The following is a 115343-nucleotide window of genomic DNA, read 5'->3' as shown; positions in this document are numbered from 1 at the left end:
CCCTGGTGCGGTACGGGCGCCGGTTGTGGTCGAGAATGCGCGCGTAGCCGCTCGGGCCAATGGGCGGGTCGAAGGTCAGGCCGCCCATGTGGTCGCCCAGCACAAACTGCGCCATGGTCTCGAACATCGGCACGTCGATGGCCTGGCCTTCGCCGGTACGCTGGCGGTGGAACAGCCCGGCCGTCACGGCATTCGCTGCGGCGAGCGCAACGATGCGGTCGGCAATGGCGCTGGGGGCGTAGCGCGGCACGTCTGCGCCGGCCGTCTTGGCGAGCGAGGGAATGGCCACGGCGCCCTGGATCAGGTCGTCATAGGCCGACTTGGCGGCGTAGGGACCGCCCTGGCCGTAGCCGTACACGCCCACGTACAGAATGCACGGATTGATCTTCGCGATCTCCTCGTAGCCGAGGTTCAGCCGCGCCATCGCCTGCGGGCGGACGTTGTAGATGAGTACGTCGGCATCGGCGGCCAGGCGCAGAAGCGCCTCGCGCCCGGCGGGCTTCTTCAGATCCAGCACGACGCTGCGCTTGCTGCGGTTCACATGCAGGAAGATGCCGGCCATGCCGTCGTGGCGGCGAGGGCCCACGTCGCGCACGGTGTCGCCGGCGGGCGGCTCGACCTTGATGACGTCGGCACCAAGGTCGCCGAGGATCTGGGTGGCGTACGGTCCCATGAGGACCGTGGTCATGTCGATGATGCGGACGCCTTGCAGGGGGCCTGTCATGCTGCGGGCCCCTGTTGCCGCGATGCTGCGGTGTTCATGCTGTCTCCTCGAAACGGGTGAATCCATCGTACGTTTCGGGGAGACGTCGGAAAAATACTTTCGGTATTGCGAGCGATACACCGGCTGTATCGGCGGAACTTATCCGGTGTCAGGTCCCGCCAATACGTCGTCGAATCGCGCGGGAATGCCCATTACTGAGCACCCCCGCACAGATCCCGGCGTGCCCCATCTGGGCTATCGGGGCTCCTTGGCCGAGCCCCCGACGTTCCTCCATCGACGTTTCGCCGACCACCTCGCGGTGGCCTGCGCACGGCTCGGGGCCGATGGGGTTCGTCATTGCTTCATCGCAGTGGACTTGCGTCACCTGCTGCTTGCCGGTCTCCCGGCGCACTCAGAAGATGTGGCGGATGCCCGTGGTCACGCCAACCATGCCCTTCTGCCCGGCCGTCATCGGATAGCCGTAGAGGAACAGCGTCTGCGACGAGTCGAAGTTCAGGCCTGCATTGCGCGAATAGGCAGCCGTCACATAGATGTCAGTGCGCTTGGACAGGCTGTAGTCGGCAAGGAAGGACACTTGCCACGGGTTGGCCGGATTGCTGGCCGGGGCCGCAGGCGCCAGGCTCAATCGCTTGAAGTCCGCGTAGTAGTAGGCCAGCGACAGTCCCAGTGCGGCGGTAGCCTGGTAGTTGACGCCGGCCCAATAGTAATCATCGCGTGCAAGCGTATTGCCGTTGGCGAAGTCCACCTTGGCCCAGCGGTAGCCGGCCATGGCCTTGAACGGACCGGTTGAATAGCTAAGCGCCGCACCTGCCTTCCGGCTGTTGCCCTGCTGGCCGGAAGTCACGGTCGGGTGCCACTGGTCGTAGGCGATCGAGGCACCGAAGCCATTGCTGAAGTAGGACAGCGACGCGCCGTAGCCGTTATTGTCGCGGAATGCTCCCGGCGTTTCGCCGTTGCCGCCGTTAGCCAGCGCCTGGGCGCCGATCGCCGGCACGCCCACGCCGAACGAATAGTGAGCCACAGCCTGCAGCGGTCCGAACACGCCGACATACTTGACGACGTTGTCTTCGCGGTAGTTGGTGCCAAGCTGCCATGCCACCGGTTCATAAGTCGTGGCAAAGCGCAGCGGCGCAAAATTGGCCATGCCCTCGAAGAAGGACGTGTACTGGCGGCCCAGCATCAGCTTGCCGTAGGTGCTGTTCTGCAGGCCGACAAAGGCCTGGCGGCCGAAGAGGCGGCCGGACTGCAAGGTGCCGGTATCCGGGGCAAAGCCGTTCTCCAGGACGAAGATGGCGCTATTGCCCGCGCCAAGGTCCTCGGTCCCCCGCAGGCCCCAGCGCGATGGCGACAGGCCGCCCAGCGTGGGCATCGACAGACGGCTGCCGCCCGTAGTCGCAAAAACGGGCTGGCCGTTCACGACGGTAGGCTGGGCGTTCGCGACGCGATTCACATACTCGATCGAACCATCGATCACGCCGTACAGCGTCACGCTGGTCTGGGCCTGGGCTTCGCCTGCCACGGCCAGCAGTGCAGCAAGCGCAAGTTGCGATTTCCTCATTTTCCAGTCTTCTCCATTTGATTATTGACTCCACCCCCAATGCGGCCGGCAGGTGAAGGGATTCCCAAGCGCACGCTCCTCCGGGCATACGCAAACGGAAGCAGACCACGGGGCAGGCAGATGCAAGCCTACCCGTCCCGAGGCGTTGTGCCCACCCACAGACTCCCCCGGGTCGGGGGGCACGCAGTCGAAGGCAACTCGTGTAAAAAAACTCCGGCACGGGGCCGGAGCAGAGAAACCCGCAGCTCGAGCAGGCTGCGAGGTGGAGATCTGGCGCAGACCCCGATGTCCATGTTCCATCAGGTGTGAAACAGCCATGGCCAACCGCCCTCCCGCATGTGCCCTGCTGCGCATCGGCGCATGGGCCAGAGCCGGCTGTTGCAGGCGCGAGCGAACGAATCGGAAGGGTCGACATCGGCAGGCAGCCCTTATGCTTCGCGCGCGGCGCGCTCCCAGTCGAATCGCAGCCCTTCGCCGCGCAGGAAACTCCCGATGGCGTCGCGGTAGAACTGCGTGGAAGCGGCCAGTCCCTGCGCCTGCCCTTCCAGCGCGAACATGGTGTCGTAGGACGACTCGAAGGTGCCGTTGAGCGCGCGCTTGGTCAGGGCCACCGCATCGCGCGGGGCGTCGAGGAAGCGGGCGGCGAACTGGCGCGCCGCCGTCGGCAACGCGGCGGCGCCGTGGATCGCATGCACGATGCCGCGCTCGCGCGCCTCCTGCACCTCCATGCGCCGCCCGGTGTACATCAACTCCTTCGCCAGTCCCATGCCCACGGCACGCGGCAGGGCGTACATCGCGCCCATGTCGGGCACCAGCCCGATCTTGACGAAGGCCATCGAGAACGAGGCGCGCTCCGACGCCAGCACGAAGTCCGCCGCCAGCGCCAGCGAGAAGCCGGCACCGGCTGCCGGCCCGTCTACCGCGGCAATCACGGGCAGTTCGAGGTCGTGCAGGCGGCGCAGCCAGCCATGGATTCCGGTCAGCCGGCGACGCATGGCGGCCGGTTCGCGCACGGACGGATCGGGATCGTCAAGCAGATCGCGGATGGACCGGAGGTCGCCACCCGCGCAGAAGCTGCCGCCCGAGCCCGCGAGGATCAGCGCCCGCACCCCGCTGTCGGCCTCGACGAGGTCGAGCATGTCGGCATAGTCCTGCCGCAGCTCCAGCGAGAGCGCGTTGCGCGCCTCGGGTCGCTGGTGGGTGAACTCGGCAATGCCCTCGGAGATAGCGAGCGTGGCATGGCGTAGCGGGTATTGCCGGGATTGCATTGTCCTTCCTCCGATGATGGGAACGGCGCTGCTTGTGCAACGTTGACTTCCACTGCTTCGGCACTGCATGACACAGTGTCCCGTACAACGCGCGGCAGCGGTCCTACTCGACATGGGGGGATAGGGCGAGGCACCGGGATGCGATATCCCGCACAAGGGCCGGGAAGTCCGGAACGGGGCGACTGTCCCTGTCATAAGCGGACATATGGGGTGGCATGGGCCACCAGTGGTGGGGGGCGATGCACGCCCTTCTCTCCTCCAAGATGTCACCATCGCGACGGTCCGCAGCGGCGGACCGCGCGGCCGTGACATGGAGAGCATTCAGATGGACTTCCGCCCCGACCCCACCCTCGCCGAGTTCCGCCAGGAAGTACGCCACTTCCTGCAAAACAAGGTTCCCGCCGACCTGCCCCGCCGCGCGCACGGCATGCGCTCGCCGCGCGAGACCGTCATGCAGTGGCAGCGCGTGCTGAACGCGCACGGCTGGGGTGCGCCCTATTGGCAAAAGGAACACGGCGGCACCGGCTGGACCGTGCCGCAACGCCTGGCCTTCGACGAAGAATGTGCCGTCGCAGGCGTGCCTTCGCAGGACGGGTTCGCGCAGAAGCTGGTCGGCCCGGTGATCAACCACTTCGGCACGTCCGCGCAGAAGGCCGAGCACATCGGCGCCATCCTGCGTGGCGAGCGCCTGTGGTGCCAGGGCTTCTCGGAACCCGGCTCGGGCTCGGACCTTGCCTCGCTGCGCACGCAGGCCGTGCGCGACGGTGACGAGTACATCATCAATGGCCAGAAGATCTGGACCAGCTACGCCCACCACGCCGACTGGATCTTCCTGCTGGTGCGCACCGACACGTCGGCCAAGAAGCAGGCTGGCATCAGCTTCCTGCTGGTGGACATGAAGACGCCCGGCATTACCGTGCGCCCCATTATCAGCATCGATGGCTGCCACCACCTGAACGAGACCTTCTTCGACAACGTCCGCGTGCCGGTTGCCAACCTCATCAGCGAGGAAGGCAGCGGCTGGAAGGTGACCAAGTTCCTGCTCAACAACGAGCACGCCACCACCGCCGACCTGCCGACGCTGCGCCGCCTGCAACGCCAGTTGCGCGCCATGGCGGCATCGCCCGCCCGCAACCGCACCTTGGGCGAACACCACCAGTTCGCCCTGCGCCTGGCGCGCTGCGAAGCAGAACTGGAAGCCATCTCGGTCATGGTGCAGCGGGTGGCCGCGCTGGAGGCAGACCACAGCCCGGCAGCCCATGCGATGGGCTCGATGCTCAAGATCCGCGGCACGGAGCTGCAGCAGCTGATGGGACAGTTCCTCGTGGAAAGCCTGGGCGACTACGGACCCGTTGCCTATCCGTCCAGCCATGACGGCCATCAGGGCGAGCCGCTGCCGCAGCAAGAAGTGATGAGCGACATCGCCGCCGAGATGTTCTTCCGCCGCGCCACCACGATCTACGGCGGGACCAGCGAAATCCAGCGCGGGATCGTGGCGAAATCGCTGTTCGGGTTCTGATCGTCATTCCCGCGAAGGCGGGAATCCAGCGACTTTGAGAAGCGCTCGCGCTTCAAAGACACTGGGTCCCCGCCTACGCGGGGACGACGTGTCGGTTATTGGGAGCAATTCGGCATGGCCAGCGTGCGCCGGTCTCTCAGGGGAGAAAACCGGTGGCTCCACGGCTTACTCCGGCTGAATCCCCGCCACACCAATCATCTTCTGCCAGATCTGCTGATCGGCCTGCACCGCCGCACCCAGCTCCGCGCCAGTCCCCGGATTCGCCAGGCTTCCCCGTGCCGCATAATGCTTCTGCGCCTCGGGCGAGTTCACGAACTCGATGGTCAGCTTGCCGATCCGCTCGACGATCGGCGCGGGCGTGCCGGCGGGCGCGAACAGACCGCTCCAGTTGGTGCGCGACACGGCCTCCATCAGCTTCGGGTTCAGCATGCCCGCCTCCGACAACGTCGGCACGTCCGGCAGCACCGGCACCCGCCTCGGGCTGAGCACCGCCAGCGCCCGCAGCTTCTTCGACTGCACCAGCGTATAGGCCGCGCCGAACTCCACCATGCTGTAGTCCACCTGGCCGCCGACGAGGTCGGGCAGCAAGCCGGCAGTGGACTTGTAGGGAACATCCGTCGTCTTGATGCCTGCCGCCTCGTTGAATGCGGCCGACATCAGGCGATAGCCCGTGCTGCTGGAGCCGCCATTGATGGCGCCCGGCTTCGCCCGCGCGGCAGCCACGAGGTCCGGGATCGACTTGTATGGCGACTGCTCCGGCACGACCAGCGCAATCGGCAGCGAGGACATGCGCGCCACCGGCACGAAGTCCTTGTTGGGGTTGTAGGGCAGCTTCCGGTACAGGAACGGGTTGGCCGACATCGCGCTGGAAGCCGTGAGCAGCAGCGTGTACCCGTCCGGGGACGACTTGGCGACCGCGTCGCTCGCCAGGATCATGTTGGCTCCCGGCCGGTTCTCGACCACGACGTTCTGTCCGAGCCGCTCGCCCAGGAATTTCGCCAGCAAGCGGGTGTAGTCGTCGATGCTGGTGCCGGGGCTCGCCACGGACACAATGCGGATCGGGCGATCCGGATACTTGTCCGCCAGCGCGGGTCCAGCGCCGGCCAGCAGTGCCCCGCAGGCGATGGCGAGCAGGACGCGGCGGCGTGTCAGTTGGCTATGTGTCATCTCTTGTCTCCTCAAAGTCAGAAAGCCGCGCCGGTGCCCGGCGCGGCTGATCTCGTAACCTCGATGTTGCGCGGCGCCCCGTCTTACGTGCGCTAGGCTGCCGCACCATGTTCAGGGATACCGTCGCGTGATCGACTCGGCGATGCACACCGGCTTGGTGCCGCCTTCCCGCTCGACGATCATCTCCACCTTGGTCTGCGCGCCGCCACCGTCCAGCGCCTCGTACGACAGCAGCTTGAAGTGCGCGCGCAGCTTGCTGCGCACAGGCACCGGCGCCGGAAAGCGCACCTTGTCGAGACCATAGTTCACGCCCGTGCGGCTTTCCTCCACGCGATAGGCCGCATTCGAGAACTCCGGTAGCAGGCTCAGCGTCAGGAAGCCGTGGGCGATGGGGGCGCCAAAGGGGCCGTCCTTGGCGCGCTCGGGATCGACGTGGATCCACTGGTGGTCGCCGGTGGCGTCGGCAAACTGGTTGATGCGGCCCTGCTCGATGGTCACCCACTCGCTGGTGCCGATGATCTCGCCGACGAGCGGCTGGAGATCGCTGATCTTCTCGTAGACTTTCATGCTCTTGCTCACTCCTGATTTCGTTACGACAGTGCTTGCTGCAGCGACCAGGCGACCAGCGACTCGTGCAGGTCGGCGTTGCCGAAGATGGCGTCCGCCACCACGGCGCGCTTGAAGTAGTGGCCGACCGTGTATTCCTCGGTCATGCCGATGCCGCCGTGGAGCTGGATGCCCTGCCCACAGACGTACTTGGCTGCGCGCCCGATCAAGGCCTTGGCCTGGGACACCGCGTTCCGCACCTCCTCCGGCGTGCCGCTTTCCACCGCAGCCAGCAGCGCGTACAGCATGGAGCGCGCCACTTCCAGTTCCGCGGCCATGTCGGCCATGCGGTGCTGGAGCGCCTGGAAGCTGCCGATGGCCACGCCGAACTGCTTGCGCACCTTCAGGTACTCGGCGGTAATCTCGATGGTCTTCTCCATCGCGCCGACCAGTTCCGCGCACAGCGCGGCGGTACCATGCAGCAGGCCGAGGTCCAGCGCGGCCAGGCCGGAGCCCGGCTCGCCCAGCAGCGCGCCAGCGGGAACGAACACGCCGTCGAGCGTGACTTCGGCCGCCCAGCTGCCGTCGTGCAGCGGCAGCGCGCGGCGCGACAGGCCCGGCGCATCGCCTTCCACCACGAAGATGCGCAGTTCGGCGCCGTCGTGCGCGCTGACCGGCTGCGCGATGGGAGTCATGGCGGTGACCAGGAAGGCGTCGGCTTCGGGGCCGCCGAGCACGAGTGTCTTCACGCCGCGCAGCACGTAGCCGCCAGGCGCGGCCTCGGCGTGGGTGGCAATGGGCGTCGGCAGGCCGCGCGAGCCGGCTTCGCTGTAGGCGAGCGCGAGCTTGCGCGAACCGTCGGCCAGCGCCGGCAGCAGCGCTTCGCGCTGCGCGGGTGTGGCGCCGGCCAATAGCGTTTGCGCCGCGAGCACGGCGCAGCCGAGGTATGGCTCGATGACCAGGCCACGGCCAAGCTGGCCAGCGATCAGCACGGTGTCGAGCAGCGTGCCGCCGAGGCCGCCCTGCTCTTCCGGCAGCGCGGCGGCAAGCCAGCCGTTGCTGGCGAAGGTGTCCCAGTGCTTCGCGCTGCAGCGCGAGCCGGACTTGATCAGCGCGGTGCGGGCTTCGAAATCGTAGTCCCGGTCGACAAAGCGGCGCACGCTGTCCTGCAGCATCTGCTGCTCGGAGTCGAGATTGAAATTCATAGTCTGTGTGACTCAGTGTGACGTGGGGGGCTTCAAAGTTGGAACAGCGCGCGGGCGATGATGCCGCGCTGCACTTCGCTGGTACCGCCGTAGATGGTTGAGGCGCGGCGGAAGAACATCTCGCTGGCCAGGCCGCGCGCGATATCCTGCATCGGCAGCGGATCACCGGCGTCGGTCTCGGGCGGCGCGAAGGCCACCGGACCGAAGTCGCCGAGCGATTCCACGATGAAGCTGCTCATGCGCTGCTGCAGTTCCGTACCCCGCACCTTCAGGATCGATCCGAGCGCATGGGCGGCGGCGCCGTGGTCCTGCGCCTGCTCCAGCGCGGCCACGCGCTGTACCAGCATGGCGATGGCGGACAGGTCGGCCTCGAAGCGGGCTACCTGCTGGGCGAACTGCGGACGCTCGATCAGCGGACAGCCTTCGCCGTCGCGCTCTCGCGCCAGCATGCGGATCTGCACCATGTACTTGCGCAGCATTGGCAGATCGGCGGCCGTGGCGTGCTCGTTGTTCAGCAGGAACTTGGTGATCTTCCAGCCATCGCCCTCTTCGCCGATGCGGTTGGCAACCGGAACGCGCACGTTGTCGAAGAAGGTTTCGTTGAGGTGGTGGCAGCCGTCGATGGTGTGGATCGGGCGCACGGTGATGCCCGGCGTCTTCATGTCCACCAGCAGGAAGCTGATGCCGGCCTGCTTCTTGACCTCGGTATTGGTGCGCACCAGCAGGAAGATCCAGTCGGCCCGATGGGCGTGGCTGGTCCAGATCTTCTGGCCGTTGACAACGTACTCGTCACCGTCGCGCACGGCCTGCGTGCGCAGCGAGGCAAGGTCCGAGCCCGAGCCGGGTTCCGAGAAGCCCTGGCACCAGAAGCGCGTGCCGTTGAAGATGTGCGGCAAGTGCTCGGCCTTTTGCTCCGGCGTGGCGAATTCGTTCAGTACCGGGCCGAGCAGCTTCTGCGCGCCGGTGTCCTGAGTGGGCGTACCGGTGGCGGTGCATTCCTCGTCGAACACCAGCCGCTGCAGCACGCTCCAGCCGGTGCCGCCGTGGGCCTTCGGCCAGTATGGCGCACCCCAGCCGTTCTCGTTCAGGATGCGCTGCCACGGCGCGAGCTCCTCACGCGGGGAGCGCGTGCCGATGCGCAGGCGGCCGGCCAGTTCCGCCGGCAGCTTCGTGCGCAGGAACTGGCGCACATCGTCCCGGAAGGCCTCAAGACTGAGGTCTGGCTGAAAGTCCATGTCTTTGTCTCCTTGTCATGCTTTCGCCCCTGCCGTTCATGGGAGAGGCGAAAATCGTCCGTCAGACCGGGTCCCAGGCGAACGCGTCACGCGACAGGTCGAGCGGGAAGAACGACGGCTTGAACATCGGGATGGCGCGCTCCACGCAGGTCTGCACGGTCCAGCCGGCGTCGTTGTGGGCGGTGCGGATCGGGCGCGGCTGCGACATCAGGTAGATCTCGTTGCTGCGCACGCCGAAGATCTGACCATTGACGTCGCTGGCCTGGTCGGTCAGCAGGGCCAGCGTGAACGGGGCGATCTTGCCCGGCTCCATGCGCATCAGCACCTGCATGCGTGCCTTGGCTTCGGGCGTCTCGGTGGGGATGCTGCCGACCATGCGCGTGAAGGCGAACGGCGCGATGCAGTTCGAGCGCACGTTGAACTTCTTCATGTCGAGCGCAATGGCCTTGGACAGGCCGACGATGCCCATCTTGGCCGCCGCGTAGTTGGCCTGCCCCACGTTGCCGATCAGGCCCGAGGTCGATGTCATGTGCACGTAGGCGCCGCTTTCCTGCGCCTTGAAGTGCGGAGCGGCCGCGCGCGATACGTTCCAGGTGCCTTTCAGGTGCACGCGGATCACGGCGTCGAATTCCTCTTCGGTCATCTTGTGGAACATCACGTCGCGCAGGTTGCCGGCGTTGTTGACCACGCCGTCCACGCGGCCGTACAGGTCCATGGCCTGCTGGATGATCTTCTGCGCCGAGCCCCAGTCGGCCACGCTATCGGTGTTGGCCGCGGCTTCGCCGCCGAAGGCCTTGATCTCGTCGACGGCCTGCTGCGCGGGGCCGGCGCTGCCGCCGGAACCGTCGATGTTCACACCGAGGTCGTTGACGATGACGCGCGCGCCCTGGCGGGCGGCTTCCAGGGCGATGCCCTTGCCAACGCCGGCACCGGCGCCGGTGACGATGACAACCTTTCCTTCAAGTAAGCTCATGCTTTGTACTCCATGTGTCGAGGGGGTAAGTGTGGGGAAGCGGTGCGATGCCCGCCGAGAGCGCGCCGGCAAAGTCGTGCAGGCCCGGACGCTTCGGCGCGCTGCCGCAGACGATGCAGCCGTACAGGGTGCCGTCGTCGAGCAGCGGCGCGAGTTCCGGCAACGATGCTGGCGTGACGACGGCTGCGCGCGCTCCTGACCCAGGCGCGCGCGCGAACAGATCGAGCGGGACGGCCCGGGCGGCGCACCGCGCAATCGCGAACACGGCGACCGCCCGCTGCGGGCCGTCATCGAGTGACAGCAACACGCTGGCGCCCCCGCGCACGCCCAGCCGCTGTTGCATGTAGCCGGCGAGCATCTGGCTGGCGTCGAGCAGCTTGCCGTAGGACATGCCGCCAGCCGGGAACGCACTGGCATCGGGCGTCGCCGCCGCGCATGCTGCGAGCCGTGCAAACAGGGCCTCGCCAGCAAGCTCCGCGCATGGCGGAATGCCTTCAGGCCAGTTTGCGAGAGTCGGTGCGGATCGGGACATGGCGACGCCGTGCGGAGGTCTGTCGGAATGATTGCCATCATCGCGGGTAGCCCGCCGGGGGGGTACTCCCCAACGCAGGTGGCAGCGCGCCGAAAGGACTTATGCAGAGGATGGCGGTGGAACTTATGCGCAGCGCACATGGCGCCGCCGGCGCAGGCGGCACACATCACGCGGCCCGCGCCACCAGCTCGCCAGCCGCGAGATCTCGCAGCCGGGCCGCCGCCTTGCCGCGGCCGTCGACGCCGAGCTTTACGTAGATGTTCTTCAGGTGCCATTTCACCGTTTCCGGCGACAGGTTCAGCACCGATGCGATCTTCTTGTTCGACATCGCCTGCGCGAGCAGGCCGAGGATCTCGCTCTCGCGCTCGCTGAGCGCGGGCGTGGAAGACTGCCCGCGGGCGCCGTGTTCCGACGCGACGTTCGCGCTGGTTCCGGCCGCCGCGAGCAGACGCTTGACATAGAATTCCAGCACCGGCTCGTGCAGCGGCGTTCGCGCAAGGGCGGCGAAGGCCTCCGGCACGCTGGCGGTTGCATCCAGCAGCGAGCGCAGCAGGCCGGTGCCGTGCCCCATGCGGATGGCGCGGGCAAACGCATCTCGCGCCGCGCCATCGTGATGCAGGGCCTGCTGCACCAACGCGCGCTGCAGATGCAGGCTGGCTGCGCCGGGGACACTGCCTGCCGCCGATGCCAGCACCGCGTCGATCATGGCGGCGGCGCCGGCATGGTCCTGCGTGGACATCGCCATTTCGATGCGTCCAAGCGCGGCCACCAGCCGGATCCTGTCGCCTCGCGTCCCGTCAGGATGCTTTTCGGCCAGCGCGGCCACGCACTGCAATACCGTGTTGGCACGTTCGGTCTCACCCTGCTGCAAATGGCGGCGCAGGCGCAGCACCAGCGCCTCGGCGAGCACGCGGTCCAGCCCGAAGCGCACGGCATAGGCTTCCAGCCGGTCCAGGCAGGCGATGGCCTGCGCGCGCCGGCCCGCCAGCCAGTGCGCATTGGACAGCACCATCAGCACGCGCAACACGACATCCGGCAACGACACGCGTTCCAGCCTGGCAATGCGCGGCTCCAGCAACCGGCAGGCGGCCTCGGGATCGTTGGCCTCGTAGAGAATGTCAGCCAGCAGGCCAGCGGCCAGGCAGGCGAGCCCGACATAGGCCGGCCCCTGCCGCTCCGCTTCGCGCAGCACGTCGCGCGCGTGCTGGCCGGCGCGCTCCGCCTGCCCCTCCAGCGCGAGACTGGTAGCCCGGATGTAGCGTCCGAACAGCGAACTGCGCGGCGCGCCGGTGCGCAGTGCGATGTCGTCCTGCAGCCGGCGGACCTCGTCGTACTCGCCCCGCTGCAGGAACAGCCACGACAGCACGTTGCTGCGCGACGACCATGCAAGATCGTCGGCGCCGGGCGGGATGTCCCACAACTGCGGGAGCATGTCGAGTACGGTGTCGGGATCGTCCAGTTGCAGCGCGAGGCCGGCGCGCAGCAGGCAGAGCGTGTAGGCGCGAGCCGGGTCGGCCACGTCGTGCGCGGAGAGTTCGTCCAGGGTGTGCCGCAGCCCGTCCACGTCGCGGGCATAGAGCTGCAGGTAGCCCTTCACGACCAGCAGGCCGTGGCGCAGCCGCACTTGCGCGGACGGCAGCAGCCGCAGCAAGGCCGAAAGCTGGCTCAGCTCGCCACGCGCCAGCAGGGCCCGGCCGCAAGCTTCGACCATGGCCGCCGCGGCGGCTTCGTCGCCCGCGCGCACGGCGTGGAATACGGCGTCGTCGAGCCGGCCGCGCGCGTCGAACCAGGACCATGCGGCGGCGTGCAACGCCTGGCGGTCGGATTCCGGCAACTGGCCCAGCCGCTCGAGCAGCGTCTCGCGCAGCAGCGGATGGATGCGGTACCACGGCTCGCGGCCGGTACTGCCCACCTGCGCCAGGAAGAGGTTGTCTGCCTCCAGCCGCGCCAGGCGCGCGCTGATGTCGGCTTCCTGCTTCCCCAGCATCAACGCGCACAACGCCACGCAGAAGGACTGGCAGGTCGCCATGCGCACCAGCATGTCGAGGTCGTCCGGGGCGAGCCGGACCACCACCTCCCGCTCGAAGTACGCGACGAAGCCGCGCGCATCCCGCACCGGCACGACCGGATAGCCAGCGCCGCGGCGGGCACGCAGGTCGACGGCAAACAGCTGCAGGCCTGCCACCCAGCCGTCGGTCAGTTCGTGGATAGCGGCGGCGTCGCGCGGGTCGATGGTGCCCAGTTGCAGGCGCAGGAACCGCTCGGATTCGTCGGCGGTGAAGCACAGGTCGCGCATGTCGAACTCTGCGACCCCGCCCTGAGCACGCAGCCGCTCAAGGGCCAGCGGCAGCGCGCTGCGTGAAGCGAAGGCAAGGTGCAACTGGGGCGGGGCATAGTCGACCAGCCACTGCAGCGCCTGGATGATGCGCGGCGAGGTCACGTGGTGGAGATCGTCCAGGATCAGCACCAGGTCGCGCTGGCGCTGGCCCAGTGCCTGCACCAGCTGGATGACCCAGTGCTCGATGGCCGGCGCATCGCACTCGCCGCCCGGCGCCGTGGTATCGCGCGTCAATGACGGATCGACGGCTTCGAGGCTGGCCGACAGGCACTCGAAGAAGCGGTCCGGCGCGTTGTCCTCGGCGCCCAGCGCCAGCCAGCAGACATCGAAGCCGAGCAAGATCAGTGTCTTGCGCCAGGCCGCCAGCGTGGTGGACTTGCCGCTGCCAGCCTGCCCCTGCACGACGACGCAGCGGCGCCGGCGGGCGTCCTGCAGTCTCGCCATCAATGCCTCGCGCACGATCATCTGCCCGCCTCGGCGCGGCGGCAGCAGCTTGGCGCAATCCACCGGCTCCGCTGCCTCACGGGTGGATTGCGGGCCCGCAGTCTCCCCGGCGGACGGCACGGCCAGGGGCGGCGGGAGATCGGAAGCCGCCGCGGTACGGGTTAGTTCCTGTGTCCAGGGTGCCGTCTGCCGGGGCGGCACTGCAGGCAGCACGCCGCCAGGCTGTCCATCGTCGCCGTGGCGCACCCAGCGCAAGGGCCATTGGACGGGTTCGCTCATGAACGCAAGGATCTGCGGAATGCCGGCAGGCAGTCCGCTCGCCGTGTCCCGCAGCAGCTGCTGCACCGCGCGCCGCCAGGCCGGCGCGCCCGCTACGGGATGCACGACGAGCCGGGGGTGGCAGGCCAGCCATTCGCGGACGTCCGGATGCTGCTGCGCGAGATGGTTGTCCGCGATGAGGTGAACCATGGTGCCATCCGGCGTGGCGCTTTCCAGCTCGCGGAGGAACTCGAGCCAGTCAGACGGCCGGGCCGCGTGCGGTACGGACATGGCAGCCGGCAAGGCGGCGGCATCGGCGTCGAGCAGTTGCAGCGCGGTCATGAACGAAGTGGCGAGATGACGCTGCATGGCCGTGCCCGGCCGCGCGGGCTGCGCTTCCCGCCCTCCCGCGCCGCAGATGACGGCCAGCGCGTGTTCGCGCGGGGCAACGTACACGCCGACGATATCGACCGGCCCGCCATCGACATCAAGGCCCGCCAACGCCCGGCTTTCCAGACGCACCGGCAAACCCGTGGACCGCCAGTGGCGCGACACGCTGGACGCGCTGACCCCAAGCGCGACGGCAAGGCTGCGCGTGCTCAGTTGCGCAGTGGCGGGCTCGCTGGCCAGCTCCACGAGCCGCCCCACATCCACCCGGACCGGCGGCGCACCGCGCGGCAGATCGTGCTCGATGCCGGCCATGCGCGACTGCGCATAGCGGTCGCGCCAGCGCGCCACTTGCACGCGGCCCACGCCTAGTTGGGCGGCGATCTCCTTGTTCTGGCTGCCTTCGGCGGCCAGCAGGATGATGCGGGCGCGCAGGGCGAGCCGGGGATTGGCCGGACTGGCGGCCGCGGCGGCGGCTTGCAGGTCGGCGCGCTCGTTGTCGGACAGGAGTATTTGCGGGGCAATGCGCATGATGGATCCTCGGGTTGACGGATCGGGAAAGCGGCTCTGGTACACGGCGGGGGCGCGGCGGTCAGGCCCCCCGTGCGACCGACGCGGCGGGCGGCTCCGCGTACAGTTCGCCGATCAGGCTGGCGCGGCGCTCGCGCGTGGTGGCCTGGTTGATATAGCCCTTGTCGGCGATCTCGCCGGCATCGATGGACGGCGGCTCCGCCATCAGCAGCACGCGCCGCGCCTGCTGGCTCGCGGAACCTTTCATCGCCCGCAGGCGTTCGGACAGGGCCGCCACGACGATGGGATGCGACATAAGCTGTTCGGCTGGCAATCCCGTCAATTCCGACGCCAGGCGCTGGCAGGCCACCGCGTTGGGCCACGCCAGCGCGGCCACGAAGTCGCGGTCGTGGCCGCAGACGACCGCATCGGCCAGCAGCGGCGCGCATTGCTCCAGCAATGCCACGCGCACGGCGCCGGTCCGCACCCACGTGCCGTTACTGAGCTTAAAGTCCTCCACGCAGCGGCCGGCGTAGCGCAAGCCGGCGCCGGGCACCGCCGGGTCGACCATGCGGGCGGCGTCGCCCATGCAATAGAAGCCCTCGTCGTCGAAGGCGGCGGCGCTCAGTTCCGGCTGTTGCAGGTAGCCGGAGAAGATGTTGCGGCCGCGCATGCGGACTTCGTAGCGGCCGTCGCCGCCGTCGAGCGGCACCAGTTTCAGCTCCACGCCGGGGACCGGCATGCCGAGGTTGCCGGTGTCGTCGGCGGGCTGGCTGAAGTTCAGCCCCATCGCCGTGGTTTCGGTGGAGCCGAAGCCGCTGGTGAAGAGGATGCGCGCGCCAGCCACGCGCTCGGCCACGCGCTGGAAGCGCGCCAGTACATCGGCCGGCAGGCTGGCACCGCCGTAGCTGACGAACATCAGGCGCGAGAAGAACGCCTGCGCCAGCGCCTCGTCGCGCTCCAGCTCGGTCACGAGCATGCTCCACGCCGCCGGCACGGTGGCGAACATCGTCGGGGAGATCTCGCGCAGGTTCTGCACGGTGCGGGCGAACTGCGCCGGGGTGGGACGGCCATCGTCGATATAGAACGAGGCGCCGAGCACGAAGGCCCGGCCGACGTTGCCGATGCCGCCGAATACGTGGTTCCAGGGCAGCCAGTCGAGCACCACGGCGCCCTGGTAGACGGGATCGCCGTGGGCGAACAGGAACTGACCCATGAGCGCCTGGATGCTGTCGTAGGTAATCGTGACGCCCTTGGGCGCGCCGGTGGAGCCCGACGTGAAGAAATAGCGCGCGGTATCCGTGGCGGCGATCCCGGCGTGCGCCGATTCCAAGCGGTCTGCGCGCACTGGGGTGAGCGGCGTGTCCTGAAGCGCCGTCCAGTCGACCTGGCCGTCCGCCGCCCCTTCGGCGACGATCACCGCACCAGCCGGCAGGCCCAGCGCGCCGATGGCCCGTGCGAACGGCGCGGCAGCCTGCACGAACACCGCGGACGGGCGCAGCAGCGCATGAATGCCGCGCAGGCGTGCAAAGTCCTGGCTCTGCAGCGAATAGGCCGGCGACACCGCCGCCGTGGGAATTCCCACGTACTCGGCCGCTGCCACCAGCAGGGCGTGCTCGATGGAGTTGCCCGACAGGATCATCAACGGCCGCTCGCGCGACAGGCCCATCTCCAGCAGGCCCGCCGCCACGCTGCGCATGCGCTCGTAGAACTGTGCCCACGTGACCAGGCGCCATGCGCCGAACGCATCGCGCTGGCCCATCGCGGTCTGCCTGCCGCGCTCGTCGGCCCAGCGGCGCGCCCAGGCGCTGAACGTCAGATATGGCACGTGAACGGGCGCCCGCACCGGGCGCACCAGCACGGTGCCGTCCGCGCGGACCTCATGGGCAACGGGCGACACGCGCAGGGCTGCGTCGCGATAGCGCGGCATGGCGGTGGGCTGTGCGGTGGGGGAAGCGGCGGCAGCCGTTCCGGTGGATTGCGACATCTCTACGGTCTCCTGGCGTTCTGGAGGGACCAATCGGGAATCAATCGGCCCCTCTCCTCAAGGGAGGCAATTTAAGCGAATCCCCTTGACTACGAAATACAGGATAATGGTACTATATTTCGTATAATTTGACAGGCTCCTTTCCTAGGGACGAACCCTGAAACACGCAAAGGTGCAGCGAACGGCACCCAAGCCAATATGCCGCGCTTCCCGGAGACCGCATAGCGATGCCCACCCTGATCCCCTCCGCCAGCCGCGCCATGGCGGTTTTCGAAGTGTTTGCGCGCGAAAAGCGCGAGCTTTCGAACGCTGACATGGCCCGCCTGCTCCAGGTGGCCGAGAGCAGCACGTCCGACCTGCTGCACACCCTGCACTCGCTGGGATATCTGATGCGAACGGCTCGCACGCGCCGCTTCTATCCGACCGGTCGGATGCTGGAAACCGCTCGCCAGATCGCCGAGAACGATCCGCTGACGGTCGCCGCGCAGGAAGCCGCGGAGCAACTTGGCGCCCGCAGCGACGAAAGCGCCTTCGTCGGTGTGCCGGACCCGACTTGCGTGAAAGTGGTCGCCACGCAGCCCAGCCGGCTGCCCCTGCGCTACATCCTCGACGTGGGTGCGCGTGCCAGCTTCCATGCCTGTGCACTGGGCAAGGCGCTGCTGTCGCTGCTGCCGGAAGACGAGGCCCGCGCCCGCCTGGCCCGGCATGCGCTGCGTCCGCTGACCTCCCACACCATGCTCGACGTGGACGCGCTGATGGCCCAGGTGGCCGAGGGCCACGAGCGTGGCTGGTGGGAGTCGCGCGAGGAAGGCAGCGAGGGGGTCTATGGCCTGGCCGTCTCGGGCTGGCTGGGCGACCAGCCGGTGGGGCTGTCGCTCGCCGGCCCCGCCGAGCGCATGAGGAAGAACCGGGAAGCCTATCTGACGGTGCTGCGCGGGGTGCGCAATGCGCTGCTCACCAATAGCTGAACCCTGCAGGTAGCCATCGCCATGCCGCAGTACACCGCCCCCCCGATGGAAGGACTGATGGACCTGTTGCACGAGGTCCGCCAGTTCAGCCGCGACCTCCAGCAGTCCGCCCGCCGCGCCGCGCCGGCTCGTGGGCCGAATGCCTACCGCGACGCGCTCCATGCCCTGATCGACCGCCGCATGCAGTGCGACGACGCGCACGGGCGCATCGTTTGCTACGCCTCGGCAGCCGAGCTGGGCGTGCCCGTGGAACTGCCCGCCGAACAGTGCAGGCAGGCCATGAGCGGCGGCCTCGGCTTCGGGTTGCGCGTGCTGTTCTGGGCGGCGCACCGCCGCATGATCGCGACGCGTTCCGTCCGTAACTGGGCGGGGCTGGCACCGCACCCTGTCCGTCCCGCGACCCTGAACCACCCGGCCACCGCGACCATGCGCGGCGCCGCCGCCCCGGAGACACCATGACGACCGCCCCAACCATCAACCGCCGCCCGCTCCACACGCGGACAATCACCTGCACCGGCTTCCTGCGTGACGACGGCCTGATCGACATCGAAGGCGAGATGGAGGACATCACGCCCAACGGCACGGACCTGCTGTTCAAGCTTGTGCAGCCGGGCGGCGCCATCCACCACATGCGCCTGACCCTGACCATCGACCGTGACATGGTCATCCACGATGTGACGGCGCGCATCCAGGCTGGCCCCACCCAGTACTGCCCGGAGATCGAATCCGCCTACGCCGGGCTGAAGGGCCTGCAGATCCGCGGCGGCTTCCGACAGCAGGCCAAGGCCGTGGTCGGCGGCGTGAAGGGCTGCACGCACCTCACCGAACTGCTGGGGCCGATGGCGACCACGGCCATGCAGTCGACCATGGCCATCATGCGCGCCGAGCGCAACGGGCGCCGCCCGATGGACGGCGAAGGGCCGATGCCGCGTCCAGCGCTGATCGGCTCGTGCCACACGTATCGCATGGGCGGCCCCGCGGTGGACTACCTGTGGCCGGTCAGGCGGCGGATGCCGGAGGACCTCGCCGACTCCACGCCGTCCGCCTGACCCGGTCAATCCAGGGAGACCGCCGCATGGCCTGAGACACGGCCTAGGCGCCAGCGTTGCGCGTACTACCCCTGCAGCACCAGACAAAACCATCCATCACGACATGGAGGAGACAGCATGACAAGTTTTGCAGGCCGGACCCGGCCTTTGATCCCCGCGCTGGTGGCCATGACCACCCTGCTCCCGCCGGCCCTTCCGGCCGCCGCGCAGTCGCAGCCCGCGCAGACCTATCCGGACCGCCCGGTGCGGATCGTGTCGATCACGAGCGCCGGCACCGGCGCCGACGATTACACCCGCCTGCTGGCGAAGTATCTCGGCCAGAAGCTCGGACAGAGCTTCGTCGTGGAGAACAAGCCGGGCGGCAACATGATCATTGCCAGCGATTACGTCGCCAAGTCCGCGCCGGACGGGTACACGCTGCTGTTGTCGGCCTCGGGCGCCATGGCGGCCAATCCGTTCCTGTTCAGCAAGCTGCCGTACGACCCGCTGAAGGACTTCGTACCCATCGCTCGCATGTCGCTGCTGCCGGTGGTGCTCGTGGTGCCGGGCGATTCGCCCTTCCACTCGCTGGCGGATCTGGTGGCTGCCGCGCGCGCCAGGCCGGGCAAGCTGAATTTCGGCACCTCGAGCACGGGCTACCGCACCATCGTCGCCAACTTCAACGACGCGGCGAAGATCCAGGCCACCAGCGTGCCGTACAAGTCCATGAGCAACCTGCTGCCTGACCTGATGACCGGCATCGTCGACTACGGCGTGGTCGAGGTCTCGGCCGCCGTTCCGCACCTCCAGTCCGGCAAGCTGCGGGCGCTGGCCGTGACCAGCCCGGCGCGCCTGCCGCAACTGAAGGACGTGCCGACCATGGCCGAAGCCGGTCTGCCGCGCGCCGGCGTGAACTCCTGGACCGCGCTGTTCGCCCCGGCCGGCACGCCGCAGCCCATCGTCGACAAGCTCTCGCGCTACACGCTGGAGTTCGTCAACTCCCCGGAGGCCGCGTCGCACTACGCCCAGCGCGGCGCGACGCCGTTTCCCGGCAACGGCACCGAACTGCGCGCCACCATCGTGGCCGATCAGCAGATGTGGAAGCGCCTGATCTCCCTCGCCGGCATCGAGCCGGAATGACCGGCCGGTTCCATCCCATCACCCCCTCCCCTGCAAGGAAGCAAGCATGAGCATCAATGGCAAGGCCTATATCGTCGGTGCGTACGAGCACCCCACCCGCAAGGCACCGGACAAGACCGTCGCCCAATTGCACGCCGAATGCGCCAAGGGCGCGCTCGAAGATGCCGGCCTGACGATCGCCGACGTCGACGGCTATTTCTGCGCCGGCGATGCGCCTGGACTGGGCGTTCTGAACATCGTCGACTACCTGGGCCTGAAGGTCCGCCACGTCGACTCCACGGAGACCGGCGGGTCATCGTACCTGGCGCACGTGTCGCACGCGGCGCAAGCCATCGCCATGGGCAAGTGCAATGTGGCGCTGATCACGCTGGCGGGCCGCCCGCGCTCGGAAGGCTCCAGCGGCACCAGGGCGCGCAACTGGGGGCCGGACCTGCCCGACATGCCGTTCGAGGCGCCCTACAGCCCGCTCACCGTCAACTCGTATGCGATGGTCGCGCAGCGCCATATGTATGAGTACGGCACCACGTCCGAGCAACTGGCATGGATCAAGGTGGCCGCGTCGCACCACGCGCAGCACAATCCCCACGCCATGCTGCGCAAGGTGGTGACGGTGGAAGACGTGGTGAATTCGGAACTCGTCTCCGATCCGCTGCACAAGCTCGACTGCTGCGTGGTGTCCGATGGCGGCGGCGCGCTGATCGTGGCCCGCCCGGAAATTGCCGCAAAGCTGAAGCGCCCGAAGGTGAAGATCCTCGGCGCCGGCGAGCACGTCAAGGGCCAGCTCGGCGGACAGGTCGACCTGACGTGGTCGGCGGCGAAAGTGTCCGGCGCGGCGGCATTCGCCGAAGCGGGCGTCACGCCGGCCGACATCCGGTACGCGTCGATCTACGACAGCTTCACCATCACCGTGCTGATGCAGCTGGAAGACCTGGGCTTCTGCAAGAAGGGCGAAGGCGGCAAGTTCGTGATGGACGGCAACCTGATCTCGGGCGTCGGCAAGCTGCCCTTCAATACCGATGGCGGCGGCCTCTGCAACAACCACCCGGCCAACCGCGGCGGCATCACCAAGGTGATCGAGGCCGTGCGCCAGCTGCGCGGCGAAGCGCATCCGGCCGTGCAGGTCCCGAACTGCCATCTCGCCCTCGCCCAGGGCACCGGCGGGCTGCTCGGCTCGCGCCACGGGAGCGCCACGCTGATCCTCGAACGCGAGTGAGCAAGCCCCGACAGACCCTTCACGGAATCAAGCCATGACCACCCCTCACACTCCCACCGTTCTGAAGGCGCCGACCGAGTATCCGGACAACGCCGAATTCTGGGCCGCCGCGCGCGAAGGCCGCCTGCTGGTGAAGCACTGCGACGACTGCGGCAAGCCGCACTGGTATCCGCGCACGTTGTGCCCGCACTGCATGGGCACCACGAGCTGGAAGCAGGCCAGCGGCCGCGGCACCGTCTATTCGTACAGCGTCACCCGCCGCGCCGGCCCGACGCCGTTCTGCATGGCCTACGTCACGCTGGAAGAAGGCGTGACGATGATGACCCAGATCGTCGATTGCGACCTCGATACCGTGCGCATCGGCCAGAAGGTCGAACTGACCTTCACGCCCACCGACAACGGGCCGCCGATGCCGACGTTCCGGCCGGTCTGATACGTCTCGATCGCCTTGCCACATGCCGGCCGCCTCCATCGGGGCGGCCGGTGCTCCTGTGACAATCCCACTCCGCACACCACCCATGACCACCACCCCATCGCTGGACCGCCTGCTGGCGCCGCGCTCCGTCGCCGTCATCGGCGCGTCGGACGACCCCGCCCGCATCGGCGGCCGCCCCATCGCTTCCATGCTCAGGCTCGGCTACGCCGGGCGCATCCTGCCCGTCAACCCGAACCGCGCGACGGTGCAGGGCCTGACGGCCTACCCCTCGGTCGACGCCCTGCCCGAAGTGCCGGACGTCGCCATCGTCGCCGTACCCGCGCCGCAGGTACTGGCGACCGTGACGGCGCTCGCGCAACGCGGCGTGCCGGGGGCCATCCTGTTCAGCGCCGGCTTTGCCGAAGTCGGCGGCGAAGGCGTAGCCATGCAGGCCGAACTGGTCGCCGCCGCGCGCCAGGGCGGCATGCGCCTGCTCGGGCCGAACTCGCTGGGGCTGGTAAACCTGCAGACCGGCTTCGTCGGCAGCTTCTCGTCGTTTGCGACGATGGAAGGCGTGCGACCCGGGCGCGTGGGCATCGTCAGCCAGTCGGGCGCCTATGGCAGCCACCTGGTGGCGGCGGCCATGGACGCGGGCGTGTATCCGTCGAACATCGTCATGACCGGCAACGAGGCCGACCTGACGCTGGGCGACATCGTCCGCCTGATGGTGGCCGACCCCAATACCGACGTGATCGCCCTCTATTCGGAAGGCATCAACGACGGCAACGGCCTGGTCGAAGCACTGAAGGCGGCACGCGCCGCGCGGAAGCCGGTGGTGATGATGAAGGTAGGCCGCAGCGAGGTGGGCGGTGCGGCGGCGCGCTCGCACACGGCGTCCATCGCGGGCGACGATGCGGTGATCGATGCGGTGCTGGAGGAGCTCGGCGTGGTGCGTGCCCGCACCACCGAGGAAATGCTCGATATCGTGCGCCTCGCCACGCGCGGCGTCTTCCCCGAGAACAACACGCTGGGCGTGATCACCGTCAGCGGTGGCGCCGGCGTGATCGTCTCCGACGCCGCCGAAGACCTCGGCCTGCCGATGCCGGAGATGCCCGCCGCCGCGCAGAAGCGCATGCTGGAAATGCTGCCGATCTGCGCGCCGCGCAATCCGGTGGACACCACCGCGCAGTTCATCAACGACCCGTCGCTTATCACGCCGTTCGCCGAAGCGATGCTGTCCGAGGGCGGCTATACGTCGTTGCTGGGTTTCTTCAGCTACGCCGGCTCAACGCCCGAAGTCGCCCCGCTGCTGCGCGGGCAGCTTTCGAAAGTGCGCGAGCGCTTCCCCGACCGTCTCTACGTGCTGGTGCTGCGCGGCCCGCGCGATGTGCTGAACGCCTACGAGGCCGCCGGCTTCACCGTGTTCGAGGACCCGAACCGCGCCGTGTCGGCCATCGCAGCGATGGGCCGCTTCGGCAAGGCGTTCGCTGGCAGGACGCTGGCGCCCGCGCCGGAAGTGGGCGCCGTCGCCCTGCCGGCGCAAACCCCGACCGAAGCGCAGGCCAAGCGCCTGCTCGCCGACGCGGGCATTCCGAGCGCCCCCGAGCGTACCTGCGCCGATGCGGAAGCGGCCGTCGCCGCCGCACGCGAGATCGGCTTCCCGGTGGTTATGAAGATCCTCTCGCCGGACATCCTGCACAAGTCGGAAATCGGCGGCGTGCTGCTGCACGTGCGCGACGAGAACGCCGTGCGCACCGGCTTCGCCACCCTGCTGGACCGCGCCCGCACCGCCGCCTCCACGGCGCGCATCGAGGGCGTGCTGGTCGCACGCCAGCTCAGTGGTGGCGTGGAATGCATCATGGGCATCCAGCGCGACCCGACATTCGGGCCGGTGGCGATGTTTGGCCTGGGTGGCGTGTTCGTCGAGATCCTGAAGGACGTGGTGTTCCATCGCTGTCCGTTTGGCGAGGACGTGGCCGAGAAGATGATCCGCTCGATCAAGGGCGCGCCGCTGCTGCTGGGTGCGCGCGGGCGGCCGGTGGCCGATATTCCGGCGCTGGCGAAAACGCTGTCGCGGCTGTCGGCTTTCGCCGTGGCTGCGGGTCCGCGCCTGCAGTCGGTCGACCTGAATCCCGTCATCGCCATGCCTGAAGGTCAAGGGGCGTACGCGGTGGATGCGGTAATCGATCTCGGGTAGATCGCCGGAACGCAAGCCGGGGCGGCTGCGTGGCCGCCCCGCAGACACGTCATCCCACTCATGAACTGATCCTGCGGAAGCCACGCGAAGTCCGCCAGAAGCAACTTCGCGATCCGCCTTCCGTATTGGGCAAATCCGAACACAGGAGCGAATGTGGAAGAGATATACGACTACATCATCGTCGGTGCAGGGTCGGCCGGGTGCGCCGTGGCCGGACGGCTTGCCGACGCCGGAGCAGGAAGCGTTGCACTGCTGGAAACGGGAGGACACGATTTCAGCCCGGCCATCACCATCCCCATCGGCATTGCGGCGACCGTGCCGAAGCCAGGACCCTACAACTACGGCTTCGCCACGGAGCCACAACCCGGACTGAACGGCCGTCGCGGCTACCAGCCGCGTGGACGCGGCCTCGGCGGCAGTTCGTCCATCAACGGCATGATCTATATCCGCGGCGTTCCGTCCGACTACGACGGCTGGGCAGCGGCGGGCTGCGATGGCTGGGCGTGGGAAGACTTGCTGCCCTACTTCAAGCGCTCCGAGTGCAACGAACGTCTTGCCGGACACGAAGCGGATGCATGGCACGGCGGCCGCGGGCCGCTGCACGTGGTCGACACGCGCTCCCTCAATCCGTTCGACCGCCGCTTCGTCGAATGCGCGCAGACCGCTGGCATTCCGTACAACCACGACTTCAACGGCGCGCAGCAGGAAGGCGTCGGCTATTACCAGCGCACGCAGCGCAATGGCGAGCGCTGGAACGCCGCTCGGGCGTATCTCCATCAGGGCAACCCGGACTCGCTGAATGGCGGCCGCGCGAATCTTCGCGTACTGCCCAACACGCAGGTATTGCGCATCCTGTTCGAGGGCAAGCGGGCGGTCGGCGTGCGCGTGGAGCGCGATGGTGTCGAGAGCGTGCTGACGGCACGCCGCGAAATCATCCTTTGCGCCGGCACGTTCGGCTCTCCGCAACTGCTGATGGCCTCCGGCATCGGACCTGCCGGTCATTTGCGCGAACACGGCATCGATCTTGTCGCCGATGCGCCGGCCGTTGGCCAGAACCTGCAGGAACACCCCGACATCAAGTTGCAGCACCGCCTGTTCAGCACGGACCTGTACGCTGCCACGCTACGCGGCGGGCTGCGACTGATCGGCGAATGGCGCCGCTACAAGAAGGAGCGGTTCGGCATGTTCGCGTCCAACATTGCCGAGACGGGAGGATTCATCAAGAGCCATCCCGACCTCGCCGAGCCCGACCTGCAACTGCACTTCTCGACAACGCTGGGCGATTCAAAAAAGCGCAGCGTGCACGGCTACTGCCTGCATGTCTGCGTCCTGCGTCCCCACAGCCGCGGGCAGGTGCTGCTCGCCTCCGCCGACACGCGCGTGGCGCCCCGCATTGACCAGAACCTGATGGCCGATGCGCGCGACATGGATACGATGGTCGAGGGCGTCCGCATCGCGCGGCGCATCCTGGCGCAGCCTTCACTGGCGGCGTTGGGCGGCGCGGCGCACAACTACGGACATCTGCGCTTCGACGGCAGCGACGACCACGCGGTGCGCCAGTGGATCCGCGAGCAGGTGGACATCATTTTCCATCCGGTCGGCACCTGCCGCATGGGCGGCGACGCGCAGTCGGTGGTCGATGCCGAGCTGCGCGTGCGCGGCGTCGAGGGCCTGCGCGTGGCGGACGCCTCGATCATGCCGACGGTGATCGGTGGCAACACGAACGCGCCGGCCATCATGATCGGCGAAAAGGCAGCCGATCTCGTACGTGGCATCAAGCGCGCGGATGCGTATTCATTTCCACAGTCAGTCCCCAAGGCGGCAGCGAAGCCAGACACGCAGCGGGAAGGCGTGGGCGCCGCGCGCGCGAGCGTTTCTCCGCACGACACCCTGGTCTCGAACCGCTGGAAGGCACTGGCGACCGCTGCGGCGCTTACCTTCGGTTCCAGCGCGCAAGTCGTGACAGCGGGCGAGCAGCCCAAACCCGCCAGCCCGATCACCACGGCGGCCAACACCGCGCTGCTGCAGCAGCTTCCGTTCGACGACCGCACGGACTACGAAGACGCCAGTCGCGGCCTGGTCGCGCCGTTCACGGGCACTGTCCTCAACGCGGACGGCAAACCGATTCGCAACACCTCGGCCTATGCCTTCCAGAACGCGGCCAGGAGCCCGGACTCGGTCAACCCGAGCCTGTGGCGCATGGCACAGCTCAACGGCCATGCCGGCCTCTTCAAGGTGACGGACCGCATCTACCAGGTTCGGGGCGTGGACCTGGCAAACATGACCATCATCGAAGGCGATCGCGGCATCGTTATCGTCGACCCGCTGATGTACACCGAAACGGCCAAGGCTGCACTTGCGCTCTACTATGCAAATCGCCCGAAAAAGCCGGTGGTGGCGGTGATCTACACGCATAGCCATGCCGACCATTTCGGCGGCGTGCGCGGCGTGGTCGATGAAGCCGACGTCAAGGCAGGCAAGGTGGCGATCTACGCGCCCGCCGGCTTCATGCAGGAAGCGGTCAGCGAAAACGTCTTCGCCGGTACCGCGATGTTCCGGCGCGCCGTGTATCAGGCGGCAGCCAGCGTGCCGCGAGGCGAACTCGGGCAAGTCGATACCGGCATCGGCAAGAGCAGCATGGCGGGCGGGACGATCAGCCTGATCGCGCCGACCGTCACGGTTTCGAAGCCGTATGAGACCCGCCGCATTGCCGGCGTCGACTTCGAATTCCAGTTCACGCCGGGAACCGAGGCGCCGGCCGAAATGAACTTCTACCTGCCCCAGATGCGCGCGCTGTGCATGGCCGAGAATGCGACACGGACGATGCACAACATCCTCACGCCGCGCGGCGCGCTCGTACGCGATCCGAAGGCATGGGGCAAGTTCCTGGACGAAAGCCTCGTTCGCTATGGGGACAAGGCGGACGTCCTGCTCGCGCAACACAACTGGCCGACCTGGGGCGGCGAGCGCATCAGGACGCTGCTGGCCGACCAGCGCGACATGTACACCTACCTCAACGACCGCACGCTGCACCTGCTGAACCAGGGCCTGACGCCGATGCAGATTTCCGAGGCGATGCAGAAGCTGCCGGGCGATCTGGAGAAAAAGTGGTATGCACGCGGCTACTACGGTTCGCTGAGCTTCAATGCGCGCGCAGTGTACCAGCGCTACCTGGGCTTCTACGATGGCAATCCGGCCAGCCTGAACCCGCTGGAACCCGAGGCGGCCGGCAAGCGCTATGTCGCCGCGATGGGCGGCGCGGACAAGGTGCTCGCGATGATGCGCCACGCCATCGCGACGGGTGACTACCGCTGGGCCGCAGAGGTCGGCAACCATCTCGTCTTCGCCGAGCCGCAGAACCAGGATGCGCGCAACGCGCAAGCCGACGCTCTCGAACAGCTTGGCTACCAGTCCGAGAATTCGCTGTGGAGAAACATGTACCTGACCGGCGCCATGGAGCTTCGCAACGGGTCCGGATCATACTCCGCGCGGCAGGCCGAAGACCTTGTGCGCGCGCTGGAGCTGTCGATGTTCTTCGACTACATGGGCGTTCGGCTGGATTCGGACAAGGCTGTCGGCCACGACATGACGCTGAACTGGGTGTTCTACGACCTGGAGAAGTCCTTCGCGGTCACGCTGCGCAACGGCGTCCTGACGTATCGCGATGGCTTGCGCCATGCGACGCCCGACGCGACCGTCACGATGAGCAAGGCCACGCTGGACCGGATCAGCCTGCGCCAGATCGCACTGTCCGACGCATTGCGGACTGGCGAGGTCAAGGTCGAGGGTAATGGACGCAAGCTGACCGAGTTGATGGGCTTCATCACCACGTTCGACCCGTCCTTCAACATCGTGACGCCGATCGCGAAGCACTGATACAGCATCTTCATGGAGAGCATCGACACGTTCTGCATCAACGGCGAGTGGGTGGCTCCGGCCGCCCGCGGAACCGTGATGAACGTCGTCAACCCGGCCAGCGAGGACGCCTTCGGCAAGCTCTCGCTCGGCCCGCCGAAGACGCCGACCGCGCGGTCGCCGCGGCCCGCGCCGTTACCCCCTCCCGGTCGTAATCGACGCATTACCCTGCTTGAACGCGCGATGGCGACCTACAAGGCCCGCCTAGGCGAACTCAGCGCGGCCATGCGCATCGACAAGGGTGCGCCAGTGAGCGTGTGCAACACCATTCAGGCACCAGTCGGCCCGGCACATCTTCATGTCGGCGCTCGACGCGCTGCGCAAGTTCGAATTCGAGACCGGCCATGGCAGGCACTATGTCCGATATGAGCCGGTCGCCGTAGCCGCGCACGTGACGCACGCGCAGATGCGCGCTAGCGTCTCTGTGCATCCCTACGAGGCGGTCAGCTTCGACCGCGGCGGCCAGGCGCAATCCGGAATGTGGACGATATGATTACCAGTAGTCATCGTTGCCCCGCAACAGCACCGGATTCACCACCCGGATGCTTCGAAACGCAATCTCGATCAACCCGCGCCTCTCTAGTTTCTTCAAAAGCTCGTTCAACGTCTGGCGCGACACGCCGACTATTGCAGCCAGGTCCACTTGGGACACCTTGACGGTGACAGGACCAGCTTGTCCATTGCCCGGGCTCTGTAGCTGCAGCAATTCCGCCAGCTTTGAACAAACACGCTCTTCCGGGGAAATCAGCTTTGAATCCGAGATGTAGCGCAGCATGCTGGCGTAGCGCTGCGCAATGAACAGTGCGAGGTAGCGGTAGAAGATCGGATCTTCCATTGCGATTCGCTCGAATTGCGCCTTGGAAAGCAAGAATATCCGGACGTCCGTGTCAGCTATCACTGCCACGGTGGTCTTCGCATTGGTAATCAGTGCCAATGGGCCAAACCAGAAGCCGGGATCCCCTACGTGATAGAGGTTCTCCTCGCCGCCAACCAGCACGCGCGTAACGCGGACGTGGCCCTCCAGCACAGCGCCCATCGCCTTAGGCGTACTTCCCTGCGCGGAAATCACCGCCCTCTTGGTGAAGGTGCGCACTGTCCCGCGGGAAATGAGCTTGTCCTGCAAGGCTGCGGGCAGATTCGCAAACCACGCATTGCTTACAAGGACGCGTCGGAGTTCTTGATCAGTGAAGTCACCAGGGGTGGGCATGGACAAGAAAAGAGATGAGTTGTCGCCTGGGCGACAAGTGGCAGGGCCCTTCAAATGTAGCATCCCCTCCAGTCTGGCCATGCTGGCCGGAACGCCTGACAACAGCAAGGAGACGAGTCGTGAAACAGCATTCTGGTTCGAGATCGGTCAATTCGGCCGCATCCCATCAAGTCCGCCGCCGAATCGCCATGGCACTGGCGTTTGCCGCTGCCTGCGGCGCAGTTGGCACGGTAGCCGCGCAATCGCGGCCGTCGAGGTCCGATGGGGCTGCGGTCGCGGATGTTGCCAAAAATGTGGCGCCCGGCCCGCGCAGTTGCTTCTGGTCGCGTGGCCCGGTCAGTGCCGATCCGTACATTAATATCGCATACCCTGATGCCGCCACGTTTTACTGGAGCGCGACGTTCTCAATTCCCGAGGGCGCGAGGCTTTCCATTGAGGGCAATTTTCCGCACTCGCGGTATATGTCGCTGATCAGCTATGACGGCGCCGGCGTTCCTGTCGAATCGGTTGCCGACTATCTGATCAGGCCCGCAGCGGGTGCGGTGAATCCCTTCCTGCCCGGGGCAAATCGCAATGCCGAAGCACGAGGATATTCGCTGACGGTAGTTGACGCAGCGCCTCCGGCCGACCAGCCTGTGGGCATGAACCTGCTCGGGCAGCAGCGCACAACATTGCACGCCCCGAAGTACGGATCCGGTCAACAGCAACTCCTCTATCGCATCTATGCGCGAGACAAGCAAATGGACGAGACTGGAGGCGTCGGACTGCCCATTCCCGTGCTGACACTCGCGGACGGCCAGGTGCTGAGGGGGGATGCGGCGTGTCCTGCCTTGCGCGCCCAGCAGCCGATGCAGATCGATCCGGCAGCGCTCGCGGTCCCGAGGGAGAAATACCGCGAACTTGTTGCCATCGCCCGGGGGGTAGGCAGGGAGAAGAATCAGCCTGCGTATCCGGCAACCAACCCGCCCACCTGGAATATCCAGTACGACCGAGAATATCTCTACAGCCTGTACACCGGGAAACCGCTGGCCAGCCCAAAGAAGAGTACTGGGGGCTTCTATCCGAACCTTGACAACCAGTACATCCGCACCATCGTCAACCGCAAGCTGGGCAAGGTGTTCGTCATTCGCGGCAAGGCGCCAACCACGCCGCGCACCGCCAACGGGGAAGCGGTGATGGGCACGGGCGAACTCAGGTACTGGTCCATGTGCTCGAACCAGGGCTTTGCCAATACACGGGTAAATGGCTGCGTCTATGATGAGCAGGTGCCGGTTGGTCCGGATGGCTTCTACACTATCGTAGTGAGCCGCAAGGAAGACCGTCCGAGCAATGCAATCGCACAATGTGGCATTGCCTGGCTGCCAATGGCAGATGACGGGGATGGCGCTGGCGACGCCGATGTCTCGGTGGTGCAACTGCGGCACATGCTTGGGACAACGGATTTTCCCCATGCGGTACAGGCCATCTCAAAGCCGGGCGATGAGCGCGAGGTGATGGGCGACTATTACCCGGCGGGCCGCTACATGTCGACATCAGCCTTCGAGACCGCGGCGCCATGCATGCAGGGCAGGCATTGATTCGCCGCAGCGCCGGCGAACTTCTCTCGGAGCGGCCAGCCGCTGGCGACATCGCAGAGCCACCGCTCCACTTTGGTACCCGACGGGTCGGGACCTGCCCCCGCCATCGAAGACTGGGCCAGCAGGCGCGGAGCGAGCTGCCCCAGCCTTTCGCAGTTCGCTCGCTCCGCGCCAACTGGTTGCCTCGAATAGGCCTGCAACGGCGGGCCAAGGGCGGCCGCCCGAGTGGTCACAATGGAAAATGTGTGAAGGGCCGCTCCTGGCCCGACTACGGCCAACGCCTTCCCTTGGTCGAACGGCAGCAAATCGGCAGCCAGTTTGAGTCACTCGGCATCCAAGCCTTCGATGACCGAGTAGATCAAGAACGGTCGCTCATCCCAGCGCACAGGACAAGGGGCAATGCCACTCTAATGCGTGTGGCGATGATGCACGTCCGGATAATGCGGATGCTTGTGCACCATGATCTCGTGCTCATGCCAGTGCCTATGGGGCTCTTTGCCATCCCACGGGAAGTCGTGCTTATGCTGATGATGCGCGTCGTGCCGATGCGAGTGACTGTGCGCCAGTGGCTCATGGATATGCTCGTGTTCGTGACGCTCTCTCAAATGCAGCCACACGCCCAGGGCCATAAGAGCCGCAGCAGCCCAGAACGCAATACCTGGCGCTTCCGGCCAGATCACAAACGAAATCAGGACTCCAAACAAGGGAGCAATGGAGAAATATGCCCCGGTTCGAGCGGTTCCCAACACGCGCAAGCCGACCACGAACAGCGCGAGACTCACACCGTATCCCGCAAATCCGACCATCAGCGCCCCCGCCAAAGTCATGACCGGTGGAAAGACCGCCCCATGCATGAGGGCGAGGGCCGAATTACACAGCCCTGCGACAAGGCCCTTCAGGCATGCAACGAGGAGTGCATCGTTGCTGGACACCTTGCGCGTCAGGTTGTTATCAATAGCCCAGCACAGGCAAGCGCCAACGATAAGCAACGCACCGGGCGAGATCTGCAGGCTGCCTGGCTGCCACGAAAGCAGCAGGCCGCCGGCCACGATGGCGACCATGCCGAGGACGATTTGGCGATCCGCGTTTTCCTTGAACACTACCCACGCGATAACGGCCGTGAACACGCCCTCCACGTTCAGGAGCAGCGATGCCGAGGCGGCATTGGTTGAGACGAGTCCGGACATCAACAAGGCGGGCCCCGCGATACCTCCCGCAAGGATTGCGCCGATCAACCACGGTACCTCGCCTCGCGGAATACCGCTTTGATCGCTTCCCGGGTCTGGCGCGGCCCAGATCTTCCGGATAGCAAGCACCAGCGCCAGCCCAATGCCACTTCCAAGATATAGCAGGCCCGCCAGCAGGAGGGGAGATACTGAGCCGGTTAGCGCCTTCGCGAGCGGAGTGCTTGCCCCGAAAAGCAAGGCGGCCAGTAACGCCGGGGACGCAGTACGAATAGACATTGGCGAATGAGGTTGATGAACCCGGGGTTACGTTGTCGTGCCGTATCAGACACGTCCGGATAGATTTGAAGGATTACGCTACCAGCACCCCTTGAATTTTCGGGCCGTCGGCGGCCCGCCGCCTTAGCACCATGCCAGGGTGCCTACCAGTGTGGAAATGGACAGTCGTCGGATTCGCGGCGCCCGAAGACCATTCCCCTTGCTGTACCTTCAAAAAAATCCGGTCTGCCTCGCTTCCAGCACTGGCATTTGTAGAGACCTCTACAACGTTGCAGGGGTGGTTACGCCCAACTAAGCTGGGCACATGACTGCTCGTCCCTCCATTGCCGAAGCCGCATGGCTACTACTCGTCGTCAGTCTGCCGACCTCCGCCGCTACGCCGCGCATGCGGCTGTGGCGCGGCATCAAGTCGTTGGGCAGCACGTCGTTGCGCGATGGTGCCTATCTCTTGCCCAACCTCCCGGGCCAGCGAGCCCAGCTACAAGCGCTGGCCGAGGACGCGGCCAGCGAGGACGGCAAAGTCTGGATGCTGTCCGCTGAAGCCGAGTATCGCGCACTGTTCGACCGGACTGCCGAATACGCAGCCTGGATGGCGGAGCTTTCCGACGCCCGTGCGGCGTTGAGTCACGCGGACGAGGCGGAACTGCTGCGCATGGCTCGCCGGCACGGCCGGGGGTTCGACGCAATCCGCAAGATCGATTTTTTCCCCAGCGAGTCTTCCGCCCGCGCCGAAGCGCAATGGCGCGATTTCAACGCAGCCATCGACATCTTGCTGTCCCCGGGTGAGCCGCATGGCGTGGCGGGCAGTATCCCGCGGCGCGACCCCACCCAGTATCAGGGACGGCGCTGGGCGACCCCAAGCGCTAGGTCGTTACCAATCCAGCCACGTTCAGATTCCCCTTTAGACGACACAAGATGAATTCGCCCCACCCCTCTGATGCCTCCCCGGTCCATTCACCGCAAGGACGCCCTGGATACACCTTGCGGCAACTGGTGATGTACTTCCTGCGACTCGGCACTTTGGGCTTCGGCGGTCCGGTTGCGCTCGCCGGCTATATGCACCGAGACCTGGTGGACGCGCGACAGTGGATCACCGATGCCGACTACAAGGAGGGCCTCGCGCTGGCGCAACTGGCTCCGGGCCCGCTGGCGGCCCAATTGGCGATCTACCTCGGCTATGTCCACTTCCGAATTTTGGGCGCCACGCTGGTTGGCATCGCTTTCGTGCTGCCATCGTTCCTGATGGTGGTGGCGCTCGGCTGGGCCTACGTGCGCTTCGGCGGCCTGACCTGGATGCAGTCGGTTTTCTATGGCGTGGGCGCGGCAGTGATCGGCATCATCGCGATCAGCGCCCACAAGCTGACCAAGAAGAGCGTGGGCAAGGACAAGCTGCTGTGGTTTATCTACCTGGTTCTCGTCGCAGTCACGGTCATTACCGAATCGGAGGTAGCCTGGCTGTTCGTCGCGGCCGGTGTTCTGGCCTGGTTCTGGCGCGCTCCGCCCAAGTGGCTGCGTCAAGGCAAGCTCAATGCGCTGGCGGCAACACCGCTGTCGGCGGCCAGCGGTATGGCCAGTACGCTGGACTGGCCACTCCTGTCACAGATCGGCGTGTTCTTTGCCAAGGCCGGCGCGTTCGTCTTCGGTTCGGGGCTTGCGATCGTGCCATTCCTGTACGGCGGTGTCGTCACCGAACACCACTGGCTGAACGACAAGCAGTTTGTGGACGCCGTGGCGGTGGCCATGATCACACCCGGGCCGGTCGTCATCACGGTCGGCTTCATCGGCTATCTCGTGGCAGGTCTGTCAGGGGCTTGTGTGGCGGCCGCCGCGACTTTCCTGCCCTGCTACCTCTTCACTGTCCTGCCTGCGCCGTACTTCAAGAAGTACGGCAAGCAGCCCGCCATCCTGGCATTCGTGGATGGCGTCACCGCCGCCGCCATCGGCGCCATCACCGGGGCAGTGATCGTATTGGCCAAGCGCTCAATTGTCGATATCCCGACCGCGCTGCTCGCGCTGGTCACCGTGGCCCTGCTGCTGAAGTTCAAGAAGCTGTCCGAGCCCATGATTGTGGCGGGAGCGGCTTTGATCGGCCTGGTGGCCTATCCGCTGCTGCATCACTGAATCACAGGAGATCCCATGACCTACCAGGTGAAGCCGCTGGCTTGCGATCCGACGAGCCTGCCAGGCCTGTCGGAAAGGCTGATCGTCAGCCATTACGAAAACAACTACGGTGGTGCGGTAAAGCGCCTCAACGCCATTACGGCGGAGCTAGCTGCCTTGGATATGGCGACTGCCCCCGTGTTTGTCCTCAACGGCCTAAAGCGCGAGGAGCTGATCGCTTCGAACTCGATGATCCTCCACGAGGTGTACTTCGGCAACCTCGGTGATGGCGGCCCGCTGGCAGGCAATCTCAAGGCTTCCATCGAACGCGATTTCGGCTCGGTTACGCGCTGGCAGGCCGAATTCACGGCCATGGGCAAGGCGCTCGGCGGCGGCTCGGGCTGGGTGCTGCTGACCTACTCCCCACGCGACCGGCGACTGGTCAATCAATGGGCGTCGGATCATGCCCATACGCTGGCCGGGGCCACGCCCATTCTGGCGCTCGACATGTACGAGCACTCCTATCACATGGACTACGGCGCCAAGGCTGCGGCCTACGTGGACGCCTTCATGCAGAACATCCACTGGAAACAGGTTGCTGAGCGCCTGGCCGTTGTACAGCCGTAGGCTCAATTTCACCTTACAAACGAGCGGAGTCCGTCATGCAGTGGATTACACGGGAACGCCCCAAGATCGATCGTATCGCCTGTCCCTGGCTGATTGCGCGCTTCATCGACAAGACGCCAGACTTCCTGTACGTACCGACGGCAGACGTCGTCCGGATTGCCAATGAAACCGGTGCGATTCCGTATGACATCCCGGGTGTCGAACTTACACACGTGGGAGAGCTTTGCAGCTTTGACGCGTTTCTGGACAAATACAACCTTGGCAGTGATCCTGCCCTGCAGCAAATGGCGGGCATCGTTCGCGGGGCGGATACTTCGCGGCTAGATCTGACACCGCAATCGAGCGGCCTTTATGCCATCTCCCTGGGCCTTTCCCACGTATTCCCGGACGACCACGAGATGCTTAAGCACGGCATGGTGATGTACGACGCGCTGTATGCATGGTGTCAACACTGCCAGGCGGAAACGCACAAGTGGCTACCCAAGATGCCAGCCTGAGCGAGTCAAAGGGACGATATCCATGAAACAGACCATGCTCATTCCCTGGCCTACTACGTCGCACGCGCGAACGCGCTCGAGAACAACGTCTCGCTGTATTACATGACGGGCGGGCGCCGGCACACAATCCGGTATCAGGAAGCGCCCGTCGCCACCCGGGTCTGGCACACGCTGCGAGTTGAATTTGCAGGAAGCCACATCCAGGTGTCACTCGATGGCAAGCGCTATATCGAAGTGACGGACGAACACATCACAGGAGCCGGTGCAGTGGGTGTATGGACCAAGGCCGATAGCGTCACCTTGTTCGACGCGTTCACGTATGGGGCCACCGCGAAGTAGGACCGGGAGGAGAAAGAGGTGAAGTTGAGGTCGGAACGAGGCTGGACGAAGAATCGCCTGTCCCCCCATATCTGCGTGGGAATTGCGATGCTATGCACAATCAATGCGGTCCTGGCCCAAGAGGTGTTCAAGCACCTGAGCGCCGCCGAAATCAAGAAGACGATAGCAGGGAAGATGGTCACTGACGGACCACATTGGGCCGACAGCTTTGCCCGGAACGGTACCGTCGAATCCGCTATGCAAGGCCAGGCCCAGAAGGGGTTGGGAGTGTTCGCGGTAGCAATCTGCGCCTGGTATACCTCAACGCAAAGACCGAAGAGTGCTTCGAGGTGTGGCGACATGGCCAGATGATCGAATACCGTCGCGATGGACAACGCATTGCGCAAGGAACGCTGGACCATCAGTAAAGTGTTGGAGGAAACTGCTATGTCCCCTCGTGCGCGTGAAATCGCTGCGACAGCCCTGGCAAGTTTGCCGGGCCTGGCCGCATCGGGTTGCGACTGGCACCCATTCGGGAAATGCAGCCATCAGGTGATCGACATCTCACAGGTTCCCGCACCAGTCAAAACAACGATTAAACAGCAGACGAAAGGACGCGCAATCGGCGAGATCGAAAAGCAAGTGGTGGATGGCAGGGCCCGCTACGAGGTCACGTTAGGTTCGGGCACTGACAAGGCAACGCTACTCATTGGCGAAGACGGCAAGCTCGCCGACGACGATGAGGACGAAGACTGATTCCGCCCTGGACGAGACTGGGGTGACATCCGTCTCGGTCGTCAGCTCGAGGCTCGCCCGTTTTCTGCTTCCGCCAGGTATCGATACAAGCGTGATGCCGCTGCTCGTTGGGCGAGGGCTGCGCGGATTGTGCGACGGGTTCGTGGCAGTACTCTTGCCCGCATACCTGCTGGGTCTCGGCTTTGGCCAGTTTGCCGTCGGACTGATCAGCAGCGCCACGCTGATCGGCTCAGCACTCGCAACCATTCTGGTCGGGTTGATCGGGAGCCGCTTTCCCCTACGTCGTCTGCTAATCCTGGCCGCAGTCCTCATGGCAATCACCGGAGTGGGCTTTGCCGGCCTGTCCTCCCTCTGGCCACTGTTGATCGTAGCCTTCATCGGTACCCTGAACCCAAGTTCGGGGGATGTCAGCGTGTTCCTGCCGCTTGAGCAAGCTCGCCTGGCTGAGGCGGCGACACCGGAAGCGCGTACGGCGCTGTTTGCCCGATACAGCCTGATTGGCGCCTTCACTGCTGCCGTCGGCGCCCTGGCCGCGGCCCTGCCGGCCTGGATCTCTGCGCATGCCGGTTGGTCGATGATGGCTGCCATGCGCATGATGTTCGTCGCCTATGCCACGACCGGGGTTGCTCTCTGGGTGCTCTACACCAGACTGCCCGAACAGCGTCCGCAGTCATCCTCGGCGACAACTCCTCTGGGGCCGTCGCGCCGCATTGTCGTCCACCTAGCGATGTTGTTCAGCGTGGATGCGTTTGCAGGAGGCTTGGTCGTCAACGCCTTGCTGTCACTTTGGCTGATGCAACGCTTCGGGATGTCCCCCGGAGCAGCGGGCCAGTTCTTCTTCTGGACGGGATTGCTGACAACAGCCTCTCAACTCATCGCCGTGCCGCTGGCACGGAGGATCGGCTTGTTGAACACCATGGTGTTCACGCACATCCCTTCCAGTGCTTTCCTGATTGCCGCAGCCTTCGCGCCGTCATTGATGCTGACCTTGGCGCTGTTGCTGATGCGTAGTGCGTTGTCGCAAATGGATGTACCGACCCGGACGGCGTTTGTGATGGCAGTGGTCACGCCGGCCGAGCGCACTGCGGCCGCGAGTTTGACAGCGGTTCCCAGAAGCCTCGCTGCCGCAGTCGGCCCGGTTCTTGCGGGAGGCTTGATGGCGACGGGCTGGATCGGGGCGCCATTGCTGGCCTGTGGCGTGTTGAAGATTGGCTACGATCTTGCCATGTTGCACGCCTTCAGGCGTGTCAAGCCACTCAATTGAGCTGATATCGGCGCCGAGCCAACCTGACTTTCTTCAACAGTGACCGGAGTGAATCATGCGAATGGCAAAAAAAATTGTTGTGGGCCTTTCCAGCATTTTTGGCGCATGTGCGATCGCTGTGGCAGCGCCTGCAGAACGACGCGCGACGATGGATACCGCACAAATCGAGCAAGTCACGGGCCTGAAAGGCAGCTTCTCCGAGGCCGAGAATGTGTTCAAGGTTTCCAAGCCGCGTACGGATATTCCAATCAAGGTGGATGGCACGACCATGCCCCCCTTCATGGGACTGACCTCTTGGGCAGCGTTCACGCCCGCGCGTGCACGTCAGGTCATGCTGATGGGAGACACCGTTCTCTTTGAGGACGAGGTAAATCCTGCCATGAGCGCAGCGCTTGAGGCCGGGCTGCAGGTTACGGCACTCCATAATCACTTTTTCTTTGACCAGCCACGGGTGTACTTCATGCACATCAGTGGCATGGGCGACCCTGCACAGCTCGCCGGCAGCGTAAAGAAGCTGTATGACAAGGTGGCAGAGATTCGGGCCGCCAGTCCCTCGGTGGCATCCACGTTCCCGGGCACAATTGGGCAAAACAACGCAATCAGTCCCGCGCCCTTGGAAGCCATCCTCGGAAAAAAGGGACAAGCCAGCAACGGCATGTTCAAGGTTGTGATTGGCGCCAAAGCGACTATGCATGGGGTGAGCTTCGGCAACGAAATGGGCGTGAACACATGGGCGGCGTTCGCCGGCACTGACGACATGGCGGTCGTAGATGGCGATTTTGTGATGCGCGAGGACGAGCTTCAGCCAGTACTCAAAGCGATGAGATCGGGCGGCATCAATATCGTTGCCATCCATCAGCACATGATCGACGAGCAGCCGCGCTACATGTTCTTGCATTACTGGGGCAAGGACAAGGCGACAGCACTGGCAACCACTGTCAAGAAGGCCCTCGATGCACAGGCCAGCGTGCATCGGTAGCAATGCTGGGAGTCAGGGATGAACACGAGGCGAAATCTGTACCAAACGCCATCGCGAAGATGCTTGTCCGGTATCGCCTTCGCTCTCGCCGTATTGCTCGGCCCGGCTCATTGCCTTCCCGCTACAACAGCACTACCTTCCCGGGCTCTTCCGCTGCAGCATGTAGGTGATTTTCCCTTACCCGGCGGCACGACGCGCTGGGACTATCTTAGCCTCGACCCAGCCAGTTCAAGACTCTTCATTGCACACCTTGGCGATAGCGCAGTCGTCGTCATGGATATCAACACCAAAACCATATTGGCAACGATTGGCGATGTCGGTCACGTGCACGGCACGCTGGCTGTTCCGGAACTCAATCGCGTATATGCATCAGCGGCTGCGACAAACGAAGTCGTGGCAATTGATGCAACCGCACTAAAGATTGTGGCGCGCATACCCGGCGGTGTTTATCCCGACGGCATCGCCTATGCCCCCGAAGCTGGCAAGCTGTACGTCTCCAATGAGACTGGCAATACGGAGACCGTGATTGACGTTCGCACCAATCAGCGTGTCGCTACCATCGAGTTGGGCGGCGCCGTCGGTAACACACAGTACGATCCGGCCACCCGGCACATCTTCGTCAACGTCCAGGGACGCCGGTCGCTTGTCGAGATTGATCCGCGCAAGGATAAGATCGTGGACCGCATTATCTTGCCGGGGACCGCCGGTAACCACGGGCTGCTGATTGTGCCGGAGCTGAGGCTCGCCTTTATCGCCTGCGAAGGGAATGATCGCTTGCTCGTACTGGACATAAAGAGTAAGCAGATGGTCGCGAACTTTGGGGTTGACCGAGAGCCGGACGTGCTGGGCTACGACGCCATCCTTTCACAGGTTTATGTGGCAAGCGAAGCAGGGGTGCTGTCGATTTTCAAGGTCACTGAAACGGGGGTGAAAAAGGTTGGGGAAGGCTTTGTAGGGCCAAATGCGCATAGTCTGGCCATAGATCCTGTTGCGCATGAAATCTACCTCCCTTTGAAGGACGTCGAACATCACTCTGTGATGCGAGTCATGAAGCCTCGAGCGACCCGCCCCGGTTGAGCTTCATGCTAGTCAAGAATCTGATGCGGCGAACGGCCGCTTCCCCCATCAGAGCGGTCGTCTGGCACCCAAAACCCGAATGCCCGAGACGGGTCGGTAGTTGCCCTTGGCGTCAGAAGGCCCGTGCCCGGATAGGCGAAGGACCGAGAGCGGCCATAACGCGTCATTCGTATGAGCTGTAGCCGGGACGTTGAGGCGGCCTCTTCGCAACCGGAAGCGCCGCCGACTTTGTGTGTGCCCGAAGGACGCTCCAGAGTCGGCTCCGGCCATCTTATGAAACCAGCCGCATCATGGCGAGCACGCTTTTGGCAAGTGCACTGGAGCTATTGTTCAGCTCATTGACGACTTCGTAGTGGTTGACGCCCTCAAGGACACAGACCGACGCCAGCCTTCCCGCCTCCCGGAGCTTTTCCGCCAGTTCGATGCTTTGACGTTTAAATTCCGGGCTTTCGAGACTACCCCAAGCGACCATAACAGGACACTGGCATCGGTTGACGTGATAGATCGGACTCAACTGGCGTGCCTCATATTTCGACACTTTCACATAGTTTCCCCGAACCGACAGCAAAACCGGCTCCAGGTCGCCCATTCCACTCATAAGAACCCCGCCTTTGATCAAGTTGAGCGGAAGCCCACGCTCCGTCCAGTCGGTAGTCAACATGACCGCGGCAAGATGGCCGCCCGACGAGTGCCCCGACAGGAAGAGCTGATCTCGGTCACCCCCGAACATCGGAGCATTCTTATGAACCCACTCGATGGCACTCCGGCATTGTTCGACCATCCCAGGCAACGTGTTATCAGGCAAGTTGTCGAAGTTGATAGCGACATATATGGCGCCCGCATCAACAAACGTGGGCGCACACCCTCCCGAATCGTCTTTAGACCCGGCCCGCCATGCGCCTCCGTGGATAAAGATCATCACAGGCCTGAGTGCTGTGCTGTTTTTTGAGTACACGTCCAGCGTTTCGGAAGGCTTAGTTCCATAGCGAAACGTCGCGGGTGCGATATAGCGGCGCGCAGCTTCACTGTGTCGGCGATAGCTCTGAACAACCTCATTGGCGTTCGGCGCCCAAACCGACTGCGTATAGGCATCATCGAGTTGCTTTTGCGTGTAGCCTCGGTAAACCAGACCGCGCTGCCCAGCCAATCCTGAAACGGACGCGAGTGACGATATGGCGGCGACGCCGGCCTTGAGTACCCGTCTTCTTCGATTTTGGATTTTCATCGCAGTATAACCATGGGTTGCAAGCTTCGTGAATTGCTGGCCAGATGACAGCATGGAGCACTACGAGGCGCTACGTAAGCCGCTCGCAGTGCGTGTCATCACCACGGGGGTATCGCCAACGAGCGCGGTCTTGAAATCTGCGAGATTGGAAACTCGCGGGCTAAGACCGCAAGCCCAAATACGGCCCGCGATAGATACGCTCCTGCTCACGCTCGTAAATTTCCTGCGAACGGAAAACACTGAAGGCAACGGGCTGTGGACGGGACACCTGCCGGTTGCTGGCGCATCTGGCCATCTGGGGAATCTTTCATCCCGCGAAATTGTCTGGTGTTGGGGGATGGATCGAGTGTAGGAATCCACTACCCCAAGGACTATCCGAAACTGGAGAACTTTCGCGGCGCTTCAATCCGCTTCCGGCGGAAACGGGCCCGGATATCCGAAATTGGAAGATACAGTTGCCGGCTGTCCGGTTCAGGACGGAACCGTAGACGTGACACGCCAATGCGCTACCGGGCGCAAGTGCTATAGCAAGATGAAGCAGCATTGAATAAAGTCAGCCGACCCTGCAGTCCAGCCCCGGCAATTCCAGCGCAACACGCGAGAACAGAACCGCCGCAAGGACCGGACAGGGAGACCAAGATGCTTCTTTCGCCCCCCGGCCATTGCGCACAGACCGCGGCTCAGCCCGGGTCTGCATGTTCGCCCGATTTGGCCGCACCCGGCCACCAACGGACACTGCGCTGAGCCTTGCCCCGGACATCCAAACGTCCGTTCCATTTCACGAAGCGGCCGTTCAGCTCCCCGCTCGCGAACGTTGCTGCGTCGTCCGTCACTACCGGTTATATATGGCGTAGGCGCCCTCATGAGACACCATGACGCGGACAAGGACAAATCGGTATCGACCCAAGGCGGCGCTACCAGCAGGATCCTGACGTTGCTATCACGTAGCGTGAAGCGTTGCGACTACGCGTAAGAATGAACGGCTGCCTTGGTCACCCCGGTGTGTAGTCATTTGCTGGTCAACGCGGATCGGCCTCGTTGAGTCCAAGCCGCTACCGATTGCTCTCACGCGGCCATAGCGGTCGCCATCGTTGCTCGCATGCGTTGTTCCGCTTCCTTGACGAATCGCAGGCGCACCACGAGGATGCCTGCAGCGACGAGCGTCAAGCTTACAAAGGCCAAGCCAGCATAAATCGACCCCGTCGAATCCTTCAACGCGCCAAATGCGACCGGTCCGACGAAGCCACCAAGGTTCGCGATTGAGTTAATCGCCGCCAGACCAACGGCCGCCGAGGAGCCGGTCAGGAAAAGAGAAGGCATCGCCCAGAAGGGCCCATACGGTGCGTAGATTGCGGCAGTAACCACTGTCAGCAATGCCAGGGATACCCACAGGTTGCCGGCCGCTATCGCCATCAGTACGAGGGCGACGCCAGCGGTAAACAGCGGTAGCGCCACATGCCAACGCCGCTCGCCGGTCCGGTCAGAACGCCGTGCCCACCAGACCATCACCACGGTCGCGACAGCGTAGGGAAGCCCGTTCAGCAGGCCCACCGTTGTGTTGCTAAGTTCCTGGCCGAGCCCTTTTAGGATTTGCGGCGAGTAGAACGCGAGCACATACACGGCCACGGATTTGGCGTAATAGATGAATGCAAGCAGCCAGATGCGCACGCCACTGAGACTCTTCCAGAACGACATTTCCCCGTGTTGCTTCACCTTTGCCTTCGCTTCCGCCTCGAGAATGCCGGTGAGCCACGCCTTCTCATCCGAGGTCAGCCATTTGGCATCACGCGGACTGTCTAGAAGTATCCGCAGCGCCACGAAACCCAGCAGAACCGCCGGCACCCCTTCGAGGATGAACAACCAGCGCCACGAAGCAACGCCTGCCCAGTGCACGTGGTCCAGAATGACACCAGAAAGCGGTCCTGCCGCCAGAGTCGCGATGGGCAATGCGACCATAAACAGCGCCACTACGCGGGCCCGCTCCCTCTCCGGAAACCAGTAGGTCAGGTAGAGGAGCACACATGGGAAAAAGCCTGCCTCAGCGATGCCCAGCACTGTGCGCACGATGGCGAGCTGCGTGTAGCTGTGCACGAAGCCCGTGCAAGCGGAAACCGCTCCCCAGGTAAACAAGATGCGTGCAATCCACTTGCGGGCGCCGTAGCGATGCATCAGCAAATTGCTCGGTACTTCGAAGAGGAAGTATCCGACCGTGAACAACCCCGCAGCGACGCCAAACTGTGTCGAGGAGATTCCCAGGTCCCCGTTCATCTTGAGCGCGGCGAAGCCGATGTTGGACCGGTCAATGAACGCGATGATGTAGAGGAGCACAAGGAATGGAAGGATGCGCCACTGAATCTTTCGAATCGTTGTCGCGCGGTAGTCAGTCTGCGCTGCCGCTGTCATGCGGGTCTCCTATGCAGTGCATGTGCTACGAACGGCTGTTTGAAGAATCGCTCGCTGCATTAAACAAGTTATGTTCGACAGGTTCGTTCGTGGGCCAGAGCTCACCGTCGGCGGTCGAATTGGTAAAGAGTGGAGGGGTTCGCTACCAGAATGGTGCTTCTTACACCCTCGTCGGGAATCCATCTTGCGAGGAGATTCATCAATGCCGCATCATCCGGCTTAGTGGCTTCTGTCACGTGAGGCCAGTCTGTCCCCCACACCAACCGGTCGGGGTATCGCTCTACGACCGAATTAACGAATTCCCCGAGCCGGCATGAGTCCGGGTTTCCGTCGAGAACCGCCATATAGGCTCCGGAGAGCTTCAGCCAGCCGCGGCCACTCCCTAGCAATTTATGTACACCCCGCTCAACGAGTGGCGCCAGCCTCTCGTCGCTCCACACGCGGGCGAAATGGTCAACGACCACATCAACGCCCAGGGAAAGCAGCAGGTCCAAGTTTGTCAAAAACGCTTCGGGCCACAGGTGGACCTGCAAATGCCAGCCCAGCCGCCGCAGTTTCGCCGCCAAGGGACGGGCCATGACGATGTCTGTTGCGCCGCGCTGGACCAGATTCATGCGTGCCCCGACGACATTGGCGGTAGCTAACTGATCCAGCGCCGCGTCTTCCGTCTCTGGCCTAATGACGGCCACGCCGCGAGCGGTATCGCCAAAGTCCTGGAGGGCAGCGAGCAATGCCCGGTGGTCGGTCCCATAGGATGAAGGCTGAACCACTACGTTGCGCGACGTGCCCAACCGCTGCTGCAGCATTCTGTACTGCGCCGATGTCGCAGGACCATGTGTCAGCAATGCATTGGCTGCAAACGGTAGAGCCGCATCAAACACGTGCATATGGCAGTCACACGCGTCAGCCGGCATGCGAAACAAAGGCCTTCCCGTGCCGGTCGAGTGCGGGACTGTCATAGCAATGGGCATGGTGGGTATCGTCTGTCTGCGGTATCGAGTTATCGCTTAGCAGGCGCTGCAGTGTGCCAAAAGCGATATGTACGCTGCAGTTCTGTCGTCGCGTCGGCAAGCGAACTCGACGATGCGATGTCGAGGGACATGTCATTGATCTGCTTTCGGACGTCCGCATCTTGCAATGTCTTGCGAAGGGCGGCATTGAACTTCTCTGCGATAGGCGCCGGCAGGCCCTTTGGTGCAAAGAAGGCATTGAAGCTGCTCAGACTCAGGCCTTGAACGCCCTGCTCCTCGAAAGTCGGCACGTCAGGCAGCAGTGTGGAACGCTTGTCTCCGGTAATCGCAAGAATCCTCACCTTCTTTCCGCGTGCCATCGTGACTCCTTCTGGAGTGCCAGTTACGCCCGACGCAAGCTGGCCACCTATCAGTTGAGGCATCATCTGGGCCGAACCGTTAAAAGGAATAGCTTCCATGGAAGCACCCACCTTGCCGCCTACACTGGCTCCGATAAGGTCGGGCATCCCACCCATCAGCGGGACGCCAAAGTTCCGCTTGCTCGCATCCTTCTTTGCGAGCTCGATAAATTGCTTGAGTGTTGTCGCGGGACTGGTGTTGGGAACGGAAAAGGCCCACTGGAAGCGCGCAACCGTGCCGAGCGGCGTGAAATCGCGCAGCGCATCGTACCCCGCCGAAGGCGTAATCAAGGGCACGATGACTACCGAATGGTCGAGCGCCAAAAGGTAGGTGGAGCCGTCAGCCGGGGCGTTCTTCACGTAGGCCGTGCCAATTTGCCCGCTTGCGCCGGGGCGGTTTTCGACGACGACGGTCTGGCCAAGCTCCTTGGCAAGTCCCGGTGCAAGCAGCCGCGCAAGCGCGTCCGTGGCACCGCCTGCGGCGAATGGCACCACCACTCGCACAGGACCATGGGAATCCGCAGCCATAGCAACGGTGGAAACCGTAACGCTCATGGCGAACGCGGTCAGAATGCGCACGAGAATGTGCATGGGATGTCTCCAAATTCTGGGAATGCGCTTCTGCGAGCGCTCGAGCAAGAGGTAGGTAGTCGCGCACCCGCAAATCCGGGTGCCGACACATCACTGGAAGCCGAAGCGGCGCAGAGTCTCACCGAGATTCATCAGTTCGACCATGGTCTTGCCCTCCGCGAGCGCTGCACGGATGCCTTCTTCCTTGTGCTCACGCTCTTCGCTCTTGGCAATGACACCCTCCACTTCATCAGCGGCTACCACTACCAGGCCATCGCGGTCGCCGACCACGATGTCACCAGGGTTGATTTGGACACCGCCCATGTGCACCGGAACGTTAATCTTGCCGGGCTGGTTCTTGTGGGTGCCCTTGATGGACAGGCCACGACAAAACACGGGGAAGCCCATTTCGATGATGGCATTACCGTCGCGAACGGAGCCATTGATGACCAGCCCTGCGATGCCGAGGTTCATGGCGGCCAACGTCAGAATGTCACCCCACGGACCGGCTTCCAAAAACCCCTTGGCGTCGACGACGAGCACGTCGCCCGGCTTCGTCTGGGTCAGCACGTACTGAATCATCAGGTTGTCACTGGGCCGGATGTCGACGGTGACCGCTGGGCCGGCCATGCGCAGGGTCGGGTCCAGCGGCTTCATGCCGACGTCCAGTGCGCCTTTCTGGCCTTGCGCCTCATGGATGGTGGCGGTACCGAAGGCCTTGAGGCGGTCAAGTTGTTGTGCGGTGATGGACATGTAGTCTCCTTGGTGGGGTTCGTGTTGGCGATTGCGCATCGAACGGATAGTACAAAATAAAAACAATGAGGTGCAAGGAGATCGTTATTTTGTACGGGTAAACGTTAGGGTTTTGCGAGGGATGCTCGGTCGCATCGTACAAATAAAATACATCCGCCGAAAAAGTAACTTGGCTGAAACCTGTTTCCGGCGCCCGGGGGAGTCTTTGGTAGGATTGCGGCGCGTCTCGCTTGGCGAACGCAAGGAGACAGGACTACAACGGAGGCAGAGGAACCCCCTCGACAACGGCGATGAAAAAGGGCAGCGAGCAGACCTACGAAGTGTTGAAAAAGCGTATCGTCGCGGGGCACTACACGGCGGGCACGCAGTTGAAAGAAGAGCGCATTGCAGAGGACATAGGCGTCAGTCGGACGCCCGTGCGCGCGGCGCTCAAACGGCTGATTGATGACGGTCTTGCTGTCGCAGAGGCGGGCCGCGGCGTTTTCGTTGCCGGCTGGACGCGCTGGGATATCGAGGACATGTTCCGCCTCAGGATTCGCTTGGAACCGTTTGCCGCACGGCTTGCTGCGGAGCGCGCCGACCCTCGAATGGTTGCGGAACTCAAGCGGTGCAACGAGGAGATGGCCCACGCCATCGACCAAGCTGAAGTCTCGCAAGATGCCATCGCCGAGGTCCAAGCCGCCAATAGCCGATTTCACCGCATGCTGCTCGATGCCGCAGGGTCTCAACGTCTGAAGACGATGCTTGAGACGATGATAGACATGCCCATCATCACCCGCTCGTTCTTCCTCTATGAGCGGGACGACCTCCTTCGCAGCCTTCAGCATCACCGCGACATTACCTTGGCCGTGGAACTGGGGAATGGTGACCTTGCCGAGCAAGTGATGACGGTCCACCTGCTCATTTCGAACCAGCGCTTCATGAGTCGCCGGCTGGACAGCTTGCAACCCGACGCTAGGAAGAATACAAAATTAGAACATTAAAATCCTATAACATCACTTTATAGGCTAGGGTCGGCGGGTAAATCTCACGTTTACCCGGAGGCTTCTCGATTCGCGTTGCTCTAACTGTATTTTCTTTGTACTCTTCGGCTGTATCAGCATCCAGCCAGGAGACAGTCTTGAACATCGCAATCATTGGCCTCGGCGAAGTGGGCCGCTGCTACGCCAACGCCCTCGCCACCATCCCGGGAACAACATTCCAGTTCTGCGACACCCACCTCTCGCAAGCCGGCCGCGAACTGGCCAGCAAATTCGGCGTACCCGTTGAGTCGGCAGTTGGCCCCTGGCTCGCCGAAGCCGATTGGGTGTTCTCGTGTGTGTTTGGAGCCGTGGCGCTCGATGTGGCCGGCCAGTGCTTCGAACACATGAAACCCCATGCCAAGTACGCGGACTTGACTACGGCGAGCCCCGCGGACAAGCGAGCCGCGTCGGAGCGAGCTAAAAGCAAGGGCATTGACTACATTGACGTCGCGGTGATGGGCGCCATTTCCCTCGCCTGGGCACGGGCACCTTTGCTCTGTGCTGCGACGCAGGGCGCCGATGAACTCGCCTCGCTGATTCAGACGGCTGGAGGCAACATTCGCGTCGTTGAAGGCGGCGCTGCAGGAGACGCTATTTCGCTGAAGGTGCTTCGCAGTGTGTTCACCAAAGGAATGGAAGCGCTCGCCGTCGAGTTGCTCATGGCGGCGGAAAAACAAGGTGTTCGCGCAAAGCTGTACGCCGTACTGAAAGATATCGACGAGAGCCCGTTGGCCGACTTCATCGACATGCTCGTGCGAACGCACACCATCCACGCGAAGCGTCGCACTCACGAAGTCGCTGAGGCCCAGAAGGAACTGAAGGGATCCGGCCTAACCTCGCTTGTGCTACCTGGTGTCGAAGCTCGTTTCAAGAATACTGCCGCCGCTATCGATGCTCAGCCCGTGGGCGAGAACCCCTCTCTTGACGATGCGCTGAAGTGGCTGCTGGAGAAAGCGGCCTGAGAAAAGAATCCAACCAAAAAACAAAGCCTGGAGACACCATCATGCAAAAATTCCTCTTTGCCGTATCGGCGGCGGCCGTCCTCGCGAGCACGTGCGTAGCGCCGGTGGCGCTCGCAGCCGACTCATATCCCAACAAGCCGGTGCGCATGCTCGTCGGCTTCCCCCCCGGCGGTTCGGCTGACATCAACGCGCGCATTGTGGCTCAAGGGCTATCGACGCAATTGTCGACATCGATTGTCCCCGACAACAAGCCCGGGGCGGGCGGCAACATCGCGGCGACGGAAGCCAAACGCTCGTCGCCAGACGGCTACACGATTTTCTACAGTACCTCGGCCATCGTCCTGGCGCCGTCCCTGTACCAGAACGTGCAGTTCGACGCCTTCGCCGACTTCATTCCAATCAGTCTGACGGCAAATATCCCGCTTGTTCTCGTGGCGACTCCCAAGCTTCCAGTCACCAATGTGAAGGATTTGGTGTCGTACGCGAAGGCTCACCCTGGCAAGCTGAACTATGCGTCATCCGGCTCGGGGGCCCTGTTGCATCTTGGCGGCGCGCTATTTGCCAAGGAGATGGACATCAACGTTACGCATGTGGCGTACAAGGGAAGCGCTCCGGCCATCACCGACCTCATTTCCGGCTCGACGCAGTTCATGTTCCTTCCCCTCAACGAAGCGACGCCGCACATCAAGGCGGGTAAGCTGAAGCCCTTGGCAATTACCAGTGCCAAGCGTTCGACGTTGCTGGCCGATGTACCGACCATCAAAGAGGCAACGGGCAAGGACTCGCTCGAGATGGGTGCCTGGCAAGGTATTCTTGTTCCGAAAGGCACGCCTGATGCCATTGTCAGTCGCCTGCGTCAGGCAACCGAGCACACGCTGCAGGACAAGACCGTTCGGAATAAATTGCTCGACCAAGGTTCCGAAATCCTGGGTGGCACACCGCAGCAGTACACGCAGTACATGAAGAGCGAATCTGTTCGCTGGGCGCGCGTCATCAAGGAATCGGGCGCAAAGGTCGAATGATAGGGCGGCCATGGCGGAAAAGGCGTCAACTGGTATGCCGGAACTCACTCAGGTGCCCCGCAGAGGCTACTCCGCGGATAGAGTCGGCACGCTCGCACGGCAATTCGTTGCTTGCTGGCGCGCATTCTCCCTGCAGTGAAACCGGCTTGGAGCCTGGTACATGTGCGCGCAAGCGCAGCGGCCGGACGCGGAAAGCGGAAGGCGTGGCGAATGTCACGCCCGATATATTTTTCTCGGCACTCTTCAGTCGCCCATCGTACGAGCCAAAGAGCGCAGTTCGCTTTTTGTAGTGGTCGACGCACGCGGCCAATGACCGGTGGACGCTGAGAACGGACGTTGCAGTTGCGACGTCCCCGATGACCGCAGCGGGTCGACAACGGCCGTTCAGCTTATAGCGGCGGCGCAGCACTGGATCGCATAGCGACGGCTGCCACGGTCACCCAGTTGACCGAAGTCGGCCAACCCTATAGCGATCGGTACTACCGAAGTGCTCATTCGATGGAGCGCGGTCGCCGGGCTCGGCCTGCCGCATCCGTGAAGCCCCCGCGGCGGCCGAATCAATCCGCGACACGCTGCTCCGCAAACGCCAGCAGCCCCAACAGGCTCGCCGTGCCGCAGCCGAGCACGTACCATGCAGGCGACAGCGGGCTACCTGTCACGCTCAGCATCCACGTCACGATAAATTGAGCGAAGCCTCCGAACAGCGTCACGCCGCAGGCATAGATGATCGCCAGCCCGGTGGCACGCACTCGGCGCGGGAAGGCCTCCATGATGAATAGAAAGCCGGCCGGCGCGCCCAACGTAGCCAGCAGCATTACACCGCACACCAGCACCAGTGCCGACCCGAGTGACGGCGCATGCTGCACCAGCAGAAATCCCGGCAGGATCCCTACCAGCGACACCATGCGCAACGTCAGCAGCAGCGGCTTGCGGCGACTCAGGCGGTCGGCGAGCACCCCCGCGAGCGGCGATACCATCAGCATGATCGCCCCGGCCGCACAGGCCGCGAGCAGCGACGTGGCGGCCGGCATGTGGAGGGTCCTGACCAGCCAGGCCGGCGTGAAGAACACCACTACATACATTTCGGCCGTGCCGCCAAGGACCAGTAGCGTGCCGAGCAGCAGCTTGCGGCCATGTTGATGCACCGCCTCGGACAGCGCGCTGCGCTCGCGCGCCACGTCCTGGTGGGTCTCGTCGAGATGGCGGCGGATATAGAAGCCGACCGGGCCAATCAGCAAGCCGAGCAGGAAGGGCACACGCCAGCCCCAGCTTTCCAGCGCGGCCTGCGACAGGCCGTGCGTCAGCAGGGCGCCGCACAGTGCGCCGGCCAGCGCCGACGCGCCCTGCCCGGCCATCTGCCAGCTCACCATGAAGCCGCGGTTGCTGCGTGTGCCGGACTCCATCAGGAAGCTGGTAGCGGCGCCGATCTCCCCGCCGGCCGAGAAGCCCTGCAGCAGCCTGCCCGTGACCACCAGCAGCGGCGCGGCGATGCCGATCTGTGCATAGGTGGGCGCCAGACCGATGATGGCCGTGCCTAGCGCCATCAGGCCTATCGTCAGCGTTAAGGCCGGCTTGCGACCGGCACGGTCGGCGTAGTTGCCGATCACCACGCTGCCCAAAGGCCGCATGACAAAGCCGATGCCGAACGTGGCCAGCGCCAGCAGCAAGGGGCCATATTCGCCCTCTACCGGGAAGAACAGCTTGCCGATCAGCCCGGCGAAGAAGCTGAACACCGTGAAGTCGAACAGCTCCAGCGCGTTGCCGAGCGAGGCGGCGATCACGGCGCGGCGCTGCCTGGTGAAAGTGGCGGCGTCAGCCTGCGCGGTCGGCAAGCCAGGCGAGGCAGTGCCGGTCAGGGCCGCATCGAGTCTCTGCTCCATATAGCATCCTCCCTTTTTCAGGCGGCGACGAGGTAGTGCTCAACCAGCCGCGCCCACATGCTCGCGCCCAGCGGGAGCGCCTCGTCGTTGAAATCGTAGCCGGGGTTGTGGACCATGCAGCCGCCCTGCGAGCCGCTACCGTTGCCGAGCAGAACGTAACAGCCCGGTACTTCGTCGAGCATCCATGAGAAATCCTCGCTACCCATTGCGCCCTTTTCCATGTCCTGCACGCAGTCCTGACCGAAGGAGTCCTGGATGACACCGCGGATGAAGCGCGTTTCGTCGGGCGTATTGACCACCACGCTGGTGACCTTGTGATAGTGAATTTCCGCGCTCACACCGAGGCTGCGGGCCTGCAGGTCGACCACTTCGCGCAGGCGGGCCTCGAGCGTGTCGCGCACATTTCGGTCGAGCGCACGCACGGTAAGTAGGATCTTCGCCGTCTCGGGAATAACGTTGTGCGTGGTGCCGGCCTGCAGTGAACCTACCGTAATCACGCCGGCATCGGTGGCCGACAGGTTGCGCGCGACGATGGTCTGCAGCGCCATGACAATGGCGGCGGCCGCCACCACGGGATCGCGTCCGTACTGCGGCATCGCGCCGTGCGCGCCCTTACCGGTCAGCGTGATGGTGACGGTATCGGACGACGCCAGCGTCGGCCCCTCATGGACAACGAAGTGCCCGAGCGGCACGCCGGGCGCATTATGCAAGGCGTAAACCGCATCGCATGGAAAACGCTTGAACAGACCGTCCTCCACCATGCGTTGCGCACCGCCCTGCCCCTCCTCGGCCGGCTGGAAAATCAGGTTGAGCGTGCCGTCGAATCGGCGCGTGGTCGCGAAGTAGTGCGCGGCGGCGAGCAGGATGGCAGTGTGACCGTCGTGGCCGCAAGCGTGCATCTTGCCGTGGTGCGTGCTGGCGTATGGCAGGCCGGTAGCCTCGACAATGGGAAGCGCGTCCATGTCGGCGCGGATGCCGATGCGGCGCGTGCCGTTGCCGAGCTTCAGTTGCCCTACCACGCCGGTGCCGCCTACGCCCGCCGTCACATCGTAGCCCCATTCCGCCAGCTTGTCGGCCACCAGGCGGCTGGTGCGGACCTCCTCGAAGCCGAGTTCCGGATGTGCGTGGATGTCGCGGCGCAGCGCGACGAATTCCGCCTGATGGGCGTGGATTTCGGGAATAATGGCGGCGCCTTGCGACATTTTCGGGTTCCTGTGGGGATGGATGCGGAAAGCCCATGGTAAGTAATCACCCGCCGCAGTAACAAAGCACGAAAGTTGATAACCATAACCCGGGGTTATTCAGGTAAACCCCTGACCGGGTAGACCCGCATGAAACACCACCACCTGCGCGCCCTCGTCGCCATTGCCGATCACGGCAGCATCAACGCCGCCGCGCGTGCGCTGTGCCTGACCCAGCCGGCCATCACCAAAGCCATGCGCGAGTTGGAGGCCGAGGCCGGCGTGCCACTGCTGGCGCGCAACTCCTGGGGCGTGACGCTAACCAACGATGGGCAGGCGCTGCTGGCGCGAGCTCGGCTGATCGTCTGCGAAATCGAACGGGCCGAGTCAGAACTGGCGCAGCGGCGTGGCATCAATGAGGGCCGGCTCCGGATCGGGGTGTCGCCGCTACCTGGCATCTCGCTGCTGCCGCCGGCATTCTCGCGCTTTCGACAGGGCATGCCGGACGTGAGCGTCGACTTCCTGGAATTCGACCCGCCGCGACTGCAGGAACACCTGCGCAACGGCCAGGTCGACTTCGGCCTCACCGCCACGCAGGTTCTGGCCGCCGATCCGTTCCTGCAGTACTCCGAACTGGCGGTCTATCCGACGTCATTCGTAGTGCGCGCCGGCAGTCCGCTGGCCGGCGCAACCTCGCTGGCGGAGCTAGGGCACGCGGAATGGCTGCACCAGGACGCGAGCGACACCTACCCCGCCTATCTCGCCGGCCTGTTCGCCCGGCACGGACTGCCGCCGCCGCGCCGCATCACACGCAGCACGTCGAACGTCCTGTTCAGCACGCTCATGCTGGAGACTGACGCGGTGGTGCCATTGTCGCTGGCGTCGGTACGCTCGCCCTATATCGCCAGCCTGTTGACGCCTCTCGCGCTGCCGGAGAATCCTCCGGATATCCAGATGGCCCTGGTGCTGCGCGAAGGTGCGATCCTCACGCGCACGGCGGACTACTTCATCCACTGCATCCGCGAATCCGCCGGTCTTGGGGTCGGGTCGCAGCCGGCATCATCATAGTGGCATGGCGAGTCTCGGTCCGAGACCGGCCAGGGTCGACGTTTAATGTCGCCCTTAGAGCCGGTCGCTGCGGCCATCTGCATGGCCGGAACTTAGCCTGAGAGCCACGCATCCCGCTTCGCGAGTGGCGTCGATCTTCCGGCTCAATTACACGATGCACTGAACAGCGAAGAATTGATCCTGGCACGCGAGCGATGTGATGGCGGTCGCCGGTCAAGAGACCAAACGGCCGCGCCTGAAGGCCACGATCACGTTAAGGACGGAACGCATCGATCGCGGCAGCCAAAAGCAAAACGGCCGACCAATCGGTCGGCCGTTTTCTTGAGAAGCCGCTGAAGGCATGGGAAGGTTTGGCTCGAACGACTACCCTTCGCCCGCCTTGCCAACGCCGCCTTACTGCTTCGTGGCGGTGGGGGCCGGCGCGACCTTCTCAGCCGCGACGGGGGTAGCCTTTGCTGCGGCCGCCGGAGTAGCAGCCTTTGCCGTGCTCACCTTGGCGGCCTTGGCGTGCGCGGTCGCGTGCTTATGGGTAGCGGTCTTGGGGGGGGCCTTCACAGCGGGAGCCGGAGCGGCTTGCGCAATCGGAGCCGCCGGTGCCGGGGCAGCAGCGGGTGCCGGGGCAACGCCTTGAGCGAAAGCGGCGCCGGTGATGGCGAGGGAGGCGACAGCGGCGAACAGCTTCTTCATGATGAATCCTTCTTTGAGGTTAGAGACACAGCAAGTTGCTGTGCTTGCCCGTAAAAACGACCCGTCTTGAATTGGCGTTGACGACGAGGTTGTGACAAACCGTAAGCGATGTTTCTGCGGAGCCCATCGCCGGTACGTCCGCCTCGACCCGAGAACTCGCCATAGCGTGGTGGAGCACTCGTCGTTCATTCCACAGGCATTGGCATTTGCGCCGCTTTGGACAGGACGCGGACCGGCACCGGCTCATCGCGGCCGGCCACCAGCGGTACGGCGCAAAGCGCCTGTCGACAGGCGATTGGTGGTTCGCTGCTCCAGGTCACCGCCGAGCCGGTCTTGATGTTGAGGGACATCGGCGAGAACATGAAATTCCGGATCGTGACCACATTGGCGTCCTGCGCCTGCGCGACCGTGAACACTGAAGCCAATGCCGCCATAGGCATCGCACGCCCCATCGAGGCGAACGCGCTTTGAATGATGGCGAATAGCATTTGGGTCCTTGGCGGGTGCTGGGCCGGACTCAGGCGAGCGTTGCACTCGCCTCAGCGGGTATTGCGAGATCCTGATGCGGGTCACGCCAGGCATTCCGGGGAGCTGATCGTCCGGCACCTTCGCTAGACTGCCGCGGCGCCCGCTTTATTCCGAAATCGCCTTACGCATCCTAGGGATGGCGTAACGCCTTCGCACATCGTTCTCTCTCATGTCACTGGCCCGGGGCATCCGAAGCTTCTTGCACCCTCTTCGCGGGCAGGCGGAATTTTCCACGCAGACCGCCGGTTATGCATGCAAGCGCGTCAAAGACAGAAGCGCTTTTGCCCCCAAGGAGCTGTGAAATGAAAACGAGATCGTTGAATCGGCTGTATTGCGTGCTCGCCATTGCGTCACCCATCTGCCTTGCTGCCGGCTTTGCCCAGGCCCAACCCGCGGCGCCGAACGATATGCCTCAGGTCACGCGCGCCGGCATCCTGAGAGAACTGCAGGAACTGGAGGCCGTTGGCTACAACCCTGCGGCTCCCGGTGACACTCAGTATCCGGACGATCTGCAGCAGGCATTGCAGAAGCTGGATGCGAAGCGTCGGTCGGAACCTGCTACCGCGCCCAGCACCACAGCCGAGACCACCAGGCCTGCACTGACCACCGTCACTCAATGAGATAGGCCTGCGTGTTCGTGGCCACAGCGGCAAGCCACGCAAACATGCAGGTGCCCGAACGTCGCACAGCATCTTGCGATCGACACCGCCTCCTGGCCTGCCGCGGCAGATAGTCCGGCTCCGCCGCGTCGGATCGCGAGAGTTGCACCATGACCGTCGGAGGACAACCATGATTTCAATATTCCCAAACCGGCGCGTCCTGGCGCCCCTTGTCCGGCATGCAAGGCTGTTGCCGGCGCTGGCTGCCTCGGCCCTGGCCTTCGCCTGTGCAAGTCCCGCGTGGCAATTGGTTGCGCCGGGCGCCAGCGAAGCGGAGTTGCAAGCCACGCTTGGCCCGCCGCGCGAGGTCTATCGGCTCCCGGATGGTTCGCGCCGCTGGCTCTATCCCGCGCAGGGCGAAGCCAAATGGGCAGCCCAGATCGACCCGGACGGGCGCGTAGTCAGTGTCCGGCAGATGCTGACCGCCGAAGAGTTCGGCATGGCGAGGGTCGGCGAGTGGACCATGCAGGACGTGCTGGTCCACTTCGGAAAGCCCGCGGAAACCTCCTATTTCCCACTCATGCGGCGCAAGGTCTGGAGCTATCGCTTCGCGTCTGACGCCGTGCAGTACTCGACCATGCACTTCTACTTCAATCCCGAGGGCGTGTTGGTGCTCACGCAGGTCTTTCCGGACTTCCTGAACGAATCGTAGTGCGGAATAAATCGCCGCAGCCGATGGTAGGACAGGTGCAAGACAGAGGAGAGCACCGTGAACTCTACTGATGAGTCCAGCCGTTTCGCGCAGGTAATGCTGCCGCATCTCGACGCTGCCTACAACCTGGCACGTTGGCTGAGCAGCAGCGCGAACGACGCGGACGATATCGTGCAGGCAGCCTACTTGCGCGCATTTCGCTTCTTCGACACCTTTCACGGTGGCAATGCGCGTGCGTGGCTGCTCGCCATTGTCAGGAACACATGGTTCAGCGAATGGCGCCGGCGGCGTGACGCCGCCGACGGCACGCCCTTTGACGAAGTCCTCCACGGCGACGAGCGGCTGCCCGGATGGGAGGACGATATCGGCAGCGATCCCGAAACACTGGCGGTACGCCGCGACGATGCGCAATTGGTACACCGCGCACTCGAGCAACTCCCGGTCGACTATCGCGAGGTTCTCGTGCTGCGTGAGCTGGAAGAAATGAGCTACCGCGATATCGCCAGCGTCGCGGGCATTCCGATCGGCACTGTGATGTCGCGGCTGGCGCGCGGCCGCCGGCTTCTCTGCACCGCGGTTCGGGCAGCCCAGACGCAAGGCCGGGGCGGCCGCATCCCTCTTTCCCCAATGCCAGTGCCGGGTCGTTCGATGGGAGCCAATCATGGACGATGACAAGGCGATGACGTCGCTGAACGATCTATTGCGCGATGGCTCGCTTCACTACCGTGCGCCACCGTACCTGCGCGCACGCGTGGAGGCCGGGCTGCCAGGGAAATCGCGCCGCGTGTCGTGGCTGGCATGGCGCATGCGTTCCATGAATCCTGCGTTGGCGTGGGCAGGCGGCGGCCTTGCCGGCGTCGCCGCCTCCGCAGTGGTAGTGGCCATGCTCTCGCTGGTGCCGTCGCAGCAAAGCAGCAGGATGGGTCAGGAGTTCGTGACAAGCCACGTCCGCGCGCTGCTGTCGCAACACTCGATGGACGTGTTGTCAACCGATCAGCACACGGTGAAGCCCTGGTTCAACGGGCGGCTCGATTACGCGCCGCCGGTCATCCAGTTGCCGGGTGGGGACTTTCCCCTGGCTGGCGGCCGCGTTGACTACGTCGACCATCGCATGGTGGCTGTCCTGATCTACCGCTACCAGCGGCACCCGATCGATCTTTACGTCTTCCCGTCAGGGGGCGGCGTTTCAACCCCGGTGGCCGATTCATCCGACGGCTACTCGATCGTCCATTGGCACCAGAACGGTATGGACTTCTGGGCAATCAGCGACGCCGAGCCGGTTCATGTGAACGCGTTCGCGCAGGCCATCCGGACAGAACTGGGCAACTGAACAGGGAATAAACAGGATGCCGGCGCAATTGGACAAGTGCATGGCGAACCCGAAGGCAAGGGGCACCGGCCTCCAGAAAGCGGGCCCGACATGCACATACCAAGCGTAGGCCTGACGGCACCGCTATGGACACCACCGCTGTTAGATTTGGAGACTGTCGTGAAAATCCTATCCACTGTTGTTCTCGCCGCATTGACTTCGTCCGCGGTCCTGGCCCATGCAAGTAACCTGCCTGCCGATTCCAGCGGCGGCAAGACGCATATCAACGGGCCGCGCGACCCGTACACCGACGGGGCGAAGGCAGGCAAGTTCGACGTCTACTCGGAAGGTGCGAGGGGCGTCACGGATCGGCGGGATCCGTTCACCGACGGCGCGCATAGTTAAGCCGCCATCGAAGCGCGGCGCGAACAGGGCGGGCCGCGGCCCGCCCTGTTCGCGCCCGGCCCTCCAGGCGCCGGTCGCTCAACCCTCAACGCCCGGTATGTTGCCTCCGTAACGAACGGTGTCCGCAGACACGGCAACCGCATCCAGCTATTGTTTCGCGCTGCTGCCACCGGGACTGGCACTCCGGCTGATCCACAACAAACTCATGCTACCGAGCAATGCCAGCGCAACCAGCGGAAGGAGTGCAAGTCCGTAGCTTCCCGTCGCAGTCTTGATCAGACCCACCAGCGAGATCATTCCGCCGCCGACAAGGTTCGATGCCGCATTGATACCCGCCAGCCCTGCCGCTGCGGAGCCGGAATCGAGCCAACCCGACGAAAGTGTCCAGAACGGGCCCTTGAAAGAGTACGCCCCGCACAGCGCCAGGCTCAAGCCCAGCATCGTCGTGGCCAGCGCGGGAGCCACCAGCGTCGCCAGCAGCCCCACGGCGATACAGGCCAGCGGGATGGCCGTATGCCAGCGGCGCTCGCTGGTCTTGTCCGAATGCCGCCCCCAGAGCACCATGACAACGCATGCCAATCCGTACGGCACCGCGTTGATCAGGCCGGTCTCGAATGTCGACAACCCAAACGACTTCAACAGTTGCGGTTGCCATAGCGACAGTGTTGTACCGGCGGCCGACGCGCCCGAACAAACCAGCGCCATGACCAGGAAATGCCGGTTCGAGAGCAGCTTCCAGATCGACGCCTTGCCGACGAGCTTCTTGCCCGCGCGTTCACTGTCCAGGCGTTGTTCCAGCCACGTCTTCTGGTCCGCGTCGAGCCATTTGGCAACCTGCGGCCGGTCGGTCAGCACAAACAGGCAGGCAATGCCGAGCAGTACCGCGGGCAGGGCTTCGAGGAGGAACAGCCATTGCCAGCCATTCAGGCCCAGAAAGCCGTGCACGTGCAGCAACGCCGCCGACAGCGGCGACCCGAGGAAGCTCGCAAGCGGAATCGACACCATGAACGTAGCAACAATGCGCGCCCGATAGGCCGACGGAAACCAGTAGGTCAGGTACAGAATGACGCCCGGGAAGAAGCCCGCTTCGGCAGCGCCCAGCAAGAAGCGAATCGTATAGAACGACGTCTCGCCCGACACGAACGCCATGGCGCCCGAGACCAGGCCCCACGAGATCATGATCCGCGCAATCCAGCGGCGCGCGCCGACCTTTTGCAGCGCCAGGTTGCTCGGCACCTCGCACAGAAAGTACGAGACGAAGAAGATGCTGCCGCCGAGTCCATAGACGGCGGCATTGAATCCCAGGTCCTTGTTCATCTCCAGCGCCGCGAAGCCGAGATTGACCCGGTCCAGCAGGTTGAAGAAATAGCAGACCATCAGGAACGGGACGATGCGCCAGGCAACCTTCCTGATGGTGTCGGCTTCCAGATTGGGCTCTTGGTGTTCGGCAACTGCGGTGTACAACGTCTTGCTCCGGTGGTTATGCAAACTGATACAGGCGGGGCCACGATCTGCTCGCTTCCATGCTGTCAACCATGGTTCACTCCAGCGTGATGTTGGCCGCCTTGCCAACGCGGCTCCACTTGGCGATATCCGCCTTCTGGATCTCGGCGAGCCGTTGGGGCGCTCCGCCAACGATCTTGATCCCCAGCTTGCCCAGTTGCGCCTTGACCTCGGGATCTTGCAAAGCCTTATTGATCTCGGCATTGAGCCGCTGGACGATGGCAGGCGGCGTGCCGGCCGGTGCAAAGACACCCTGCCATTGCTCCGCCTCGAAGTTCGCGACGCCCGCTTCGGCCATCGTCGGCACGTTCGGCAGGCTTGGCACCCGCGCTGCGGTGGCCACGGCCAGCGCGCGCAGCTTCCCGGCCTGTACGTGCGGAAGAATCGGCGCGGTAGGCGCGAACATGAAATCAACATGGCCAGCCATGACATCCTGGATCGCCGGGACGTCGCCCTTGTAAGGCACATGGTTCATGCGTACGCTTTCCTGCTGCTGCAGCAGTTCCGCCGACATCTGCAGGATCGTGCCGTTGCCGCCCGACGCGTAGCTCACGGTGCCCGGCTTGGCCTTGGCAGCGGCCACCAGTTCCTTGACGCTCTTGTAAGGGCTGTTCGGCCCGACGATCAGCACGCTTGGGATGGTGCCCAGCAGCGCCACCGGCGTGAATGATTTCACCGCGTCATACGGCAGCTTCGGATGCAGCGCCGGGTTGATGGCGTGAGAAGCGGTCGAAGCACCGAGCAACGTGTAGCCGTCCGGTGCGGCGCGGGCCACGAAGGCCGAGCCGATGGCGCCGGTGGCGCCGGGGCGGTTCTCGACCACGATGGTGGTATGCAGCGCCTGCCCGACCTTCTGCGCGATCAGGCGCGCCAGGATATCGGTCGTGCCACCCGCCGGGTACGGCACGATGTAGTTGATGACCTTGTTGGCAGGCCAATCCGTCTGCGCGTTGGCTGCGCCCAAGGCAAACGATGCGGCGGCCAGGCAGACCGAAATGCCCAGCTTGCGCACGCGGGCCGACAGGTGAAGCGATTCGAACATCATGTCTCCAGTTCTTCCTTGCGGTACGACTCAGGCCGGGATGACGTCCCCGAACCCGTAAAGCGTTTGCGGATTGCGAACCAACACCTGCTGAGCTGTGTCGGACGATCCACACCAGCCTATGAACGTGCGCAGCACGGCGGCATCGTCGACCGGCTGGCCACCCCTGGCCTGCGCCGAGGGGTGCGGCCAGTCCGATCCCCACAGCATCCGCTCCGGCGCCAGATTCAGGTAGCGCGCCGCCAGGGGCTGCATGTCGCCGTAGTGCGGAGCCCCGTCGAGCGATTCGATATAAGGGCCCGACAGCTTTACCCAGGCATTGCCGGCTGACACCAGATCGGCAATGACGCGGAAGGCCGACTCCGCCTGCGGCTTGCCGAGCGGCAGATGGCCATAGTGGTCGAACACCATCGGCACTGGCAGCGCCGCCAGCATGCCGGCCGCGTCGGGCAGCCATTCGGGCGGCAGGTTGAGCTGGAGGTGCCATCCGAATGCGGCAATCCGCTCGGCCAGCGCAGGCAGGTCGTCAAGCGATACCGGCGCGGGCAGCGTCAGGTTCAAGCGGATGCCGCGAATGCCCGCCCGGTGCAGCCGCGCCAGTTCATCGTCAGTGACATCGGCCACCACCGCCACGCCGCGTGCGCACGGGCCCAGCGCCGCGATGGCATCGGTGGTGCTGGCGTTATCGGTGCCGTAGGTCGATGGGGTCACCACGATCACGCGCTGCGTGCCCAGCAGGCGCTGGACCCGGCGGTAGTCGTCGACCGAGGCATCGGCCGGCCGTAGCGTCGCGCCCGGCGCCACCGGATAGCGGCTGTCATAGATATGCATATGGCAGTCGCACGCGCCGGCGAAGTCGAGGACGGGGATCGGTCCGGTGGTCATGCCAAACGTCCGCCATGCACCGGGGCGCCGCCTTCCGGCATCTCCGCGCACAGGATCGAGCCCGTCGTGGACTCGGTCATCAGCAGCGTCTTGCCGTCGGCCCCGCCGAAGCACAGGTTGGTGAGCGATGCCCCCACGGGCGTGCGAATCACTTCGACCGGCTCGGCACGATGGTTAAGCACCCAGACATAGCCCAGCCCCGGATTGGCGACCAGGAGAAAGCCATCGGCACGCATGGCCAGCCCGTCGGGGCCGCTCGGCCCATACGACGTGAAGAACTGGCCGACCTTGCTGACCGAGCCATCGGCCTGCAGCGGCACGCGCCATACGCAGTTGCCGCGTGTCATGGCCACGTACAGCACCTTCTCGTCCGGCGAGAGGACCAGCCCGTTCGGGCTGGGCGCGTTGGCCAGCAGCACATCGAGCTTGCCATCGGGTGCCAGGCGATACACGCGGCCCGTGGGGTCGTGCATGCCGGTCTGGCCCTGGTCCGTGAAATACAGGTTGCCGTCCGAATCGAAGGTCAGATCATTCACGCCCCGGAAGCGCTCGGAGTTGCGGCGCTCCAGGAACGGTGTGACAGTGCCGGACTTCGGGTCCAGCCGCATCAGGCCATTGCGATAGTCGGTAATCAGGAAGTCGCCGCCGGCCAGCCGCTTCATGCCGTTCGGCTCGCCGTCATACTCGGCAATCAGCTCCCAGTCGCCGAGCATCGATGCGCGAAACACGCGGCCATAGGGGATATCTGTCACCCACAGATATCCATCCGACCAGACCGGCCCTTCCAGGAAGGAATCGGTGAGCGCCCCGCCGCGATTGGCGAGCGACCAGGCGTTGTCCCGATCCTGCCGGCGAAAAGATTCCGGCAGCCGTGTGAGCACGGCCGCATCGCGAACGGCAGGTGGCGCAAGCAGCAACATCGTGGGTCTCCGGGTTATTGCTTTTCGATATTGGCCTTCTGTGCAACGGTGGCCCATTGCGCAGTTTCCTTCTGGATCAGTTGTGCAAATGCGCCGCTATCCAGATTCCCAGGCTGTGAACCCATCTGCGCCAGGAATTGCTTCATGTCGGGCGATTGGAGCGCCTTCTGGACCTCCGACTGCAGACGGGCGATGACTTCCTTGGGCGTGCCCTTCGGTGCAGCCAGGCCGGACCAGTTGAACAGGCTGAAGGCCGGTACGCCGGCTTCTGCAAACGTCGGCACATTCGGGAACACGTCGACCCGACTCTTGCCGCTGATGCCCAGCAGCCGCATCTGGTTGCCCTTGACCGGCGCCACCGCGGTCGGCGTGGACACCACCAGCAGATCGACGCTGCCGCCCAGCAGTCCAACCATGGCTTCGCCAGCACCCTTGTACGGCACGTGCATCAGCTTGATGCCGGCCGCCTGCTGGAAGGCTTCGGCGGCAAAGTGCGGCGAGCTGCCTGGGCCGCCCGTTCCGAACGTCACCTCACCAGGATGCGCCTTCGCATAGCTGACTAGTGACGCGAGATCCTTGAACCGCGAATCGGCTTTCACGCCGAGCACCACCGGAGAGAAGGCGAACGGTGCGATGGGCACCAGCGCAGTCTGGTGGTCCCAGTTCAGTTTCTTGAAAACGTAGGGCAGCGTCGTGTACGAGTTATCGTTGGCCAGCAGCGTGTAGCCATCCGCCGGCGCGTTCACGACCTGCGTGGTGCCGATCGTGCCCGACGCACCGGGCTTGTTTTCGACCACAAAGCTCTGGCCCATTTGCACAGTCAACTTCTGGGCGATCTTGCGTGTCACCACATCGACGGCGCCGCCAGGCGGATTCGGCACGACGATCCGGACGGGCTTGTCCGGGTAAGCGGCTAGTGCGGGTGTGGCCACGCCGGCGACGGCCGAGATGACGGTGACCAAAGAAGCCAAACGGAAAAATGCGCGATGCAACATCATTGTCTCCTGGCACCTCCGGCGGGTCCGGCTTGCTGCCTGACCCGCGGTGATGCCTGTTTCTATCTGAGGAAACCTGGGGGTTTCACTTACACCGAAGCGACCGTGTCCTGCAGTACAGCCAGCACGTTCTTTGCTGCGCCAACGCCCATGTTCACATAGGCCGCGTCGCTGACACCGCCGATGTGCGGCGACAGGATAAGGTTGGGGATTTGCTGGAACGGATGGGGAACGGTCATCGGCTCGGCGGCGAAGCTGTCCAGCCCGGCCGCGTAGAGCTTGCCGTTGGTCAGCGCCTCGGCCAGTGCCGGTTCGTCGATCAAACCGCCGCGTGCCGTATTGACCAGGATCGCACCGTCCTTGAACTGGGCCAGCGTCTCGCGGTTCAGCATCCCGCGGTTCTCTTCCGTCAGCGGGCAATGCAGCGACACCACATCGGACTCACGATAGAGCTGCGGCAGGTTGTCCACCAGCGTCACACCGGCGGGCACAGCTTTGGCATAAGGGTCGAACGCGATCACATTCATTCCCAACGCCACACCGGTCGCGGCGGCGCGACGACCAATCTCGCCCAGACCCACCAGGCCCAGCGTACGACCATTCAGCTCGATGGACTTGTGGGTCGACTTGTCCCAGTGGCCAGCGCGCATACGGTCATCCAGGTGGGGCACCGCCTTGGCGCAGGCCAGGATGAGCGCCCACGCATGCTCGGCCACGGCGGCAGCATTCGCCCCCACTGCCGCCTTCACCGCGATGCCGCGCTCGGCGGCCGCCTTCTGGTCAATCACGTCGATGCCGCTGCCGTGCTTGGAAATCACCTTGAGCGAAGGGGCGGCATCCATGATCGTCGCCCCCACCTTGCCGTAGCGCACGATGATGGCTACCGGGTCCTTTTCCTTGGCCAGTGCCAGCACGGTTTCCTCGCTGCACTGCTTGCCCGCGAAGGTCACTTCAAAGTCCTTCAGCAGTTCAAGCGCCTGCGGCGCCAGGTCATTACCCGTGACCAGTAGAGCGGGCTTCTTCATGCTGCTCACAGCGATTCACCTTCAGCCAGCACGCCGGCGGCACGCAGCTCCTTGTCCAGCCAGCCCGGACGCAGCTCGCCGGCCTTGATGGCGGCGATACGCTTTGCTTCAGCGTCCACCTTCTTCTGCGCCAGTTCCAGGATGGCCGGCACGTCTTCACGCGGGATGACCACCACGCCGTCGGCATCGCCCACGATCAGGTCGCCCGGATTGACGGCCACGCCCGCTACCGATGCTGGCCAGTTCACCAGGCCGCCGATGGCCTTGGTGGGACCGCAGGGATTGGTGCCGGCCGAAAACACCGGGAACGGGCCACTGGCCAGTTCATGCGAATCGCGCACGGCGGCGTCGATGACGAAGCCGGCGAAACCGGACGCCTGGGCCTGCGTGGCCATGATCTCGCCGCACAGCGCCGCTGTCTGGTCGCCCTTGCCATCGACCACGATGACGTCGCCAGGCTTCCCGATGGCCAGCGCCACATGGAACATGAGGTTGTCACCCGGGCGCACCTCGACGGTCAGCGCCGGGCCGCACACCTTCATCGCCGGCGACAGGCCTTGCACCCGGGCGTTCAGCGTGCCGCGACGGCCGACCACATCCGCCAGGATGGCGGCCTGGAACTTCGAAGCACGCTCCACCAGTTCAGGGGACACGCGCTCAAAATCGCGACGGATCGCGGGGGATGCTTTGGCTTGGGTGCTCATATACGACTCCAGATGTGACGGACAAACAAATAGGACCTGCTGGTTGCAGTTACTTCGCGGAAGCGGTCTTCCACAGGCTTTCGAACTTGCCGCGCTGCGTGGTCATGTGCTGCGTCCACGCCGCGCCGGACAGATAGGAGATACCCCGCGCCTCATTCACGGCGCGGGACAGGAATTCGGGGTCTTTGGTGGTGGCCTCGATGGCGTCCTGCAGGCGCTTCGCAATGGCGGGCGGCAGTCCGCGCGGTGCCGCGAAGCCTCGTTCGGACGAGATCGTGATGTCGAGGTTCTGTTCACGGGCCGTTGGCACGTCCGCCACGACGCCCTGTCGACGTTCACTGCCAAGTTGCGCGAGCACCTTCACGTCCCTCGACGCGCGGTCGGCTTCGGTGAATTCGGTGGTGCTCATCGCCATGACGTCGATGTGATGGCCCAACAGGCTGGTCTTCGTCTGCGACGTTCCGGCAAAGGGGATGTGGTTGACCTTGGCGCCGGTGGCCCGCTGGAGGGCCAATGCAGCCATATGGCCGTTCGTGCCGATGCCGTTGCTGCCCATCGACAGGCCTTCCGGATTGCCCTTGAGCTGCCTGACCAGATCGGCCATCGACGCCAGCTTGCTGTCGCCAGCGACCACAAACATGGTTGGGTCGTCGATGACGCGTGCCAGCGGAGCGATGGCGGCCGGATCGTATTTAGGCTTGCGCTGGATGGGAATCGTCAGGAAAGAAGGCGTCGAGATGATGCCGATCGTGTAACCGTCGGGTGCGGCCCTTGAAAGCGACAGGTAAGCAATCTCGCCCGAGGCGCCCGGCTTGTTGACCACAACGATGCGTGCCTTCCCGCCCAGGTGCTTTTGCAGAAACGGTGCCATCGCACGGGCGAGCAAGTCGGTTCCGCCGCCTGCGGCGAATCCGACATACACCTCGATGGGCCGGTCCTCTGGCCACGCTGCCTGGGCCGACACGGCGGTCATGGCCATTGCAGCGAAGAGAAGAACGCGGGATCGAATTGCTCGCATGGTGGTCTCCGTTGTTGTTGTTGTCGTTGTACTATGTACAACACTGTTTTACAAATCTGAGAGAACTATAGTCGCTCCCGGTCGCCCTTCCACTAGGCGTATACCCGTGTACCCTGCAAAATCATGTTGTACACAGTACAATGCTCGAAACTGCGTCGGGAATGAAAAATGAGTAATCACGGGGTAGCCGCCGTTGAAAAGGCACTGAGCCTGCTGGATTGCTTCCGGCTCGGCTCGGAAGTTCTGTCCCTTGCACACCTGTCGACGGCGTCGGGGATGCATAAGACGACCGTCTTTCGGCTGCTGAACTCCCTGGAGAGGATGAGCTATGTGGTGCGCACGGCCGATGGCCGTTACGCGCTGGGTCCGCGCCTGCTCTATCTGGGAAAGCTGTATGAGCAATCGTTTCAGCTCGGTTCCGTGATCGAGCCTGTGTTGCAGGAGCTCGCCCTGGCTACGCGGGAAAGCGCGTCGTACTACGTGCTGCACGGCGACGAGCAACGCATGTGTCTGTACCGCGCCGAACCCAGTGAGGGCCTGCGAGAAACCCGTCTGCCTGGCACGATCCTGCCGCTCGACGACACTGCGATTGGTTCGGTACTCAAGTACTGGGGCAAGGGGGAAGCCTCATCAAATCGCGATGAGCCGCTGCCGTGGTTCACTTCAGGGGTGCGCGACGTGTACACGGCGGCGTTTGCGACGCCGCTCTTCGGCTCAGGCGACAAGTTCCTGGCTGCCCTCACACTCTCCGGGCCGGCTTCGCGGCTGCAGGCAGCAGAGCGCACCGAAATCGCGCGCGTTCAGCTCGTTGCCGCCGCAAAGCTCTCGCGGCTGCTGGGCGCAAGTTCCGCCTGGTGCGAGAAGATCTACAACACGTCTGCTCTCACACACGACTGACGAGGCCGTTACGCGTTGCCGCGACGGATGGCCCTCTGCCGTCAATGGCGGCCTGCTCCCATCTAAAAGGGTCGCGCCTAAATTCGATATGAGTTTGACAGGTCCTGGGCCTTGCGCTGCGCGTGGCATGCACTACGCTTGAGAAGCATCTTATAGTGCACTGTCATTTCAGCGATTAAGAAGCCACTTACTGGTAAAGCCCCGTCACGCTCAAAGAAGGAAGCCATGCGAAAACTGCTTGCCGTAGTCGCCCTCATGGTTGCCATGGCCCACCCTTTGCACGCACAGGTGAAGCCATATCCGCCGGGCTTTCGCAATCAGAATGTCCAGACCGACGGAGCCACTTTGTTTGTACGTGTGGGGGGCAACGGGCCGGCGGTGGTATTGCTGCACGGATTCGGCGACACGGGCGACATGTGGGCACCACTGGCCGCCCAGCTCGCAAGCACACATACCGTCGTGGTTCCTGACCTGCGGGGAATGGGCCTGTCATCACACCCCGACGGCGGCTATGACAAGCGCACGCAGGCGGCCGACATCCGGTCAGTGCTGGCTCAACTGAATATCGATCAGGCCGACGTGGTCGGCCATGACATTGGCACCATGGTCGCATTCGCCTATGCGGAGCGCTATCCGGACAAGACAAAGCGGCTGGTCGTGATGGACGCTCCGGTGCCCGGGGTGCCGCCATGGGAGCAGATCGTCCGTATGCCGGCTCTGTGGCACTTCTCTTTTGGGGGCCCCGATGCCGAGCGGCTAGTGAAAGGCCGGGAGCGAATCTACCTGGACAGGTTCTGGAATGAATTCGCAGGGGACGCCTCGAAGATCGACGAGGCCACGCGGGTTCACTACGCCCGGATATATGCCGGGCCGGGCGCCATGCATTCCGCGTTTGCGCAATTTCTGTCAATTCCGCAGGACGCCGAGGACAATCAGAAATCGCTGGCGACCAAGTTGACCATGCCCGTGCTGGCAATTGGCGGCGAGAAGTCCTTTGGCCGGAACGAGGCAATAGTCATGCGAAATGCCGCCAGCAACGTGAAGGAACTGGTCATCCCAAATGCCGGTCATTGGCTGATGGAAGAGCAGCCACAAGCCACCGTAAATGCCATCGTCGATTTCCTCGCGCAATAACACCAGGTCTGACCGACTGAGGACCCTGATTGTGATGCAGGGATTCTGGTCCGAATGCAAAATTCCAGCCGACGGACCAGAGTCCTGAAATAACTCGCCGCTTCCCGTTGTCGAGGCGCCGGGCGAGACTGCACAAGACTGCAATCGCGTCCCGGTTTGCGAGCCGGTACCATCAGGCGGCTCGATAGGCCGTGGACTCTTACCGGCCGTGTAGCGCCGGCGGGCGCCCTCGCCCTCGGCTGGCTCAAATCGTTAAGGATTGTTCAACGCCTGACACACGCGCCACGGTCTCTCACAGCCCTGCAGACGAGGGCAGAATCCCTGACGGCAAGAGTCATTCCAATGCTATTTCCCCCGCTGTGGAGCGCCCGATCCATCAACCGGCGGCCGCAACCATGGGGGCGAAGAGAGGTGTTTTGCAAAGAAATCGGCGAGCGCAGTGACCTTGGCGGGCCGGGCTCGTGCCGATGGCGTGACAAAGTACAGTCCGCCGCGTGTCAGGCTCCAGCCAGGCAGGATCGCCTCTAGCCGTCCGTCGGCCAGATATTCGCCCGCCATGAATTCCGGCAATTCTGCAATGCCCTGCCCCGCCAGTAGCATGGGGAGCAGCGCTTCCGAGTTGGTCACGCGCAGCGGACCCACCGGCGTCACTGGGTGCTCCTCACCCGCGTCATTAACGAAGCGCCAAACATCGCTACGCGCCCGGTAAGCATAGGAATGGCATGGTCTGCCCACGAGATCGCGGGGGTGGGCTGGGCGACCGAAGCCGTCCAAGTACGCTGGCGATGCCACCAAGGTCTGTGACACCGGGCACAAGCGCCTGGCGATCAGGGACGAGTCCGGCAGTGCGGCAATGCGTAACGCCGCGTCAAATCCCTGGGCGACGATGTCCGCAGTCGCATCGGACAAGTGCAGATCGATCGAGACCTCTGGATATGCCCGGAAAAACGCCGGGAGCAGTGGCGCAACCCAGCGTACGCCAAAGGACATCGGTACAGAAAGGCGGATGAGGCCTCGTGGCTGCGTCGATAGTTCCCGGGCGGCGTTCTCTGCCTCTTCGGCCTGTCGGTAGATGTCGCCCGCTTTCTCGGCAATCGACGCCCCGAATTCCGTCAATGCCAGTTGCCGCGAAGTGCGATTGAAAAGCCGTGCACCTAGCCGCTCCTCCAGCCTCGCAACGCCGCGCGACACGGTGGCCACGGACACGCCCATGGCGCGTGCCGCCGCGGCAAACGATCCTTCTTCTGCCACCTTGGCAAACATCGCCAGCCCCTCGAAATCGGGAAATTTCATCATTTCATTTTCGCAATGATGGTTTGCGATCAATTCTATTTCGAAAAGATGCGGCCGTCGATATGCTTCTTCCATCGCCTCTCGCGAATCGACGTCAACCGAAATCAACCGAAATCAGGCAAGGAGAATCACCATGACCCGCAGACTCGAAAAGAAGATCGCACTCGTAACCGGTGGCACGAGCGGCATCGGACTGTCCACCGCCAAGCGGTTCGCCGCAGAAGGTGCGCATGTATATGTCACAGGCCGCCGGCAGGCCGAACTCGACGCAGCGGTCGCAGCCATTGGCAACGCCACGGGCGTGCGTGTGGACTCCTCCAAGCCTGAAGAACTGGATCTGCTCTACAAGCAGATCCGCGCCGAGAAGGGCCGGCTCGATGTACTGTTTGCCAACGCCGGCGGCGGCACGATGGTGCCGCTTGGCGACATCACCGAGGGCCACTACCACGACACCTTCGACCGCAACGTCAAGGGCACGCTGTTCACCGTGCAGAAGGCGTTGCCGCTGCTCTCCCGCGGGGCATCGGTGATTTTGGCCGGCTCCACCGCGACCATTGAAGGCACCGCCGCCTTCAGCGTCTATTCCGCCTCGAAGGCTGCCATCCGGGCGTTCGCCCGTAGCTGGATTCTGGACCTGAAGGACCGCGGCGTTCGCGTCAACACGATCAGCCCAGGCGCCACGCGTACGCCTGGCCTGGTCGAACTGGCCGGTCCCGATGTCACGCAGCAGCAGGGGTTGCTGGACTATCTCGCGTCACGCATCCCGATGGGGCGAGTAGGCGAGCCCGACGAGATTGCCGGTGCCGCCCTGTTCCTCGCTTCCGACGATTCGAGCTTCGTCAACGGCGCGGAATTGTTTGTTGACGGTGGACAGGCGCAAGTCTAAGGAGAGGCATTGTCAATCGGCGACGCCATGCTCGGAAATCAGGCATGGCGTCGTGGCTGCTAGGGAAAATGGCCGGCCAGCGGGCGGTTGCCGGTCAGGAAGCGACGTGCGATGCCGCCCCGACGGTGCCATTCAGACGCCCGCTTCACCAGGAAACTGCCTTGGCCAGACGCATGGTCCAGCGACTGTAGTGGGTCGATCACCGCCCGTCTCCGGCTCCTATTCACCCAGCGGCCGAGAAGACCGTATCGCTCTTTCTATTACCCGCAGGCTTTTAGCGGCTGGGCGTGGCAGCGATCCCATGGAAACACACATCGAGCATATGCGCGACGATTCGCTCGTCATCCAATTTTGCATATAGACGCAGGTATTCGACCGCAGGATCACAGGTCCGCGAATAATAGGAAAACAAAATCACATCGTCTGGCAGTGCGGCATCCAGATCGCCACTCTTTTTTGCCTCCCCTACCAGCCCCTTCAAGATGCCGTTGAGCTTGAATACGCGCGTTACGTAGCTGAGGTTGTGCGTTAGCATTTCGCGCACATGCGGGCTGGTGGATGGCAGGAACGGCAGGCCACCTTCGAGTCGTACGCGCAGCGCCCACGCAAGGAGCGCACGCAGCCGCCCCATTGCGGTTTCCTGCTGCGGCAGGTGCTCCAGGAAGTCGATGGCGCCATCGATGAGTCGGATCATCGCAGCGCCCACGAGGTCGTCCTTGGACTTGAAATGCTTATAAAGGATGGGCTTCGATATGCCCACCTCGCCGGCGACATCGTCCATCGTCATCAGGTCGAACCCCTTATCCGCCAGGATACGCGTCGTCGCATCCAGAATCGCGTCCTGGCGTAAGCGAAAGGTTTGGTCCTTGAAGCTGAGCTTGCCCAAAATACCCATTTGTAAATTTCGTTACTATGCAGTAACCTTCTTTCCGAGACAGTAGGGGTATGTTAGCACCCCGGCTCCAAACCGCATCAACAACCGCTAAAAAAGCCAGAAAGGTGCAGCGTGAGCGCATATTTGGTCACTCAGAAGGGACTGCGGATTGCCGTTGCAGGCGCTGGGATTTCAGGCCTGGCGACCGCCTGGATGCTCTCGCGGGACCACGCCGTCACGCTTTTCGAGGCGGGCCATTATCTGGGCGGGCATACCAATACGGTCGACGTCACGCTGGAGGGTTACACCTGTCCCGTGGACACGGGGTTCCTGGTGTTCAACGACCGCACCTACCCCAATCTCGTGTCGATGTTCGAGGCGCTGGGTGTGCGTTCTCACGCTAGCGATATGTCCTTCGCCGTTTCGCTTGACGATGGGCGCCTCGAATGGGCCGGCAGCAATGTGAGTACGGTGTTCGCGCAGCGACGCAACGCGTTTTCCCCAACATTCCTTGGAATGCTCCGGGACATCGTACGGTTCAATGGCGCCGCGCAAACACATCTGGCGTTCGCTGAAAACAGCGGCTGCTCTCTGGGAGATCTGCTGCAAGCAGGACAGTACGGGCAACCCTTTCGTCAGCACTACTTGCTGCCCATGGCATCCGCCATCTGGTCCTGCGCGACCGCCGACGTGATGCGCTTCCCTGCCGCGACGTTCCTGCGCTTTTGCATGAATCATGCGCTCCTGCAGGTCCGGAACCGGCCGCAGTGGCGCACCGTCGCCGGCGGCGCCCGCCAATACGTGAACCGGATTGCCAGCCATCTCAATGATGTTCGCCTTGGGGTTGCCGTGCGCGCGGTGCGCCGCGATGAAGCCGGTGTAACTGTCATGACGGACGAAGGCACATCACGCTTCGATACCATCGTCTTCGCCACGCACGCGCCCGATACGCTGCGGATGCTGGCCGACGCGTCACCCGCCGAACGTGATGTACTGGGCAGCGTGCGCTACGCGTCCAATGTCGCGATCCTGCACACAGACGCCACGCTTTTGCCTCGTCGTCAGCGCGTATGGTCAGCCTGGAACTACCTGGGCCGCCAGCACGGTGACGCTCAACGTGCGGTCTGTGTGAGCTATCTGCTCAACCAGTTGCAGCCCTTGCCGTTTCGCGCGCCCGTCGTCGTTACCCTGAACGCGTTTCGGGAGCCTGCGCCAGGCACGGAACTGCGCCGCTTCCACTACGCCCATCCCGTGTTCGACCTCGCGGCCATTGCGGCACAGCAACGGCTGCCCGCTCTGCAGGGCGAACGACGGACCTGGTACGCCGGCGCGTGGACCGGATACGGCTTTCACGAAGATGGCCTGAAGTCGGCCCTGCGGGTGGCCCGCGACTTCGGCGCCCTGCCAGCCTGGTCGCGACTATGATGCCTGCTGCATGGCTCCTGCGCTGCCGCGTCATGCACGAACGCCTGCGCCCCGCGCGCCATCGCTTCGTGTACCCCACCTTTTGCCTGCGTGTCGACATCGATGCGCTGCCGAACCTGCGGCGTTGGTGGTTTGGGGTCGACCATCCGCGGCTCGTGAGCCTTTACACACGCGACTACGGACCGCGCGATGGCACCGGGCTCGGCCGATGGATTCGGCCACGCCTGGCTGACCTGGGGCTGCCAGACGACGGACCGATCTGGTTGCAGACCTCGCCACGCATCTTTGGCTACGCCTTCAATCCGGTCAGCTTCTGGTATTGCTACGACAAGGCCGGTGCATTGCGGGCGCTTGTCGCCGATGTGAATAACACGTTCGGGGATCACCACGCCTACCTTGTCACCGCGCCGGACCTCGGCGCCATCCAGGCGTCCACCGTCCTTGCTACCCGAAAGTGCCTGCATGTGTCGCCCTTTAACACGGTGCAAGGACACTACGCCTTTCGGGTGCGCGAAACAGACGATGTAGCGCACGTCGGTATTGACTATTACGACGACAGCGGCGGCCTCGTGCTTCGTACGTCGATCGGTGGCCGCAAAGCACCCCTGACGCTGGGGGGCATGATGACAATCCTGGCAAGCCAGCCGTGGGCTGCTATCGCGGTCATTGTACGCATCCACTGGCAGGCCTTGCGTCTGTGGCGAATGTCGGTTCCGTTTCATGGAAAGCAACCGCCTTCGGTACCGCCTGTCGGCTAATCCCACCTCTGTCTGGCATCGCCCCTTCATATGAACCGCCTGCCTTCCAGCCAGCGTGCACTGCTAGAACCTTGTATCCCCACCCTGCTGCCGTCCCGGACGTCCGTATTCGCCAGGATGTTCCTGGCCGCGCTCGACCGCCTGGCCGTGGGCCATCTGGTGCTACTACGGCCGGACGGGCAGGAGGCGATCTACGGCGATCCGCATCAGGCGCCGGGGGCTCGGCTGACGCTGCTGGACTGGCGCGCGTGCGAAGCCGTCATGCGCGCTGGGGATATCGGCTTTGCTGAAGCCTACCGCGCCGGATGGGTCGACACCCCTGATCTGGTCGCCTTGCTGCACCTGGCCCTCGAGAATGAATCGGCCCTGTCAGGCGCCGTCCACGGAGGATGGCTGAGCCGACGCTGGTATCAACTGCGACATCTTTTCCGCAGGAACACGCGCAACGGCAGCCGAAGGAACATCCATGCCCACTATGACCTGGGCAATCCGTTCTATGCCCTGTGGCTCGACGAAACCTGGAGCTATTCCGCGGCATACTTTGAGGGTCGCAGCGCACGGTCGCTGGCAGAGGCACAGGAAGCCAAGTACGCGCATATCTGTGACGTGCTCGCGCTGGAGCCAGGCATGCACGTGCTGGAAATCGGGTGCGGTTGGGGCGGGTTCGCGTTACACGCGGCCAGGCGCGGCGTGCGGGTGCACGGCGTCACGATCTCGGCCGCCCAGCTTGCGATGGCCCAGTCGCGCGTTGAGCAGGCAGGCCTGACGGACCGTGTCGAGCTGGAGCTTCGCGACTATCGTGATCTGGATGGCACCTACGATGCCATCGTGTCCATCGAGATGTTCGAGGCAGTCGGAGAAGCCTACTGGCCCACGTTCTTCGACCAGGTATCCCGAAGGCTTCGCCCGGAAGGCCAGGCGGTGGTGCAGTCAATCACGATTGATGACGCTCGCTTCGACGCCTATCGGCATAGCAGCGATGTTATCCGCGAGTACATCTTTCCCGGCGGAATGCTGCCAAGCCCTGAGCGATTTGCCCGGGCAGCCGACAGAGCCGGATTTTCGAGCTGCAAGGTGTTGGCCTTCGGCAAAGACTACGCCGAAACCCTCCGGCGATGGCGCGAGCAATTCGAAGATCATGTGGAAGAGATCCTGACGCTTGGCTTTGATGAGGGATTCATACGCATGTGGCGGCTCTATCTTTGCTATTGCGAGGTCGGGTTCGACGCGGGCCGCACCGACGTCATGCAATTCCTTCTCACGCGCAAGGACTAGCATGGCCCGTCTGGCAGCCCTTGTTCTTGCATGCGCCGCGCTGCCCGGCATTGCCGCCGAGCCGTGCCGGGAAAGCTTGCCTGAAGCGCGGATGATCGGCCAGGGCGAGTATCGGTGGCTCGGACTGCGCGTCTATGTCGCGCAGCTCTGGATGGCCCGCCCACCAGTCTCCGGCGGCGCCGCGGCTGCGGCAAACTCGCCGGACGTACTACAAGCGCCGTTCGCGCTACGTCTCATCTACGCCAGAGACATTCCGCAGCAGCGCCTGGTGGAAACGAGCATCGATGAAATCCGCCGTATCTACGGCGATTCGTTGTCCGACACGACAACCGATCTTTGGCGCCATGCGCTTTCCCGTGTACTAGTCGACGTTCGCGCGGGGGACTGCCTGACCGGCGTGTACTCGCCGGCGCAGGGTGCGCGCTTCTACGCCAATGACCGTGAAACTGGCCGGCTCGACGATCCGGTCCTGGCGCGCGCGTTCTTTGCCATCTGGCTTGACCCATCGACGCGGGATCCGGCATTGCGTCAGAAGCTCCTCGGACCGGCACGATGACGATACGCCCGGCTTCCCTCATCGCTTACGGCGCCCTGGGCCTGCCGCTTGCCATGGTCGCGCTGCCCATCTATGTCCTGGCCCCTGCCTATTACACCTCGCGCCTGGGCATGCCGTTGTCCACGGCGGGACTCGTCCTGATGCTCACCCGCCTTGTCGATACCGTGCAAGATCCATGGCTCGGGCGCTGGGCAGATGCGCTGGGGGGTAGCCGTCGCCTGCGCCCTGCGCTGTGGGCGACTTCCCTATGCCTCATTGCAGCGTTTGCGGCCTTATGGATGCCGCCGGTCTCAGGGTGGGCATTGACGGCCTGGTTCGCCGCCGCCCTGGTCCTTGTCTACGCCGCACACAGCTTTATGAATGTCGCTTACCTCGCATGGGGCGCAAGCCTGGGGCTCAATTGCGACGCGTTGACGCGTGCAGCCGCGTGGCGAGAGGGTGCGGGCGTTCTTGGTGTCCTCATTGCCAGTGCGGGCCCCGCCTGGCTGCTCGGACGTAACGACCTGGCGCCGCGAAACGCCATGGTCCCGTTCATCGCACTCTTTGCCATTCTGCTGATCGGCGCAATCTGGGTGCTCCGCTTCGCCCCTCCCTGGCAAAGGATGCCACCCGGTCGGACCGGCCGATCGGGCCACGGCGGTCTCCGCCCTTTGATCGTAAGCGTCTCGAGGACCGTGCTGGGCAACCCTCCGTTCCGCATGCTTCTGCTGCCTTATTTCCTGAATGGACTGTCTGTCGCAATACCGGCCTCCCTGGCCGTCTTTTTCATCGAAGATCGGTTGGGGGCACCTCGATGGGTCACACCCGGTCTCGCGATTTACTTTTCGGCTGCCGCGATGGGACTTCCAGTCTGGGTAGGGATTTCAAGACGGATTGGCCCTCAACGGGCGTGGCGTGCAGCAATATGGGTAGCCATCGCGGCGTTCGTGTGGGCGGCCACACTGGGTCGGGGAGACGTGGTGCCATTCCTCGTGATATGTGTCGCCTGTGGCTTTGCGCTGGGGGCCGATCTTGCGATACCGCCTGTCATTCTCGCGCAGTGCCTACCCGACGGCGAGGGGGCCGGCGCCTGCTTCGGTATCTGGACGCTGACAGGCAAGCTATGTCTGGCTATCTCGGCACTCACCCTGCCCGGCCTGGCCTGGCTTGGCTATGTGCCAGGCTTTCCCGCCACGGGTATCCCTGGCATGGCACTCGCCTGCACCTACGCAGGCCTTCCCTGCCTGCTCAAGTTGGGTGCGCTTTCCACATTGCAAATGCCGTCACGCCTCGTATCGGAGGAACTTCAATGAGAGCCCTGACCGCCCTGGTTCTTGGCATCGCTACAAGCTTTGGCACGGCGTGTAGCGCACCCGATGTGAGCCGGTACGCCCATGAGCACCCAGTGCTGGAGGTCACTCAGTTTTTTGGCGGCAAGACGGAAGCATGGGGAATGTTCCAAAAGCGCAATGGCGAAGTCGTCAAACGGTTCCATGTAGCCCTTGATGGGCGCATGTCACAGCAGCAGTTCGTCCTGCACGAAGCATTCCGCTACAGCGATGGCACGACACAGGAACGGACATGGACCCTCGATCGCCAGCCCGACGGTACGTGGCGAGGCGAGGCGCCCGATATCGTTGGTGCAGCCATGGGAGAGGCCGCAGGCAATGTTCTGCGCTGGCGCTATACCATGCAATTGCCCGTCGATGGAAAGCTGTACGACGTGCAGTTCGACGACATGATGGTGCTTATCGATCCGCAGACGATGATCAACCGCGCCCGCGTCACGAAGTTCGGCTTTGAAGTTGGGCAGGTGACAATTGTATTTCGTCGCCCGGCTCCATAGGAATCCGGACATGGCCTTCGGTCTGCACCTCAACCCTCGGCTGCGCGACTGGCATGGCAAGCGCGTCTGGCTGGTCGGCGCGTCAAGCGGGATAGGCGCAGCACTCGCCAAAGCATTGCTTGCAAAGGGGGCATGGGTCGCGGTTTCGGGCCGACGAACCGATGCCTTGCTCGCGGTGATCGAAAGCCATCCCAAAGGCGTCGTGCTCACCATGGATGTGCGCAGGCCGGACGACTGGAAGGCGACTCACGACGCGTTGTGCGAAGCGTGGGAAGGCGTGGATCTGGTTGTATTTTGCGCGGCCGACTACCGTCCGCTTCGCCCCTGGCAACTGGAAGCGCGGGAAGCGCACGACACGCTGGAGACCAACGTCTGTGGTGTCTATTACGGTCTAAGTGTCGTCCTGCCACGAATGCTTTCGCGGCGATCGGGCGGACTGGCCATTGTGGCAAGCGTCGCCGGGTACGTCGGGTTACCCAGCGCCACGCTATATGGCCCATCCAAGGCAGCCCTCATCAATCTTGCGGAGCTGTTGTACGCCGAACTCCATGCGCACGGACTGGGGGTCTACCTGATCAATCCCGGCTTCGTCAAGTCTCGTCTGACGGCGCGCAACGACTTCCGAATGCCGGCGCTCATGACGCCGGAGGGTGCAGCGGAAGCAATTGTCGCCGGACTGGAACACGGTCGCTTCGAGATCGCGTTCCCACAACGCTTTACGCGTCTGGTTCGCCTGATCAGCCTGCTGCCGTACCGCGTCAGCCTGGGGCTGCTACAGCGATTGACCCGCCACCATGAATCATGATGACCGACATGCCACACAATCAATTTGCCCCTGCGCCGCGCACCCTTCCCGCGCTACTGGGATGGTATGGCGCGCTGTCGCCTTCGTCGCTGGAACGTCTGGACCTGTATTACGCAACCCAGGCGCGCTTCTGTGATCCGTTCAACGAAGTCTGCGGCATCGCGGCCATCCGTACCGTTTTCGAGCATATGTTCGAGACCGTCGAGACACCTCGTTTTGCATTTCACACGAAGATAGGCAGCGGTGCACAAGCCTTTGTTGCATGGACATTCACGGGGAGAGTGCGCCAGCATGCCTTCGATGTTCCGGGCTGCACCCATTTGTCTTTTGACGAGGATGGCTTGGTCGCAAGTCATCAGGATTTCTGGGACGCCGCCACGCTTTGGCGCCAATTGCCATTGATACGATTCCCGGCGACATGGCTATGCAAACGCTTTTCTGCAAAGGTTGCATAGACCCTGACCATGCTTCCTCACAGACGCGTAGGAGCGGGAAAAATTCCGGCAGCGACTCCACGCCAGTGGCCCTGACTGACCGACGCTCCGGGTCATGCCGAGGAATCGGCAGAACGCCGAGGACTGCCGGCTACGGGGTTTCGCGGCCGTAGCGGCGTTGGTGCCGCGCGGATGGCCGTCTACGGCCATGAAGGGTCGCTCATTGATGCCTCCGACTGGACATTCAAATGTCTGATTCTCTCTATAAGCGGTCTGTCGCTAATTGGCACGGCCTCGCAGCAGGACATGCATCATCATCGGAATTCGTCGCTGATTTCCCTCGGCGCTGGCCTACCAACCACCGCCCTGCGCGCGCACATGAAATAGAGTGCGCGAAGGGCGGGATCACCGGACCTTTCGGCCAATTCTCCACATTTCTCAAGAACGTCGATACCGATAACGGCCCCGCCATGTACGGCACACGCGAGAAGGATCAAGCATTCGCGGGGCGCTTCCGCTCTCATATCTTCCTGCAGGTATCGCTGGAGCTCTGCCCTTGCAAGGCCATCAAGCGCAAGTGGGGAGAAAATACCGCTGCGTTCGGCCCGACGCCTCAACTGCTCGCTCTGTCTACGCACCTGGGCCAGTAGACGCTGTCTTGTTATGCCCATGGTTTGAAGGTTCCTCGCGTTGACACGCTGACCCACCTCTTCAACGCAAAGGCGCGCCGATCGGGCGCGCCTCTTCTCTCGGCAGCTCGTCACTGAGCTTCATCTCTCGACCAACCCCACTGATTTGACGGCCAAATCGTGCGCGCGCCCAGGAAGGTCGAAATTTGGCGCGAACAGCCAACCTTCCAACACCCCGAACACATAGGCTTCGTATGCCAACACTGCCGTGAGAATAGAAAAATCGGCGGGCAATTCTCCCGACGCAACAGCCAGCTCAAGGCGACCACCGGCAAAGGTGCGCAGACGCGCGCTCAGCGCGACTCGCTGCTTGCGAATGATCTCAGAGCCATCCTCCCCGCCCCATTTGAAGAGCAGCGAGCTTATGTGCCTATGCCCATCACGCTGTCCGGCCACGGTTAAGAAGATTGCCTCGGCAGTCGCCACGAGCGCATCTAACGGCGAGCACTCAGCGCCAGCCGAGAACGCGTGCTCAAAAGCAAAGGCGGCAGCATCGCAAACGCTCTCGAAGATCTTATGCTTGCTTTCGAAGTGCCAGTAAACTGCCCCACGTGTCACTCCCGCGATCCTGGCAATCTCCTCCAAACTCGTGCCGGAGAAACCAGCGACACAGAAAAGCTGCTCGGCGGCCAGCATGATGTTCATTTTGGTAAGATCCGCCTGCATGGCAGTCCTCTTAGCCATGATGAAGCCCTAGTTTCGCAACAACAGAGGAATTTGGACCTGCCGGCGCCATGCAAAAGCGATCGTTTCCCGGTATATATTCATTTGATCGACAACGCACTTATCTTGCATAACGACGCCGGATATCTGTCGATCCGTCGCCTTGTTGCCCCGCATGTTGTTGATCCTCGCGGATGGAACGCATGTGGAAAGGCTTTCCACGATTACCACCACGCAGACACAGGTCTCGTGACCACGCGCGGCGCCCGACGACACCTAGCTACTCTTCCCAGAAGATACGCCTAGACGATAGGCCCCAGGGGTGGCGCCCGTCCAGCGGCGAAATGCGTAATGGAAAGCCCTTGGCTCCGCAAAGCCAAGATCTGCCGCAATGCTGGCGATGGGACGCCTTGAGTGGCACAGCGCCTCAACCGCGAGATCACGCCTGAGTGCGTCCTTGATCTGTTGGTAGGAAGCGCCCTCTTCAATCAAACGCCGGCGTAGCGACGAGGCCGACAGATGCAAATTGCTCGCCAATTGCTCAAAGTTCTGCCATGCGTTTGGACCCTGCGCGCGAAGCATGCGCCTAATCCGTGCGACAATCGTTGTGCCATCCGAGTACTTCACCACCAGGTTGTGTGGCGCCCCGCGTAGGAACGCTTTGACGCTTCGTTCGTCATGTTGCACCGGATGATTGAGCCACGCCGCGTCGAAGAATAGCGCCGACTGAGGCTGCCCAAACTGGAGCTGTCTTGAGTACATGACCTGATACTCAGCACTGTATGGGGGCTCCAGATAGGAAAACTCGGCGCGCAAGATCTGCACCCGTCGACGTGCAAGCCAGCACATAACTCCATGCAACATGATAAAGAGAGTTTCGTGGGCGAAGACAGAGGGCTTCCGGTCTGAGGTTTCAAAAATTACCAACGCAGCACAGGCGCTCTCATTTCCGTCACCCTGGGCGGGGCGTCGAAGGCAAACACCGATGTCGTTGAGCAACAGCCGAAAATACCGAGTGGTGCGTTCCAGTGCCTGATCTAGCGTTTGGCTGCCAATCAAGGCGTGGCAGAGCATGGCGAAAGTCCCGCACTTCATTCGCAGAGAATCTAGCCCAAAGAACTCATCGTCAAGCGCAATCGACACGCCCCGCCACAACGCACTGTAGCTATCCGTTGACACCCGCGCATTCGGTAGCTCTAACAACTTCGGTACGATGCCGGCCGCGCGCAATACGGATTCGGCGTCTAAGCCTCGCTCCAGCAATGCCGAAATCGCCTGCTGGACAAAGCAGATGGCAACGGTCCCTTTCTCCATCATTCCTTCACTTACCGATTACGGGTGCCGCCATACGCATAACATTGCAATCGTCGCCCCGACTTCCATGGATTCGCACGACGTTGATCCCCACACAGCAATCCAGAAATGTCGCAGAAGGCGCCGACCGCCACTGGTCGACGATCGGCACATCCTGCTTACCGCCTCCCGACTGCTACAGCCGTTCAAAGATGGCTGATATCCCTTGACCACCGCCAATGCACATAGTGACAAGTGCGAAGCGTCCACCCACGCGATGCAGTTCCGCGATCGCTTTCACCGTAATAATCGCGCCGGTTGCCCCCACCGGGTGACCCAGTGAAATCCCCGAGCCATGCACGTTCACCTTCTCCGGGTCGAGATCGAGTTCCTGCATGACGGCACACGCCTGCGCAGCAAACGCTTCGTTTGCCTCGACGACATCGATATCATTGATCGTCAATCCGGCGCGCTTTAGCAACATGCGCGTCGCTGGCACCGGCCCAATACCCATGTATTCCGGCTCCACTCCTGCATGCGCATAGCCGACAAGTCGAGCAAGCGGCTTCAGACCTAGTTCAGTAGCACGCCTCAGATCTCCAAGCACTACGGCAGCCGCGCCATCATTGATTCCGGACGCGTTCCCCGCCGTCACGGTTCCGCCATCGCGCTTGAACACCGGCTTCATTTGGGACAGCGCTTCCAAAGAAACGTCACCTCTCACGTGCTCATCTGCGTCGAAGACGACCGTCCCCTTCCTTCCTTTTACCTCGATGGGGACAATTTGATCCTTGAAGTATCCTTGCGCGGTGGCATTGACCGCGCGGCGCTGGCTTTCCAGCGCCAGCGCATCCTGACGTTCCCGTGAGATCCCGTAGCGCTCTGCCACATTCTCGGCGGTGACCCCCATATGGAAGCGCTTCCATGGATCGTGGAGAATTCCATTCATGTAGTCGACAATTTGGCAGTCGCCCATGCGTTGCCCCCACCGCGCTGCAGGCAGGATATAGGGACCACGACTCATCGATTCAGCACCACCACCAACTGCAAAATCCGTGTCGCCAAGCAGAATCGATTGCGATGCCGACACAATGGCTTGCAGCGCCGAGCCACACAAGCGATTGACGTTGAAGGCGGGCGTTCCCTTCGGAATGCCAGCATCTATGGCAGCGACCCGGCTCAGGTATGCATCGCGTGGCTCGGTCGGAACCACATTACCCATCACCACGTGCCCAACCTCAGTGGCAGGCAGGCCAGATCGTTCAAGGGCCGCTCTGACGACGACCGTACCGAGTTCTGTCGTTGGGACGTCCTTGAGTGACCCGCCGAAGCCACCGATGGCTGTTCTAGCGATGCCCAATACTGCAACTTCACGCTGCGTCATAGCGTTCCTCAATCTGTTGTTCGGTGCGTCCATGAGCAGCACATTGTGAGACAAACCGCTCTCTTAGTGCCCCAGGAATGCAACCGTCTTAGATCGCAAATGCGATTCAGTGCCTGGCTTCAACCAATATCCCTGCCTCGTGCCCCCTGCGGGCCTTCAATATCGGAGGGAGTCAACTGTACCGATAGAATCCTCGACCGCTTTTCCTTCCCAGCCGCCCGGCATCGACCATCTCCTTGAGCAACGGCGCCGGCCGATACTTGGAATCCTTGAAGCCTTCATAGAAGACTTCCAGTACCGCCAGCAATGTATCCAGCCCGATCATGTCGGCAAGTGCGAGCGGTCCAATTGGATGATTGCATCCCAGTCGCATCCCTTCATCAATGTCTACTGCAGACGCGAGGCCTTCGGCAAGCACGAAGATCGCCTCATTGATCATTGGGCAAAGCACGCGATTGACGGCGAAACCCGGGCTGTTTCCGGCCGTAATCGGCGTCTTCCCAATCTGCTTGGTCAACATTTCCGCGAACGCGTGTGTTGCGTCACTTGTCTCCAGACCGCGGATAATCTCCACCAACGCCATCCGTGGCACCGGATTGAAGAAGTGCATTCCGATGAATCGGTCCGGACGGGACGTGGCCGCAGCGAGCCGCGTGATGGAAATTGATGAGGTATTCGTCGCGATCACCGCTTCGGGCCTCAATAGCCGGTCCGCGTCCTGCAACAGGCGGATCTTGAGTTGCTCATTCTCCGTTGCGGCTTCAATCACTACGTCTGTGGAAGCCACCTCTGCAAGCTGTGTCGTCAAGCCAACTCGCGCCAGCACCTCCTGCCGTTGTCCGTCCGAAAGACTCTCCTTCTTGACCAGCCGCTCTAGATTGGCTTCGATGGTCGCCTTGCCGCGCATCAGCGCTTCTTCCTTTACGTCGACCATGACAACCGAAAGGCCACTCATCGCGCAGGCTTGCGCGATGCCATTGCCCATTGTTCCTGCTCCGATGACGCCTACCGACATCACACCCATGCTCTCCGTCTCCCATGATGCATAAATTGATCCGCTGACAGCCAGCGACTCCCGCTCCGCCTTTCACTCGTCGTCAGCCTCCAACGAACCGAGGTCGGCGCCTCGTGACGAAGGCGTCCACTCCTTCGGCGAAATCCGCGGTTCGCGTAGCCTGGCAAAAAGTCACACGTTCTTTCTCGATCTGAGGTTCCAACTCGCTCTCGAGCGATTCTCGCAGCAGCCGCTTGATCGCACTGAACGCGCGTGTGGGCCCGTCTGCGATTTGCCGAGCCAGCGCAGCCGCATGCGTGAATAGCTCATCCACCGGGACAACACGGCTAATCAAATGCATGCGCAACGCCTCTTCGGCGTTGACGCTCTCCGAGAGTAGCGCCAGTTCCAACGCTTTTCGCACCCCGACGATTCTCGGTAGGGTCCACGAGGACCCTACGTCCAGGCTGGCGCCGACGCGCGCGTAAGCGAGATTGAACGAGGCGTCTTCCGCTGCGATTGTCAAGTCGCACGCCAAGGCCAGGCTGACGCCGGCGCCTGCCACGGGGCCATGGACACAGGCAATGACTGGCGGATTCATCCGATGAAGCAACGTGACCACAGCATTCATTGGTTCAATCAACCGACTTGCGGTTCGCTCCGCATGTTCCATGTCGCTGTGAAACGAAAGTAGGTCGCCACCGGCCATGAACGACTTTCCTTCACCCCGGATTACCACTACACGAACCCCTGGATCTCCTGCGATCTCGCGGCAGCCCGACAGTAGTCCCTCCGCCATCTCAACATTGATGGCATTGAGGGCACGGGGGCGATTCAGGACAATTTCAGCCACACCGTCCGCGCTCCGCAGCAAGACAGGACGCTGTTGCTCATCCATACTTTCCCTCACCTTTCACACCCCTTGTGGTATCTGAAGGTAGCGCGCCGCTGCGCCGAGGGTCTCCCTCGTCTTCCTGATCTCCCGCTTGGCGACGACCCGAAGATGGACCTCGTCCGGCCCATCGATGAAGCGAAGCGCTCGTCCCCAACTCCAAAGAAAGGCAAGGGGCGTGTCGGACGTCAGGCCCATTGCGCCAAAGACCTGCATTGCGCGGTCGACGACCTGTGTCTGGAGCCGACCTGCAACCACCTTTATGGCCGAAACCTCTACGCGCGCCGCTTCATTCCCCTTTCGGTCAATGAGGTCCGCAGCCCTTAGCACAAACAAGCGCGCCTGGTCAATTTCGATCCGAGATTGTGCGATCCAGTCCTGGATGTTCGCGTAGTCGGCTATGTACTTCCCGAAGGCCTTCCGCTCAACTGCGCGCTCGCACATCAGCTCCAGGGCGAGCTCGCACTGGCCAATCGTTCGCATGCAGTGGTGGATGCGTCCCGGACCGAGCCTTGCCTGAGCAAGGGCGAAGCCCGCACCCATCTCTCCAATGAGGTTCTCCTTAGGCACCCGCACATCCCGAAACACGACCTCGCAATGACCATCAAGCGCATAGTGGTGCATGATCGGAACGTTGCGCACGATGCGCAGGCCGGGTGTATCCAATGGAACTATCACCATTGAATGCCGGTTCTGCTGTGACACTGAATCTCGCTCATCTGAGATCCCCATCACAATGGCGAACTTGCAGTTTGGGTGCAGTGCGCCTGTCGTGAACCACTTTCGCCCGTTGACCACTACATCATTACCGTCGAGCTGAATTCGCGTCTGGATGTTCGTCGCATCCGAAGACGCGACGTCCGGTTCGGTCATTGCGAAGCAGGATCGGATCTCTCCCTCCAGTAGCGGATGCAACCATTGCTCATACTGCCTTGGCGTCGCGAAGCGGTGCAGCAGCTCCATGTTCCCCGTGTCCGGTGCGTTGCAATTGAAAACTTCCGAGGCCCATGGTATGCGCCCCATGATTTCCGCCAACGGGGCGTACTCGAGATTGCTCAAGCGGGTACCGGATTCATTGTCTTTGAGGGCGGGAAGAAACAGATTCCATAAGCCCTCCTCCTTTGCCAGTGCCTTGCATGCGTCAACTACTTCCAGGGGAAAGCGTCCTACCGCGTCCTCTCGAAGCCACTCAGCATTCACAGGCAAGACATACCGTTCCACGAAGTCCCGCACCCTTGTGCGCAGCCCTTCGATCTTCTCTGAGTACTCGAACTCCATCGCTGCTTCCCTCTTCCCTGAATGAATCAGTCCTCAATGATTTCCACCGCGCGCCGAGCGAATGCCTGGCTGAGCTTTCCGACCTCTGCGGCATTCTCCGACGACGCCATACCTGCGCGCGCGCGCGCAGCAATCCCTTCGAAGATCACGGCTAGACGGAACAGCGCGAGAACGTAGTGGAATTTGCCCAGCGGCTCCGCGAACCCTCCCGCGGCAATATAGCGATCTAGATAGGCCCGCTCGGGTGGTATGCCCAGCTCCGGCAAATCCATACCTCGCATTCCCATGTACTCCGACGGAGACAGTCGCCACGCCAAGGCGCTGTATGCGAGATCAGCTAGGGGATGGCCTAGCGTCGAAAGCTCCCAATCCAAGACCGCGATGACGCGCGGCTCGGTTGGGTGGAACATCATGTTGCCAATGCGAAAGTCACCGTGGCTTAGGGTGGTGGCGCCTTCCGCTGGGGACTGCGCCGGTAGCCATGCCAGAAGGCGCTCAATGTCGTCGGAATGGCTGGCCTTAGACAATTCCCACTGCTTTGACCAGCGAGCAATCTGCCGCTCGAAGTAGCTCCCAGGTCGACCGTAATCCGCAAGCCCGAGCGACTGCCAATCCACGCGGTGCAGCTTTGCGAGGGTTTCGGCCATCGAGAAGTACATCTCGGTTCTGTCGGACGGCGATACGCCAGGCAGAGAGCAGTCCCCGAAGACACGGCCATCGATACGATCCATCAAGTAGAACGGGGTGCCGATTGGGGTGTTCGCCTCGTGATAAAGGACCACATTTGGCACCGGTACATCCGTCGAGCGCAGCACGCTCATGATGCGGAACTCCCGGTCGATGGCATGCGCGGACGGCAACGCATTGGCCGGTCGCTTGCGCAGTACGAGGCGCCGATTCGCGAAGGTAACAAAAAATGTGGGGTTGGACTGTCCCCCACCAATCCGCTCCAGCGACATCGGCCCTTCCAGGCCCGGAACCGCTTGCTTTAGGAACGCCGCCAACGCCTCTGCGTCGAACTCAAGCTTGCTGCACGGCGCGTTCGCCGTGCGATCTTCTGAATAAAGCTCCATCTTCCTATCCATGGGTCTTTGAGTATTTACCGCTATCCACGCTGGTCCTGCGCGCGAGGTACCACTGCCGGCAGATGACCAGCGCTACGCTACGATCGTTGCAGACAGCTCTCGCGCCGCGCTTATGCCCTGCTTCGCATCGCACTGCGAAGGACCACCGCCATGGCGCATAGCGCCAGGACCGCGCCGACAAGGGCGAAGGCGTGATGAATGCCGAAGTGCGCGCGCACAGGATTGATGACCAAGGGATTCAGGAAGTCCCCAAGATAGAGCGCCGTGTACATGAATCCAGCGGCTCGCCCCCGCACTGACGGCGCCGCTCGGTCCAGCAGTACGGTCGCCAGGTACGGGCCAACGCCTCCCCCACCGAGTGCCGCAATGCCGCAACCGACCGTCGTCAGCAACACCTGATGGCTTGAACCCATGAGAAGGTATCCACCGCCCATCAATGCCAGGCAGATACAGAATATCCATCGATCCGCGATCCACACGCGCAGCCACCCATAGGAAGCGGCACCGACCATGCTGGCCACCGCACTGGTCGCCATAATCCAAGACTGAACACGAGGGCTCGTGATGCCATCGTCCGCGAGCAAGAATGACAACTGCACCGCGTTCATGAACACCGTCATGAAGACCAACACAATCAGCAGGTAAATGGGCCACAGCGCGAGCAGAGGGTGACGGTCGCTTTGGCACTCACTACGGGAATGCTGTTCAGTGGAACCCTGCGCCCGAGTAGATGGCACTACGACCGTGGCCACAAGAAGGATGGCGAATCCGAGCAAGTACAGCGAGAATGGCGCACGCCACCCGTAGGCTTCGCCAACGTTTCCCGCGACAAGCAGCGACACGAGCCCAGCGGCTGAGCCGGCCGCACTTTGGTAGCCAAGAATCCGCGCTCGCAGTTCCGGATCGAATCGCTCCGCGATGATGGCAAGCGTCGATGTCGCGACCCCGGAAGCGGACAAACCGACCAGCAGTCGAGTGACCAGCAGAGCTGGCATCGCATCGATGTAGAGCCCGCCGGACCCCGCCAACCCGTATATCAGCAGCGAACTGAGCAGAAGAGGGCGCGCCCCCAATCGCTCGACCAACCACCCGGTCGCCGGCCCGCCGACGACAATGCCGATGCTTGGCATGGTCATAATAAGTTGTGCTGCCAGTGCGCCGTCTCCGGCTATCGCGAAGTGTTGCGCCAAGCCCGGCAACACCGGCCCCAGTGCAGTAAACATCAGGGCCATGCACGGATTACTCGACACCAAAACCAGCAGTAAGAGGAAGCTCGTCCTCGGCTTGCTGCCCAACGCCATCGACGCCCCTGCGCCGCTCGCCTCGCCTAGATTCATGGTCGACCCTGTCTCCGTAGTTCTGCTGCTTCTGATATCGATTCATCTCAGCGGTCCTTCCTAGACCGGCTGGACCTGCGTTAGATGCCGGGATTGATGATGACCTTGATTGCTTGGCCGCTCCCTTGGGCAGTGAAGGCCTGCTGGATGTCCGAGATCGGGAATCGATGTGAAACCAGCTTGCGACGATCAACCCTCCCCGAGGCCATCAGATCAAGGGCCTGACTCAGTTCCTCCGCGGCATAGCCGTTCGACCCGCGAATCACGATCTGCTTCTGGATAACAGGCATCAGGTCGAGCGTCACCTTTCCCTCAAAGGCTCCGAAGCAAATGATTCGCCCGCCACGCGGACCGACCATCTCCAGTGCCGACTGGAGCGGTGCAGGCCCCGTCATGTGCTTCAGGTAGCCCGCACAATCAAACACCACACCGACGTTCGGCGCAGCGAACGGGGCGGCGTGCATCGACAAGGTTCCACAAATCGCCGCCACCTGTTCCACCGGGCTCTCAGTCTTCGCATCGATTACGTGCGTGGCGCCGAGCTCCTTCGCCATCTGCAATCGCGGCGGGGAGACGTCGACAGCCACAATATGACCAACGTTGACGTCCAAGGCCCGCAGCACTTGGATCACGCCTAGACCAATAATGCCGACGCCGAAAACCACTACGTTCTCACCCGGCTTTAGCTCTGCCAGGCGGACCATCTGCAGCCCGTCGGCCAGTGGCTCGGTCGTTGCGGCGTCCTCAAACGACACGGCCTCGGGCATCCGTGCGATTTGGAAGGGATTGACCGGAACGGGGACGAGTTCAGCCATGCCCCCCATGCCGACGCCCACGACGCGATCTCCGGGCGCGAAATTCTTTACCTCGTCTCCTACCTCGACGATGGTTCCCGCAAATTCGTGCCCAGGAATCTCCCGCCCACACTCGCTCAACCTAACCAGATCCGACCGGTGAGCGTTGGTGCGATACATGTGCAAATCACTACCGCAGATACCACACGCCTCAACCTTGATCAGGACCTCTCCCCCGCCGACTTTGGGACGGGCGACATCGGTACGTGTCTCGATGTCACCAGGTCCGTAGAACACAGCCGCTTTCATGGCACCTTCCATCATCAAACTGATTGATGTTCATCTAAGTCGCGCCGCGGCCAACCGGCCAGCGACGAGCGCCATCCTCCCGAGGCGCTCGTCTGACGCAATAACCAGCCGCAAACTTACTTTCCGGCCCCGCGAAGCATGTCCGGAGAGAACTGGCTTTCCTTCAGTGACCCATCATCGACAACCATGGGAGCCTTCTGTTCGTTAATCAGACGGAACGCGGCATACGCGCCGGAGTTCAGGTCGTGGTACACGGCCGTAATCGGGCTAATAGATTGCGTCTCGTACATGTAGAAGGTGTTGTTCATTGCCGTACGCCAGAGCTGCCCGTGTCCGTCGTAGTTGTCCCCCATCACCGGCACCCAGTTGTCTTCGTCGATGTACATCACGCGCTTGCTATACAGATGCCGATAGCCCTTCTTGAGAGTCGCCTCAAGCACCCAGACACGGTGCAGCTCGTAGCGCATGAAATCTGGGTTGATATGGCCTTTCGTCTTCAGGAGCGCGTCGTATTTCACGGAAGGGCTATGCAGCTTGTATGTGTTATAGGGGATGAACACTTCCCGCTTGCCCACAATCTTCCAGTCGTAGCGCTCGTTCGATCCATTGAAGATCTGCTCATCATCGAGCGTCAGGAAGCCTCCCGGCCCATTGGGCTGATCAAAGCCGAAATTCGGCAACTGGCGTACGCGGCGGGTGCCCGGGCTGTACTGCCAGACATCCAGGAAGTCCTTCTTGTAGTTGAATGGCACGCGTGCGTAGGTCAGCGTCCCCTTGTCCCGTTCGGGAATCAGCGTTTCAGAATAGCTGAACGAGTTCGCACCACTCTCGGTGCTAACGTGCTTTTTGGAATCGGCCTTGGACAGCACGACCTTATGGAATTCACGTGCCCAGGCGATGTTCCCATTCGGATACACTACCGCCGCGTCAAATGTGCCGATTTCACGACTCGGCGCAAGCGGCAGGACCATGTTCCATTGAAGCTCGTATCCGCTCTTCGGGATTGGGAAAGGCGCTACGCCACTGGTCGCGCGTACGCCCGATCCGCCGTCGACGATCTCGGCTTCCAAGGCGTTCTTCTTGGAAACGTCGCATGCCCACTGAGGGAATGCCCAGTCCCGATGGCTCTGGTATACCGGCATGCGGAATGTTTCGGGGTACTTCTTGAACAGGGCCTTCTGGCCTTCGCTCAGCCGTTCGGCGTACTGCTCCATGTTCTGCGCCGTGATAACGAACAGCGGCTTCTCATCGGCATACGGATCGGGCCAGAAATTGCCCGGGCCCGCATACTTCACGTTCTGCGGTGCACCGTGTTGCTTCCCGGTATAGGCCGGGATCATGCCATCCTTATTCGCGGCCTTTTCGGCACCAAAGCACGTCAGATCCTGCCCAAGCTTCGCTGCCTCGTCGGCACCGACCTTTGCGAAGGCACTGTGCGAGGCGAAGGCGAGTACCATCCCCGATGCCAGTGCAATTGATACTGTGCGACGACTAAATGCATGCATGATTTGCTCCTCCAATGCGTAATCAGAAGCTGTACTTCACGTTAAGCGTGACAAAGTCTCGGTCTGCGAGCGGTCGCTTTTCGCGTCCGAAGCTATCGAGTGCGGACTTACCAAGGAACGCGTTGTATTTCAACGCGATCTCTAGGTTGCTGAGATAAGTAAAGGTGGCCCCAATACTGGCGCGCATGTCGCCGCCGTTCACCATGCCGGACTGAAAGATCACACCAATGCCATTCACGGTGTGGTTCCACGCAATGGGAATGGCAAGGTCCCAGCCGGTGAATACGTTTTTCCAACTCGGGATGTACGCCACCTGATACCCCCAGGCGGTTCGGGTCGCAGATGTCAGGTCGTTATTCTGCGCGCCAGCACCATAGGGGTTGCTGTCGACGCTTAGAAGTCGCTGACCGATAACCTCGGCAAGTAGGAAGGTTTGATCCGAGATGAAATTCGGCCCATACGATCCAAAGACGTTCACTTGGGCCTGCATGGCCTTCCCGCGAACCAACGCGGGGAAGCCCGCAGTGTTCACCTGGACCGGGAGTCCATCGTGGTAGGAGACTTCACCACCAACGCTGGCGTCCCCAAGCCGAGTCGAAAAGCTAAGTGCCGTAGCCTTGATATTTTCTACATACCGAACATGGTAGGAGGGAGCCGCACCACTGCTATCAAACTCCAGCATTGGAGTCTTGGCGTGGTAGTTGATGAAATAGGCCCCCATCTCAAACGATGGGTGTAGGCGGAACCGCGAGCCGATGCCCCACTGCCCCCCATTCCTTGCGTTCACGTCCGGCGTTCGATTGATCGCAAAGCCTGGTGCGAGAAACAGCTTCTCGGCACCGGGACCAATCACGTCTGTTGGGAACAGATAGTCGCCAGTCGGCTGGAGTTCAGTTGGCTGAAAGCGGAACTGGTAGTAACCCATCATACTGACATCCTTTGTCATGGTGTATTGCCCCGAGACTTGGGTCGTAGGCAAAAGGATGTCCTTAGTCTCCACGCCGGCGATGTTTGCCTTTGTGGCGTCTGAACGGCTCTGTCCGCCCGAGATACCTGGGAAGAAGATGTTCTCGCCCCAAGCCACCAGATGGTTACCAAGTTTCATGCTTAGCTTCTGTTCGTCACCAAGCTGCCAGTTCCCATAGGCAAACGAATCCAGCAATCGCGCGCGTCGACCATCGTAGTAGCGAGTGGCGGAGCTAAACGAGTTGCTGTCCCCGCTCCGGTTCAGAGTCGACTGTGAAGTGTTGTCGTTTCGGCCGCGATATACGTCGTCATAGAACGCACTCCCGCCGATGAAGAACCCGTAATCCTTCCATTTGAAGTCGGCTTGACCGGTCAGGCTGAGACGGTTGTTAACCAGGCTTCCTCGCTTGAAGCTACGATCAGAGTCGTCCGCATTGATTTGATCCAGTAACGCCTGGGACTGCTTTTCAGTGCGAATCCCTAATGCATAGTTTGCCGTCAAGACATAATCGACCACGACGTCGTTCCCAAGCGCAGCCGACCCTGCGTAGGCTGAAGCTGAAGCAGTTGCCAACGAACAAGCTACGACCCTATATCGCCAACGATTTCCAGACGGTCCCGTCTTACGGAATGTCCTCTGTCTAGTCACTTGTCTCCTCCTAGTTTTGTGTTTGTACCGACGCTACAGACTCACGGTCTTTTACTGATTCCCTCAACTTCTCTTGTCGGACTATCACCGCCTTACCGCCGATCGGCTGGCAACAACCAAGCGGCAAGCGCAGGTAGCAAGAGGATGGCGCCAAGGACGTTCACGAGGAACATGAAGGCCAAGAGAATTCCCATATCTGCCTGGAATTTCAGCGGCGATAGCGCCCACGTCCCCACGCCAATTGACATCGTTACCGCAGTGAAGACGGCTGCAGTTCCTCGCTGGCAAATTGCTTCATAGAATGCAGACCTAAAGTCGGTACGGCCAACCTCCATCTCGTGCTTAACCTGTTCATACAAATAGATGCCGTAGTCCACCCCGACACCAACACCTAGCGCAATCACCGGCAGTGTCGCGACCTTCAGCCCAATATCCAACGCTGCCATCAACGCATTGCAGAGAATCGATACGATTGCCAGCGGCACGATAATGCAGAGCACCGCCGCGAATGAGCGGAAGGTAATGAGGCAAAGAAGAGCAATTGCACCGAAGATCGACAACAGCATGGCGACTTCAGCACGCTCCACCGCCTCGTTAGTCGCAGCCATGATTCCGGCATTTCCGCCCGCCAGCCTGAACGACTTCTCGATGTGGAACTCCGCACCAGGAATTACGTTTTCCTGTTTGAAGCGCTTGATCTCTTTGACGATATGCGCCAGCGTTGCTCCCTGATGGTCCTTTGTGTAGATGAGCACTTGCATGGCCGTACAGCCATTGGTGTTCATTCCCAGATCAGGGTTGTACGCGGCGGCGCCTTGCTGAAGCGCCTGGCTGCTGCGTGGCAGCGCCTGCCACCTCGGATTCCCCTCGTTGTTTGCTGCAATACCCACCTTCGCCATGTCGGGAACACTCACCACCGATTGAACCCCGTGTACTCCACGCATGAAGAGTTCAAAGCGATCCACGGCATTCATCACCGAATAGTGCAGACATGCGTCATCGCTGAAGCCTTTTGCCTCAACCACGACCGTCATGACGTCTACGCCGATGAAGTAGTTGCTCACAATGCTTGCGTTGTCTCTGTTGTATTGAGAGCTCGCACGCAACTCGGGCGCACCATCTCCGATGTCCCCGATTGTCATGAACCGAGAACCGGCAGTTCCCACGACGAGCAGCACCAAGCAAGCAAGCAGAACTAGTAGGGCAGGCCCGCGCGCGGCGCCACCAGAAAGCGTCCACCACAACCGGTTAGCACGATCGTGGCCGCCCTCCTTACGCACCATGGCACTGGGCTCCAGGCGAATATGTGACAGGAGGGCCGGAAGCATCATCTTGTTGGTGACGATCATCAGCAGAACCCCGATGCATGCCGTGATCCCCAATTCGCGAACACTTTCGATCTCGATTCGCATGATGACCGCGAAGCCCAACGCATTCGTCAGCAGAGCCACTGCACCTGGAACGAAGAGCTTTCGGAAAGCGCTGTGCGCCGCGTCAGCCGGATTTGAGCCCCGAATGACTTCTTGCTTCCAGGCATTGGTCATCTGCACCGCGTGGGACACGCCGATGGAGAAGATTAGGAAGGGTACGAGGATCGACAGCGGATCGATACCAAAGCCGATGATCGGCAGAATACCCAGCAGCCAGACCACGGGGAGCAGCGCCACCGTCAAAGCGAGTACGGTGAGCTTCCTCGATTTCGTGTAGAAGTACAGCAGTGTCGCGGTAACGGCGAAAGCGATGGCAAAGAACAGGAAGACGCTGCTCAACCCTTTGACGACGTCACCGATCAGCACTGGAAAGCCGATGATGTTGACTTCGACATTCTGACCTGAGAATTTCTTCCTGACTTCATCGAGCTTACGTGCAACCTCGACATAGTCGACTTTCTGGCCAGTCTGCGGATTGATCTCCTGAAGGTCAGCACGCACCATTGCTCCCTTCAGATTGCTCTGCACAAGGAGGCCAATCACCCCGGACTTAGCAACATTTCTGCGAACGGTGGCAAGTTCTTCCGTCTCACCGCTAAAGCGAGGCGGAACGACTACATCTCCGTAGAAGCCTTTTTCAGTGACTTCGATGAAGCGAACATCTGGGGTGAAGAGCGACGAGACACGGGTGCGATCGATTCCCGGAATGAACATCACCTCGTCGGTCGCTTCTCGCAGTGCGTCAAGGAACGCCTTGTTGTAGATGTCCCCTTCCCCTTTCCAACGTAGGTTCACAAGGATGCGATTGGCCCCCGGGAAGACGTTCAGGTACTCTGAGAACGTCTGCATGTACTCATGCTTCAACGGGATCATCTTGAAGAAGCCGGGATCCAACCGGGTGCGCGTCGCCGAGCCAGCAAACGCCACGGTCATGGCAACAAAGAGCAGGATCAGCCAGCGGCGCTTTGCGATGAGTGTGTCCGCACACCAGTCGACCAGGCGGGATTTTTGCGATTGCATGGTGAAGCTTCCGGAAACGTTAGCGGGACTGGTCAGAGCCAATCTGCGTTGGAACTGTGACCCCGGCCTCGCCGCTGAAAATTAGGGCGCCATCGGCGCCAGCGGCCACACCAGCGAGACTGCGACCTCCTGCGGGTTGGCTCCGAACGAAGGTTTCGCCTCGATCGCTTGAGGTCAGGACTGTGCCGCCCTGCCCCACAAGCACGATGCGTCCGTCCTTCAGCAGGCTGCCTCCGAACAGCGACGATTCAGTACCCGTAGTCCTTGCTTCCCAGGTTTGTCCGCCATCACGGGTGACATAGACGCTTCCACGCATCCCATAGGCAATCCACTCGTCGGAAGACATCCGAATCAGGCCAAAGAGCGAGCCCTTGTAGAACTTTGGGAGGATGTTCCAGGTCTTGCCGGCATCATCAGAGCGAGCGGCCATCCCCTGCTCCCCCACCAGAATCATCCGCGAGTCGTCACCACCAGAAATGGCGTAGATGTGGCTGTCGCCTAGGTCAGTGTCGGGCTTGCTCCACGTCCGACCACCGTCCGACGACATGCGCAGAGTTCCAAATGCCCCGACGGCATACACGGTGGAGGCAGACTTTGCCCAGACGCCGAGAAACGACTCGGAACTTTTTGGATCGTAGTGCACCTCGGTCCAACTCAAACCGCCATCGTTGGTCTTCAGTGCCCAGAGATCATGGCCAACTGCGTAGCCCACTGTTCCATTTGCAAACGAGACTTGGGTAAGAGTTGCGCCTCGCTGTGGGCTAATGCGTGCCGCGTGCCAAGTCCGGCCGCCGTCTTCGCTGGTCAAAATATGCCCCAGTTCACCGACGGCGACGAGACTGCCACCTGGCCGTGCGACACCATTGACGACCATCCGCTGAACGCTGATCTCGGTCTTTGGAAAGCTGGGTTCCGGTCGGTGCGAGAAGGCGATCACCGCTGCGGCGGCTACCACCGCGCAAATCGAGAGCCCGACCAAAGGTGCGCCGATGCGCCTCCTGGGAGCCGTCTCAATTGCATTGCTGGCCATTTGGTTTGGGGCCATGTTTGCTCCTCCAGCCAAGTCCTTCTACGAGGACTGATAGCGGTCAATCGTCTGTGGTTTGCGGGACGTCCGCGAAGCGGTTGCTTGCGGCGGATGTCAACGTTCGTATCAGAGGTGGATTGCTTCCCCGCATGCCGCTGCCACTGCCTCCATGACCGCTTCGCTCATGGTCGGATGCGGATGCACACTGGCAAGGATCTCTTCGGCCGTCGTCTCCAACTTTCGAGCCGCCACGACTTCAGCGATCATCTCAGTGACATTGGCGCCAACCATATGCGCGCCGAGGATGGTGTCGTGCTTGCTGTCAAGGATGATCTTCACGAAGCCATCGCTGTGCCCAGATGCTTTCGCCTTACCCGAGGCAGAAAAGGGAAACTTTCCGACCTTGATGTCCAGGCCTGCCGCTCTCGCCGCCTTTTCCGTGTATCCGACCGAAGCAACCTCTGGCTGGGTGTAGGTACAGCCGGGGACATTCCCATAGTCGATCGAATCCGGCTTTAATCCGGCAATCCCCTCGACGCAGCGGATGGCTTCCGCGCTGGCGACATGGGCGAGCGCTGCGGTGGGAATGCAATCGCCAATGGCGTAGTACCCCTCGACATTGGTTTCATACGCTTCGTTGACAACAATGCGGCCTTGCTCGACACGGACACCAACCTCATCCAGGCCAAGGTTCTCGATATTGGCTGCAATGCCCACCGACGACAGCACGACGTCACACTCAACGGTCTTTGCGCCTTCGGGCGAACGCAAGGACACAATGCAGCCCTCTGGGCGTGCGTGCACCGCTTCGACGGCAGTGGATGTCTTGATCGTTACGCCTGACTTGGCCAGCGATTGGGCGAGCTGCTGCGACACTTCCTCGTCTTCAAGTGGAACGATCTGCGGCAGCGTCTCCACAAGAGTGACCTCCGTCCCGAGGGTGGCATAGAGGTAAGCGAACTCGACACCGATCGCACCCGAGCCGACGATTACCATTCGCTTGGGAAGACTGGACAGCGTCATGGCCTCGCGATACCCGATGATCCGCTTGCCGTCTTGCTTCAACGTCGGTAGTTCTCGCGAGCGAGCCCCGGTAGCCAGGATGATGTGGCCGGCCCCATATTCCTTCTCAGCACCGCCATCATCAGTCACGACTACCTTCTGGCCGGGCTTGATTCGCCCATGCCCCTGAATGACGTCCACCTTGTTCTTCTTCATCAGGTACTTGACGCCATTCATCATCTTGCCTGCGACGTCCCGGCTTCGCTTCACCATCTCGGGAAGGCTTGCGACCGGCTCTTCCATGATCTGCACCCCATAAAGCGCGGCATTCTTCAGGTAGTCGAATACCTGAGCACTCTTGAGCAGCGCTTTGGTCGGGATACACCCCCAGTTCAGGCAGATGCCGCCAAGCTCGGCGCGCTCTACCAGGGCAGTCCTCATGCCGAGCTGCGCAGCCCGGATTGCGGCGACGTAGCCGCCTGGCCCGCCTCCGATGACGATCACGTCGTAGTTCATCGTTCTGGTCTCTGTGGTTCGACAGGGAATGCTCGTACTGCGCGTTGTTTAGTCGAAGACCATGGTTTCGACGCGATTCTTGAACTCGGTCAGATAGCGCACGATCGTGCCGCCATCGAGTGGCCGGTGATCAAATGTCAGGGACGGGCGCAGCACGGGACGTACGGTGACCTCGTATTCGCCCAGAGCACCAGGAACGGCAACGGGCGTGTGCAACATCGCCGGGAAGCCCAGCAGGGCAACCTGCGGCGCATTCAGGATCGCCTCCGCGCGCAGTACCGGGCCGACCGATCCAGGGTTCGAGATGGTGAATGTGCCACCCTCGAGGTCGGCGGGCGTGAGCTTGCCGTCGCGAGCCTTGGCAGCCAGAGTCTTCACGGCAGCATCGATCTCCGAAATGGTCTGCCTGTCCGCATCGCGGATGACCGGTACGACCAGGCCTTCCGGAGTGTCGACTGCGATCCCGATGTGAATGGCCTTCCAGATCTTCAGGCCGGCCTCTGTATAGCTTGCATTCAGTTCCGGGTACTTCTTGAGAGTGGCGCAGGCCGCCTTGATCAGAAAGGCAAGCAGCGATACCGGTGCCTCTGCGCGCTCTGCACGCAGAGCATTGAACGCCTTGCGCGAATCAAGCACTCGCGTCAGATCGACCTGGACGTCGGCCGTCAATTGAGGCGCCTCGGACGCGGTCTCGGAGAGGCGCCGCGCGATGGTGCGACGCCTGGCCGAAAATTCTCTCAACTCGAACGGAACGCCCTCGTAGCCGCGCCAGTCGCCACTGGCTTGGGAGCGGGCTGGGACACTGCGCTTCTCCGGTTCGTCGTGGGGAACTCCATTCACCTGCTGGCTATCAGCAGCGCGCAATGAAACCGAGCGCAGTACGTCGGCGCCGTAGATACGCCGTCCATTCGTGACCCGCTGCACATCCTCTAGCTCAATATCATGCTCTTTAGCCAAGCGCCGAGCATAGGGCGACACGCGCAGCGTAGCGTCTGCGTTCGAACGAGGCGCGGCACCAAGTCGCTTTACCGCCTGATTAGCAGGTTCATCAGGGAGGTCCGCCGCGACTTCCGCGGCCGTGGAGGTGCTCTCGCCCGCCAGCAGTGCAGCAACTTCTGCGGGGCTCGCCCCTTCGTCTGCCAGATAGCCGATCAGGGCCCCCACTTTAAGGTCCGTGCCTTCGCCGACCAAGCGCTTGGCCAGCACACCCGAGGCTGGCGCCTGGATCTCCATGACCGTCTTGTCAGTCTCGATCTCGCACAGAACTCCATCCTGCGTGACTACATCACCTTCCTTCGGCACCCAGCGCAGAATGGTGGCGTTTTCGACCGAGCCCATGAAGGGGATACGTACCTCGGTCAGCTTCACTGTCGCGTTTTCTTTCACAGCTCCACTCGCTCTCGTTCGGATTAGATCGACATCAACTGCCGAGCGGCCTGCTCGATCTCGTCGACGGACGGTATGCAATAGGCCTCCAAGCGAGCCGTCTGCGGGCGAATGGTGTCTTTGCCAGCGACTCGTGCGACAGGGCATTCCAGGTCGAAGAAAGCCTCCTCCTGAATACGCGCGGCAATCTCGGCACCCGCGCCGGCAGTGCGCACGGCTTCGTGCACGACCATCGCGCGGTGAGTGCGGGTAACCGACTCCAGCACCGTTTCCCAATCGAGGGGAACCAGCGTTCGCAGGTCGATCACTTCCAGCTCAATGCCGTCCGCGGCCAAGCGCGTAGCAGCGTCCAAGCACAGCGGCACCATCGATCCATACGTAATGACGGAGATCGACGTACCGGCGCGACGGATCGCAGCCTTGCCAAACGGCACTAGCAGATCGGGATCGCTAGAGACGGGGCCTCGCAAGAACGACAACGTATTCACGCTGTGGAACAACACCGGATTCGGATCACGGATGGCCATCTTCATCAGGCCCTTGGCGTCTGCCGGCGTAGAGGGGATGACGACTTTCAGGCCGGGGCTATGCATGCCGAAGGCTTCGAGGCTGCTCGAATGCTCCGGACCGGCGCCGCCCATGGAACCGTAAGGCAGGATGACGACAGCGGACAGCGTGAACTTGCCACCATGCATGTAGCGCCATTTCGCGAGCTTCTGATAAATCTCATCGCCGGCGATCAAGCCAAAGTCGCCGAAGCCCATGTTTACGATTGGCTTCATGCCGGCAACCGCCGCGCCGACGGTGCAGCCGGCCATGAAGGCCTCGTTGATCGTGGTGTTTCGAACCCTCTCGGTCCCGAACTCGTCGGACAGGCCACGCTCCGCGGCGAACTGACCGCCCCCTGCGGCCATCTGTCCCATCATGAAGACTTCGGGATCCCTACGCATTTCCTCGGCGATGGCGTGGCCGATGGCTGCGCTGTAGGTGAGATTGGTCGTTTCGTTGGTGGTGTTCATGCGTAGACGTCCTTCCAGATGATCGAGAGGTCCGCCTCCGGAGCCGCCTTGGCCTCCTCATAGGCGCGTTGAACCTCTTGCTCGGCGCTCGCGCGCAGCGCTTTCGCGGTGTCTGCGTCAAAGCGAGCACCGAGAACGTCCAGTGGATCCCGGTAGTTCAGGGCATCTGGATCGGTGTCTTTTCGATACTGCTGGGGATCGCCCTCCCAATGGCCGCGCCGGCGTACAACCTTGGCTTCGATCAAAGTCGGCCCTTTCCCTGCGCGCGCCCGTTGGACGGCTTCGGCCATCGCATGGTGGACGGCCACGGCGTCTTGGCCGTCGACAACGACGCCGGGAATGCCATAGCCCGCCGCGTAGTCAGCGATGTCGTCCGTCGGGCTCACCTCGGAAAGACGCATCGAGACGATCAGCCCGTTGTTCTCGCAGAAGTAGATCAGTGGCAGTTTCCAAGTGGCCGCCTGAACCATGGTCTCGTGGAAGGTGCCTCGGGCCGCCGTGCCATCGCCAAAGTTGGCTACGGCAACTTGGCCGGTGCCGCGCAGTTGGGCTGCCAGGGCTGCGCCCGCCGCCAGGGGATAAACGCTGCCCAGCGTCGCGCCTTCGCCCATGACCCCGAGCTCGGGATCACACCAGTGAGGGACGCCCGCTCCCTTCCCGCCGGTCGAACCGGTCACCCGACCGAGCAAGTCGCCCAGAATCGCGTCCGGCGCCATACCTTTTCCGATGGCCCAGGCGCTTCCGCGACCTTGGTAGAAAACGTAGTCGTCCTTGCGCAGAGCCGCCGTAGCGCCAATGGCCGCTGCCTCCTGGCCTTCGCCTGGATGCCACCAACCGTCGATACGGTTCTCTTTGGTGTGACGCCCCATGATCGTGTCGATGTGACGCGCCATGGCCATGCGGGTGTACATCGACGCCAATTGTTCGGGCGCAAGCGACTCTGTGAGCGTCGCCTCATTCATTGCTATGTCTCGCTTCATCCCTTCCCTCTCGGTTAGTGGGAAACCTTGCGGTTCTTCTGTGCACCGGGCCTCGAACCATCGGGGCCGGCGAGCAGTGCCGCGCTGGGATGTACTTTAATTGGATCACTTGATCCAATCAAGTGATAGAAGCAGATATTTGAAGCGGGCTACGGGAAATCACTTAGAATTGGGGAGCCCACCCAAACGAAGGTGTCAAAAAGTCATGGGAAGAAGACCCAAATTTGAGAGAGAGGAAGGAACGTCGGAAGGTGACGCAACTAGAACGGCACTTTTGGACACAGCCGAGCGACTTTTCGCGCTCAATGGCATCGCAAGCACGTCGATTCGCTCAGTCAATGAAGCTGCCGGCTACGGTGCTGCATCGATCCACTACCACTTCGGCAGCAAAGCGCAATTGCTCCGCTCGGTGTTGCTGCGTCGCGGCGAGGCACTCGTCGCAACTTCCGAATCACGGATAGACGCGCTTCTTTCGCAGGACAGCGCGCCCACTGTGCGCGAGATCGTGAGAGCCGCCTTTGACCCGCACGCTGAACTCGTTGAGCGTGCGCCGGTAGCCGGCGGATATTGGGAGCAGATTCTCAGCCGCCTGGGACTCGCGGGTGACCCGTTGCTGACAGAACTCTTCGGCCCTCTCACGTTGAAGTTCAACCAGGCATTGCAACGCGCCTATCCACACGTCTCGCCGACAGTCGTGATTCAACAGTGGTACATCGCCAGCATCTCGATCATCAACTTGTTGGGGATCTATGCGCGATTGACGCCCGAGACGAATGGAGTGAGCAATCAGATCAGAGAAGGATTCTCAACCTCCTCGCTTGAGTTCATCGCATCGGGGCTGGAGGGGATGCTGCAAGCGCAACCGCGCTCGTGATAGACCTGCGCTTGCCCGTGAACCTTGCGCGGGCGCTGCAGTGCACCGGTTCAGTCAGCAGAGACTCATTCACCGTTCATCGGCCAAAGGAGTCGTTTGTCTCGCAGCAGTTGGACGTCTCAGATAGGTCCGCACCGTCTCGACCAGCTATGCCTCGCTGAATAAGGAGCTGCCGGGCGAAGGATGGCCGGCCGGCAGCTCCAGTCGAACTTCTTTCGGGGTTAAGGTCTGCGGCTCGGTCCACGCAGATGCCGGTTTCATTCGGCGTCTTGCTCGGCCGGTTCGTCTTCAGTTCGCAAGCGAGGGACAGATCGAAAGCAAATGCTCGTCCGCGCAGCGAAGCTTGTGAGCGAATGCCGTCCTGAGGTCGCGAAAGCGTTGATGTCACTGGCGGCACGAGTCACCTGACGCCTGCGCACAACGAGCGTCTCTGCTGGTCGCAGGAGGAGCCCGGCCTCACGCCGTAAAGCGTTCTGCGGGACATCACGCAAGCGGCAAATCAAGCTGAACCCGATGCTACGGGATCGGTGACTTCTTTCCAGGCCACGAGCCAAAACCTGCCACGTTCCAGGAGCGCCTGGAGAAACCGAGTCCAGCCCGCTCCGTGCTGAACTCAATGAAGATCTTGACAAGTCGGATGTCTCATTTCGGCCCGGAAGCTGCCGATCATCTCTCGTGAGTTTGAAAGACCGCGATGGGTCGATCTGCGACCCTCGTTCTTCCCCCAGGTTGGCAATATGCTGTTTTTCCTGTGCCGCCACTCGTTGGCAGGATCAAATACTAATGAGATGGCTGAAAGCGCGACCTTCCAGCACGTCCTCATCTTTTATCATTGCGCCTCAGGCACAGCCCCGGAAGCTTCGGCGGCATCGCCCCTCCAGTTCCAGTCTCCCCCTAGCGCCAGCAACAGCGCAATACGCCGGTTGAGATGGCCGCCCCGCACGTTGATGAGGTCCATCTCGGCAGCCAGGAGTGACTGCCGGTCCTTCAGCACGCTGCGGGTGTCGGAGGCCCCAATCCTGGCACGTGCTTCTTCACGCTGGACCAGCACCCGGCTTTCGCGGACCCTGTCCTGCAGTTGCGTCGTCCGCTCGGCATAGTTCGAATCGGCCTGCAACCCCGCCTCCACCTCGCTCAGTGCCTGCAGGGCGCTGTTGCCATAGGCGATCAGGGCGGCCTTCTGCTCGGCCGTGTAGTAGTCCGCGCGGGCCTTAAGCTCTCCGCCAGTAAAGATCGGCGCGAAGATCGAGCCATTCAGCCCCTTGATCGGGCTACCGGCCTGATTGAGCACGAACACGTCGCTGCGGATGCCGGTAATGGCCGCGCTGATGGAAATGCGCGGCAAGCGCGCTGCTTCGGCCGACTGCCTCATGTCGAAGGCCGCGGCAACCTGGTGGCCGGCCGCCGTGAGATCGGGGCGGCGATCGACCAGATCTGCCGGCAAACCTGCCGGCGGCGCCGCCGGCATGGCCGGCAGATCCAGCCCTGGCAGCATCTTGCCAATTTCCCCGGCGGGGTAGCGGCCCAGCAGCAGTTCCAGGGCCTGGGCAGCCTGGCTTCTGGCCAGCTCAGCCGATTTGAGTGCGTCAAGCTGCGACCGGCGCGCATTCTGCGCTTGCACTAGCTCGCTGTCCGGCGCGATGCCGATGGCAACACGCTGGCCGGCGATCTGCACCAGTTGATCCTGGACGTCGACGGCCTGTCGCAGCCGGTCTTCGAGCTGCGCGTTCTGGATCAGCATGAACCATGCCTTGGCCGTGGCCGCGGCCACGACGCGCTGGGCCCAGAGATAGTCGTCCCTGGTGGCAGCGTAATGGGATTTTGCCGCCCGCGACTGCGCACGGATACGCCCCCAGAGATCGATCTCCCAGCTCGCGCCGATGGAGAGGACCTGGGTCTCGGAGTTGCCCGCCCTACCCTTCACGCCTGCGCTCGGGAGCAGGCCGCTGCTCTGGATGGTGACGAGCGCCTGCGCCTGCTGGACGCGCACCGCGGCGAGCCGGAGGTCGCCGTTGTGCGCGATGGCTTCCCGCACCAGCCGCTGGAGCTCAGCATCGTCGAAGGTTGCAAGCCAGCCGTCAGCGGGATTGCCCGCTGCAGCGTCGTTTGCCCAGGCGCGCTTACCTTCGAGCGCCGGGACGGCCTGGTGACGAAGGTCGGCACCTTGGGGCGGCGTCTGCAGGGCGCAGCCGCAGAGCATGGCGACCGGAACCGCCAGCAATGCCGGAATAATCTTGTTGACGTATGACGACGACACGGACATCCCTTTAGTGAAGCTTGAATACCAGGTAGTTCAGCTTGGAACTGACGCGAAGGAAGACCATGCGAATGATGTGAAACATCTTCATATGCTCTGTATAGATCGCGCCCGCCCCGATTGCGCCGACAGGAAGCATCAGATTCCTCGACTCGTCACGCAGGTCCAGCTTGACCGCGAATCGATTCGGCACGATGTCCGTGGCTCCGGTATTCGGGATCATGCCGCCCTGTGCAAATTGCCCTTGCGATTGCGCCCAGACGACCGAGTCCACCTTCGCCTTGATGATCTCTCCCGGACGCGTCGGCAGATAGATCTCAGCAAGATCTCCCTCCCTGACGTTGTAGAGTTCGTTCTGCCTGTAGAAGGCGAGTACTTCCTGCTGATCCTCCACAAAGCTGAATGCCGGCGAGAAGGGGAATGGGACAAGCATGGTGCCCACGCGCACCTGCAGATTCACGACCTTGCCATCGGACGGTGCCCGGTACACAGTCTGGTCAAGCTCCCACCTGGCGTTCTCAAGCATGACTTCGGTCTCCGCACGCTTGGCGCGCGCAGTCGCGATGGCCGCAAACTCGCCCTGACTCTTGGCTGACAGCTTCTGTCTGGCTTCATCCTCGGCGGCCTGCGCGCTGACCAGTTCGCCTTCCAGCTCGCGCTGGCGGGCCAGTGCATCGTCTCTGTCGAATTTCGAGCCTGCCCCGGCCGCAAGCAACGCGTCATGTTCCTTGAGCCGCTGACGGGCCAGCGTCAGCCTGGCCTCCACCGTACTCACCCTGCCGGCCGCGCCACGCACGGACTCGCTGAGTTGGCGCGCCGACGCCTGGGCCTCGGCAAGCGCCGCGTCGTCCGCCATCAACCTGCCCTGGAGTTGCCTGACCGAGGCCTGATACGGTGTCGGATCGATGCGCAGCAGGACATCGCCCTTCTTGTAGCTCCGGTTACCCTCGGCAGCAAGTTCGATGATGCGGCCGCGGACCTGCGGCACTACCTGAAGGACTTTGCCCACGACCCGAATGTCATGGGAGGAAGGCGCCACCACGTTGAGCGTCAGGATCAGCAGCGTCATCGCGATTACCGGGATCGTGACCACGATGACCATCGAGGTGGTGTTCCACGGCAGCCATTTGAACCTGAAAAAGATCAGCCAAACGGCCATTCCGTAGACCGCAAGCAACAGAGCATCCATTCAGATCAGCTCCTTTCCGCCGCGCATGGCGCCGGCGACAGGTTCCATCGTCGACGACCCGAGGGTCACGGCGCTCTGCATTCCGTATGAGACACCATCGCTTGTCCTGGAGGTCGATACCTCGGCGCCATGCGATGGAGCCTCGTCGCCCTCTGGCGCCTTGTCAGTGCCATAGGCCGCACGGTAGAACACGGGCTTGGTATGCGCCCAGAGCCAGGCCAGCGGCCACAGCAGCCCACCAAAGAAGAGCGAGAGCAGGCACAGCGCGTGGATCGCCTCCATCTGCGGATGGCGCTTCCGATGCGCGACCTTCTCCGGCCAGATATGGAGTATCCAGAACAGGTAGACCCCTGCTACTGGCACAAAGATCAATACCACCCAGGAGATGGCATTGGCCGCGTTCTCAAGCGCGTTTCCGCTGAGCGCGGATGCAAAAGCGGGTTCAGTCAGCGCCAGCAGGACGATGCCCGCCAGCAGATTGGGTCGCAGTTTCATGGAGTCGTTCGGGGATGGAGCACGAGGGCTCAGTTTCATAGTGCGCGGGCAGGTTTAGGAGGCAGGTGCCCCACTAGGGAGGCTACTGCGGGGAGCGTCCGTGGGGGTGCGCCCTGCCCTCCGGCCGGATCGCGCGTCTTCTCCGGTCGACAGATTGTTATCGGTTGCCGGTGCATCGTCCGCGTACAGGAGGTTGTACTTGCTTCTGGTTGATTCTCCCGAAGCACGGCACATGGCGGCCTTAGCGAGTCCGACTCCCGCGCACAGATCCGACTGCTCGGCTGACCCTTGCTGTCCGGGGTTGGGGGAGATCTGCGCGTGCGACTGCCCGGCGCCCATGATCAGCAGTGCAAAGCCTATTGCCGGCACGGCCGATCGGCGGTTCTTGATCATGTCTGCTGTTTCCTCAAAAGGTAAGTCCGCTACCGTCAACGCTCACCGGCACTTCCGGCCACGTCTCGATCGAGCGCACACCTTATGGCAGCGCATCAATCGCCGCTATCAAAGAAATTAGAAAGTAAGCACGTACGGGATTGACCCTGCCCCCATGTCACCTGGCTTTTCGAATTCCTTTGATAGCCCGCGCGGCGAGGCCGCGCTTACCCTGTCCGCTGTCAAACGCCCCTCGGGTGAAGCCCAGGCCCGCCTGAACCAATTACCAGAATGAATGCTGTTTCCTTGATATCTGCCGGCGTCATTGCCGTCACAGCCGCAAGCGCCCTGTCCGGATGCGCGATCCCAAGTGCCGATAGCCAGCACCCGTTCCAGGAACCCTGGCCGTGGACCAGGATGGTGGCCGTCAATCGCACCGATCATGACGTGCTGGCTGTGCGCGCCGGTCGTTGCGAAACCGGGCCCGCATCGCAGCACTCGCAATCAACCCCAGCGCTCTGCTTCCTTGGCGAGAAGCCCGACGGGCCGATCGCGGTCACATGGAACGATGCCGTGTCCAGCGCAGAATCCAAAACGACTTCGGATCAGGGCAAGGTGCATGCCTCCAAGGCGATGCCGCCACGCCTGTGGCTTAAGAATCCGCGTCCGGGAGACATCACGGGCGGCTATCTGTGCGTCCTGTTGCGTAACGGCGCGCAGGTGAGCCTGACTGTTGCCACCACCGCCGAAGCGTGTGCCGTCCTCTAGGACGTTTTCACGCTGCCTCCCCGGGCTAGGATGGACCGGCGGCCATTGGCCCGGTCCACCGTCCGCCACGCCTATTGCAACGAGTAACCCCGGCCCGTCATACAAGCCTTCCACGCCTGCCAGTAGGACGCCAACGCCCAATCGTTGTTGGCCTGCGTCTGCGCGCTGATCGCAGCCGCCTGGCGGCGCTGCTGGCGATGCGCGACGCCCCCGGCAACCATGCCGACGGCCGCGCCTGTTGCGGCCCCCTTGCCAGCATCACCGCTAATCGCACCCACCACGGCACCGGCAGCCGCGCCAGCGGCTGCTCCCCTCACCCGCTCACCGCCCGGCACGATGACCGGGACTGGCGAACTCGCGATTCCGTACGGATCAACGCCTGACTGCTGCCTGGCCCAGCCGTAGCAGGCACCATCGTCGCTGGTCTGCAGACGAGCCGATTGGCCTCTGGCCGGATAGACGATGGGCTTCTGCAAATTGGTTTGAGCCCGTGCCATTCCGGTCGTGCCGGGTAATGCGCCTGACATCAGAGCAAATGCCGTGCACGCGGCAAAAGCAAAGTCGTGGTTGCTCATGAACTCTCCTGTTTCAACGAAAAAATGCCCGCCGGAAGGCGGGCAATCTGCGAGGTCTCGCCTGAGGAAGTGCCCAGGACGGTTGCCTTTAAGAGCGAGGGCAGCTACTCGTCCCCTCAATGCTCGCTGTACAGTAGAGCAACCACAATCATAGAAATTAGAAATTAGAAATTAGAAAAAAGCGGCGGAGCGCTGCCCGCAATCAGGCTAATCGGCCGGCACGAGCTCACACATTTTCCGCAGACGCTGCGCGATGTAGCCTGACTGGAGTTCGATCTCATCGTCCCAACGATTCGTGTTGGCCACGTAGTCACGCAGGTCTTCGCACAGCTCGGCCAGTTGCGAGCGGCCGAATACCGAAAGCGTGCCCGAGATGCGATGCAGTAGCCGCTCCAGTCGGTGCACGTCGTGTCCGGCCCGAATGACGTCGCACTCATCCAGATCCGCTCCAGTCTGCGTGAGGAAGGCTTCGACATACCCGGCCGGCAGCACCGGCAGCTCGGGAAGCTCGTCGTCGGCCAACATTTCCGACTGCACGCCATCTTCCGAGTGCATCAAGCCCACTGGATCGCCGACGCAAGCGAGGACTGACGCGAGGGCGACGAGAGACAGCGGCTTGGTGAGATAGCCGGTGAATCCCCTCGCCTGCCCCTCCGCGACATCCTGGGGCCGCGCGCTTGCGCTCACGGCGTATACCGGGATCTCCATTCCGGCTTGCTTCATTTCGCGGAGCAGGTCGAAGCCGTTCATGACTGGCATGTCTATGTCCGTCAGGACCGCATCCACGCGATGCTTCAACAGCGCCGCCATGGCCTCGCTGCCGTTGCTCGCTTCGACAACCCTGGCACCCAGCTCGCGAAGCTGGTCCCGCAGCAGATTTCTGTTCAGCAGGTTGTCTTCGGCAACCAGCGCAGAGAGTCCCGCAAGTGGCGCTCGGGCCCGCTCCTGCATGGCGGATACGACGAGGCTGTCGCCGGGCCGCTTCGGCGCCAGAACCTTTGTCGCGACTGCCAGTACGGCAGCGTGAATGCCGGGCACACTGTAGGCGGAAACCTCGTAGCCACCGTCTTGCCGCGTCATTTCCACGAGCGAACCCAACTGCTTGAGCCATACGATCGACGCCGGCTTTGGCCACCAGGTGATGACTTGCCCGGGATCGAATCCTTCGGTCACCAACAAGCAGTCATAGCGGTCCACGTCCACGGGCTCATCCATGTCCGAGCGGGCCGACGGCTGACACGCCCCCCAGTCGAAATGGTTCAGCAGCCCTTCAAGGCACTCCGGCTCTCGGGACAGGACCAGCGTTCGGTTCGCCGGCAGACTCAGGCGCGGCGGTGGCGCCGTGTCAGACACCCGGAGCGGCAGACGGACCGTGACCCGGGTCCCAACGCCCAGTATGCTGTCCAGCGTGATACGGCCCTTCATCCGCTCCACCAGCCGCATGCAGATCGACAGGCCAAGCCCGGTCCCCCTGGCTTGGGCCAAGCGGTTGTTGTCAACCTGTGAGAATGGCTGGAAGAGCCGATCCATGTATTCCTGCGGAATGCCGATGCCGGTATCGGAGACGACGATCTCAAGATTCTCGTCCACCCACTGCGTGCGCAAGACGATCTTGCCCACCTGCGTGAACTTGAATGCATTGCCAAGCAGGTTGCTGACGATCTGGGTCAGGCGTACCGGGTCCAGATCGAGCCGTGCGGGAAGATCCTTGCCGTGCACCACAAAGAAGTTCAGCTTGCGCTGCCCCGCTAGCGGCGCGTGCGAGATCGCAATTCGGCTGAGCAGTTCAGTGACAGATACAGGTTCCTCGACGAGGCTTAATGCCCCCACATCGATCCGGGAGAAATCGAGCACATCATTGACGATTTGCAGCAGTCCCTCGGCCGACAACTGCATCGCACTGATCCTCGCCCGCTGCTCCGGTTCCAGCGACCCCATCGCAACAAGCTCCATGTTGCCCAGGAGCGAGGCGAGCGGCGTGCGTATCTCATGGCTCATCGACGCAAAGAACGCCACCCTGGCCGTGACGGCCGCATCGCTCGCGAGCTTCGCCTCGTGCAGGAGTCGCTGTGCGCGTGCTGCTTCGGCATAGGTCCCGGTCAGGAAGCGATAGTTCCAGTAGCGGTACATCGCAAACAGCAAGGCGATGAGTGCGACGGCGATCAGGCCGATGACGATCAACTCATCCGTCATATCCTGGAACTGCTGGCCCAGCGGGAGCGCAAAGATCAGATGCCCGAAGTCAGCCACCAGGGGCGGGCGGCGCAATGCCCAACCATAGTCTGAAACCCAGTGAAACAACCCGTCCGGCTGTTCTTCCAGCCGGACGTCGAGGCGTTGCACGCCGACGCGAGCGCCCGTTGCAACCAGCGGCGTGCCGAGGCTGTCGAAGACAATCGGCTCGGGAATCGACAGGGGCCCAGCAGGCCGCAGCAGCTTCCCCAGGGGAATTCGCGTCAGGACGATGGCGTAAAGCGCATCGCCCTTCGCCACCAGCGATGCGCCGATCATCTCGGGATCTGCCCCCGCTGTCCTGGCCGGGACTCCCTTCCAGATGACGCGCTTCTCCCTTGCCGCCTGCAGGAGGTCCAGGTCGCGGCTTTGGAAGCTTTCGAGGACCGTGCGGATGATCGCCGATGAGGGCATCAACGACAGCTCCGATTGCGCGACCGGTCCCGATGGATCCGTCACCTCATAGCGATACGTCGCGCCATTTGCGATCGAGATCATCTCGATCGATGGCTTCTGGCTTGCGGCCGTCAGCGTGCGGACCGACTGGTCACAACTCTGCTGCAGAACATCGTCCGCCGGAGAGGAAGGCGAAACCTGTCTGCAGAGATTGCCGGCCGGCCGGCCCTGCGAGACGGGAAACGTGCCATTGGCACGCAGTTCCAGTATCAGGTTCGTCGCAGTGAGGGTGCTCCGGCGTTCCAGGACAGCATCGACCACGCCTTGCTCATACAGCCGGGCAACCTGCTCCTGCGCACGCAGAGAGCCATTCAGCCGGACAAGCAAGATCGCCGCGGCAATCGCAATGACGACCAGCGCCAGCAAGAAGATCACCATCGAGAACACCCGGCGTTCCCGCTGCAGGTTCCGTTCGACAGCGTCGAGGTCGGCTGACGGCGGCGGGGGCGGCTCGAACTCGCTTTGCATCACGTAAGACCGTTGTCGCGCGCGTAGGTGACAAGATCTGCATTGCTGGTGATATTCAGCTTGCGCATTGCGGAGCGCTTCTGCGTGGCGACGGTTGCCGGCGACCGATGGAGATACCCGGCGATTTCCGTGATGGGGCTGCCGGCCGCGAACATGCGCACCACCTCTATCTCCTTCGGAGACAGGGGGTTTGTGCCGCCATTGGTCAGCGCACCGGCGCTTGCCATCCGGGCCGCTATCGCTGGCGAGAGACGCTGGCCGTGGCCGGCCATCGCGTCGATGCAAATCTGTCTCAGGACGGCCGGCTCTTCGTTCTTCCCAACGATAGCAGCAACACCCGCCTCCTTGATACGCGTGAGCAGGCCGCCATTGGTCAGCATCGTGAAGACAACTATCGGCGTTCCGGAGCTAAGCTGCCTGAGCCGCTGAATCAGGCGAAGTCCGTCATCATTGCCCTGGGAACGCTCCATCGTGAAATCCGTAACGATGAGATCAGGGCGTTGCGTTTCCAGCGCGGCGAAGAGTTCCTTTCCTGACGAGCACGTTGCGGAAACCTGGACATTCGGGATCGCGCTCAAGGTGCTCTTGACCGCGAGTTGAATCACCGGGTGATCGTCCGCGATCACGACGGAGAGGGTACGTAGGGGCATGCGCGTCATTTCTCCACACTCCAGATAATCCTGGGTGAGTACTCTCTTTAAGCATGCAATGAATGGTCCGTCCACAAGGCGGAACGGGCTCGATACGTCCGGCGGCACGCGCAAACGGACTCGGGGGGCGCCCGGCCAGCCGGCTGGACCAGCCTGCATAGGGCTCCCGACTCTACCAACTTGCCATCACGCTAGTTTTGCAATATGGGACAAAAACTTGACCGTTCGTCCCACTCACGGCCGAGAATACCGGCCTCCGCGCCTAGTCTCCCGACGCCTCTCTGAGCGAATCTCGGCCCGATAACACGTTGATATATCGCGATTTGCAAGAACCTGTCGCGTTCTGTCAGGCCGCTGGCAGGTCGAGTCGAGAGAATCGCGGCCATACCACCGCCTCGTGTAACATCCGCATCTGGTAACCCGGAGACCGAACTGGACAGAGCGCTCAATAAGAAGCGCTGCGCCTATCTTCTTTGGGCTTTTGTGGACTGCCCCTCAGTTTCATATCCGGTACGACCGATCGCCCCGCGATTGCGATTGTCGTTTTCCGGCCATGAGCGCCCGTTGGCCTGCGCGTTTGTGCTGACACTCGGAGGGCCGATCTTGTCGGGCAGCGGACATGCCTTTGCCGGTCGCACTCCCCCAATCTACTGGTAATGAACTGTGCGCTTCACGGAAGCTAAAAGGACTCTCCTCGAGACCGTAATTTGCATTCCACGACATCCAAATTTCGGAGACTGTGCTCGTGCTTTCCCTTATGTGCCACAGGCTGATTCCTCGACTAAAGCCCGGTGTCCGTCATGGTTCCCACCGCGTTGACGATGGACGCGTTCGCGCCGTAGTGAACCATGTGTCCGGCGCCCGGGGTAAGGATCAAAGTGCTACCCGGGATCTCGCCGTGCAGCCTGACACTATGCGCGTGCACATCAACGATTGCGTCCCCGGCACCAGCGATCAGCGTCACGGGCACCGTCAGCCGGGAATAATGCCGGTGAAGTCTTTCCACCGCGGGAATCATGAAGGTGGAGTCTTCTGAGGCAGCGCGGATCTGCCCCGGCCGAAGCATCATCTCCCCCGGGACCGCGTCGAGGAACGTCGGCGCTACGGGTGCCGGCCTGAACATTAGCTGCACCGAGCGCTTGAACAGCAGCCGCCAGATCAGGGGAACAATGGTGTGGCACAGCACGTCTCCAAGCAATGGAATCGCCCCTGGCAAGTTCATCAGTACATCGCCTCGGGCTGTCGGGTAGTAATAGCCCGAAACAAGCACAAGCGCACTGGCTTCCCCGGTCCCCGCTAGTGCCATCTCCAGCGCGACCAGCGTGCCCCACGAATGGCCAACGACGACGGGGTGCGCGGCCCCAAGCTGGACTAGCGCCTGGCGGATCCATTCAGCCTGATGCCGCGGCGTCCATAGGCGGTTCCGCGGACGCTCGCTATAGCCGAAGCCAGGCCTGTCGACCGCTATCACGCGGTGCCGCCGTGATAGCGCATCAATCAGCCCACTGCCAATGAAATCCTCCATCTGCACGCCATTGCCGTGTAACAGCAGCACAGGCGGGCCTTCGCCCCGCTCGACATAGTGCAGCGCAACGCCGTCGACATCGATGAACTTTCCAATGGGGGGATGCATTCGCTCGGCTGCGCGTGCGCGGCGTCGGGAGGCAAGCGCCGCAGTAGCCGCCGTGGCTGCCGCCGCTGCGATGCCGGCATGGCGCCAACGGTCGGAGGGCGACGAAGTCGGGTGGGATTCTGGCATGAGCCTCTCGGCGATGATGAAAATCAACTGGCAGGACAAGACAACGCGATACGGGTGACCGCGCCGTCCTGTAACCGGAATGCCTTCCGCAATCTGTGGGCCAGCGCGCTCAGGCTGATGACGTGCAGTTTCCATGCCAATGCCCGCCCTTGGCAGATCCCAAACCACCGCGCCATGTGCGACTGACTATGCGGTAATGCGTGTGCCCTACGACGGTCGTCGCGCCTGGGCGGTGGACATCCCGGAGTGAGGGAAGTGGGTGCTGGCACTGTCGCTTACTCGCCAGGTTCCATTTGATCATTCACTGTACGGACTCCCACCACAGATATGGCCGCGTTGAGGACCCCAGACGATCGCCCTTATTGACTCTGCCGCCAAGGTACACCACACCATTGTTGGTGCTCACCTTAACGCCGGTGGAATTGAGGCCCTTGGCCGCGAGCAGTTCCGCTTTTACTTTCATGGTAATCGCGCTATCGATCAGCAGTCTTTGAACTGGCTTCATCACCGTCCCTTGTCGCTTGGCACTGAGTTGAAGAGGGATAGTTCCGCCTGTGGGTAATTGCTGGTAACCCACAACAACGCTTCATCGGCACCAGCAAGGAAAAGTGTCTGCAGCGACGCGGTCTCGTGCTCAGGCATAAATAACTGGCGGAGTCGGTACTCTGGCAGCAGGCCCATTGACGAGATCCTCACAGGCATGGCCCTTTCCAAGTCAGAACTGGCTCGTAGCGCCTCCAACCATGAAACATCCGGTGATGGGGGCATTTCTCCTCGGAGCCGGATGGGTGACGCGCCGGTTGCCGCCGCGCCAGTGCCAATGCAACCGACATGCCAGGCGCCCGCGGCACGAAATGCACGAAATCGCGGAAGTACGGGGTGTGAAATGTGCACCGTCTTCATTCCCCGGTTGCAAGCTTCGCGGCGCCGCGATGGCTATCTTCCTATCCGCGCCAGCGCGAGGTGATCCCGTTGACACTCAGGAAAGCCAGCCGAAGTTTTTGACAACCGCGGGCCATGGCAGCCCGATGCCTCAAGAAGAGTATTCTGGAAGCAGTTTCTGCGGCACCTCTCTCCAATCCCATTTCGCACCAGCACGGTCTAGAACCCACACCATATCAAACTGATCGTCCTGCCAGGGTGCAGGCGAAAACTCGCCATCGGAAAGAAGGTTCACGAGAGTCGCAATGAGTTTATGTTCCCACACGACACGGACAGTACCGTTTCGACGCCTTACGTCGGCTACGAGCGCGTCCACGTCGTCCTTCAGGTGATCACACACGAATGGCGCTGAACGCTCGGCCCTCGATAGAGCGGCAAGGGAACTGATCGTTTGCACCGCCCGTTTGCTTTGTCTTTCCGGTCCTACCCCTACTGCGAAAACCACATCTGGAGTGGCAATCTTCCCGATGGCTGCTGTTTCGGGATAGAAAAACCGAACCAATGCACCGGCCCGCTGCCATCCCCGCGGAGTCAAGCTTTCCGGAAGTAATTAGTGGGAACTTTTCCGCTGCTTCTTGGCCCGATCTGCACGGTTTTCCTTACCAGCCGTTGCCTCGCTCTTTGCCTTCTTTCCGCTCTTCGAATTCTTACCCGACGCCGAAGCACGATCGCTGGATTTCTTGTCCGCCTTCTTGTCCTTCTTCATGATGGTCTCCTGTGAAAGGTGCTCAGCGTGAGAATGGCCCACGCTCGTCATGACATCGCAAGGGTTATGCCAAGTCGTTTCACATCGCAAAGTTCACGAGAACACTGAAGGGCCAGCCACGGCGAGTCTGTTCTCGAAAGGTCAATGAGGAAAATTGCCATGTAAAGCCGCACGTACGCATTTGCCGCTCTCGCCAATTTCGCTTCGACCGCTTCCACGCCTGCGGTCTGTCCGCGGCAGCGGTTGTCATCGTTTCGCTTCGGATCGCACGCTTTGCCTTCACCGCCATCCATCCTGTGCGACTCAAGCATTACTTCCGTCTCACTTGCCGATAATGCTGTGCATGGCAGCCGCCTTTCACGACGTCAGGTATTTCTGGCTTGATGCGTGCGGCCTTTCCAGCCGGCGGCTCAGTTCAGGTTGGTGATGTAGCTGGCCAGGTTCTTGATGTCGTCGTCGGTCAGGTTGCGTGACACGCTGGTCATGTTGCCGGCATCGTTGGTGCGCCGCTTCGCACGGAAATCCTCGAGCTGCTTGACGATGTACGCGTACTTTTGGCCGGCGACGCGGGGGATCTCGTCTGCCCGGAGAAGCCGCCTAAGTGGCACGTCATGCAAAGCAATTCGTCAGCCTTTTTGCCTCCGGCATCCACGCGCGCGGCTTCGACCTTGTAGCTCGAGGGCAGCGGCTTCTGCGCCGCGAAGTAGTCCGCCAGGTCCTGCATGTCTTCGCGCGACAATGCTCGAGGTTGATGCAAGTCAAGCGATCAGTAGAGCGACCAGCCAAATCGGCTGCTGCCGATTCGGACACCTTGTCTTTTCACGAGCGCCCCACATTGAAATCCGCCGCGGAGCGCCCGAGCGAGCACCTGCGCTGCGAAGCAAAGCGCCATAGCAATACGTCCTGCCCGGTGGGAGGTACTCACCCGCTATTGCGACGAGGGACGACTGGAGATTGACACCTGTCAGTCGCAGCGTGGGCTGCGCGGGGTGCCATCGGAAGACGCAATTACCTGTTCGCGGGTACAGACTGATGGGAATGTAACGTCGACGTGCCACATGGGCGTCCGGACGATCCCGACGCACTAGCTCCAGCCTCAGTCCTCGACGCGCCTTATCGTCGGGAGCTTCCACGTACCGTCCAGGCTTTCTCGCTTGGGCCAATACAGGCGAAGGTTCATCGAAAAGGTACCTGCAGCGGGTGCCGGCAACCAGTTGGATTCTCCACCTGTAGGACGTTCGCGCTGGACGATGAGGTCCAATGAGCCATCCGGGTTGTACTGAAGCGGATCGCGATCGCCAATGGCGAAGCGGTGGATCGGATTGGAAGCGAAGAGCTGGCGATCGTTGTACATTGTCAATGACCAGAACGCACGTGCCGGAGGCAATTGATCCTTTTCAAAGTGGATCAGGTACCTGACACCGCTGTCGAGCGGCCTGCCGTCGGTGGCCGCGGACGCAAACGGGTAGACTGCGTCCTCGACCGTGTTTGCTCCCAGGCCACCGAACGCAACTGCGGCTCGCCGCAGGTAATCCGTTCCATAGGTGCCGATCGGGTTGCCAATGAATCGCCACCCATTGACTGCAGCGCCTGACCGAGGGAAGGCTGAAGCTATCATCTTCCGCGCAGCGCCTGGCGCAGCGTTCAATGCTGCCTGGACCTCCGGCGTCTGGCGGTTCAGATCGAAGTCCTTCCCGGGCGCGAGCCCAAGGCGCGCAATTCGGTCAAGAATTGGGTAGTCGTTCGCGTGCGGCGGATTGTCGCTCAGCAAGCGGGCAAACAACGAGAAGTAGGAAGCGGCGTCCATCCTCGCCACTTGCTCCACCGGCGCACGCATATCCTGCTGAGAATCGACGCGGCCCTTTGGGGGCACATAACCCGGCTTGCCCCACGCATTAAGCGGAATGACCTTGAGCCCGGCCTGGAACTGGTGCACGGAGGCGTAGTCGGCGGTCCCATTGGTTTGCGTTCGCCCGATCATCCAGCCCTTGCCTGTCGGCGACACGTACGCTGGAATTCCCGCCGGCAGTTTGCCATGCCA

The 115343-nt window shown here is 62.6% G+C and carries 100 protein-coding genes and 4 pseudogenes (2 of these 104 only partly in view); 43 read left to right on the top strand and 61 right to left on the bottom strand.

Going from position 1 to position 115343, the window contains the following annotated elements; all coding sequences use genetic code 11:
* The 3 genes from ACIGJC_RS19120 to ACIGJC_RS19110 form a co-directional block, all read right to left on the bottom strand.
* A protein-coding gene (locus ACIGJC_RS19120; RefSeq protein ID WP_483713675.1) for a CaiB/BaiF CoA transferase family protein crosses the window boundary here: on the bottom strand, positions 1-724 show its 5' portion. The gene continues 488 nt to the left of window position 1, outside the view; the window shows 724 of its 1212 coding nt (coding positions 1-724); its start codon is at positions 722-724; the stop codon falls past the left edge of the window.
* 391 nt (positions 725-1115) lie between these two features.
* A complete protein-coding gene (locus tag ACIGJC_RS19115; RefSeq protein WP_483713674.1) occupies positions 1116-2282 on the bottom strand; it encodes a porin in 1167 nt (388 codons plus the stop codon).
* Between the two features lie 428 nt (positions 2283-2710).
* Positions 2711-3550 (bottom strand): enoyl-CoA hydratase/isomerase family protein, encoded by an 840-nt coding sequence (locus ACIGJC_RS19110; protein WP_483713673.1) that lies wholly within the window; start codon positions 3548-3550, stop codon positions 2711-2713.
* A gap of 325 nt (positions 3551-3875) precedes the next feature.
* Between ACIGJC_RS19110 and ACIGJC_RS19105 the strand changes: the two genes are divergently transcribed.
* Positions 3876-5069, top strand: coding sequence for an acyl-CoA dehydrogenase family protein (locus ACIGJC_RS19105; RefSeq protein WP_483713672.1), 1194 nt, complete (start codon positions 3876-3878; stop codon positions 5067-5069).
* 165 nt (positions 5070-5234) lie between these two features.
* Here ACIGJC_RS19105 and ACIGJC_RS19100 read toward each other — a convergent pair whose 3' ends face one another.
* The 8 genes from ACIGJC_RS19100 to ACIGJC_RS19065 all read right to left on the bottom strand — a co-directional run bounded on the left by ACIGJC_RS19100 (position 5235) and on the right by ACIGJC_RS19065 (position 16651).
* Positions 5235-6236, bottom strand: a complete 1002-nt coding sequence (locus ACIGJC_RS19100) for a Bug family tripartite tricarboxylate transporter substrate binding protein (RefSeq protein ID WP_483713671.1) — start codon at positions 6234-6236, stop codon at positions 5235-5237.
* 111 nt (positions 6237-6347) lie between these two features.
* Positions 6348-6803 (bottom strand): MaoC family dehydratase, encoded by a 456-nt coding sequence (locus tag ACIGJC_RS19095; RefSeq protein WP_483713670.1) that lies wholly within the window; start codon positions 6801-6803, stop codon positions 6348-6350.
* Between the two features lie 23 nt (positions 6804-6826).
* Complete coding sequence (locus ACIGJC_RS19090) at positions 6827-7987, bottom strand: acyl-CoA dehydrogenase family protein (RefSeq protein WP_483713668.1); 1161 nt, start codon at positions 7985-7987, stop codon at positions 6827-6829.
* Positions 7988-8019: 32 nt separating this feature from the next.
* The gene (locus ACIGJC_RS19085; RefSeq protein ID WP_483713667.1) at positions 8020-9222 is read right to left on the bottom strand and encodes an acyl-CoA dehydrogenase; all 1203 of its coding nucleotides are present in this window, start codon (positions 9220-9222) and stop codon (positions 8020-8022) included.
* A 61-nt stretch (positions 9223-9283) separates the two neighbouring features.
* Positions 9284-10195 carry an SDR family NAD(P)-dependent oxidoreductase gene (locus ACIGJC_RS19080; RefSeq protein WP_483713665.1) on the bottom strand — a complete coding sequence of 304 codons (912 nt, stop codon included), beginning with the start codon at positions 10193-10195 and terminating at the stop codon, positions 9284-9286.
* Positions 10182-10727: an AMP-binding protein gene (locus ACIGJC_RS19075; RefSeq protein ID WP_483713664.1), complete on the bottom strand. Its 546-nt coding sequence runs from the start codon at positions 10725-10727 to the stop codon at positions 10182-10184. The genes ACIGJC_RS19080 and ACIGJC_RS19075 overlap by 14 nt, the downstream gene beginning before the upstream one ends.
* Positions 10728-10893: 166 nt before the next feature.
* Positions 10894-14685: a LuxR C-terminal-related transcriptional regulator gene (locus tag ACIGJC_RS19070; protein ID WP_483713662.1), complete on the bottom strand. Its 3792-nt coding sequence runs from the start codon at positions 14683-14685 to the stop codon at positions 10894-10896.
* A 61-nt stretch (positions 14686-14746) separates the two neighbouring features.
* Positions 14747-16651 (bottom strand): AMP-binding protein, encoded by a 1905-nt coding sequence (locus ACIGJC_RS19065; RefSeq protein WP_483713661.1) that lies wholly within the window; start codon positions 16649-16651, stop codon positions 14747-14749.
* 227 nt (positions 16652-16878) lie between these two features.
* On the opposite strand from ACIGJC_RS19065, the gene ACIGJC_RS19060 reads away from it, so the two are divergent.
* From ACIGJC_RS19060 to ACIGJC_RS19020, 9 genes are all read left to right on the top strand, one after another.
* Entirely contained in the window at positions 16879-17619 is a 741-nt protein-coding gene (locus tag ACIGJC_RS19060; protein WP_483713660.1) for an IclR family transcriptional regulator, read from the top strand.
* A gap of 45 nt (positions 17620-17664) precedes the next feature.
* Positions 17665-18078, top strand: coding sequence for a hypothetical protein (locus ACIGJC_RS19055; protein WP_483713659.1), 414 nt, complete (start codon positions 17665-17667; stop codon positions 18076-18078).
* Positions 18075-18668: a DUF2889 domain-containing protein gene (locus ACIGJC_RS19050; protein ID WP_483713658.1), complete on the top strand. Its 594-nt coding sequence runs from the start codon at positions 18075-18077 to the stop codon at positions 18666-18668. The genes ACIGJC_RS19055 and ACIGJC_RS19050 overlap by 4 nt, the downstream gene beginning before the upstream one ends.
* 117 nt (positions 18669-18785) lie before the next feature.
* The gene (locus ACIGJC_RS19045) at positions 18786-19787 is read left to right on the top strand and encodes a Bug family tripartite tricarboxylate transporter substrate binding protein (RefSeq protein ID WP_483713657.1); all 1002 of its coding nucleotides are present in this window, start codon (positions 18786-18788) and stop codon (positions 19785-19787) included.
* A gap of 46 nt (positions 19788-19833) precedes the next feature.
* Positions 19834-21000, top strand: coding sequence for a thiolase domain-containing protein (locus ACIGJC_RS19040; protein ID WP_483713656.1), 1167 nt, complete (start codon positions 19834-19836; stop codon positions 20998-21000).
* A 34-nt stretch (positions 21001-21034) separates the two neighbouring features.
* On the top strand, positions 21035-21433 hold the full coding sequence (locus ACIGJC_RS19035) for a Zn-ribbon domain-containing OB-fold protein (protein WP_483713654.1): 399 nt from the start codon (positions 21035-21037) through the stop codon (positions 21431-21433).
* Positions 21434-21518: 85 nt separating this feature from the next.
* On the top strand, positions 21519-23612 hold the full coding sequence (locus tag ACIGJC_RS19030; RefSeq protein WP_483713653.1) for an acetate--CoA ligase family protein: 2094 nt from the start codon (positions 21519-21521) through the stop codon (positions 23610-23612).
* A 153-nt stretch (positions 23613-23765) separates the two neighbouring features.
* Positions 23766-27488 carry an alkyl sulfatase dimerization domain-containing protein gene (locus tag ACIGJC_RS19025; protein WP_483713652.1) on the top strand — a complete coding sequence of 1241 codons (3723 nt, stop codon included), beginning with the start codon at positions 23766-23768 and terminating at the stop codon, positions 27486-27488.
* A 12-nt stretch (positions 27489-27500) separates the two neighbouring features.
* Positions 27501-27896 (top strand): hypothetical protein, encoded by a 396-nt coding sequence (locus ACIGJC_RS19020; protein WP_483713651.1) that lies wholly within the window; start codon positions 27501-27503, stop codon positions 27894-27896.
* Positions 27897-28020: 124 nt separating this feature from the next.
* Here the strand turns inward: ACIGJC_RS19020 and ACIGJC_RS19015 are convergent, their stop codons facing one another.
* Positions 28021-28815: a Crp/Fnr family transcriptional regulator gene (locus ACIGJC_RS19015; RefSeq protein WP_483713649.1), complete on the bottom strand. Its 795-nt coding sequence runs from the start codon at positions 28813-28815 to the stop codon at positions 28021-28023.
* A 38-nt stretch (positions 28816-28853) separates the two neighbouring features.
* On the opposite strand from ACIGJC_RS19015, the gene ACIGJC_RS19010 reads away from it, so the two are divergent.
* Positions 28854-30311: a hypothetical protein gene (locus ACIGJC_RS19010; RefSeq protein ID WP_483713648.1), complete on the top strand. Its 1458-nt coding sequence runs from the start codon at positions 28854-28856 to the stop codon at positions 30309-30311.
* Between the two features lie 407 nt (positions 30312-30718).
* Here the strand turns inward: ACIGJC_RS19010 and ACIGJC_RS19005 are convergent, their stop codons facing one another.
* Complete coding sequence (locus ACIGJC_RS19005) at positions 30719-31774, bottom strand: DMT family transporter (protein ID WP_483713647.1); 1056 nt, start codon at positions 31772-31774, stop codon at positions 30719-30721.
* A 304-nt stretch (positions 31775-32078) separates the two neighbouring features.
* On the opposite strand from ACIGJC_RS19005, the pseudogene ACIGJC_RS19000 reads away from it, so the two are divergent.
* From ACIGJC_RS19000 to ACIGJC_RS18965, 8 genes and pseudogenes are all read left to right on the top strand, one after another.
* Positions 32079-32630: pseudogene (locus ACIGJC_RS19000) on the top strand (Chromate resistance protein ChrB); the annotation flags it as partial.
* A 59-nt stretch (positions 32631-32689) separates the two neighbouring features.
* Positions 32690-33895, top strand: coding sequence for a chromate transporter (locus tag ACIGJC_RS18995; RefSeq protein ID WP_483713646.1), 1206 nt, complete (start codon positions 32690-32692; stop codon positions 33893-33895).
* A 15-nt stretch (positions 33896-33910) separates the two neighbouring features.
* A complete protein-coding gene (locus tag ACIGJC_RS18990; RefSeq protein ID WP_483713645.1) occupies positions 33911-34501 on the top strand; it encodes a superoxide dismutase in 591 nt (196 codons plus the stop codon).
* A 35-nt stretch (positions 34502-34536) separates the two neighbouring features.
* On the top strand, positions 34537-34998 hold the full coding sequence (locus tag ACIGJC_RS18985; protein ID WP_483713644.1) for a chromate resistance protein ChrB domain-containing protein: 462 nt from the start codon (positions 34537-34539) through the stop codon (positions 34996-34998).
* Between the two features lie 705 nt (positions 34999-35703).
* Entirely contained in the window at positions 35704-36072 is a 369-nt protein-coding gene (locus ACIGJC_RS18980; protein ID WP_483713642.1) for a PepSY-like domain-containing protein, read from the top strand.
* Between the two features lie 94 nt (positions 36073-36166).
* Positions 36167-37336, top strand: a complete 1170-nt coding sequence (locus ACIGJC_RS18975; protein WP_483714476.1) for an MFS transporter — start codon at positions 36167-36169, stop codon at positions 37334-37336.
* A 55-nt stretch (positions 37337-37391) separates the two neighbouring features.
* Positions 37392-38315, top strand: a complete 924-nt coding sequence (locus tag ACIGJC_RS18970; protein WP_483713640.1) for a DUF1259 domain-containing protein — start codon at positions 37392-37394, stop codon at positions 38313-38315.
* A gap of 18 nt (positions 38316-38333) precedes the next feature.
* On the top strand, positions 38334-39392 hold the full coding sequence (locus tag ACIGJC_RS18965) for a YncE family protein (RefSeq protein WP_483713639.1): 1059 nt from the start codon (positions 38334-38336) through the stop codon (positions 39390-39392).
* Positions 39393-39663: 271 nt separating this feature from the next.
* Here ACIGJC_RS18965 and ACIGJC_RS18960 read toward each other — a convergent pair whose 3' ends face one another.
* From ACIGJC_RS18960 to ACIGJC_RS18935, 6 genes and pseudogenes are all read right to left on the bottom strand, one after another.
* Positions 39664-40671, bottom strand: coding sequence for an alpha/beta hydrolase (locus ACIGJC_RS18960; RefSeq protein ID WP_483713637.1), 1008 nt, complete (start codon positions 40669-40671; stop codon positions 39664-39666).
* Between the two features lie 834 nt (positions 40672-41505).
* Positions 41506-41610, bottom strand: a pseudogene (locus tag ACIGJC_RS18955) (short-chain dehydrogenase); the annotation flags it as partial.
* A 72-nt stretch (positions 41611-41682) separates the two neighbouring features.
* A complete protein-coding gene (locus tag ACIGJC_RS18950; RefSeq protein ID WP_483713636.1) occupies positions 41683-43020 on the bottom strand; it encodes an MFS transporter in 1338 nt (445 codons plus the stop codon).
* A 101-nt stretch (positions 43021-43121) separates the two neighbouring features.
* Positions 43122-43991 carry an amidohydrolase family protein gene (locus tag ACIGJC_RS18945; RefSeq protein WP_483713635.1) on the bottom strand — a complete coding sequence of 290 codons (870 nt, stop codon included), beginning with the start codon at positions 43989-43991 and terminating at the stop codon, positions 43122-43124.
* A gap of 29 nt (positions 43992-44020) precedes the next feature.
* Positions 44021-44980 carry a Bug family tripartite tricarboxylate transporter substrate binding protein gene (locus ACIGJC_RS18940; RefSeq protein WP_483713634.1) on the bottom strand — a complete coding sequence of 320 codons (960 nt, stop codon included), beginning with the start codon at positions 44978-44980 and terminating at the stop codon, positions 44021-44023.
* A gap of 90 nt (positions 44981-45070) precedes the next feature.
* Positions 45071-45712: a 4-carboxy-4-hydroxy-2-oxoadipate aldolase/oxaloacetate decarboxylase gene (locus ACIGJC_RS18935; protein WP_483713633.1), complete on the bottom strand. Its 642-nt coding sequence runs from the start codon at positions 45710-45712 to the stop codon at positions 45071-45073.
* A gap of 290 nt (positions 45713-46002) precedes the next feature.
* Here ACIGJC_RS18935 and ACIGJC_RS18930 point away from each other — a divergent pair, with 290 nt between their 5' ends.
* The 3 genes from ACIGJC_RS18930 to ACIGJC_RS18920 all read left to right on the top strand — a co-directional run bounded on the left by ACIGJC_RS18930 (position 46003) and on the right by ACIGJC_RS18920 (position 48718).
* Positions 46003-46695 (top strand): GntR family transcriptional regulator, encoded by a 693-nt coding sequence (locus ACIGJC_RS18930; RefSeq protein ID WP_483713632.1) that lies wholly within the window; start codon positions 46003-46005, stop codon positions 46693-46695.
* 137 nt (positions 46696-46832) lie between these two features.
* Entirely contained in the window at positions 46833-47696 is an 864-nt protein-coding gene (locus tag ACIGJC_RS18925) for an NAD(P)-dependent oxidoreductase (protein ID WP_483713631.1), read from the top strand.
* A 41-nt stretch (positions 47697-47737) separates the two neighbouring features.
* Positions 47738-48718, top strand: coding sequence for a Bug family tripartite tricarboxylate transporter substrate binding protein (locus ACIGJC_RS18920; RefSeq protein WP_483713630.1), 981 nt, complete (start codon positions 47738-47740; stop codon positions 48716-48718).
* Positions 48719-49275: 557 nt separating this feature from the next.
* Here ACIGJC_RS18920 and ACIGJC_RS18915 read toward each other — a convergent pair.
* Positions 49276-50598, bottom strand: a complete 1323-nt coding sequence (locus ACIGJC_RS18915; RefSeq protein ID WP_483713629.1) for an MFS transporter — start codon at positions 50596-50598, stop codon at positions 49276-49278.
* A gap of 17 nt (positions 50599-50615) precedes the next feature.
* A complete protein-coding gene (locus ACIGJC_RS18910; RefSeq protein ID WP_483713628.1) occupies positions 50616-51800 on the bottom strand; it encodes a M20 aminoacylase family protein in 1185 nt (394 codons plus the stop codon).
* A gap of 129 nt (positions 51801-51929) precedes the next feature.
* Here ACIGJC_RS18910 and ACIGJC_RS18905 point away from each other — a divergent pair, with 129 nt between their 5' ends.
* Positions 51930-52847: a LysR family transcriptional regulator gene (locus ACIGJC_RS18905; protein WP_483713627.1), complete on the top strand. Its 918-nt coding sequence runs from the start codon at positions 51930-51932 to the stop codon at positions 52845-52847.
* 393 nt (positions 52848-53240) lie between these two features.
* Here ACIGJC_RS18905 and ACIGJC_RS18900 read toward each other — a convergent pair whose 3' ends face one another.
* Together ACIGJC_RS18900 and ACIGJC_RS18895 are read right to left on the bottom strand one after the other, a co-directional pair.
* Positions 53241-53534: a hypothetical protein gene (locus ACIGJC_RS18900; protein WP_483713626.1), complete on the bottom strand. Its 294-nt coding sequence runs from the start codon at positions 53532-53534 to the stop codon at positions 53241-53243.
* Positions 53535-53719: 185 nt separating this feature from the next.
* Complete coding sequence (locus tag ACIGJC_RS18895) at positions 53720-54022, bottom strand: hypothetical protein (RefSeq protein WP_483713625.1); 303 nt, start codon at positions 54020-54022, stop codon at positions 53720-53722.
* Between the two features lie 342 nt (positions 54023-54364).
* Here ACIGJC_RS18895 and ACIGJC_RS18890 point away from each other — a divergent pair, with 342 nt between their 5' ends.
* The 5 genes from ACIGJC_RS18890 (at position 54365) to ACIGJC_RS18870 (ending at position 57087) form a co-directional block, all read left to right on the top strand.
* A complete protein-coding gene (locus tag ACIGJC_RS18890; RefSeq protein WP_483713624.1) occupies positions 54365-54682 on the top strand; it encodes a DUF4148 domain-containing protein in 318 nt (105 codons plus the stop codon).
* Between the two features lie 169 nt (positions 54683-54851).
* A complete protein-coding gene (locus tag ACIGJC_RS18885) occupies positions 54852-55373 on the top strand; it encodes a dethiobiotin synthetase (protein ID WP_483713623.1) in 522 nt (173 codons plus the stop codon).
* Positions 55374-55469: 96 nt separating this feature from the next.
* The gene (locus tag ACIGJC_RS18880) at positions 55470-56045 is read left to right on the top strand and encodes an RNA polymerase sigma factor (protein WP_483714475.1); all 576 of its coding nucleotides are present in this window, start codon (positions 55470-55472) and stop codon (positions 56043-56045) included.
* On the top strand, positions 56035-56703 hold the full coding sequence (locus ACIGJC_RS18875) for an anti-sigma factor family protein (protein ID WP_483713621.1): 669 nt from the start codon (positions 56035-56037) through the stop codon (positions 56701-56703). The genes ACIGJC_RS18880 and ACIGJC_RS18875 overlap by 11 nt, the downstream gene beginning before the upstream one ends.
* A gap of 159 nt (positions 56704-56862) precedes the next feature.
* Positions 56863-57087 carry a hypothetical protein gene (locus ACIGJC_RS18870; RefSeq protein WP_483713620.1) on the top strand — a complete coding sequence of 75 codons (225 nt, stop codon included), beginning with the start codon at positions 56863-56865 and terminating at the stop codon, positions 57085-57087.
* Between the two features lie 147 nt (positions 57088-57234).
* Here ACIGJC_RS18870 and ACIGJC_RS18865 read toward each other — a convergent pair whose 3' ends face one another.
* The 8 genes from ACIGJC_RS18865 to ACIGJC_RS18830 all read right to left on the bottom strand — a co-directional run bounded on the left by ACIGJC_RS18865 (position 57235) and on the right by ACIGJC_RS18830 (position 65179).
* On the bottom strand, positions 57235-58551 hold the full coding sequence (locus ACIGJC_RS18865; RefSeq protein ID WP_483713618.1) for an MFS transporter: 1317 nt from the start codon (positions 58549-58551) through the stop codon (positions 57235-57237).
* A 76-nt stretch (positions 58552-58627) separates the two neighbouring features.
* Positions 58628-59632 (bottom strand): Bug family tripartite tricarboxylate transporter substrate binding protein, encoded by a 1005-nt coding sequence (locus ACIGJC_RS18860; protein ID WP_483713617.1) that lies wholly within the window; start codon positions 59630-59632, stop codon positions 58628-58630.
* Positions 59633-59662: 30 nt separating this feature from the next.
* Complete coding sequence (locus ACIGJC_RS18855; RefSeq protein ID WP_483713616.1) at positions 59663-60517, bottom strand: amidohydrolase family protein; 855 nt, start codon at positions 60515-60517, stop codon at positions 59663-59665.
* Complete coding sequence (locus ACIGJC_RS18850; RefSeq protein WP_483713615.1) at positions 60514-61437, bottom strand: SMP-30/gluconolactonase/LRE family protein; 924 nt, start codon at positions 61435-61437, stop codon at positions 60514-60516. Before ACIGJC_RS18850 ends, ACIGJC_RS18855 begins: the two co-directional genes overlap by 4 nt.
* Before the next feature lie 14 nt (positions 61438-61451).
* Complete coding sequence (locus ACIGJC_RS18845) at positions 61452-62432, bottom strand: Bug family tripartite tricarboxylate transporter substrate binding protein (RefSeq protein WP_483714474.1); 981 nt, start codon at positions 62430-62432, stop codon at positions 61452-61454.
* 89 nt (positions 62433-62521) lie between these two features.
* The gene (locus tag ACIGJC_RS18840) at positions 62522-63457 is read right to left on the bottom strand and encodes a hydroxyacid dehydrogenase (protein WP_483713614.1); all 936 of its coding nucleotides are present in this window, start codon (positions 63455-63457) and stop codon (positions 62522-62524) included.
* 5 nt (positions 63458-63462) lie between these two features.
* Positions 63463-64161: an RraA family protein gene (locus ACIGJC_RS18835; RefSeq protein ID WP_483713612.1), complete on the bottom strand. Its 699-nt coding sequence runs from the start codon at positions 64159-64161 to the stop codon at positions 63463-63465.
* Between the two features lie 49 nt (positions 64162-64210).
* The gene (locus tag ACIGJC_RS18830; protein WP_483713611.1) at positions 64211-65179 is read right to left on the bottom strand and encodes a tripartite tricarboxylate transporter substrate binding protein; all 969 of its coding nucleotides are present in this window, start codon (positions 65177-65179) and stop codon (positions 64211-64213) included.
* Positions 65180-65347: 168 nt separating this feature from the next.
* On the opposite strand from ACIGJC_RS18830, the gene ACIGJC_RS18825 reads away from it, so the two are divergent.
* Both ACIGJC_RS18825 and ACIGJC_RS18820 read left to right on the top strand, forming a co-directional pair.
* On the top strand, positions 65348-66076 hold the full coding sequence (locus ACIGJC_RS18825; RefSeq protein ID WP_483713609.1) for an IclR family transcriptional regulator: 729 nt from the start codon (positions 65348-65350) through the stop codon (positions 66074-66076).
* A 225-nt stretch (positions 66077-66301) separates the two neighbouring features.
* The gene (locus ACIGJC_RS18820; RefSeq protein WP_483713607.1) at positions 66302-67210 is read left to right on the top strand and encodes an alpha/beta fold hydrolase; all 909 of its coding nucleotides are present in this window, start codon (positions 66302-66304) and stop codon (positions 67208-67210) included.
* A gap of 345 nt (positions 67211-67555) precedes the next feature.
* Here ACIGJC_RS18820 and ACIGJC_RS18815 read toward each other — a convergent pair whose 3' ends face one another.
* Complete coding sequence (locus ACIGJC_RS18815) at positions 67556-68506, bottom strand: LysR family transcriptional regulator (RefSeq protein WP_483714473.1); 951 nt, start codon at positions 68504-68506, stop codon at positions 67556-67558.
* Between the two features lie 130 nt (positions 68507-68636).
* Here ACIGJC_RS18815 and ACIGJC_RS18810 point away from each other — a divergent pair, with 130 nt between their 5' ends.
* Positions 68637-69389 (top strand): SDR family NAD(P)-dependent oxidoreductase, encoded by a 753-nt coding sequence (locus ACIGJC_RS18810; protein ID WP_483713606.1) that lies wholly within the window; start codon positions 68637-68639, stop codon positions 69387-69389.
* Positions 69390-69663: 274 nt separating this feature from the next.
* Here ACIGJC_RS18810 and ACIGJC_RS18805 read toward each other — a convergent pair whose 3' ends face one another.
* Positions 69664-70284, bottom strand: a complete 621-nt coding sequence (locus tag ACIGJC_RS18805; RefSeq protein ID WP_483713605.1) for a TetR/AcrR family transcriptional regulator — start codon at positions 70282-70284, stop codon at positions 69664-69666.
* Positions 70285-70476: 192 nt separating this feature from the next.
* Here ACIGJC_RS18805 and ACIGJC_RS18800 point away from each other — a divergent pair, with 192 nt between their 5' ends.
* The 9 genes from ACIGJC_RS18800 to ACIGJC_RS18760 all read left to right on the top strand — a co-directional run bounded on the left by ACIGJC_RS18800 (position 70477) and on the right by ACIGJC_RS18760 (position 77991).
* On the top strand, positions 70477-71688 hold the full coding sequence (locus tag ACIGJC_RS18800) for an NAD(P)/FAD-dependent oxidoreductase (protein ID WP_483714472.1): 1212 nt from the start codon (positions 70477-70479) through the stop codon (positions 71686-71688).
* Positions 71689-71720: 32 nt separating this feature from the next.
* Positions 71721-72446 carry a DUF1365 domain-containing protein gene (locus tag ACIGJC_RS18795; RefSeq protein WP_253074890.1) on the top strand — a complete coding sequence of 242 codons (726 nt, stop codon included), beginning with the start codon at positions 71721-71723 and terminating at the stop codon, positions 72444-72446.
* A gap of 30 nt (positions 72447-72476) precedes the next feature.
* Positions 72477-73721: a class I SAM-dependent methyltransferase gene (locus ACIGJC_RS18790; protein WP_483713604.1), complete on the top strand. Its 1245-nt coding sequence runs from the start codon at positions 72477-72479 to the stop codon at positions 73719-73721.
* A gap of 1 nt (position 73722) precedes the next feature.
* The gene (locus ACIGJC_RS18785; protein ID WP_483713603.1) at positions 73723-74277 is read left to right on the top strand and encodes a chalcone isomerase family protein; all 555 of its coding nucleotides are present in this window, start codon (positions 73723-73725) and stop codon (positions 74275-74277) included.
* Positions 74274-75569 (top strand): MFS transporter, encoded by a 1296-nt coding sequence (locus ACIGJC_RS18780; protein ID WP_483713602.1) that lies wholly within the window; start codon positions 74274-74276, stop codon positions 75567-75569. The genes ACIGJC_RS18785 and ACIGJC_RS18780 overlap by 4 nt, the downstream gene beginning before the upstream one ends.
* Entirely contained in the window at positions 75566-76102 is a 537-nt protein-coding gene (locus tag ACIGJC_RS18775) for a DUF3833 domain-containing protein (protein WP_483713601.1), read from the top strand. Before ACIGJC_RS18780 ends, ACIGJC_RS18775 begins: the two co-directional genes overlap by 4 nt.
* Before the next feature lie 10 nt (positions 76103-76112).
* A complete protein-coding gene (locus tag ACIGJC_RS18770; protein WP_483713600.1) occupies positions 76113-76907 on the top strand; it encodes an SDR family NAD(P)-dependent oxidoreductase in 795 nt (264 codons plus the stop codon).
* Positions 76904-77362, top strand: a complete 459-nt coding sequence (locus tag ACIGJC_RS18765; RefSeq protein ID WP_483713599.1) for a nuclear transport factor 2 family protein — start codon at positions 76904-76906, stop codon at positions 77360-77362. The genes ACIGJC_RS18770 and ACIGJC_RS18765 overlap by 4 nt, the downstream gene beginning before the upstream one ends.
* 227 nt (positions 77363-77589) lie before the next feature.
* Positions 77590-77991, top strand: coding sequence for a hypothetical protein (locus ACIGJC_RS18760; RefSeq protein WP_483713597.1), 402 nt, complete (start codon positions 77590-77592; stop codon positions 77989-77991).
* A 120-nt stretch (positions 77992-78111) separates the two neighbouring features.
* Here the strand turns inward: ACIGJC_RS18760 and ACIGJC_RS18755 are convergent, their stop codons facing one another.
* The 17 genes from ACIGJC_RS18755 to ACIGJC_RS18675 form a co-directional block, all read right to left on the bottom strand.
* Positions 78112-78675 (bottom strand): TetR family transcriptional regulator, encoded by a 564-nt coding sequence (locus tag ACIGJC_RS18755; RefSeq protein WP_483713596.1) that lies wholly within the window; start codon positions 78673-78675, stop codon positions 78112-78114.
* Between the two features lie 294 nt (positions 78676-78969).
* A complete protein-coding gene (locus ACIGJC_RS18750) occupies positions 78970-80007 on the bottom strand; it encodes an AraC family transcriptional regulator (protein ID WP_483714471.1) in 1038 nt (345 codons plus the stop codon).
* 175 nt (positions 80008-80182) lie between these two features.
* On the bottom strand, positions 80183-81370 hold the full coding sequence (locus tag ACIGJC_RS18745; RefSeq protein ID WP_483714470.1) for an acetyl-CoA C-acyltransferase family protein: 1188 nt from the start codon (positions 81368-81370) through the stop codon (positions 80183-80185).
* 172 nt (positions 81371-81542) lie between these two features.
* The gene (locus tag ACIGJC_RS18740) at positions 81543-82394 is read right to left on the bottom strand and encodes a 3-hydroxybutyryl-CoA dehydrogenase (RefSeq protein WP_483713595.1); all 852 of its coding nucleotides are present in this window, start codon (positions 82392-82394) and stop codon (positions 81543-81545) included.
* Positions 82395-82467: 73 nt separating this feature from the next.
* Positions 82468-83262: an enoyl-CoA hydratase/isomerase family protein gene (locus ACIGJC_RS18735; RefSeq protein WP_483713594.1), complete on the bottom strand. Its 795-nt coding sequence runs from the start codon at positions 83260-83262 to the stop codon at positions 82468-82470.
* 15 nt (positions 83263-83277) lie between these two features.
* Positions 83278-84534, bottom strand: coding sequence for an acyl-CoA dehydrogenase family protein (locus ACIGJC_RS18730; RefSeq protein ID WP_483713593.1), 1257 nt, complete (start codon positions 84532-84534; stop codon positions 83278-83280).
* 26 nt (positions 84535-84560) lie between these two features.
* Positions 84561-85607 (bottom strand): phosphotransferase family protein, encoded by a 1047-nt coding sequence (locus ACIGJC_RS18725; RefSeq protein ID WP_483713592.1) that lies wholly within the window; start codon positions 85605-85607, stop codon positions 84561-84563.
* Between the two features lie 122 nt (positions 85608-85729).
* A complete protein-coding gene (locus ACIGJC_RS18720; RefSeq protein WP_483713591.1) occupies positions 85730-86956 on the bottom strand; it encodes an MFS transporter in 1227 nt (408 codons plus the stop codon).
* Positions 86957-87036: 80 nt separating this feature from the next.
* Positions 87037-88059, bottom strand: coding sequence for a zinc-dependent alcohol dehydrogenase (locus ACIGJC_RS18715; protein ID WP_483713589.1), 1023 nt, complete (start codon positions 88057-88059; stop codon positions 87037-87039).
* A 116-nt stretch (positions 88060-88175) separates the two neighbouring features.
* Complete coding sequence (locus ACIGJC_RS18710) at positions 88176-89564, bottom strand: DUF1329 domain-containing protein (RefSeq protein WP_483713588.1); 1389 nt, start codon at positions 89562-89564, stop codon at positions 88176-88178.
* Positions 89565-89586: 22 nt separating this feature from the next.
* Positions 89587-91179 (bottom strand): DUF1302 domain-containing protein, encoded by a 1593-nt coding sequence (locus ACIGJC_RS18705; RefSeq protein WP_483713587.1) that lies wholly within the window; start codon positions 91177-91179, stop codon positions 89587-89589.
* A gap of 92 nt (positions 91180-91271) precedes the next feature.
* Complete coding sequence (locus ACIGJC_RS18700) at positions 91272-93629, bottom strand: efflux RND transporter permease subunit (protein ID WP_483713586.1); 2358 nt, start codon at positions 93627-93629, stop codon at positions 91272-91274.
* Between the two features lie 19 nt (positions 93630-93648).
* Entirely contained in the window at positions 93649-94674 is a 1026-nt protein-coding gene (locus ACIGJC_RS18695) for a WD40/YVTN/BNR-like repeat-containing protein (protein WP_483713585.1), read from the bottom strand.
* A 108-nt stretch (positions 94675-94782) separates the two neighbouring features.
* Entirely contained in the window at positions 94783-96174 is a 1392-nt protein-coding gene (gene lpdA, locus ACIGJC_RS18690) for a dihydrolipoyl dehydrogenase (protein ID WP_483713584.1), read from the bottom strand.
* A 48-nt stretch (positions 96175-96222) separates the two neighbouring features.
* Positions 96223-97542 (bottom strand): dihydrolipoamide acetyltransferase family protein, encoded by a 1320-nt coding sequence (locus tag ACIGJC_RS18685; protein ID WP_483713583.1) that lies wholly within the window; start codon positions 97540-97542, stop codon positions 96223-96225.
* 41 nt (positions 97543-97583) lie between these two features.
* The gene (locus tag ACIGJC_RS18680; RefSeq protein WP_483713582.1) at positions 97584-98579 is read right to left on the bottom strand and encodes an alpha-ketoacid dehydrogenase subunit beta; all 996 of its coding nucleotides are present in this window, start codon (positions 98577-98579) and stop codon (positions 97584-97586) included.
* Entirely contained in the window at positions 98576-99541 is a 966-nt protein-coding gene (locus ACIGJC_RS18675) for a thiamine pyrophosphate-dependent dehydrogenase E1 component subunit alpha (RefSeq protein WP_483713581.1), read from the bottom strand. Before ACIGJC_RS18675 ends, ACIGJC_RS18680 begins: the two co-directional genes overlap by 4 nt.
* A 292-nt stretch (positions 99542-99833) precedes the next feature.
* Between ACIGJC_RS18675 and ACIGJC_RS18670 the strand changes: the two genes are divergently transcribed.
* Positions 99834-100433: a TetR/AcrR family transcriptional regulator gene (locus ACIGJC_RS18670; protein WP_483713579.1), complete on the top strand. Its 600-nt coding sequence runs from the start codon at positions 99834-99836 to the stop codon at positions 100431-100433.
* Positions 100434-101262: 829 nt separating this feature from the next.
* Here the strand turns inward: ACIGJC_RS18670 and ACIGJC_RS18665 are convergent.
* The 3 genes from ACIGJC_RS18665 to ACIGJC_RS18655 all read right to left on the bottom strand — a co-directional run bounded on the left by ACIGJC_RS18665 (position 101263) and on the right by ACIGJC_RS18655 (position 104374).
* Complete coding sequence (locus ACIGJC_RS18665; protein ID WP_483714469.1) at positions 101263-102633, bottom strand: efflux transporter outer membrane subunit; 1371 nt, start codon at positions 102631-102633, stop codon at positions 101263-101265.
* A gap of 67 nt (positions 102634-102700) precedes the next feature.
* Positions 102701-103879: an HlyD family secretion protein gene (locus ACIGJC_RS18660; RefSeq protein ID WP_483713578.1), complete on the bottom strand. Its 1179-nt coding sequence runs from the start codon at positions 103877-103879 to the stop codon at positions 102701-102703.
* Positions 103880-104374: a DUF3302 domain-containing protein gene (locus ACIGJC_RS18655; protein ID WP_483713576.1), complete on the bottom strand. Its 495-nt coding sequence runs from the start codon at positions 104372-104374 to the stop codon at positions 103880-103882.
* 663 nt (positions 104375-105037) lie between these two features.
* Between ACIGJC_RS18655 and ACIGJC_RS18650 the strand changes: the two genes are divergently transcribed.
* Positions 105038-105514, top strand: coding sequence for a hypothetical protein (locus ACIGJC_RS18650; RefSeq protein ID WP_483713575.1), 477 nt, complete (start codon positions 105038-105040; stop codon positions 105512-105514).
* A 71-nt stretch (positions 105515-105585) separates the two neighbouring features.
* Here ACIGJC_RS18650 and ACIGJC_RS18645 read toward each other — a convergent pair whose 3' ends face one another.
* From ACIGJC_RS18645 to ACIGJC_RS18615, 7 genes and pseudogenes are all read right to left on the bottom strand, one after another.
* Positions 105586-106089 carry a glycine zipper family protein gene (locus tag ACIGJC_RS18645; protein ID WP_483713574.1) on the bottom strand — a complete coding sequence of 168 codons (504 nt, stop codon included), beginning with the start codon at positions 106087-106089 and terminating at the stop codon, positions 105586-105588.
* 207 nt (positions 106090-106296) lie between these two features.
* Positions 106297-109245, bottom strand: coding sequence for a hybrid sensor histidine kinase/response regulator (locus ACIGJC_RS18640; RefSeq protein WP_483713573.1), 2949 nt, complete (start codon positions 109243-109245; stop codon positions 106297-106299).
* A complete protein-coding gene (locus ACIGJC_RS18635; RefSeq protein ID WP_483713571.1) occupies positions 109245-109895 on the bottom strand; it encodes a response regulator in 651 nt (216 codons plus the stop codon). Before ACIGJC_RS18635 ends, ACIGJC_RS18640 begins: the two co-directional genes overlap by 1 nt.
* A gap of 781 nt (positions 109896-110676) precedes the next feature.
* Positions 110677-111528, bottom strand: coding sequence for an alpha/beta fold hydrolase (locus ACIGJC_RS18630; RefSeq protein WP_483713570.1), 852 nt, complete (start codon positions 111526-111528; stop codon positions 110677-110679).
* Positions 111529-111955: 427 nt separating this feature from the next.
* Positions 111956-112159 (bottom strand): BON domain-containing protein, encoded by a 204-nt coding sequence (locus tag ACIGJC_RS18625; protein WP_483713569.1) that lies wholly within the window; start codon positions 112157-112159, stop codon positions 111956-111958.
* Positions 112160-113146: 987 nt separating this feature from the next.
* A complete protein-coding gene (locus tag ACIGJC_RS18620) occupies positions 113147-113302 on the bottom strand; it encodes a hypothetical protein (RefSeq protein WP_483713568.1) in 156 nt (51 codons plus the stop codon).
* Positions 113303-113712: 410 nt separating this feature from the next.
* Positions 113713-114041 (bottom strand): annotated as a pseudogene (locus ACIGJC_RS18615) (c-type cytochrome); the annotation flags it as partial.
* Between the two features lie 169 nt (positions 114042-114210).
* Between ACIGJC_RS18615 and ACIGJC_RS18610 the strand changes: the two are divergent.
* Positions 114211-114332 (top strand): annotated as a pseudogene (locus tag ACIGJC_RS18610) (IS66 family transposase); the annotation flags it as partial.
* Between the two features lie 66 nt (positions 114333-114398).
* Here the strand turns inward: ACIGJC_RS18610 and ACIGJC_RS18605 are convergent.
* On the bottom strand, positions 114399-115343 hold the 3' portion of the coding sequence (locus ACIGJC_RS18605; RefSeq protein ID WP_483713567.1) for a DUF1254 domain-containing protein. 471 nt of this gene lie beyond the right edge of the window; 945 of the gene's 1416 nt are visible here — the last part of the coding sequence; its start codon lies beyond the right edge, outside the window — the gene reads right to left on this strand; the stop codon is at positions 114399-114401.

The organism is Cupriavidus sp. C3SS-1 (assembly GCF_057073755.1).
Note: the sequence above shows the minus strand (reverse complement) of the source record. Positions and strands in the feature narration are given on the sequence as shown.

Bases quoted from the DNA above. Each gene is read 5' to 3' on its own strand.
- ACIGJC_RS18665 (WP_483714469.1), bottom strand. From the start codon at position 102,633: ATGCTCTGCGGCTGCGCCCTGCAGACGCCGCCCCAAGGTGCCGACCTT.
- ACIGJC_RS18845 (WP_483714474.1), bottom strand. From the start codon at position 62,432: ATGTTGCATCGCGCATTTTTCCGTTTGGCTTCTTTGGTCACCGTCATC.
- ACIGJC_RS18920 (WP_483713630.1), top strand. From the start codon at position 47,738: ATGCAAAAATTCCTCTTTGCCGTATCGGCGGCGGCCGTCCTCGCGAGC.
- ACIGJC_RS18790 (WP_483713604.1), top strand. From the start codon at position 72,477: ATGAACCGCCTGCCTTCCAGCCAGCGTGCACTGCTAGAACCTTGTATC.
- lpdA (WP_483713584.1), bottom strand. From the start codon at position 96,174: ATGAACTACGACGTGATCGTCATCGGAGGCGGGCCAGGCGGCTACGTC.
- ACIGJC_RS18930 (WP_483713632.1), top strand. From the start codon at position 46,003: ATGAAAAAGGGCAGCGAGCAGACCTACGAAGTGTTGAAAAAGCGTATC.
- ACIGJC_RS18805 (WP_483713605.1), bottom strand. From the start codon at position 70,284: ATGGGTATTTTGGGCAAGCTCAGCTTCAAGGACCAAACCTTTCGCTTA.
- ACIGJC_RS18730 (WP_483713593.1), bottom strand. From the start codon at position 84,534: ATGGAGTTCGAGTACTCAGAGAAGATCGAAGGGCTGCGCACAAGGGTG.
- ACIGJC_RS18830 (WP_483713611.1), bottom strand. From the start codon at position 65,179: ATGCGAGCAATTCGATCCCGCGTTCTTCTCTTCGCTGCAATGGCCATG.
- ACIGJC_RS18645 (WP_483713574.1), bottom strand. From the start codon at position 106,089: ATGAGCAACCACGACTTTGCTTTTGCCGCGTGCACGGCATTTGCTCTG.
- ACIGJC_RS19045 (WP_483713657.1), top strand. From the start codon at position 18,786: ATGACAAGTTTTGCAGGCCGGACCCGGCCTTTGATCCCCGCGCTGGTG.
- ACIGJC_RS18695 (WP_483713585.1), bottom strand. From the start codon at position 94,674: ATGGCCCCAAACCAAATGGCCAGCAATGCAATTGAGACGGCTCCCAGG.
- ACIGJC_RS18850 (WP_483713615.1), bottom strand. From the start codon at position 61,437: ATGTTGCTGCTTGCGCCACCTGCCGTTCGCGATGCGGCCGTGCTCACA.
- ACIGJC_RS18675 (WP_483713581.1), bottom strand. From the start codon at position 99,541: ATGAATGAGGCGACGCTCACAGAGTCGCTTGCGCCCGAACAATTGGCG.
- ACIGJC_RS18800 (WP_483714472.1), top strand. From the start codon at position 70,477: ATGCTCTCGCGGGACCACGCCGTCACGCTTTTCGAGGCGGGCCATTAT.
- ACIGJC_RS18945 (WP_483713635.1), bottom strand. From the start codon at position 43,991: ATGCCCATTGCTATGACAGTCCCGCACTCGACCGGCACGGGAAGGCCT.
- ACIGJC_RS18835 (WP_483713612.1), bottom strand. From the start codon at position 64,161: ATGAGCACCCAAGCCAAAGCATCCCCCGCGATCCGTCGCGATTTTGAG.
- ACIGJC_RS18750 (WP_483714471.1), bottom strand. From the start codon at position 80,007: ATGGAGAAAGGGACCGTTGCCATCTGCTTTGTCCAGCAGGCGATTTCG.
- ACIGJC_RS18755 (WP_483713596.1), bottom strand. From the start codon at position 78,675: ATGAACATCATGCTGGCCGCCGAGCAGCTTTTCTGTGTCGCTGGTTTC.
- ACIGJC_RS19040 (WP_483713656.1), top strand. From the start codon at position 19,834: ATGAGCATCAATGGCAAGGCCTATATCGTCGGTGCGTACGAGCACCCC.
- ACIGJC_RS18820 (WP_483713607.1), top strand. From the start codon at position 66,302: ATGCGAAAACTGCTTGCCGTAGTCGCCCTCATGGTTGCCATGGCCCAC.
- ACIGJC_RS18740 (WP_483713595.1), bottom strand. From the start codon at position 82,394: ATGGGTGTGATGTCGGTAGGCGTCATCGGAGCAGGAACAATGGGCAAT.
- ACIGJC_RS18960 (WP_483713637.1), bottom strand. From the start codon at position 40,671: ATGCTGTCATCTGGCCAGCAATTCACGAAGCTTGCAACCCATGGTTAT.
- ACIGJC_RS18725 (WP_483713592.1), bottom strand. From the start codon at position 85,607: ATGGAGCTTTATTCAGAAGATCGCACGGCGAACGCGCCGTGCAGCAAG.
- ACIGJC_RS18970 (WP_483713640.1), top strand. From the start codon at position 37,392: ATGCGAATGGCAAAAAAAATTGTTGTGGGCCTTTCCAGCATTTTTGGC.
- ACIGJC_RS18975 (WP_483714476.1), top strand. From the start codon at position 36,167: ATGCCGCTGCTCGTTGGGCGAGGGCTGCGCGGATTGTGCGACGGGTTC.
- ACIGJC_RS19065 (WP_483713661.1), bottom strand. From the start codon at position 16,651: ATGTCGCAATCCACCGGAACGGCTGCCGCCGCTTCCCCCACCGCACAG.
- ACIGJC_RS18915 (WP_483713629.1), bottom strand. From the start codon at position 50,598: ATGGAGCAGAGACTCGATGCGGCCCTGACCGGCACTGCCTCGCCTGGC.
- ACIGJC_RS18900 (WP_483713626.1), bottom strand. From the start codon at position 53,534: ATGAAGAAGCTGTTCGCCGCTGTCGCCTCCCTCGCCATCACCGGCGCC.
- ACIGJC_RS19055 (WP_483713659.1), top strand. From the start codon at position 17,665: ATGGAAGGACTGATGGACCTGTTGCACGAGGTCCGCCAGTTCAGCCGC.
- ACIGJC_RS18880 (WP_483714475.1), top strand. From the start codon at position 55,470: ATGCTGCCGCATCTCGACGCTGCCTACAACCTGGCACGTTGGCTGAGC.
- ACIGJC_RS18980 (WP_483713642.1), top strand. From the start codon at position 35,704: ATGGACAACGCATTGCGCAAGGAACGCTGGACCATCAGTAAAGTGTTG.
- ACIGJC_RS18985 (WP_483713644.1), top strand. From the start codon at position 34,537: ATGCAGTGGATTACACGGGAACGCCCCAAGATCGATCGTATCGCCTGT.
- ACIGJC_RS19100 (WP_483713671.1), bottom strand. From the start codon at position 6,236: ATGACACATAGCCAACTGACACGCCGCCGCGTCCTGCTCGCCATCGCC.
- ACIGJC_RS19095 (WP_483713670.1), bottom strand. From the start codon at position 6,803: ATGAAAGTCTACGAGAAGATCAGCGATCTCCAGCCGCTCGTCGGCGAG.
- ACIGJC_RS19075 (WP_483713664.1), bottom strand. From the start codon at position 10,727: ATGTCCCGATCCGCACCGACTCTCGCAAACTGGCCTGAAGGCATTCCG.
- ACIGJC_RS18735 (WP_483713594.1), bottom strand. From the start codon at position 83,262: ATGGATGAGCAACAGCGTCCTGTCTTGCTGCGGAGCGCGGACGGTGTG.
- ACIGJC_RS19030 (WP_483713653.1), top strand. From the start codon at position 21,519: ATGACCACCACCCCATCGCTGGACCGCCTGCTGGCGCCGCGCTCCGTC.
- ACIGJC_RS18935 (WP_483713633.1), bottom strand. From the start codon at position 45,712: ATGTCCATCACCGCACAACAACTTGACCGCCTCAAGGCCTTCGGTACC.
- ACIGJC_RS18890 (WP_483713624.1), top strand. From the start codon at position 54,365: ATGAAAACGAGATCGTTGAATCGGCTGTATTGCGTGCTCGCCATTGCG.
- ACIGJC_RS18765 (WP_483713599.1), top strand. From the start codon at position 76,904: ATGATGACCGACATGCCACACAATCAATTTGCCCCTGCGCCGCGCACC.
- ACIGJC_RS18780 (WP_483713602.1), top strand. From the start codon at position 74,274: ATGACGATACGCCCGGCTTCCCTCATCGCTTACGGCGCCCTGGGCCTG.
- ACIGJC_RS18825 (WP_483713609.1), top strand. From the start codon at position 65,348: ATGAGTAATCACGGGGTAGCCGCCGTTGAAAAGGCACTGAGCCTGCTG.
- ACIGJC_RS19020 (WP_483713651.1), top strand. From the start codon at position 27,501: ATGGAGAGCATCGACACGTTCTGCATCAACGGCGAGTGGGTGGCTCCG.
- ACIGJC_RS18990 (WP_483713645.1), top strand. From the start codon at position 33,911: ATGACCTACCAGGTGAAGCCGCTGGCTTGCGATCCGACGAGCCTGCCA.
- ACIGJC_RS18785 (WP_483713603.1), top strand. From the start codon at position 73,723: ATGGCCCGTCTGGCAGCCCTTGTTCTTGCATGCGCCGCGCTGCCCGGC.
- ACIGJC_RS18710 (WP_483713588.1), bottom strand. From the start codon at position 89,564: ATGCATGCATTTAGTCGTCGCACAGTATCAATTGCACTGGCATCGGGG.
- ACIGJC_RS19035 (WP_483713654.1), top strand. From the start codon at position 21,035: ATGACCACCCCTCACACTCCCACCGTTCTGAAGGCGCCGACCGAGTAT.
- ACIGJC_RS19110 (WP_483713673.1), bottom strand. From the start codon at position 3,550: ATGCAATCCCGGCAATACCCGCTACGCCATGCCACGCTCGCTATCTCC.
- ACIGJC_RS18995 (WP_483713646.1), top strand. From the start codon at position 32,690: ATGAATTCGCCCCACCCCTCTGATGCCTCCCCGGTCCATTCACCGCAA.
- ACIGJC_RS19115 (WP_483713674.1), bottom strand. From the start codon at position 2,282: ATGAGGAAATCGCAACTTGCGCTTGCTGCACTGCTGGCCGTGGCAGGC.
- ACIGJC_RS18720 (WP_483713591.1), bottom strand. From the start codon at position 86,956: ATGAATCTAGGCGAGGCGAGCGGCGCAGGGGCGTCGATGGCGTTGGGC.
- ACIGJC_RS18910 (WP_483713628.1), bottom strand. From the start codon at position 51,800: ATGTCGCAAGGCGCCGCCATTATTCCCGAAATCCACGCCCATCAGGCG.
- ACIGJC_RS19090 (WP_483713668.1), bottom strand. From the start codon at position 7,987: ATGAATTTCAATCTCGACTCCGAGCAGCAGATGCTGCAGGACAGCGTG.
- ACIGJC_RS18745 (WP_483714470.1), bottom strand. From the start codon at position 81,370: ATGACGCAGCGTGAAGTTGCAGTATTGGGCATCGCTAGAACAGCCATC.
- ACIGJC_RS19005 (WP_483713647.1), bottom strand. From the start codon at position 31,774: ATGTCTATTCGTACTGCGTCCCCGGCGTTACTGGCCGCCTTGCTTTTC.
- ACIGJC_RS18855 (WP_483713616.1), bottom strand. From the start codon at position 60,517: ATGACCACCGGACCGATCCCCGTCCTCGACTTCGCCGGCGCGTGCGAC.
- ACIGJC_RS18760 (WP_483713597.1), top strand. From the start codon at position 77,590: ATGTCTGATTCTCTCTATAAGCGGTCTGTCGCTAATTGGCACGGCCTC.
- ACIGJC_RS19015 (WP_483713649.1), bottom strand. From the start codon at position 28,815: ATGGCCAGACTGGAGGGGATGCTACATTTGAAGGGCCCTGCCACTTGT.
- ACIGJC_RS18795 (WP_253074890.1), top strand. From the start codon at position 71,721: ATGCACGAACGCCTGCGCCCCGCGCGCCATCGCTTCGTGTACCCCACC.
- ACIGJC_RS18840 (WP_483713614.1), bottom strand. From the start codon at position 63,457: ATGAAGAAGCCCGCTCTACTGGTCACGGGTAATGACCTGGCGCCGCAG.
- ACIGJC_RS18620 (WP_483713568.1), bottom strand. From the start codon at position 113,302: ATGAAGAAGGACAAGAAGGCGGACAAGAAATCCAGCGATCGTGCTTCG.
- ACIGJC_RS18625 (WP_483713569.1), bottom strand. From the start codon at position 112,159: ATGAAGCCAGTTCAAAGACTGCTGATCGATAGCGCGATTACCATGAAA.
- ACIGJC_RS18700 (WP_483713586.1), bottom strand. From the start codon at position 93,629: ATGCAATCGCAAAAATCCCGCCTGGTCGACTGGTGTGCGGACACACTC.
- ACIGJC_RS18815 (WP_483714473.1), bottom strand. From the start codon at position 68,506: ATGATGAAATTTCCCGATTTCGAGGGGCTGGCGATGTTTGCCAAGGTG.
- ACIGJC_RS18770 (WP_483713600.1), top strand. From the start codon at position 76,113: ATGGCCTTCGGTCTGCACCTCAACCCTCGGCTGCGCGACTGGCATGGC.
- ACIGJC_RS18950 (WP_483713636.1), bottom strand. From the start codon at position 43,020: ATGACAGCGGCAGCGCAGACTGACTACCGCGCGACAACGATTCGAAAG.
- ACIGJC_RS18875 (WP_483713621.1), top strand. From the start codon at position 56,035: ATGGACGATGACAAGGCGATGACGTCGCTGAACGATCTATTGCGCGAT.
- ACIGJC_RS18905 (WP_483713627.1), top strand. From the start codon at position 51,930: ATGAAACACCACCACCTGCGCGCCCTCGTCGCCATTGCCGATCACGGC.
- ACIGJC_RS19070 (WP_483713662.1), bottom strand. From the start codon at position 14,685: ATGCGCATTGCCCCGCAAATACTCCTGTCCGACAACGAGCGCGCCGAC.
- ACIGJC_RS18640 (WP_483713573.1), bottom strand. From the start codon at position 109,245: ATGCAAAGCGAGTTCGAGCCGCCCCCGCCGCCGTCAGCCGACCTCGAC.
- ACIGJC_RS19050 (WP_483713658.1), top strand. From the start codon at position 18,075: ATGACGACCGCCCCAACCATCAACCGCCGCCCGCTCCACACGCGGACA.
- ACIGJC_RS18630 (WP_483713570.1), bottom strand. From the start codon at position 111,528: ATGCATCCCCCCATTGGAAAGTTCATCGATGTCGACGGCGTTGCGCTG.
- ACIGJC_RS18885 (WP_483713623.1), top strand. From the start codon at position 54,852: ATGATTTCAATATTCCCAAACCGGCGCGTCCTGGCGCCCCTTGTCCGG.
- ACIGJC_RS19080 (WP_483713665.1), bottom strand. From the start codon at position 10,195: ATGAGCTTACTTGAAGGAAAGGTTGTCATCGTCACCGGCGCCGGTGCC.
- ACIGJC_RS18680 (WP_483713582.1), bottom strand. From the start codon at position 98,579: ATGAACACCACCAACGAAACGACCAATCTCACCTACAGCGCAGCCATC.
- ACIGJC_RS18635 (WP_483713571.1), bottom strand. From the start codon at position 109,895: ATGCCCCTACGTACCCTCTCCGTCGTGATCGCGGACGATCACCCGGTG.
- ACIGJC_RS18715 (WP_483713589.1), bottom strand. From the start codon at position 88,059: ATGAAAGCGGCTGTGTTCTACGGACCTGGTGACATCGAGACACGTACC.
- ACIGJC_RS18965 (WP_483713639.1), top strand. From the start codon at position 38,334: ATGAACACGAGGCGAAATCTGTACCAAACGCCATCGCGAAGATGCTTG.
- ACIGJC_RS18775 (WP_483713601.1), top strand. From the start codon at position 75,566: ATGAGAGCCCTGACCGCCCTGGTTCTTGGCATCGCTACAAGCTTTGGC.
- ACIGJC_RS18860 (WP_483713617.1), bottom strand. From the start codon at position 59,632: ATGTTCGAATCGCTTCACCTGTCGGCCCGCGTGCGCAAGCTGGGCATT.
- ACIGJC_RS18655 (WP_483713576.1), bottom strand. From the start codon at position 104,374: ATGAAACTGCGACCCAATCTGCTGGCGGGCATCGTCCTGCTGGCGCTG.
- ACIGJC_RS19085 (WP_483713667.1), bottom strand. From the start codon at position 9,222: ATGGACTTTCAGCCAGACCTCAGTCTTGAGGCCTTCCGGGACGATGTG.
- ACIGJC_RS18650 (WP_483713575.1), top strand. From the start codon at position 105,038: ATGAATGCTGTTTCCTTGATATCTGCCGGCGTCATTGCCGTCACAGCC.
- ACIGJC_RS19105 (WP_483713672.1), top strand. From the start codon at position 3,876: ATGGACTTCCGCCCCGACCCCACCCTCGCCGAGTTCCGCCAGGAAGTA.
- ACIGJC_RS18895 (WP_483713625.1), bottom strand. From the start codon at position 54,022: ATGCTATTCGCCATCATTCAAAGCGCGTTCGCCTCGATGGGGCGTGCG.
- ACIGJC_RS18660 (WP_483713578.1), bottom strand. From the start codon at position 103,879: ATGGATGCTCTGTTGCTTGCGGTCTACGGAATGGCCGTTTGGCTGATC.
- ACIGJC_RS19060 (WP_483713660.1), top strand. From the start codon at position 16,879: ATGCCCACCCTGATCCCCTCCGCCAGCCGCGCCATGGCGGTTTTCGAA.
- ACIGJC_RS18810 (WP_483713606.1), top strand. From the start codon at position 68,637: ATGACCCGCAGACTCGAAAAGAAGATCGCACTCGTAACCGGTGGCACG.
- ACIGJC_RS18940 (WP_483713634.1), bottom strand. From the start codon at position 44,980: ATGCACATTCTCGTGCGCATTCTGACCGCGTTCGCCATGAGCGTTACG.